The organism is Roseovarius halotolerans, from assembly GCF_900172255.1.
GTDB classification, from domain to species: domain Bacteria; phylum Pseudomonadota; class Alphaproteobacteria; order Rhodobacterales; family Rhodobacteraceae; genus Roseovarius; species Roseovarius halotolerans.
Genome location: NZ_FWFU01000002.1, coordinates 162773 through 272987, shown reverse-complemented (window position 1 = coordinate 272987; position 110215 = coordinate 162773). Strand labels below are relative to the sequence as shown.

The 110215-nt window shown below is 64.5% G+C and carries 113 protein-coding genes, 1 tRNA gene and 1 pseudogene (2 of these 115 cut by a window edge); 51 read left to right on the top strand and 64 right to left on the bottom strand.

Annotated elements, in window-relative coordinates; translation table 11 throughout:
* The 5 genes from ROH8110_RS08330 to ROH8110_RS08310 form a co-directional block, all read right to left on the bottom strand.
* Positions 1 to 1035 carry the 5' portion of a HesA/MoeB/ThiF family protein gene (locus ROH8110_RS08330; RefSeq protein ID WP_085817303.1) on the bottom strand. 39 nt of this gene lie to the left of the window's left edge, so only the first 1035 of its 1074 coding nucleotides appear in the window; it begins with the start codon at positions 1033 to 1035; its stop codon lies beyond the left edge, outside the window.
* Positions 1035 to 1499 carry a dUTP diphosphatase gene (dut, locus tag ROH8110_RS08325; RefSeq protein WP_085817302.1) on the bottom strand — a complete coding sequence of 155 codons (465 nt, stop codon included), beginning with the start codon at positions 1497 to 1499 and terminating at the stop codon, positions 1035 to 1037. The genes ROH8110_RS08330 and dut overlap by 1 nt, the downstream gene beginning before the upstream one ends.
* A 37-nt stretch (positions 1500 to 1536) precedes the next feature.
* Positions 1537 to 2739 carry a bifunctional phosphopantothenoylcysteine decarboxylase/phosphopantothenate--cysteine ligase CoaBC gene (gene coaBC, locus ROH8110_RS08320; protein WP_085817301.1) on the bottom strand — a complete coding sequence of 401 codons (1203 nt, stop codon included), beginning with the start codon at positions 2737 to 2739 and terminating at the stop codon, positions 1537 to 1539.
* Between the two features lie 72 nt (positions 2740 to 2811).
* A complete protein-coding gene (locus ROH8110_RS08315) occupies positions 2812 to 3591 on the bottom strand; it encodes a ChaN family lipoprotein (protein WP_085817300.1) in 780 nt (259 codons plus the stop codon).
* Positions 3588 to 4469, bottom strand: a complete 882-nt coding sequence (locus ROH8110_RS08310) for an RNA polymerase factor sigma-32 (RefSeq protein WP_085817299.1) — start codon at positions 4467 to 4469, stop codon at positions 3588 to 3590. The genes ROH8110_RS08315 and ROH8110_RS08310 overlap by 4 nt, the downstream gene beginning before the upstream one ends.
* Before the next feature lie 106 nt (positions 4470 to 4575).
* On the opposite strand from ROH8110_RS08310, the gene cobU reads away from it, so the two are divergent.
* Both cobU and ROH8110_RS08300 read left to right on the top strand, forming a co-directional pair.
* Positions 4576 to 5097: a bifunctional adenosylcobinamide kinase/adenosylcobinamide-phosphate guanylyltransferase gene (cobU, locus tag ROH8110_RS08305; protein ID WP_085817298.1), complete on the top strand. Its 522-nt coding sequence runs from the start codon at positions 4576 to 4578 to the stop codon at positions 5095 to 5097.
* Positions 5094 to 5666, top strand: a complete 573-nt coding sequence (locus ROH8110_RS08300; RefSeq protein ID WP_085817297.1) for a histidine phosphatase family protein — start codon at positions 5094 to 5096, stop codon at positions 5664 to 5666. Before cobU ends, ROH8110_RS08300 begins: the two co-directional genes overlap by 4 nt.
* A 27-nt stretch (positions 5667 to 5693) precedes the next feature.
* Here ROH8110_RS08300 and dapA read toward each other — a convergent pair whose 3' ends face one another.
* Positions 5694 to 6569, bottom strand: coding sequence for a 4-hydroxy-tetrahydrodipicolinate synthase (gene dapA / locus ROH8110_RS08295; RefSeq protein WP_085817296.1), 876 nt, complete (start codon positions 6567 to 6569; stop codon positions 5694 to 5696).
* 157 nt (positions 6570 to 6726) lie between these two features.
* On the opposite strand from dapA, the gene ROH8110_RS08290 reads away from it, so the two are divergent.
* Positions 6727 to 8703, top strand: coding sequence for a lytic transglycosylase domain-containing protein (locus tag ROH8110_RS08290; protein WP_085817295.1), 1977 nt, complete (start codon positions 6727 to 6729; stop codon positions 8701 to 8703).
* Here ROH8110_RS08290 and ROH8110_RS08285 read toward each other — a convergent pair.
* Together ROH8110_RS08285 and mnmC2 are read right to left on the bottom strand one after the other, a co-directional pair.
* The gene (locus ROH8110_RS08285) at positions 8700 to 9581 is read right to left on the bottom strand and encodes a DMT family transporter (protein ID WP_085817294.1); all 882 of its coding nucleotides are present in this window, start codon (positions 9579 to 9581) and stop codon (positions 8700 to 8702) included. The two genes, ROH8110_RS08290 and ROH8110_RS08285, sit on opposite strands and share 4 nt — an antisense overlap.
* Positions 9578 to 10252 carry a tRNA (5-methylaminomethyl-2-thiouridine)(34)-methyltransferase MnmC2 gene (mnmC2, locus tag ROH8110_RS08280; protein WP_085817808.1) on the bottom strand — a complete coding sequence of 225 codons (675 nt, stop codon included), beginning with the start codon at positions 10250 to 10252 and terminating at the stop codon, positions 9578 to 9580. The genes ROH8110_RS08285 and mnmC2 overlap by 4 nt, the downstream gene beginning before the upstream one ends.
* Positions 10253 to 10382: 130 nt before the next feature.
* On the opposite strand from mnmC2, the gene ROH8110_RS08275 reads away from it, so the two are divergent.
* The gene (locus tag ROH8110_RS08275) at positions 10383 to 11414 is read left to right on the top strand and encodes an NAD(P)/FAD-dependent oxidoreductase (RefSeq protein WP_085817807.1); all 1032 of its coding nucleotides are present in this window, start codon (positions 10383 to 10385) and stop codon (positions 11412 to 11414) included.
* A 628-nt stretch (positions 11415 to 12042) separates the two neighbouring features.
* On the opposite strand, the gene ROH8110_RS08270 is transcribed toward ROH8110_RS08275, so the two are convergent.
* The 7 genes from ROH8110_RS08270 to ROH8110_RS08240 form a co-directional block, all read right to left on the bottom strand.
* A complete protein-coding gene (locus ROH8110_RS08270) occupies positions 12043 to 12837 on the bottom strand; it encodes an HTD2 family dehydratase (protein WP_085817293.1) in 795 nt (264 codons plus the stop codon).
* 56 nt (positions 12838 to 12893) lie between these two features.
* Positions 12894 to 13433 carry an NADPH-dependent FMN reductase gene (locus tag ROH8110_RS08265; RefSeq protein WP_085817806.1) on the bottom strand — a complete coding sequence of 180 codons (540 nt, stop codon included), beginning with the start codon at positions 13431 to 13433 and terminating at the stop codon, positions 12894 to 12896.
* Between the two features lie 161 nt (positions 13434 to 13594).
* Complete coding sequence (locus tag ROH8110_RS08260; RefSeq protein ID WP_085817292.1) at positions 13595 to 14500, bottom strand: LysR family transcriptional regulator; 906 nt, start codon at positions 14498 to 14500, stop codon at positions 13595 to 13597.
* A gap of 149 nt (positions 14501 to 14649) precedes the next feature.
* A complete protein-coding gene (locus ROH8110_RS08255) occupies positions 14650 to 16677 on the bottom strand; it encodes an NADPH-dependent 2,4-dienoyl-CoA reductase (RefSeq protein ID WP_085817291.1) in 2028 nt (675 codons plus the stop codon).
* Positions 16678 to 16854: 177 nt separating this feature from the next.
* Complete coding sequence (locus tag ROH8110_RS08250) at positions 16855 to 17721, bottom strand: branched-chain amino acid aminotransferase (protein WP_085817290.1); 867 nt, start codon at positions 17719 to 17721, stop codon at positions 16855 to 16857.
* Positions 17722 to 17872: 151 nt separating this feature from the next.
* Positions 17873 to 18358, bottom strand: a complete 486-nt coding sequence (locus ROH8110_RS08245; protein ID WP_085817289.1) for a VOC family protein — start codon at positions 18356 to 18358, stop codon at positions 17873 to 17875.
* A gap of 111 nt (positions 18359 to 18469) precedes the next feature.
* Positions 18470 to 19051 (bottom strand): VOC family protein, encoded by a 582-nt coding sequence (locus ROH8110_RS08240; protein ID WP_085817288.1) that lies wholly within the window; start codon positions 19049 to 19051, stop codon positions 18470 to 18472.
* A gap of 164 nt (positions 19052 to 19215) precedes the next feature.
* Between ROH8110_RS08240 and ROH8110_RS08235 the strand changes: the two genes are divergently transcribed.
* Complete coding sequence (locus tag ROH8110_RS08235; protein WP_085817287.1) at positions 19216 to 19773, top strand: L,D-transpeptidase; 558 nt, start codon at positions 19216 to 19218, stop codon at positions 19771 to 19773.
* Between the two features lie 23 nt (positions 19774 to 19796).
* Here the strand turns inward: ROH8110_RS08235 and trpS are convergent, their stop codons facing one another.
* Complete coding sequence (gene trpS, locus ROH8110_RS08230; RefSeq protein ID WP_085817286.1) at positions 19797 to 20822, bottom strand: tryptophan--tRNA ligase; 1026 nt, start codon at positions 20820 to 20822, stop codon at positions 19797 to 19799.
* Positions 20823 to 20897: 75 nt separating this feature from the next.
* Here trpS and ROH8110_RS08225 point away from each other — a divergent pair, with 75 nt between their 5' ends.
* Entirely contained in the window at positions 20898 to 21587 is a 690-nt protein-coding gene (locus ROH8110_RS08225) for a rhomboid family intramembrane serine protease (RefSeq protein ID WP_085817285.1), read from the top strand.
* A gap of 18 nt (positions 21588 to 21605) precedes the next feature.
* On the opposite strand, the gene murJ is transcribed toward ROH8110_RS08225, so the two are convergent.
* The 8 genes from murJ to ROH8110_RS08185 all read right to left on the bottom strand — a co-directional run bounded on the left by murJ (position 21606) and on the right by ROH8110_RS08185 (position 31426).
* Positions 21606 to 23144, bottom strand: coding sequence for a murein biosynthesis integral membrane protein MurJ (gene murJ, locus ROH8110_RS08220; protein ID WP_085817284.1), 1539 nt, complete (start codon positions 23142 to 23144; stop codon positions 21606 to 21608).
* Positions 23145 to 23283: 139 nt separating this feature from the next.
* Entirely contained in the window at positions 23284 to 24402 is a 1119-nt protein-coding gene (locus tag ROH8110_RS08215; protein ID WP_085817283.1) for an acetate/propionate family kinase, read from the bottom strand.
* Positions 24399 to 25334: a bifunctional enoyl-CoA hydratase/phosphate acetyltransferase gene (locus tag ROH8110_RS08210; RefSeq protein ID WP_121143678.1), complete on the bottom strand. Its 936-nt coding sequence runs from the start codon at positions 25332 to 25334 to the stop codon at positions 24399 to 24401. The genes ROH8110_RS08215 and ROH8110_RS08210 overlap by 4 nt, the downstream gene beginning before the upstream one ends.
* A gap of 135 nt (positions 25335 to 25469) precedes the next feature.
* Complete coding sequence (locus ROH8110_RS08205; protein WP_085817281.1) at positions 25470 to 26966, bottom strand: AMP-binding protein; 1497 nt, start codon at positions 26964 to 26966, stop codon at positions 25470 to 25472.
* Positions 26963 to 28372: an acylating sulfoacetaldehyde dehydrogenase gene (sauS, locus tag ROH8110_RS08200; RefSeq protein WP_085817280.1), complete on the bottom strand. Its 1410-nt coding sequence runs from the start codon at positions 28370 to 28372 to the stop codon at positions 26963 to 26965. Before sauS ends, ROH8110_RS08205 begins: the two co-directional genes overlap by 4 nt.
* Before the next feature lie 72 nt (positions 28373 to 28444).
* Positions 28445 to 29401: a Bug family tripartite tricarboxylate transporter substrate binding protein gene (locus ROH8110_RS08195; protein WP_085817279.1), complete on the bottom strand. Its 957-nt coding sequence runs from the start codon at positions 29399 to 29401 to the stop codon at positions 28445 to 28447.
* A 49-nt stretch (positions 29402 to 29450) separates the two neighbouring features.
* Positions 29451 to 29909, bottom strand: coding sequence for a tripartite tricarboxylate transporter TctB family protein (locus tag ROH8110_RS08190; protein ID WP_085817278.1), 459 nt, complete (start codon positions 29907 to 29909; stop codon positions 29451 to 29453).
* Positions 29906 to 31426 carry a tripartite tricarboxylate transporter permease gene (locus ROH8110_RS08185; protein ID WP_085817277.1) on the bottom strand — a complete coding sequence of 507 codons (1521 nt, stop codon included), beginning with the start codon at positions 31424 to 31426 and terminating at the stop codon, positions 29906 to 29908. Before ROH8110_RS08185 ends, ROH8110_RS08190 begins: the two co-directional genes overlap by 4 nt.
* A 116-nt stretch (positions 31427 to 31542) precedes the next feature.
* Between ROH8110_RS08185 and ROH8110_RS08180 the strand changes: the two genes are divergently transcribed.
* Complete coding sequence (locus tag ROH8110_RS08180) at positions 31543 to 32568, top strand: LacI family DNA-binding transcriptional regulator (protein ID WP_085817276.1); 1026 nt, start codon at positions 31543 to 31545, stop codon at positions 32566 to 32568.
* 6 nt (positions 32569 to 32574) lie between these two features.
* On the opposite strand, the gene ROH8110_RS08175 is transcribed toward ROH8110_RS08180, so the two are convergent.
* Positions 32575 to 35343, bottom strand: a complete 2769-nt coding sequence (locus ROH8110_RS08175; protein ID WP_085817275.1) for a [protein-PII] uridylyltransferase — start codon at positions 35341 to 35343, stop codon at positions 32575 to 32577.
* 19 nt (positions 35344 to 35362) lie between these two features.
* Positions 35363 to 36541 (bottom strand): penicillin-binding protein activator, encoded by a 1179-nt coding sequence (locus ROH8110_RS08170; protein ID WP_085817274.1) that lies wholly within the window; start codon positions 36539 to 36541, stop codon positions 35363 to 35365.
* An 87-nt stretch (positions 36542 to 36628) separates the two neighbouring features.
* On the opposite strand from ROH8110_RS08170, the gene rsmI reads away from it, so the two are divergent.
* From rsmI to ROH8110_RS08150, 4 genes are all read left to right on the top strand, one after another.
* Entirely contained in the window at positions 36629 to 37510 is an 882-nt protein-coding gene (gene rsmI, locus ROH8110_RS08165) for a 16S rRNA (cytidine(1402)-2'-O)-methyltransferase (RefSeq protein WP_245962814.1), read from the top strand.
* The gene (locus tag ROH8110_RS08160; protein WP_085817273.1) at positions 37507 to 37926 is read left to right on the top strand and encodes a YraN family protein; all 420 of its coding nucleotides are present in this window, start codon (positions 37507 to 37509) and stop codon (positions 37924 to 37926) included. Before rsmI ends, ROH8110_RS08160 begins: the two co-directional genes overlap by 4 nt.
* 61 nt (positions 37927 to 37987) lie before the next feature.
* Positions 37988 to 38923 carry a glutathione synthase gene (gene gshB, locus ROH8110_RS08155; RefSeq protein ID WP_085817272.1) on the top strand — a complete coding sequence of 312 codons (936 nt, stop codon included), beginning with the start codon at positions 37988 to 37990 and terminating at the stop codon, positions 38921 to 38923.
* Complete coding sequence (locus ROH8110_RS08150; RefSeq protein ID WP_085817271.1) at positions 38920 to 39831, top strand: alpha/beta hydrolase; 912 nt, start codon at positions 38920 to 38922, stop codon at positions 39829 to 39831. The genes gshB and ROH8110_RS08150 overlap by 4 nt, the downstream gene beginning before the upstream one ends.
* Here ROH8110_RS08150 and ROH8110_RS08145 read toward each other — a convergent pair.
* The 8 genes from ROH8110_RS08145 to ROH8110_RS08110 all read right to left on the bottom strand — a co-directional run bounded on the left by ROH8110_RS08145 (position 39797) and on the right by ROH8110_RS08110 (position 48359).
* A complete protein-coding gene (locus tag ROH8110_RS08145; RefSeq protein ID WP_085817804.1) occupies positions 39797 to 41311 on the bottom strand; it encodes a YifB family Mg chelatase-like AAA ATPase in 1515 nt (504 codons plus the stop codon). The two genes, ROH8110_RS08150 and ROH8110_RS08145, sit on opposite strands and share 35 nt — an antisense overlap.
* Positions 41312 to 41412: 101 nt before the next feature.
* Positions 41413 to 42909 (bottom strand): phosphomannomutase/phosphoglucomutase, encoded by a 1497-nt coding sequence (locus ROH8110_RS08140; protein ID WP_085817270.1) that lies wholly within the window; start codon positions 42907 to 42909, stop codon positions 41413 to 41415.
* Positions 42910 to 42942: 33 nt separating this feature from the next.
* The gene (kdsA, locus tag ROH8110_RS08135) at positions 42943 to 43776 is read right to left on the bottom strand and encodes a 3-deoxy-8-phosphooctulonate synthase (protein ID WP_085817269.1); all 834 of its coding nucleotides are present in this window, start codon (positions 43774 to 43776) and stop codon (positions 42943 to 42945) included.
* Positions 43777 to 43778: 2 nt separating this feature from the next.
* Positions 43779 to 45407 (bottom strand): KpsE/RkpR family capsule polysaccharide export protein, encoded by a 1629-nt coding sequence (locus ROH8110_RS08130; protein ID WP_085817268.1) that lies wholly within the window; start codon positions 45405 to 45407, stop codon positions 43779 to 43781.
* Positions 45385 to 46044 (bottom strand): ABC transporter ATP-binding protein, encoded by a 660-nt coding sequence (locus ROH8110_RS08125; RefSeq protein ID WP_085817267.1) that lies wholly within the window; start codon positions 46042 to 46044, stop codon positions 45385 to 45387. Before ROH8110_RS08125 ends, ROH8110_RS08130 begins: the two co-directional genes overlap by 23 nt.
* 177 nt (positions 46045 to 46221) lie before the next feature.
* Positions 46222 to 47250, bottom strand: coding sequence for a permease (locus ROH8110_RS08120; RefSeq protein ID WP_085817266.1), 1029 nt, complete (start codon positions 47248 to 47250; stop codon positions 46222 to 46224).
* Entirely contained in the window at positions 47243 to 47602 is a 360-nt protein-coding gene (locus ROH8110_RS08115) for an ArsR/SmtB family transcription factor (RefSeq protein WP_085817265.1), read from the bottom strand. The genes ROH8110_RS08120 and ROH8110_RS08115 overlap by 8 nt, the downstream gene beginning before the upstream one ends.
* A 67-nt stretch (positions 47603 to 47669) precedes the next feature.
* Positions 47670 to 48359 carry a FadR/GntR family transcriptional regulator gene (locus ROH8110_RS08110; protein WP_085817803.1) on the bottom strand — a complete coding sequence of 230 codons (690 nt, stop codon included), beginning with the start codon at positions 48357 to 48359 and terminating at the stop codon, positions 47670 to 47672.
* 456 nt (positions 48360 to 48815) lie between these two features.
* Between ROH8110_RS08110 and ROH8110_RS08105 the strand changes: the two genes are divergently transcribed.
* The 7 genes from ROH8110_RS08105 to ROH8110_RS08075 all read left to right on the top strand — a co-directional run bounded on the left by ROH8110_RS08105 (position 48816) and on the right by ROH8110_RS08075 (position 55512).
* Positions 48816 to 50294 (top strand): glutamine synthetase family protein, encoded by a 1479-nt coding sequence (locus tag ROH8110_RS08105; protein ID WP_085817264.1) that lies wholly within the window; start codon positions 48816 to 48818, stop codon positions 50292 to 50294.
* A gap of 76 nt (positions 50295 to 50370) precedes the next feature.
* Entirely contained in the window at positions 50371 to 51306 is a 936-nt protein-coding gene (locus ROH8110_RS08100) for a class II glutamine amidotransferase domain-containing protein (protein ID WP_085817263.1), read from the top strand.
* The gene (locus ROH8110_RS08095; RefSeq protein ID WP_085817262.1) at positions 51294 to 52163 is read left to right on the top strand and encodes a GltB/FmdC/FwdC-like GXGXG domain-containing protein; all 870 of its coding nucleotides are present in this window, start codon (positions 51294 to 51296) and stop codon (positions 52161 to 52163) included. Before ROH8110_RS08100 ends, ROH8110_RS08095 begins: the two co-directional genes overlap by 13 nt.
* 48 nt (positions 52164 to 52211) lie before the next feature.
* Positions 52212 to 53576 carry an FMN-binding glutamate synthase family protein gene (locus tag ROH8110_RS08090; RefSeq protein WP_085817261.1) on the top strand — a complete coding sequence of 455 codons (1365 nt, stop codon included), beginning with the start codon at positions 52212 to 52214 and terminating at the stop codon, positions 53574 to 53576.
* An 84-nt stretch (positions 53577 to 53660) separates the two neighbouring features.
* Complete coding sequence (locus ROH8110_RS08085) at positions 53661 to 54074, top strand: hypothetical protein (RefSeq protein ID WP_085817260.1); 414 nt, start codon at positions 53661 to 53663, stop codon at positions 54072 to 54074.
* A gap of 5 nt (positions 54075 to 54079) precedes the next feature.
* Positions 54080 to 54925, top strand: a complete 846-nt coding sequence (locus ROH8110_RS08080) for a nitrilase-related carbon-nitrogen hydrolase (protein ID WP_085817259.1) — start codon at positions 54080 to 54082, stop codon at positions 54923 to 54925.
* Entirely contained in the window at positions 54922 to 55512 is a 591-nt protein-coding gene (locus ROH8110_RS08075) for a hypothetical protein (RefSeq protein ID WP_085817258.1), read from the top strand. The genes ROH8110_RS08080 and ROH8110_RS08075 overlap by 4 nt, the downstream gene beginning before the upstream one ends.
* A 15-nt stretch (positions 55513 to 55527) precedes the next feature.
* On the opposite strand, the gene ROH8110_RS08070 is transcribed toward ROH8110_RS08075, so the two are convergent.
* The gene (locus ROH8110_RS08070) at positions 55528 to 56004 is read right to left on the bottom strand and encodes a MarR family winged helix-turn-helix transcriptional regulator (protein WP_370738116.1); all 477 of its coding nucleotides are present in this window, start codon (positions 56002 to 56004) and stop codon (positions 55528 to 55530) included.
* A gap of 233 nt (positions 56005 to 56237) precedes the next feature.
* Here ROH8110_RS08070 and ectA point away from each other — a divergent pair, with 233 nt between their 5' ends.
* The 5 genes from ectA to ROH8110_RS08045 all read left to right on the top strand — a co-directional run bounded on the left by ectA (position 56238) and on the right by ROH8110_RS08045 (position 61299).
* On the top strand, positions 56238 to 56762 hold the full coding sequence (gene ectA / locus ROH8110_RS08065; RefSeq protein ID WP_121143679.1) for a diaminobutyrate acetyltransferase: 525 nt from the start codon (positions 56238 to 56240) through the stop codon (positions 56760 to 56762).
* Between the two features lie 51 nt (positions 56763 to 56813).
* Positions 56814 to 58106 (top strand): diaminobutyrate--2-oxoglutarate transaminase, encoded by a 1293-nt coding sequence (gene ectB / locus ROH8110_RS08060; RefSeq protein WP_085817256.1) that lies wholly within the window; start codon positions 56814 to 56816, stop codon positions 58104 to 58106.
* Between the two features lie 4 nt (positions 58107 to 58110).
* Entirely contained in the window at positions 58111 to 58503 is a 393-nt protein-coding gene (locus ROH8110_RS08055; RefSeq protein WP_085817255.1) for an ectoine synthase, read from the top strand.
* 42 nt (positions 58504 to 58545) lie between these two features.
* Positions 58546 to 59988, top strand: a complete 1443-nt coding sequence (locus tag ROH8110_RS08050; RefSeq protein WP_085817254.1) for an aspartate kinase — start codon at positions 58546 to 58548, stop codon at positions 59986 to 59988.
* A gap of 117 nt (positions 59989 to 60105) precedes the next feature.
* Entirely contained in the window at positions 60106 to 61299 is a 1194-nt protein-coding gene (locus tag ROH8110_RS08045; protein ID WP_085817253.1) for a cytochrome P450, read from the top strand.
* 12 nt (positions 61300 to 61311) lie between these two features.
* Here the strand turns inward: ROH8110_RS08045 and cueR are convergent, their stop codons facing one another.
* Positions 61312 to 61698, bottom strand: a complete 387-nt coding sequence (gene cueR / locus ROH8110_RS08040) for a Cu(I)-responsive transcriptional regulator (protein WP_085817252.1) — start codon at positions 61696 to 61698, stop codon at positions 61312 to 61314.
* Complete coding sequence (locus ROH8110_RS08035; RefSeq protein ID WP_085817251.1) at positions 61695 to 64157, bottom strand: heavy metal translocating P-type ATPase; 2463 nt, start codon at positions 64155 to 64157, stop codon at positions 61695 to 61697. Before ROH8110_RS08035 ends, cueR begins: the two co-directional genes overlap by 4 nt.
* Before the next feature lie 224 nt (positions 64158 to 64381).
* Here ROH8110_RS08035 and ROH8110_RS08030 point away from each other — a divergent pair, with 224 nt between their 5' ends.
* Complete coding sequence (locus ROH8110_RS08030; RefSeq protein ID WP_085817801.1) at positions 64382 to 65044, top strand: 50S ribosomal protein L25/general stress protein Ctc; 663 nt, start codon at positions 64382 to 64384, stop codon at positions 65042 to 65044.
* A gap of 238 nt (positions 65045 to 65282) precedes the next feature.
* On the opposite strand, the gene ROH8110_RS08025 is transcribed toward ROH8110_RS08030, so the two are convergent.
* The gene (locus ROH8110_RS08025) at positions 65283 to 65963 is read right to left on the bottom strand and encodes an FkbM family methyltransferase (RefSeq protein ID WP_085817250.1); all 681 of its coding nucleotides are present in this window, start codon (positions 65961 to 65963) and stop codon (positions 65283 to 65285) included.
* 73 nt (positions 65964 to 66036) lie between these two features.
* On the opposite strand from ROH8110_RS08025, the gene pth reads away from it, so the two are divergent.
* From pth to ROH8110_RS08000, 5 genes are all read left to right on the top strand, one after another.
* Complete coding sequence (gene pth, locus ROH8110_RS08020) at positions 66037 to 66750, top strand: aminoacyl-tRNA hydrolase (protein ID WP_085817249.1); 714 nt, start codon at positions 66037 to 66039, stop codon at positions 66748 to 66750.
* An 80-nt stretch (positions 66751 to 66830) separates the two neighbouring features.
* Positions 66831 to 67994: a serine hydrolase domain-containing protein gene (locus ROH8110_RS08015; RefSeq protein ID WP_085817248.1), complete on the top strand. Its 1164-nt coding sequence runs from the start codon at positions 66831 to 66833 to the stop codon at positions 67992 to 67994.
* A 71-nt stretch (positions 67995 to 68065) separates the two neighbouring features.
* Entirely contained in the window at positions 68066 to 68386 is a 321-nt protein-coding gene (gene hmuQ, locus ROH8110_RS08010; protein ID WP_085817800.1) for a heme-degrading protein HmuQ, read from the top strand.
* Positions 68387 to 68435: 49 nt separating this feature from the next.
* Positions 68436 to 68816, top strand: a complete 381-nt coding sequence (locus ROH8110_RS08005) for a DUF2237 family protein (protein WP_085817247.1) — start codon at positions 68436 to 68438, stop codon at positions 68814 to 68816.
* Between the two features lie 76 nt (positions 68817 to 68892).
* A complete protein-coding gene (locus ROH8110_RS08000) occupies positions 68893 to 70452 on the top strand; it encodes a cation:proton antiporter domain-containing protein (protein WP_085817246.1) in 1560 nt (519 codons plus the stop codon).
* On the opposite strand, the gene trpB is transcribed toward ROH8110_RS08000, so the two are convergent.
* The 7 genes and pseudogenes from trpB to cmk all read right to left on the bottom strand — a co-directional run bounded on the left by trpB (position 70449) and on the right by cmk (position 76619).
* Entirely contained in the window at positions 70449 to 71678 is a 1230-nt protein-coding gene (trpB, locus tag ROH8110_RS07995; RefSeq protein WP_085817245.1) for a tryptophan synthase subunit beta, read from the bottom strand. The two genes, ROH8110_RS08000 and trpB, sit on opposite strands and share 4 nt — an antisense overlap.
* A gap of 81 nt (positions 71679 to 71759) precedes the next feature.
* A complete protein-coding gene (locus ROH8110_RS07990) occupies positions 71760 to 72392 on the bottom strand; it encodes a class I SAM-dependent DNA methyltransferase (protein WP_085817244.1) in 633 nt (210 codons plus the stop codon).
* A 35-nt stretch (positions 72393 to 72427) separates the two neighbouring features.
* Positions 72428 to 73084, bottom strand: coding sequence for a phosphoribosylanthranilate isomerase (locus ROH8110_RS07985; protein ID WP_085817243.1), 657 nt, complete (start codon positions 73082 to 73084; stop codon positions 72428 to 72430).
* Between the two features lie 8 nt (positions 73085 to 73092).
* A complete protein-coding gene (locus ROH8110_RS07980) occupies positions 73093 to 73443 on the bottom strand; it encodes a LapA family protein (protein ID WP_085817242.1) in 351 nt (116 codons plus the stop codon).
* Positions 73443 to 73727, bottom strand: coding sequence for an integration host factor subunit beta (gene ihfB / locus ROH8110_RS07975; protein WP_085817241.1), 285 nt, complete (start codon positions 73725 to 73727; stop codon positions 73443 to 73445). Before ihfB ends, ROH8110_RS07980 begins: the two co-directional genes overlap by 1 nt.
* Positions 73728 to 74040: 313 nt before the next feature.
* Positions 74041 to 75741 (bottom strand): annotated as a pseudogene (gene rpsA / locus ROH8110_RS07970) (30S ribosomal protein S1); the annotation flags it as partial.
* A 266-nt stretch (positions 75742 to 76007) separates the two neighbouring features.
* Positions 76008 to 76619: a (d)CMP kinase gene (gene cmk, locus ROH8110_RS07965; protein ID WP_085817799.1), complete on the bottom strand. Its 612-nt coding sequence runs from the start codon at positions 76617 to 76619 to the stop codon at positions 76008 to 76010.
* 348 nt (positions 76620 to 76967) lie between these two features.
* On the opposite strand from cmk, the gene ROH8110_RS07960 reads away from it, so the two are divergent.
* Positions 76968 to 77201 carry a hypothetical protein gene (locus tag ROH8110_RS07960; protein ID WP_085817239.1) on the top strand — a complete coding sequence of 78 codons (234 nt, stop codon included), beginning with the start codon at positions 76968 to 76970 and terminating at the stop codon, positions 77199 to 77201.
* 57 nt (positions 77202 to 77258) lie between these two features.
* Here the strand turns inward: ROH8110_RS07960 and ROH8110_RS07955 are convergent.
* A tRNA-Gly gene (locus ROH8110_RS07955) sits at positions 77259 to 77332 on the bottom strand.
* A gap of 45 nt (positions 77333 to 77377) precedes the next feature.
* Positions 77378 to 79426, bottom strand: coding sequence for an ASKHA domain-containing protein (locus tag ROH8110_RS07950; protein ID WP_085817238.1), 2049 nt, complete (start codon positions 79424 to 79426; stop codon positions 77378 to 77380).
* A gap of 241 nt (positions 79427 to 79667) precedes the next feature.
* Between ROH8110_RS07950 and ROH8110_RS07945 the strand changes: the two genes are divergently transcribed.
* Positions 79668 to 80291, top strand: coding sequence for a cysteine hydrolase family protein (locus ROH8110_RS07945; RefSeq protein ID WP_085817237.1), 624 nt, complete (start codon positions 79668 to 79670; stop codon positions 80289 to 80291).
* Positions 80292 to 80296: 5 nt separating this feature from the next.
* Here ROH8110_RS07945 and aroA read toward each other — a convergent pair whose 3' ends face one another.
* Together aroA and ROH8110_RS07935 are read right to left on the bottom strand one after the other, a co-directional pair.
* Positions 80297 to 81643, bottom strand: a complete 1347-nt coding sequence (gene aroA, locus ROH8110_RS07940; RefSeq protein WP_085817236.1) for a 3-phosphoshikimate 1-carboxyvinyltransferase — start codon at positions 81641 to 81643, stop codon at positions 80297 to 80299.
* Positions 81644 to 81781: 138 nt separating this feature from the next.
* Positions 81782 to 82201: a PaaI family thioesterase gene (locus ROH8110_RS07935; protein WP_085817235.1), complete on the bottom strand. Its 420-nt coding sequence runs from the start codon at positions 82199 to 82201 to the stop codon at positions 81782 to 81784.
* A 139-nt stretch (positions 82202 to 82340) separates the two neighbouring features.
* Between ROH8110_RS07935 and rpe the strand changes: the two genes are divergently transcribed.
* Both rpe and ROH8110_RS07925 read left to right on the top strand, forming a co-directional pair.
* On the top strand, positions 82341 to 83024 hold the full coding sequence (gene rpe / locus ROH8110_RS07930; protein WP_085817798.1) for a ribulose-phosphate 3-epimerase: 684 nt from the start codon (positions 82341 to 82343) through the stop codon (positions 83022 to 83024).
* Positions 83025 to 83085: 61 nt separating this feature from the next.
* On the top strand, positions 83086 to 84366 hold the full coding sequence (locus ROH8110_RS07925) for an acetylornithine deacetylase/succinyl-diaminopimelate desuccinylase family protein (protein WP_085817234.1): 1281 nt from the start codon (positions 83086 to 83088) through the stop codon (positions 84364 to 84366).
* Positions 84367 to 84379: 13 nt separating this feature from the next.
* Here the strand turns inward: ROH8110_RS07925 and ROH8110_RS07920 are convergent, their stop codons facing one another.
* The 6 genes from ROH8110_RS07920 to ROH8110_RS07895 form a co-directional block, all read right to left on the bottom strand.
* Positions 84380 to 85426 carry a threonine aldolase family protein gene (locus ROH8110_RS07920; protein WP_085817233.1) on the bottom strand — a complete coding sequence of 349 codons (1047 nt, stop codon included), beginning with the start codon at positions 85424 to 85426 and terminating at the stop codon, positions 84380 to 84382.
* On the bottom strand, positions 85423 to 85899 hold the full coding sequence (locus tag ROH8110_RS07915) for a YcgN family cysteine cluster protein (protein ID WP_085817232.1): 477 nt from the start codon (positions 85897 to 85899) through the stop codon (positions 85423 to 85425). Before ROH8110_RS07915 ends, ROH8110_RS07920 begins: the two co-directional genes overlap by 4 nt.
* A complete protein-coding gene (locus ROH8110_RS07910; protein ID WP_085817231.1) occupies positions 85896 to 86837 on the bottom strand; it encodes a bifunctional riboflavin kinase/FAD synthetase in 942 nt (313 codons plus the stop codon). The genes ROH8110_RS07915 and ROH8110_RS07910 overlap by 4 nt, the downstream gene beginning before the upstream one ends.
* A 66-nt stretch (positions 86838 to 86903) precedes the next feature.
* Positions 86904 to 87086 (bottom strand): hypothetical protein, encoded by a 183-nt coding sequence (locus tag ROH8110_RS07905; protein WP_085817230.1) that lies wholly within the window; start codon positions 87084 to 87086, stop codon positions 86904 to 86906.
* Positions 87087 to 87207: 121 nt separating this feature from the next.
* Positions 87208 to 87651, bottom strand: a complete 444-nt coding sequence (locus ROH8110_RS07900; RefSeq protein WP_085817229.1) for a MaoC family dehydratase — start codon at positions 87649 to 87651, stop codon at positions 87208 to 87210.
* A 103-nt stretch (positions 87652 to 87754) separates the two neighbouring features.
* Positions 87755 to 88627, bottom strand: a complete 873-nt coding sequence (locus ROH8110_RS07895; protein WP_085817228.1) for a TIGR01459 family HAD-type hydrolase — start codon at positions 88625 to 88627, stop codon at positions 87755 to 87757.
* Between the two features lie 118 nt (positions 88628 to 88745).
* Between ROH8110_RS07895 and ROH8110_RS07890 the strand changes: the two genes are divergently transcribed.
* Complete coding sequence (locus ROH8110_RS07890; protein ID WP_245962816.1) at positions 88746 to 89330, top strand: flavin reductase family protein; 585 nt, start codon at positions 88746 to 88748, stop codon at positions 89328 to 89330.
* An 85-nt stretch (positions 89331 to 89415) separates the two neighbouring features.
* Here the strand turns inward: ROH8110_RS07890 and ROH8110_RS07885 are convergent, their stop codons facing one another.
* The 3 genes from ROH8110_RS07885 to ROH8110_RS07875 form a co-directional block, all read right to left on the bottom strand.
* Positions 89416 to 90336, bottom strand: coding sequence for a manganese-dependent inorganic pyrophosphatase (locus ROH8110_RS07885; RefSeq protein WP_085817227.1), 921 nt, complete (start codon positions 90334 to 90336; stop codon positions 89416 to 89418).
* A 97-nt stretch (positions 90337 to 90433) separates the two neighbouring features.
* Positions 90434 to 91063: an exopolysaccharide biosynthesis protein gene (locus ROH8110_RS07880; protein ID WP_085817226.1), complete on the bottom strand. Its 630-nt coding sequence runs from the start codon at positions 91061 to 91063 to the stop codon at positions 90434 to 90436.
* An 8-nt stretch (positions 91064 to 91071) separates the two neighbouring features.
* Complete coding sequence (locus ROH8110_RS07875; protein ID WP_085817225.1) at positions 91072 to 92055, bottom strand: TraB/GumN family protein; 984 nt, start codon at positions 92053 to 92055, stop codon at positions 91072 to 91074.
* Between the two features lie 206 nt (positions 92056 to 92261).
* Between ROH8110_RS07875 and groES the strand changes: the two genes are divergently transcribed.
* Both groES and groL read left to right on the top strand, forming a co-directional pair.
* On the top strand, positions 92262 to 92549 hold the full coding sequence (gene groES, locus ROH8110_RS07870) for a co-chaperone GroES (RefSeq protein WP_085817224.1): 288 nt from the start codon (positions 92262 to 92264) through the stop codon (positions 92547 to 92549).
* 47 nt (positions 92550 to 92596) lie between these two features.
* A complete protein-coding gene (gene groL / locus ROH8110_RS07865) occupies positions 92597 to 94243 on the top strand; it encodes a chaperonin GroEL (RefSeq protein ID WP_085817223.1) in 1647 nt (548 codons plus the stop codon).
* A 70-nt stretch (positions 94244 to 94313) separates the two neighbouring features.
* Here groL and ROH8110_RS07860 read toward each other — a convergent pair whose 3' ends face one another.
* Entirely contained in the window at positions 94314 to 94820 is a 507-nt protein-coding gene (locus tag ROH8110_RS07860; RefSeq protein WP_085817796.1) for a GreA/GreB family elongation factor, read from the bottom strand.
* 132 nt (positions 94821 to 94952) lie between these two features.
* On the opposite strand from ROH8110_RS07860, the gene ROH8110_RS07855 reads away from it, so the two are divergent.
* The 11 genes from ROH8110_RS07855 (at position 94953) to ROH8110_RS07805 (ending at position 102567) form a co-directional block, all read left to right on the top strand.
* The gene (locus ROH8110_RS07855) at positions 94953 to 95717 is read left to right on the top strand and encodes an alpha/beta fold hydrolase (protein WP_085817222.1); all 765 of its coding nucleotides are present in this window, start codon (positions 94953 to 94955) and stop codon (positions 95715 to 95717) included.
* Entirely contained in the window at positions 95714 to 96868 is a 1155-nt protein-coding gene (locus ROH8110_RS07850; RefSeq protein ID WP_085817221.1) for an alpha-D-ribose 1-methylphosphonate 5-triphosphate diphosphatase, read from the top strand. Before ROH8110_RS07855 ends, ROH8110_RS07850 begins: the two co-directional genes overlap by 4 nt.
* 248 nt (positions 96869 to 97116) lie before the next feature.
* Positions 97117 to 97668 carry an exopolysaccharide biosynthesis protein gene (locus ROH8110_RS07845; RefSeq protein WP_245962817.1) on the top strand — a complete coding sequence of 184 codons (552 nt, stop codon included), beginning with the start codon at positions 97117 to 97119 and terminating at the stop codon, positions 97666 to 97668.
* Between the two features lie 124 nt (positions 97669 to 97792).
* Positions 97793 to 98647 carry a TIGR02587 family membrane protein gene (locus ROH8110_RS07840; protein ID WP_245962818.1) on the top strand — a complete coding sequence of 285 codons (855 nt, stop codon included), beginning with the start codon at positions 97793 to 97795 and terminating at the stop codon, positions 98645 to 98647.
* 9 nt (positions 98648 to 98656) lie between these two features.
* On the top strand, positions 98657 to 99073 hold the full coding sequence (locus ROH8110_RS07835; protein ID WP_085817219.1) for a TIGR02588 family protein: 417 nt from the start codon (positions 98657 to 98659) through the stop codon (positions 99071 to 99073).
* 46 nt (positions 99074 to 99119) lie between these two features.
* Positions 99120 to 99536: an ion channel gene (locus tag ROH8110_RS07830; RefSeq protein WP_085817218.1), complete on the top strand. Its 417-nt coding sequence runs from the start codon at positions 99120 to 99122 to the stop codon at positions 99534 to 99536.
* Positions 99537 to 99776: 240 nt separating this feature from the next.
* The gene (locus tag ROH8110_RS07825; RefSeq protein ID WP_085817794.1) at positions 99777 to 100214 is read left to right on the top strand and encodes a hypothetical protein; all 438 of its coding nucleotides are present in this window, start codon (positions 99777 to 99779) and stop codon (positions 100212 to 100214) included.
* Positions 100211 to 100873 (top strand): MotA/TolQ/ExbB proton channel family protein, encoded by a 663-nt coding sequence (locus tag ROH8110_RS07820; RefSeq protein ID WP_085817217.1) that lies wholly within the window; start codon positions 100211 to 100213, stop codon positions 100871 to 100873. The genes ROH8110_RS07825 and ROH8110_RS07820 overlap by 4 nt, the downstream gene beginning before the upstream one ends.
* Complete coding sequence (locus ROH8110_RS07815; protein ID WP_085817216.1) at positions 100866 to 101249, top strand: ExbD/TolR family protein; 384 nt, start codon at positions 100866 to 100868, stop codon at positions 101247 to 101249. Before ROH8110_RS07820 ends, ROH8110_RS07815 begins: the two co-directional genes overlap by 8 nt.
* Positions 101246 to 101632 (top strand): ExbD/TolR family protein, encoded by a 387-nt coding sequence (locus ROH8110_RS07810; protein WP_085817215.1) that lies wholly within the window; start codon positions 101246 to 101248, stop codon positions 101630 to 101632. Before ROH8110_RS07815 ends, ROH8110_RS07810 begins: the two co-directional genes overlap by 4 nt.
* The gene (locus ROH8110_RS07805) at positions 101629 to 102567 is read left to right on the top strand and encodes a TonB family protein (protein WP_085817214.1); all 939 of its coding nucleotides are present in this window, start codon (positions 101629 to 101631) and stop codon (positions 102565 to 102567) included. Before ROH8110_RS07810 ends, ROH8110_RS07805 begins: the two co-directional genes overlap by 4 nt.
* A 189-nt stretch (positions 102568 to 102756) precedes the next feature.
* Here ROH8110_RS07805 and ROH8110_RS07800 read toward each other — a convergent pair whose 3' ends face one another.
* The 3 genes from ROH8110_RS07800 to ROH8110_RS07790 form a co-directional block, all read right to left on the bottom strand.
* Complete coding sequence (locus ROH8110_RS07800) at positions 102757 to 103830, bottom strand: 5-(carboxyamino)imidazole ribonucleotide synthase (RefSeq protein ID WP_085817213.1); 1074 nt, start codon at positions 103828 to 103830, stop codon at positions 102757 to 102759.
* Positions 103823 to 104323, bottom strand: coding sequence for a 5-(carboxyamino)imidazole ribonucleotide mutase (purE, locus tag ROH8110_RS07795; RefSeq protein ID WP_085817212.1), 501 nt, complete (start codon positions 104321 to 104323; stop codon positions 103823 to 103825). The genes ROH8110_RS07800 and purE overlap by 8 nt, the downstream gene beginning before the upstream one ends.
* A 62-nt stretch (positions 104324 to 104385) precedes the next feature.
* Positions 104386 to 104610, bottom strand: a complete 225-nt coding sequence (locus ROH8110_RS07790; RefSeq protein WP_085817211.1) for a YdcH family protein — start codon at positions 104608 to 104610, stop codon at positions 104386 to 104388.
* 158 nt (positions 104611 to 104768) lie between these two features.
* Between ROH8110_RS07790 and ROH8110_RS07785 the strand changes: the two genes are divergently transcribed.
* The 3 genes from ROH8110_RS07785 to ROH8110_RS07775 all read left to right on the top strand — a co-directional run bounded on the left by ROH8110_RS07785 (position 104769) and on the right by ROH8110_RS07775 (position 106467).
* Positions 104769 to 105182 carry an Hsp20 family protein gene (locus tag ROH8110_RS07785; protein WP_085817793.1) on the top strand — a complete coding sequence of 138 codons (414 nt, stop codon included), beginning with the start codon at positions 104769 to 104771 and terminating at the stop codon, positions 105180 to 105182.
* A 5-nt stretch (positions 105183 to 105187) separates the two neighbouring features.
* Entirely contained in the window at positions 105188 to 105415 is a 228-nt protein-coding gene (locus ROH8110_RS07780; RefSeq protein ID WP_085817210.1) for a DUF1150 family protein, read from the top strand.
* 83 nt (positions 105416 to 105498) lie between these two features.
* The gene (locus ROH8110_RS07775; RefSeq protein WP_085817209.1) at positions 105499 to 106467 is read left to right on the top strand and encodes a threonine dehydratase; all 969 of its coding nucleotides are present in this window, start codon (positions 105499 to 105501) and stop codon (positions 106465 to 106467) included.
* Positions 106468 to 106539: 72 nt separating this feature from the next.
* On the opposite strand, the gene ROH8110_RS07770 is transcribed toward ROH8110_RS07775, so the two are convergent.
* Entirely contained in the window at positions 106540 to 108252 is a 1713-nt protein-coding gene (locus ROH8110_RS07770; protein ID WP_085817208.1) for a bifunctional sulfate adenylyltransferase/adenylylsulfate kinase, read from the bottom strand.
* A gap of 344 nt (positions 108253 to 108596) precedes the next feature.
* Between ROH8110_RS07770 and ROH8110_RS07765 the strand changes: the two genes are divergently transcribed.
* Positions 108597 to 109607 (top strand): cytochrome-c peroxidase, encoded by a 1011-nt coding sequence (locus ROH8110_RS07765; RefSeq protein ID WP_121143680.1) that lies wholly within the window; start codon positions 108597 to 108599, stop codon positions 109605 to 109607.
* A 133-nt stretch (positions 109608 to 109740) separates the two neighbouring features.
* On the opposite strand, the gene ROH8110_RS07760 is transcribed toward ROH8110_RS07765, so the two are convergent.
* On the bottom strand, positions 109741 to 110215 hold the 3' portion of the coding sequence (locus ROH8110_RS07760; protein ID WP_085817206.1) for an Rv1443c family protein. The gene runs 23 nt beyond the window's last position; the window shows 475 of its 498 coding nt (coding positions 24–498); its start codon lies off the right edge, out of view; its stop codon occupies positions 109741 to 109743.

The window sequence follows — 110215 nt, the reverse complement described above, 5'->3', positions numbered from 1 at the left end:
CGGGCAATCTTCGCGCCGGTGCAGCGCGATCTTTCGCGTCTCGCCCCACAGCGCGTCATGGATCAGCATCTCGCCCAGCAACGGCTGACCGGCCCCCGCGATCAGCTTGATCGCCTCCCCGGCCATCATCGCGCCCATGACCCCCGGCAGCGGCCCCAGCACGCCCGCCTCGGCACAAGAGGGCGCCAGACCCTCGGCAGGGCGCTCGGGAAAGATGCATTGGTAACAGGGCGTGCCGCGCGCCGGGTCGAAAATGCTGAGCTGCCCCTCCCATTGCGACATCGCCCCCGAAATCAACGGCTTGCCCGCCGCCGCGGCGGCCTCGTTTGCCAGGTAGCGCGTGTCGAAATTGTCGCTCCCGTCAAGGATCACGTCATACTCGGCGAACAGTTCGGCGGCGATTTCTGCGCTCAGCCGACGCTGATAGGGCCGCACCACCACGGCCGGATTCTGCGCCTGCATCGCCTCCATGGCCGATTGCACCTTCGGCCGCCCGATATCGGCATCGCGATGGATCACCTGCCGCTGAAGGTTGGAATTCTCGACCATATCGTCATCGATCACCCCGATCGTGCCCACGCCCGCCGCCGCCATGTACAAAAGCGCCGGCGATCCAAGCCCCCCCGCGCCAATCACCAGCACGCGCGCCTCCTTCAGGGCCTTCTGCCCAGGCCCGCCCAGCTCCCTCAGAACGATATGGCGCGCATAGCGCTCCAGCTCCGCCTCGCTGAACAGCCCCCTGCGCGCGGATGTCGCGGATGTCTCGCCCGCCTCCCGCGCCACCGCCCGGTGGCGCAACCGGCGCAGCACCGACGCGTAAACCAGCCCCAGCGCCACGAACCCGCCCAGGATCAGCCAGAGCGCGGCACTTTCCCCCGTCGCCATGCGCAGCGGATGCCCCGGCGGCAACAGAAGATGCAGCAGCACCACCGCCGCCCACAGAAACCCGATCATGCCCCATCTCAGGCGCCTTGGCGCGCCCATCGCCCAGCCCACGCCCCACAGCGCCCCGGCCATGACCAGCACCAGCGCCATCAGACGCGCCCCGTCGATCCGAACCCGCCTTCGCCCCGCGCGGTGTCCTCCAGTGCCTCGACCGCCTCGAACCGGGCCTGCACCACCGGCGCAACCACCATCTGCGCGATCCGCGCGCCATGTTCGATGTGAAACGCCGCCTCGCCCGCATTCATCACGATCACACCCAGCGGCCCGCGATAATCGCTGTCGATCGTGCCGGGGCTGTTGGGCAGCGTGATCCCGTGGCGCAGCGCCAGCCCGGAACGCGGCCGCAGCTGTACCTCGTAGCCTTGCGGAATCGCCAGCCTCAGCCCCGTCGGCACCAGTGCCCGCGCCCCCGGCGCCAGCGTCACGCCCTCGGCGCGCGCCTCGGGTGCGAAATTGGCCCGCAGGTCGGCCCCCGCCGCCCCCTCTGTCTCATAGGAGGGCAGGCCAAGCGTCCGGTCCGCGCCTTCTTCCCAAACGAATGCGATCAGGACCATGCCCGTCCTTTCATCGTTCCACAAATACTCAAGATCCTCACCCCAGCGTCTGGGCGATCCGCTCGGCCAATCTCGAGGCGACCTCGGCTTTCGTCATGCGCGGCCAGCTTTGCGCGCCTTCGGAATCGATCAGCGTCACGGCATTGTGCGCCCCCCCCATGATGCCGGTGGCGTGGCTCACGTCATTGGCCAGGATCCAGTCGCACCCCTTGCGCTTGCGCTTGGCGGTTGCGTTGTCGATCACGTCATCGGTCTCGGCGGCAAAGCCGATCACCAGGGCGGGGCGGCCCTCATTCATCTGGCTCACGCGGGCCAGGATGTCGGGGTTCTCGGCGAATTCCAGCACCGGCAGCCCGCCCTTCTCCCCCGGCTGTTTCTTCATCTTGCTGTCGCTCGCGCTCGCTACGCGCCAATCGGCCACGGCGGCGGCAAAGACCGCCGCGTCCACCGGCAACGCGGCCTCGACTGCCGCCAGCATCTCCTGCGCGGTCTCGACCCGCTTGACCTCGACATCCTCGGGTGGGGCCGCATCGGCGGGGCCGGTCACAAAGACCACCTCGGCGCCCAGTGCGCGCAGCGCCTTCGCGATGGCCGTGCCCTGCGCCCCCGATGAGCGGTTGGCGATATAGCGCACGGGGTCGATGGGCTCATGGGTGGGGCCGGAGGTGACCAGCACCCGCTTGCCCGCCAAAGGCCCGCCCACCAGCGCGCGTTCCACCGCCGCGACGATCTCCAGCGGTTCGGACATCCGGCCGGGGCCGAACTCGCCACAGGCCATGTCGCCCTCGCCAGGGCCGATCAGGCCGATCCCGTCGCCCTTCAGCGTGGCGATATTGCGCGCAGTCGCGGGATGTTCCCACATCCGCACATTCATCGCCGGGGCCAGCAGCACCGGCGTATCGGTCGCCAGCAGAAGGGTCGACGCAAGGTCATCCGCATGTCCGCCCGCCATCTTCGCCATCAGGTCTGCGGTGGCCGGGACGACGACAATCAGGTCGGCGCTGCGGCTCAGCTCGATATGGCCCATCTCGGCCTCGTCGGTCAGGTCGAAAAGGTCGGTGTAGACCTTGCGCCCCGCCAGCGCCGAGACCGACAGCGGGGTGACGAACTCCGCGCCCGCGCGGGTCAGAACCGGGGTCACCTCCGCGCCGCGCTCGCGCAGGCGGCGGATCAGGTCCAGCGCCTTGAAGGCGGCGATGCCGCCGCCGATGATCAAGAGGATGCGTTTGGATGCCAGCATGGCGCGTTCCCGTTCCGGTTCCGGTCAGACCCGCGTGACACTAGGCGCGCGGCGGCGGGCTGACAAGGCCGCTCAGCCGCCCTTGGCGAAAGCCGCGCAGGGGTCTTCGCGTTCGACCATAGGCGACGACAGCACCTCGTCGAAGCCGCCATCCAGCGCCCGCCCGTCCTCGGTCTGGCCGATCACCCTGACTTCGAGACCGGGCGCGACGCGCGCAAGATAGGATGGCACACCCCAGTCGCGCCGCGCATGGCCATTGCCGGTGATCACCGCCACCGGCCCGCCCGTGGCCTCGATGGCGCGCATCACGCCAAGCGCCAGTTCCGCATCGCGCAGGCGCTGCACCGCCACCATGCCCGGCAGCACCGCCTCGGGCAGGGCGTCGCAATGCGCTTCCATCTGCATGGCCTCGCGCGTCGCCTGCTCTTCCTTGGGCAGCGGGTCCGTCAGCCCATAGGCCGCAGCATCGCCCGAAAAGACCGCGCCGGGACCATCCTCGAACACCTTGCGCGCCGCTTCGCGCGGCACCTGCGCGCCAAAAATGCGCGCCTCGGGAGCCGCGGTGAAGATCGGGTGGTAATAGCCGAAATCGGGCCAGCCCGACGCTTCCCAGTCAAGCGCCTCGGCAAGTGCCGCGCGATCCCGCCGGTTGTCCTGCGTCACCGCATCGGCCTGTTCCGGCGTCAGCATCTCGAAGACCAGCGCCCTGGGTGCGAATGCGGCCACCATATCCGCCTGCGCCTCGTGATGGGCAGGGTTGTCATGCACCTCGCCCAGGATCAGCACGTCCTGGGCCAGGGCGGCAACTGAGGTAAGGCCAAGCGCCAGCGCGGCGGCAAACAGGGTTTTCATGCGAGCAGGCTTTGCACCTCTCCGCCGTGGCGTTCAAGATGCTTTCGCATCTTCTGGAACGCCGCCGATTCCAGCTGGCGCACCCGTTCCTTGGAAAGGCTCAGCTCCTGCCCGAGGCTTTCCAGCGTGCGGGGGGCATCGCGCAGCTTGCGTTCACGCACGATGAAGCGCTCGCGTTCATTGAGGATCTGCATCGCCTCGCGCAGCCAGTCGCGCAACGCGCCAAGGTCGTGATCGCGCTCGACCAGCTCGTCGCCGCGCGGCCCTGCATCCTCGATCGTGTCGATCCATTCGCGGCCCTCATCCTCGGCGGATTGCGTCGCGTTCAGCGAAAAGTCACTGCCCGACAGGCGCCCTTCCATCATCTCGACATCGCGCAGCGGCACACCCACCTCGCGCGCGATCGTCTCGCGCAGCTGGTGCCCGTCCAGTTCCTCGCCCCGCGCCATCGCCTCGCGTTCGATGCGGGCCTGCACCCGGCGCATGTTGAAGAACAGGGATTTCTGGCTGCTGGTCGACCCGGTGCGCACCATCGACCAGTTGCGCATCACGTAATCCTGGATGCTGGCCTTGATCCACCAGACCGCATAGGTCGAGAACCTGACGCCACGGTCGGGGTCGAACTTGTCGGCCGCCTTCATCAGGCCCAGCCCGGCCTCCTGGATGAGGTCGTTCATCGGCGCGCCGTATCGCTTGAACTTCGCCGCCATCGAGATCGCCAGCCGCATATAGGCGTTGATCAGACGGTGCAGGGCCTCTTCGTCGCGCTGGTCGCGCCACGCATAGGCGAGTTTCAACTCGGTCTCGGCATCCAGCAATTCGGCGCGCATCGCCTTGCGTGACATGCTGCTGCTGCCATGAGGTGCATCAAGTGCCATATTGGCTCTCCAACCTGTCGGGCCGCGGTGTGTTTGGTCCTTTTGCGGTCTGTCAGGAGCTGTTACGCAGAACCGACCATATCAGATCAAAATGGGAACGAAATAGATGCTTCCCCGGTTCACGTTTATTTTAGGAGGCGCGGCCAGCGGCAAGACCGCCTTCGCCGAATCCCTTGTTTCGGGCGCCGGACGCGGCTGCGTCTATGTCGCCACCGCCGAGGCCCATGACGACGAGATGCGCGACAAGATCGCCCGCCACCGCGCGTTGCGCGGGCAGGGGTGGCGCACCATCGAGGCACCGACCGACCTGGGGCACGCGCTGGCCTCCATCGGTGGCGATCAGGCGGTGCTGATCGACTGCGCGACCATGTGGCTCAGCAATCACCTTCTAGCGGACAGCGACCTGGAACAGGCCGAGGCCGAACTGATGGCGGGCCTTGCGCTTTGCGCTGCGCCGGTGGTGATCGTCTCGAACGAGCTGGGCCTCTCCGTGGTGCCCGAAAACGCGCTGGCACGCCGCTTTCGCCAGCTTCAGGGCGAACTGAACCAGAAACTCGCCGCCAGGGCCGATCTGGTGGTCAATGTGGTCGCGGGCCTGCCGCAGGTGCTCAAGGGCACGCTGCCATGAGTCGGGTGCACTGGGTCCGCCACGGGCCGACCCACGCCAGGGCGATGGTCGGCTGGTCCGACCTGCCCGCCGATCTGAGCGACAGCGCGCGTATCGCGCGGCTTGCGGCGCATTTGCCCGCCGGGGCGCTGGTCGTGTCCTCGGACCTTCAGCGCGCCAGCGCCACCGCCGATGCCATCGCGGGCGACCGGATGCGGCTGCCGCATGACCCGGACCTGCGCGAAATCAATTTCGGCGACTGGGAATTGCAGGCCTTCGACAGCGTCCCCGATCAGGACCGGCTGCGCGCCTTCTGGGACGAGCCGGGCGATGCCTCTGCGCCCGGCGGCGAAAGCTGGCATCAGGTCACGGCCCGCGTCAATCGCGCCATCGCCCGCCTGCGCGCCGCCCATCCGGGCCGCGACATCATCGCCGTCGCCCATTTCGGCGCGATCCTGACACAGCTGCAACAGGCGCTGCGCGTCTCCGCCTACGAGGCGTTTTCCCACAAGATCGACAACCTGTCCGTGACCGAACTGCACTGGCAGGGCGATGGCTGGCAGGCGCAGCGGATCAACCACCTGCCCTGAACGCGCCTTCTGCGCGCCCGTCCGGCCTCAGTTCATCAGCCCCGCATGGCGCAGCCCGTCATCCACCAGCGCGCGTGTCGGATCGCTCAGACCGATCAGCGGCGAGCGCACCTCCTCGCTGCACAGGCCCAGCCGCGACATGGCGTATTTCACGCCCACCAGCCCCGGCTCGGTAAAGATCGCCCGGTGCAGCGGCATCAGCCGGTCCTGCAATTCCAGCGCCTTGGCGTAATCGCCTTCCAGCGTGGCTTTCTGCACCTCTGCCACCAATCGCGGCGCGACATTCGCCGTGACCGAGATGACCCCGGTGCCGCCCTGCGCGTTGAAACCATGCGCGGTGGCGTCCTCGCCCGAGATCTGGATGAAATCCTTGCCGCAGGAGATGCGTTGCAGGCTCACGCGCGCCAGGTCGCCGGTCGCGTCCTTCACCCCGATGATGCGCGGCAGCTGCGCCAGCTTGCCCATGGTCTCGGGGGTCATGTCCACCACCGAGCGGCTGGGAATGTTGTAGATGATGATCGGCAGGTCGCAGCAATCATGCAGCGCCGTGAAATGCGCGATCATGCCCTGCTGCGTGGGCTTGTTGTAATAGGGCGTCACCACCAGCGCGGCATCCGCGCCCACCGATTTCGCGTGCTGCATGAAGCGGATCGATTCCAGCGTGTTGTTGCTGCCCGCCCCGGCGATGACCGGGATGCGCCCGTTCACCGCGCGCACCACTTCCTTAACGACGCATTCGTGCTCTTCATGGGTCAGGGTCGGGCTTTCGCCGGTCGTGCCCACCGGGACAAGGCCGTTGCTGCCTTCGCCGATATGCCATTCGACAAGTTTCTTGAGCGTGTCCAGATCCAGCTCGCCGTTCTTGAACGGCGTGACCAGGGCAGGAAAAGATCCTTTGAACATGACACGCTCCTTTCGTTTCGCTTGCGGGCGATTGAACCCGCCCTAATTCTTGCCGCGCGGACCCTAGCGGGATGCCGCCGGGCTGCCAAGTTTGTGAATGGACGGTTGGGCCGCACATGCATAGGCTGGCGCTGTCTATCCTTCGCCAAAGCGGGAAATGCAAGAGATGTTGCGCGGTCTTGGCCTTGTAATCTGGATTGTCGGTGCGATCGCCGGGATGGTTTCGGCCGGGGTTGCCGCCGATGCGCCGCGCCCGCTGGCCAGCGCCTTTCACGCCATGAAGGCCGACCGCTGGGACGTGGCCGCGCGTCTGGCCGCGCGCGACGGCCCCGCCGCATCCGCACTGATCGAATGGTATCGGCTCAGCGCCGGGAACGGCTCGGCCGAAGAGATCCTCGCCTTTCTCGAGGCCCATCCCGACTGGCCCGGCCTCGATTACCTGCGCCGCCAGAGCGAAGAGACCATAAGCGAGGCCAGCGATGCCCAGATTCTCGCCTTTTACGATAACGGCGTGCTGGCGCAGACCGGAACCGGCGCGCTCAGCCGGGCGCGTGCGCTCTACGCCGATGATCGCCCCGGCGAGGCCGAGGCGACATTGGCGCTGGCCTGGCTGACGATGGACCTGAGCGAAGAAGAACACACCGCCTTCATCGACGCCCACGGCCCGATGCTTGAACCCCATCACGAAGCGCGCTTCGACATGACGCTCTGGCGCGGCCTGCGCGACGCCGAACAGATGGCGCCGCTCGTCTCCGAGGACCGCCGCCGCGTCGCCAGGGCGCTCCGGATGATCGAGGATGGCGACAGCGGGCTCGATGCCTATCTCGACGGACTGCCCGACGCCCTGCGCGCCGATCCGCTGATCAACCACGCGCTCTTCAACCGCCATATCGACCGGGGCCGCAGCGATGAAGCCATCGCTGTGATCCTGCGCCAGAGCCGCGCCGATGCGGGCCTTGGCGAACCCGAACGCTGGGCGGGCTGGCGGCGCTACCTTGCGCGCGCCAAGATGCGCGATGGCGACCCGCAGACCGCCTATGCGCTCGCCTCCCAGCACCGGCTGGTTCAGGGCGCCTCCTTCGCCGATCTCGAATGGCTCTCGGGTTACATCGCCCTGCGCTACCTCGAGGACCCCGACCTCGCGCTTGACCATTTCCAGCGGTTTCGCGGCGCGGTGGATACACCCATTTCGCTTGGGCGTGCCGGTTACTGGCTGGGACGCGCGCTCGAAGCGGCAGGCGATTCCGAAGCCGCCGCCATCGCCTATGCGCAGGGCGCCGATCACCAGACCAGCTTTTATGGCCTCCTTGCCGCCGAACGCGCCGGTCTGCCCGCCGACCCGGACCTTGCGGGGGATGAAACCTTCCCCGACTGGCGCGCCGCGCCCTTCGCCGATACGCCGCTCTACAAGGCGGCCGTGCTGGCGCTGGCGGCGGGCGAGCTCAATCTGGCCGAACGCTTCTTTACCCATCTCGCAGAGTCACAGGATCGCACCGGCCTCGGTCAGATGGGCGCAATGGCGCAGGATCTCGGGCAGCCGCATCTTCAGGTGATGTTGGGCAAGACCGCCGCCCAGCGCGGCATCACCCTGCCGGGGCCGTATTACGCGCTGCACCCGATGGCCGAAATGGATCTCGCCGCGCCGATGGAACTGGCTCTCTCGATCGCACGCCGCGAAAGCGAATTCGATCATCGCGTGGTCAGCGGCGCGGGCGCGATGGGGCTGATGCAGCTCATGCCCGGCACCGCATCCGACATGGCGCGCGAACTCGGGCTCGGCGATCACAGCGCCTCGCGCGTGCTCAATGACTGGCGCTACAACGCCCGGCTCGGCTCGGCCTACCTGGCCGGGCTCGCCGCGCGTTTCGGCGGCAACGTGGTGCTGATGTCAGCGGGCTACAATGCCGGGCCGGGGCGCCCGATGACATGGATGGAAGACCGGGGCGACCCGCGCGCCGATGATATCGACGTGGTCGACTGGATCGAACACATCCCCTTCCGCGAAACCCGCAACTACGTCATGCGCGTCGCCGAAAGCCTGCCCATCTACCGCGCCCGCCTTGGCCGCCCGCCCCATCCCGTGCCGTTTACCCAGGAACTGAAAGGCGCCACGCTGCTGCCCCCCTCGGACTAGCGCGCCGCCTTCTTCTGCCGCTGGCGCTGCCGCCAGAGCGTGAACAGACCCGCACCCACGATCAGCGCCGCGCCAAAGGCCACATTGGCGCGGATCGTCTCGCCGAACACCACCAGCCCCAGCGCGCTGGCGAAGACCAGTTGCAGATAGGCGAAGGGCTGCACCGAACTGGCCTCGGCCACCTCGTAGCATTTGATCAGCGTGAAATGCCCCAGCGCCCCGGTCACGCACAAAAGCGCCATCCAGCCCCAGTCGGGGGCGATCATCGGCTCCCAGAACCAGGCGCCCACCGCCGTCATCGCCACCGACCCCACCGTGCCGGTCCAGAAGAACGAGGTCGCCGCACTGTCCTTTCGCGCCACATAGCGCGTCAAAAGCCCGTAAAGCGCGAACATCAGCGCCGCCATCAGGGGCACCACAGCCTGCGGCTGGAACACCCCGAAACCGGGCTCGAGGATGATGACCACCCCGACAAACCCGACCCCGATCGCCGCCCATCGCCGCCAGCCCACGCTTTCACCCAGCACCGGGCCGGACAGCGCCGCGATCAGCAGCGGGTAACAGGCGAAGACCGCGTGGCTTTCCACAAGCCCCAGCAGGGTGAAGCCGAAGATCATGACGCAGATCTCCGCCACCAGCAGCACCGCGCGGAACCCCTGCACCAATGGCTGCGCAGTCGCCGCCGCCGCGCGCAACCCGCCCGCCTTGCGCGCCGCCACCGTCATGACGAAGGCGGCAAAGAACCAATAGCGGATCATCACCACCATCAGCACGTTGTATTCCCCCGCCAGATGCCGCGAGATCCCGTCCTGCACCGCAAAGATAAAGGTCGTGACCACCATCAGCATGATGCCAAGGCGGGTGTTCTGTTCGGTCATCGGGTGCCTTTCCGGGCGCGTGTCATATGCCTCTTGCGCCCGTATCCCGGAACCCGCTCGACTGCAAACCCCGCCGCCTCCAGCCCCCTTCGCACGAACCCGGCGGCGGTATAGGTCGCCGCCGTTCCATCCGCTGCCGTATGGTTCTCGACCGCCCGCATCAAACCGACATCCCAAAGCTCCGGGTTCTTCGCGGGCGAGAACCCGTCGAGGAACCAGGCATCGGCCTTGCCCTCCCATGCGGGCAGGGTCTCGCGCGCATCGCCCACGATCAGGCGAAACTCCAGGTCCGGCAGGGTGATCTTGCGCGCGCCGCTGCGCCAGTGACCGGCCAGCGCCTCGGCGATCCCCGACAGTTCGGGAAACGCCGCCTGCGCGCGGATCATGTCATCGGCGCGCATCGGATAGGCCTCGAAGCTGGTAAAGCGCAGCACGCCGCCGATCCCCGCCGCGCGCCACGCCGCGACAGAGGCCAGCAGGTTGAGCCCGGTGCCGAACCCCAGCTCCGCCACATGGAACCCGTCGCGAAACCGCTCCGGCAGGTCATTGCCCGCCAGGAACACATGCCGCGTCTCGGCCAGCCCGTCCTCGAGGCTGTAATACGGGTCCTCGAACCGTGTCGAGACCGGCACGCCGCCGTCGCGCCATTCCAGATCGGCCGTTTCAGTCATGCCTCGTCCCGGATCGTCCTTGCTGATGGCGCGCGGGCGCATCTATCTGCCGCACCGCGCCTGCCATGGGCACGGGCGCCAGCCTGTGCCATAACGCCGCCGACAATGCAGGGCGCAAAAGGGAATGGCAATGGTCGACGTGACGGTGATGGGCGCAGGCATCTTCGGCCTCTCGGTGGCCTGGTCTTGCCTTCAGCGCGGCGCAAGCGTGCGGGTGATCGACCCCAACGGACCGGGGCAGGGCGCCTCAAACGGGGTGGTCGGCGCGCTCGCCCCGCATGTGCCGGAAAACTGGAACGACAAGAAGGCGTTCCAGCTTGAAAGCCTGCTCATGGCCGCACCCTTCTGGGCCGAGGTCCAGACGGTCTCGGGCCTCTCTCCGGGCTATGCGCGCCTTGGCCGCCTGCAACCCGTCGCCGACGACCGTGCGCTCGAACTCGCACAGGCGCGCGCCATCAATGCACAGACCCTCTGGCAGGGGCAGGCCGACTGGCAGGTGATCCGCGCCGACGGGCTTGACTGGGCGCCGCTGACCCCGACCGGCTGGCTGATCCGCGACACGCTCAGCGCCCGCATGCACCCCCGTCAGGCGGGCGCGGCCCTCACGGCCGCCATCCGCGCCAGGGGCGGCGCGGTGCTGACCACGGGCAAGGCGTCGGGCGCCGTGGTCTGGGCCACCGGAATCGCCGGGCTCGAGGAACTGAACGCCCATCACCACCGCATCGTCGGCAACGCCGTCAAGGGGCAGGGCGCGGTGCTCGACTTCGCCGCGCCCGTTCAGCCACAGCTTTTCGCCGACTCGATCCATGTGATCCCCCACGAGAACGGCACCACCGCCATCGGCTCCACCTCCGAGCGCGACTTCGACGACCCCTCCGCCACCGATGCGCTGCTCGATGACGTGATCGCCCGCGCCCGCGCGGCGGTGCCCGCCCTCTCCGACGCCCCGGTGATCGGCCGCTGGGCCGGCCTTCGCCCGCGCACCCGCTCACGCGCGCCGATGCTTGGGGCGCATCCAATCCATCAAGGGCAGTTCATCGCCAATGGCGGCTTCAAGATCGGCTTCGGCATGGCCCCCAAGGTCGGGCAGGTGATGGCCGACCTCGTGCTCGACGGAGTCGACACCATCCCCGAGGGCTTCCGCCCCGAGGCGTCTCTCTGATCCGGTGCATCTTCGCGGCGCCTTCGGCTCGATTCCGCGACGGGGGAGGCGATGTGTCGACCTCGACATTCGTGCATAGCGCTTCATTGGCGGGAGGTTAGGTACGATGGGGCGAAGACCGTACCTTCGCTGCCGGAAGACCTAACGCCTGCTATGCGGACTTTGCTGTCGTTGGGTGCAGGCCGCCGCGCATCGCCGGGCCGCCCCCCGGGCACGGCGATTTGGCTGATCTTGGCGCAGGTTCGCAGGTTCGGGGACTTGGCTGGGATAACATGCCAGATCACCAGCGTCGGATCGCCGAACCGCGGCCCGACGCTGCACGGCTCGTAAACCGCGCCACAAAGGGCTCACTGCTGGCGTTCGGTGCAACACGCCCGAATGACATCTTTGGCCGGTCGGGCCATTCAGCCAGGCGCGTCGAGCAATGCTTCGCCCCCCACGCTCAACTGAAAATCAGCCCCCTCCACCGAAGCACCGAGGGCGCACCAGATCCAGCCCAAAAACCGACGCCAGACTCCACGCCCCAAGCACCGGATTCCCCCCGGATTCCGCGATCTGTACAGAACTTTCCGCGACGGCCCCGGTTTCGGTACAAAACCAACGTACAAAACGGACGTTTTGTACGCTCTCAACCGGCCTTGGCCTCCATGCATTGCCGTCCGTCCGGGCCGCGCACCCAGGCGCTGCCATCGACCTTCCAGCAGAGCTCCGCCGCCTCGAAATGCATCAGCGGCGCGGTCGCCCGGAAGGCGAAGGTCTTGAGCGTCCCAAGCTCGCGCTCTGCCAGCAGCATCAGCAGTTGCGCCAGCAGCGGGCCATGCACCACAAGCCCGGCGTAACCCTCGATTTCCTTCGCATAATCAACGTCATAGTGAATTCGGTGCCCGTTGAATGTCAGCGCGGAATAGCGAAAGAGCAGGGTCGTGTCGAAGCTGCGCGTTTCGCAGATATCCTCGTCCGTCCGCGCCATTTTCGGCGTGCTTGGCGGTGCATTCGGGTCCGGATCCTCGCGATAGACAAGGTCCTGCCAGTCGGTCACGCAGAGCCTGTCCCCCTGCCAGATCTCATGACGCAGCGCGACAAAGCCCAACGGCCCGCTCCGCCCCGTCTTGCGTTCCGAATTTTCCTTGTAAGTCAAGCGCTTGGCGGGTTCTCCGGCGCGCAACGGCGCGTGAAATTCCAGCCGTCCTCCGGCCCACATTCTGCGCGGCAGGCCCATGTCCGGGATCACCCCGCCCACCTTCGGATGCCCATCTCTTCCAAGCATTTCAGGGGTTTGCGGCTCCCAGAAATACAATTGATGGAAAAACGGCGGCAACGCATCGCCCGCCCCAAGGTCAGGTATCTGCCCCAGGCTCGCCTGCATCGCCCGCCCCCGCGCCGGATCGATCATGTCGGAAATGGTTTGCTTCGGATCACTCATCGCGCTTCGCCAAGTTATTGATTTCGCTTTTTAAATGACGATATGACGGTGCGACGTCAACCGGTTTCCGCGCGCAGTGCCTCCATTTTCCCGGCCAGAACCTTGCGATACTGCTCATTGTTCAGCCTACCCTCGTCGTCGAATTCATCCCCTGCCGACGCCACGCAGAGCATCGGTCCGTGCAACACGCGCGCCTGCAGCGGCACAAGGCAGCTCATCACCATGAACTGCCCCGTCTCGCCCCCCGTGCGCCCGGCATTGGCCGACATCACCACCGTCGGCCTGCCCTTGAACGGCATCCCATCGACCCGGCTGATCCAGTCGAACGCGTTCTTCAGAACCCCGCTGATCCCCTTGTTGTATTCGGGTGAAGAGATGACGATCGCATCCGCAGTTTTTACTTTGTTTGCAAGCGTTTCAACGGCGTCGGGCACACCCTTCTCCGCCTCCAGATCGCCATCGTAAAGCGGCAGGTTCAGATCGCCCTCGTCGATCGTCGCAGGCCCGAAGGCCGCTACAGCCTCGCGCAAGAGCATGCGGTTGTAAGAGCCTTTGCGCAGCGAGCCAGAGATCGTCAGCAGCGTGGGGTTGCCCATGAAATGTCCTTTCATCACCGGAATGTCCCGAGGAGTCTGGCACATTCACCCGCCAAGACAACCGCTCTTGCCGCACAATGCCTGTTTGCGACCGATCAAAGCAGAAACCCCGGACGCGGTTGCATCCGGGGTTGATGATTTTGTCTATTCTACAGAACGACTTACCAGTCGTTGGGGCCCTTGTCCGCAAAGGCATGCACGAGGAAGTCGATGAACGCGCGCACCTTGGGCTGCGTGAACCGGCCCGGCGGATAAACCGCGTAAATGCCCTGCGTTTCGACGGGGAGATCGGGAATGACATCCTCGACCAGCCCTTCCTGCATCGCCGTCGCGTAAAGGAAGCTGGGCAGATAGGCGATCCCGAGCCCCGAGATCGCGGCGTTGAGCAGCGATTGCCCGTCATTCACGGAAAGCCCGCCAGCCGTTCTTACCTGCCGCTTTTCGCCCGATGGCGCGGTCAGCTTCCACACCGACCCGTTGGTCTGGCTGGAATAATGCAGCAGCTTGTGCTCGTTCAGGTCGTCGATCTTCTTGGGCCGGCCATAGCGCTCAAGGTAGGCGGGGCTGGCGATCATCCGCTTCGTGGTGTCGGTCAGCTTGCGCGCACGCAGGGTGCTGTCCTCCAGCTCACCGATCCGCACCGCCATGTCGAACCCTTCCGAAATCAGTTCCACATAGCGGTTGTTAAGCACCATGTTGACCGAAATATCGGGGAATTCCTCAAGAAACGTACCCAAGACCGGGCTGAGATGATTGACGCCGAAATCGGTTGCCACAGAGATGCGCAGCAAACCCGAAGGTGCCGATTGCATCGAACTGACCAGTGCATCGGCCTCTCCCGCATCATTGAGAACCCGCAGCGCGCGGTCGTAATAGGCCAGGCCGATCTCGGTCGGGCTGACCCGTCGTGTGGTCCGGTTCAGCAGGCGCGCCCCAAGACGCGCCTCCAGGGACGAAACATGCTTTGAGACAGCCGATTTCGAGATTCCCATCTTGCGCGCAGCGTCGGTGAATCCTCCTTGATCCACGACAGTGGCGAAGGCCTCCATTTCGGTCAGGCGATCCATACTCGATACCTCTATTCGTTTGACAGGAAACCTTATCAGCGGAAATTCGGGCACAACTGCGGCATCGGACCGACAATATCTGGGTTTTGTTCAGGATCGTTCGTGGCATGGAAACAAGAGAACAGACGTTTCCGTTTCCGCGACCAGGCTCAGAGCGTCGCCGCCAACCGCGTACCCTGATCGATGGCCCGCTTGGCGTCGAGTTCGGCGGCCACGTCGGCGCCGCCGATCACATGCACCGCGATCCCCCGCGCTTCCAATGCGTCCGCCAGGCTGCGTTCCGACACTTGCCCGGCGCAAAGCACGATGGTGTCGGCCCCGATCAGGTCGGGCGTCTCGTGCGCTTCGCCGTGAGTGATATGCAACCCCTCGGAGTCGATGCGTTCATAGTTCACGCCGCTCATCATCTTAACCTGCTTCATGCGCAAGGTGGCACGATGAATCCAGCCCGTGGTCTTGCCAAGCCGCTTGCCGGGGCGTTCGTCCTTGCGTTGCAGCAGCGTGACCTGACGGGCAGGGGCCTCGGGGCGGGGGCCTTCGGGAGCCAGACCACCGCGCGCCTCGGCAGGATCGCCAACGCCCCATTCCTCTTTCCATTCCGGCAGGTCCACGGTGGGGCTGCTTCCTTCCTGGACCAGGTATTCCGCCACATCGAAGCCTATACCACCGGCACCGACAACGGCCACGCGCTTGCCCACCTGCGCCTTGCCGCGCAGGACGTCGACATAGGAGAGCACATTCGACCCCTCCTGCCCCGGAATGCCCGGATCGCGAGGCAGGACGCCGGTGGCGATGATCACCTCGTCAAAGCCCGCAACGTCGTCGGCGCCAACGCGCTGACCGAGTCTCAGCGTGATGTCATGTTCGCGCATCATCGTGTCGAACCAAGCGACCAGGCCGTGGAACTCTTCCTTGCCGGGGATTTCGCGCGCCATGTTCAACTGCCCGCCGATGCGGTCGGCCTGATCGAACAGGGTCACCGCATGACCCCGCGCCGCGGCGGTCATCGCTGCCGAAAGTCCGGCAGGTCCGGCGCCGACGACACCGATGGATTTCGGACGGTCAGTCGGGGTGACCGTCAGTTCTGTCTCATAGCAGGCGCGGGGATTGACCAGGCAGGTCGAGATCTTGCCGCTGAATGTATGGTCGAGGCAGGCCTGGTTGCAGGCGATGCAGGGCGCGATCGTGTCAGCGCGCCCGTCGGCTGCCTTTTTCACGAAATCAGGGTCGGCCAGGAAGGGGCGCGCCATCGACACCATGTCGGCGCAGCCCTCGGACAGGACCTGTTCAGCCACCTCGGGCGTGTTGATCCGGTTCGAGGTGATGACCGGGATGCCGACCTTGCCCATCAGTTTGCGGGTGACCCATGTGAAGGCCGCGCGCGGGACGGATGTGGCGATGGTGGGGATGCGCGCCTCGTGCCAGCCGATCCCTGTATTGATGATGCTGGCCCCGGCCTCCTCGACAGCCTGCGCCAGTTGGACCACCTCGTCGAAGGTCGAGCCCTCGGGCACGAGGTCGATCATCGACAGCCGGTAGATCAGGATGAAATCGCTGCCCACGGCCGCGCGGACGCGGCGCACCACTTCGACGGGGAGGCGCATGCGGTTTTCGTAAGCGCCGCCCCAGCGGTCGGTGCGCTTGTTGGTGTGGGTGACGAGGAACTGGTTGAGGAAATAGCCCTCGCTGCCCATGATTTCGACCCCGTCGTAACCGGCCTCGCGGGCGCGGGCGGCGGCGGTGACGATATCAGCGATCTGTTTCTCGATTCCCGCCTCGTCCAGCTCCTTGGGGGGGAAAGGCGATATCGGCGACTTGACGGGGGAGGGCGCGACGCAATCGGGGCTGTAGGCATAGCGGCCGGCATGCAGGATCTGCATAGCGATCCGCCCGCCCGCGTCATGCACGCGGTCGGTGACCCGGCGGTGGTTGGCGATGTCCTGATCGGTGTAAAGTCCTGCCGCACCTGGAAAAACCCCGCCTTCGGGATTGGGGGCCATGCCCCCCGTGACCATCAACCCGACGCCGCCGCGGGCGCGGGTGGCGTAGAATTCGGCGACGCGGTTCCAGTCTTTCGTTTCCTCGAGCCCGGTATGCATGGAGCCCATGAGAACGCGGTTCCTGAGTGTCACATGGCCCAGGTCGAGCGGGGCGAGAAGGTGGCTGTATTGGGTCATGGCGGCCTCCGGTATTTGTCGGGCAGGATGGCTGGACGGGCCGAGAATGTCACCCGGAACGCTGCGTTAAGCTGGCGACCGGACGTTTGCGGGGTCCAGCCCGCAACGGTGTCGGCAGCGGTTCGGTATCGCGTCGGTCCGACGTCGGTATGACGTCGGTATTGCCGGCGGCCGGATTCAGCGCGCCGAGGCGGCCCAGTCCCAGTACATTTCCTGCACGCGCCGGGTCAGCGGGCCGACCTGATATCGGGTATCGTCAAAGGCGGTGACAGGCGTCACTTTCATCATGTTGCCCGAGAGAAAGACTTCGTCGGCATCGTGAAAGTCCTGGAAGCTCATCACGGTCTCATGGACCTCGACCCCGTCGGCGCGCAGGTTCCGGATATGGCGTGCGCGGGTGATCCCCGACAAGAACGTGCCGTTCGGGACCGGTGTGAACACGGCGCCATCCTTTACCGCGAAGACATTGGCGGTGGCGGTCTCGGCGACATTGCCGAGCGCGTCGGCGACCAGCGCATTGCCAAATCCGCGCGCCTGCGCCTCGGCGATCATCCGGGCGTTGTTGGGATAGAGGCAGCCCGCCTTGGCGTTGACCACGGCGTCTTCGAGAACGGGGCGGCGAAAGCGGGTGCGGGTGAGGGTGGTCGAACTGCCCGGCGGCGCCATCGGCGTGGCCTCGAGGCAGATGGCAAAGCCGGTGCCGCCGTCGCGGTCGGGCATGACGCCAAGCGGGCCGCCGCTGATCGACCAGTACATCGGGCGGATATAGACCGCGGTTTGAGAATCGTAGGCGGCAAGCCCCTCTTGGATGATCTGCACCATGTCTTCGGGCGCAACCGTCGGCTTGATCATCAGCGCCTCGGCGGAGGCGTTCACCCGCGCGCAATGCAGGTCGAGATCCGGGGTCAGCCCATGCGCATAGCGCGCGCCGTCGAAGACCGTGGTGCCGAGCCAGGAACCATGATCGGCCGCGCGCATCACCGCAAGGTCGCCATCATGCCATGCGCCATCGAAATAGGTGCGGATATCGGTGCCGACTGCCATCTTCGTCCTCCTGTTCAGCGCGCGCAGCCTAGGCCGGTTGCGCGGGAGGGTCCAGAGCCCTTCAGCGAGGGAGTGGCGCGCCAATGGCGCGCGCGGGAGCGAGGGGCCAGCCCCTCGCGCTCCCCGGGATATTTTCAAACAGAAGAAGGGGTCAGGGGGCCTCGGCGAGCAGCGCGTCAAGATCGAGCGGGCTGTTGGTCATCGCAAGCTGGCCGTCGGGATCGCGCGGCCAGTCCTCTGGCGGGCGGTCGCGGTAGAGTTCGATGCCATTGCCGTCGGGGTCGCGCAGATAGAGCGCTTCGCTGACGCCATGATCGGCGGCGCCGTCAAGCGAAAGGTCGACGGCGAGGACGCGGCGCAGCGCATCGGCGAGCTGCGCGCGGTCGGGGTAGAGAATCGCCGCATGGTAAAGGCCGGTATGGCCCTTGGGCGCGGGTGTGGCGCCAAGCGAGTCCCAGGTGTTGAGAGCGATATGGTGGTGATAGCCGCCCGCGCCGAGGAATGCGGCGCGGGCGCCCCAGCGTTGCTGGACGGGGAAGCCGAGCACGCCTGAATAAAAGCCGATCGCGCGGTCGAGATCGGCGACCTTGAGATGGACGTGCCCGATCCGGGCTTCGGGGTGAATATCCGTGGTCATGGCGGGGCCTCTGCATCTGTGCGGTTGATGCAGGAGATGGGCATCCAGGGGCCGCATGCGCAATTGCGCAGAATCAGGCAGGGGCTGTGCCAAGGCGCACAGATGACGCGGTCAGTAGGGATCCTGCGGGCTGCGATCCGATGACAGGCTTTGCTGGCGCGCGGTCACGAGATGTTCGATCGCGTCCGCGAGGTGTATTTCGGCGATATGATGGTCGCCGCGCGCCACCCGGATGCGGTGCGCCTCGATCATGACATCGGCATGGCTGCACCCGAATGGGGGTTCGAACCGGTAGCAGGCCAGTTCGATCAGGAGGCCCATCGGGTCCTTGAAATAGATCGAATCCATGAAGCCCCGGTCCTTGGGGCCTGAATGGCCGATGCCGCGCTCATTGAGCCGTTCGACGGCCTGCGAGAAGCTCGCACGGCTGACATTGAAGGCCAGGTGGTGCACGCAGCCCGGATCGGTCGGGGTGCGTTTATGGACGGCCGTTCGGGTCTCGTTGGTGAAGATGGTGATCAGCCGCCCGTCGCCGGGATCGAAATAGAGATGGCCCTCGTCGGGATCGTCGAGATTGGGTTGATCGAAGATGAAGGGCATGCCGAGCACCCCTTCCCAGAAGTCGATGCTGGTCTGGCGGTCGGCGCCGGTGAGGGTGATGTGATGCACGCCTTGGGTTTGCAGTTTGCGCATGGCGGGAAACTCCTTTTTGCAAGACTAGGGCGGCGCGGCCCCGTTTCGCAAGGCGATGGGGGGCGGTGTGCTGCGCATCAACCATTTCGTGATTTGCATGTGAGCGCCGGTTTTGTGTTTTTCGCCCCAGGAAACAGGCACGAGCAGGATAAAGGAGACATGGAATGACAGCACGAGCGTTCAACCGCCGATCGATCATCGCCGGGGGCGCGGCGCTTTTGGCGGCGCCGGCCGTCTGGGCGGAACCGTCAAGCGGGGTGCGGCGCAATACCTCGGGTTTCGCGCTGCTTGACTGGCGCGATCATTTCGACACGCTGGAGCATGGCGCGATCGTGGCCGATACGCGGTCGCGCGCTCTGCACTTCTGGTCGGAGGATGAAAGCGTCTATAGGCTGTTCCCGACATCCGTGCCACGCAGCCCGGAGCTGACCAAGTTGGGCCTGACAAGGATCGTCAGGAAGGTCGAGGGTCCGTCATGGACGCCGACGCCATCCATGCGCGAGCGCGACCCGTCGCTGCCCGTCACGGTGCCGCCCGGCCCCGAGAACCCGATGGGCACCCATGCGTTGCATCTGTCCTGGCAGTATTACCGCATCCACGGCACCCATGACACGCGCAAGATCGGGCGCAAATCGTCGGATGGCTGCATCGGTCTTTACAACGAGAAGATCGCCGAGCTTTACGAGCTGACCGAGGTGGGCACGCAGGTGCGGCTGATCTGAGAGACGGGTGGCGGTGGCCCGGGTCAAACCCGGGCGCCGACCATGCCCGCGATCTCGTAGGTCTTTTGCAGGATCGGCGTTGCGATCGCCCGGGCACGTTCCGCACCGTCGGCAAGGACGCGGTCGATTTCCGAGACATCCTGCATGAGCCGGCCCATTTCGGTTGAGATCGGCGCCAGCTTGTCGACCGCGAGGTCGGCCAGCATCGGCTTGAATTCCGAGAAGGGTTTGCCGCCCGCATCGCGCATTACCTGGTCCACGCTCTGATCCGAGAGGGCTGCGTAGATATTGACGAGGTTGCGCGCCTCGGGGCGGTCCTCGAGGCCGCCGGCATCACCGGGGAGGGGCTCGGGGTCGGTCTTGGCCTTGCGGATCTTCTTGGCGATGGTGTCGGCATCGTCGGTGAGGTTGATGCGGCTCATGTCCGAGGGATCGGACTTCGACATTTTCTTGGTGCCGTCGCGCAGGCTCATGACCCGCGTGGCGGCGCCTTCGATCACCGGCTCGGTGATCGGGAAGAAATCGACGCCGTAATCGTTGTTGAACTTGATCGCGATGTCGCGGGTCAGTTCGAGATGCTGTTTCTGGTCTTCGCCGACCGGGACGTGGGTGGCGTGATATACAAGGATGTCGGCGGCCATCAGCGCCGGGTAGCCGAAGAGCCCGAGGCTGGCCTGTTCGGCATTCTTGCCGGCCTTGTCCTTGAACTGGGTCATGCGTTTCATCCAGCCCATGCGCGCGACGCAGTTGAACACCCAGGCCAGTTGCGTGTGCTCGGGCACCTGGCTCTGGTTGAAGAGGATGGACTTCTGCGGATCGATCCCGGAGGCGATGAAACCGGCCGCGAGTTCGCGGGTGGCGCGGCGCAGTTTCTGGGGCTCCTGCCAGACGGTGATGGCATGCAGGTCGACCATGCAGAAGATCGACTCGACGCCTGCGTTCTGGCTGTTGGCGAAGCGTTTGAGCGCGCCAAGGTAGTTGCCGAGCGTCAGGTTTCCCGAAGGCTGGATCCCCGAAAAGACGCGGGGGGTGAAGACCGGCTCGGTCATGGCTCATCTCCGTGGTGGATTTCCGTGCCAGCCTCGCTTACCCATGGGTCAAAGCCCCGTCAAGGAGAGCGCCACATGAGCAGTCCCCGTTCAGACCGTCCGGTCAACCCCTTGCCGCCCGTCGTGGTGGCATTGTTCCTCGTGATCATCGGCATAGAGGCCGTTTTCAACCTGGGTGCGCGCGGCCTGATCGGTGGCCCCGAGGCGGTCGGGTGGCGGCAGGGTGCGATCCAGGATTACGGGTTCAACAGCGATATTTTCGGCTGGATGGTGCAGAACAACGTCTGGCCGATGACGCATGTGAAGCGGTTCGTGACCTATCTGTTCCTGCATGGCTCGTTCACGCATGCGCTGTTTGCCGGGGTGATGCTGCTGGCGTTGGGAAAGTTCGTGGGCGAGGTCTTTGCGCAATGGGCTGTGCTGGTGCTGTTCGTGACGTCGGCGGTGGTGGGTGCCGTGGTGTTCGGGCTGGCGATGCCCGAGCAGCAGCGCTGGCTCATCGGGGCGTTTCCGGGGGTTTACGGGCTGATCGGGGGGTTCACCTATCTCATGTGGCTCAAGCTGGGGCAGATGGGCGCTCAGCAGTTCCGGGCTTTCAGCCTGATCGGGGTGCTGATGGGACTGCAGCTGGTCTTTGGCCTGATCTTCGGGGCGAACCGGATGTGGCTGGCGGATGTGGCCGGGTTTGCCGCCGGGTTCATCCTGTCGTTTTTCCTGGCGCCGGGTGGCTGGGCGCGGATTCGCGCCAAGATCCGCCACCGCTGAGCGAGACCGGACCCCGCCTCAGCGGCGCAGGCTGGCGCGGAACTCCGAGAGATGAAATGCGCCGATCAGATGGCCGATCCCGAAATAGCTGACGATCCCCGTTCCGATCAGCGCCAGAAGCGCCAGCCAGCGCAGCCCGGACATGCCGAAGAACGGCACCAGCAGCACGCTGATGCCCCAGATGATCACCCCCATAAGCGCCGAGGCGACAAGGATGCGCCAGATACGGTCGCGGCAGCGATCATCAAGGCGGGCAACCTCGCCATAGCTGCGCGTGCCGCGCACAAGCAGTCCGAGCATCACCCAACCCGCGACAGTGGCGGCGATGGCGGCGGCGATCCAGCCGATCAGATAGGCCAGTCCGATCGCCACGGCCGCGTTGACGATCATCGCCACCACGGCATAGCGGAACGGGCTCTTGGTGTCCTCTCGTGCGAAGAACAGAGGTTGCAGGATCTTCTGGAGAACGAAGGCCGGGAGGCCCAGGCCATAGATCGCGACCGCAAGCGCGGTGGCGGCGGTGTCGTCGGTCCCGAAGGCGCCGCGCTCGAACAGCACCGAGACCAGTGGCAGCGGGACCGCCACCAGTGCCACGGCGCAGGGCACGGTCAGCGCCAGCGATATCTCGGTTGCGCGGGAATACGCGGCGCGCGCGCCCTTGTGATCGTCGATCTTGAGACGGCGTGAAAGATCGGGCAGCAGCACGATGCCGACAGCGATGCCCACCACGCCAAGCGGCAACTGGTAAAGGCGGTCCGCGGAGTAGAGCCAGCTCACGGCCTTGTCGTAATTCGAGGCGACCTGCTGTCCGACCAGAAGATTGACCTGCATGACCCCGCCCGCAAGCGCGGCCGGAATCGCGATGCGCACAAGGCGCGCCATGTCTGGGGTCCAGCGCGGGCGCTCGGTCCGGATGTGGAACCCGGCACGCGCCGCGGCGATCCAGACCAGCGCAAGCTGGGCCGCGCCCGCGAAGGGGATCGTCCAGACAAGCGCATCTGCCACCGGGCCGTTGTTGAGGGCGGCGAAAGTCATGGCGGCGATGAGCATGACATTGAGCAGGACGGGGGCGGCGGCGGCGGCGGCGAAGCGGCCGGTGGCGTTGAGCACACCCGAAAAGAGCGCAGCGAGAGAGATGAACAGGATATAGGGAAAGGCGATGCGCCCGAAGGCGACCGTCAGATCGAACCGCTCGTCCCCGGCAAAGCCTTCTGCGGTGGCCCAGACCAGAGCGGGCATGAAAAGCATCGCAAGACCGGTGAGCGCCAAGAGCACCAGCGCCAGCCCCGACATGGCCTGTGAGGCGAATTTGACGTGGTCTTCATCACCCTCGTATTTCTTTGAAAACATTGGAACAAATGCCGCGTTGAAGGCGCCTTCGGCGAAGAAGCGGCGAAACATGTTGGGCAGGCGGAAGGCGGCCACATAGGCATCCATCAAGGCGCCGGGGCCAAGGAAATTGGCGATCAGAACATCGCGCACGAACCCCAGAATTCGGCTGAGCATGGTCCATCCGCTGACAGTCAGGACACCGGAAAGCAGGCGGACGGGTCTCATATGCGGGCCTTTGATTGCGCGGGTTCCGGCAGGCTTAGCGGATCGGGGACGCAGGCGAAAGAGGCATCAGCAGCGCAGGAAGGATGGTACAAAACGCACATAACGACCCCCCGTTTTGTACCAAACCGGAGGCGGGCAATCATGCGGCATGATCGCGTTCGAGGACCGAGAGCGCCTCAAGCGCCATCATCCGTTCTTCGTTGGCGGGGATCACCAGCGTCCGGAAATCGCCGAGCGGCGCGAGCTGGGCGATGATCCGCTCGCGCACGGAGCTTGCGTGTTCGCCGATACCGCCGGTGAACACCATCGCGTCGATCCCGCCGAGCACCACCGCCAGCGACGCCGCCGCCTGTGCGCAGCGCCGGGCGAAATAGTCGAGCGCGAAGCGCGCGCCATCCGAGCCGTCATCCAGAAGGGTCGCCACATCGTTTGAGATCCCCGAAAGGCCAAGCAGACCCGAGCGGTCGTAGAGCATCGTTTCGACCTCAGCCGCCGACATGCGATGCGCGCGCATGAGGTGCATCACCGCGCCGGGGTCGATCGCGCCCGAGCGGGTGCCCATGGGCACGCCGTCAAGGGTGCTCATGCTCATGGTGGTGTCGCGGCTCTGGCCCTGTGACATCGCACAGAGGCTGGAGCCGTTGCCGAGATGCGCGGCGATCACGCGCCCGGCGTGAAGCGCGGGGTGATCGCGGCGAAGGGACTCGGCGACCCAGGCGTAAGACAGGCCGTGAAACCCGTAGCGGCGCACGCCTGCCTCATGAAATTCCGCCGGGATCGCGAAACGGGTCGTCATCGGCCCGTGACCGGCGTGAAAGGCGGTGTCGAAACAGGCGATATCGGGCACGTCCGCTTCGACCCTCTCGGAGGCGGCGATGGCGGCGAGGTTGTGGGGCTGATGCAGTGGCGCGAGTGGGTTGAGCGCTTCGAGGTCGGTGAGCACCTGCGGTGTGACCCGCACCGGCCCGGTATAGCGCGTGCCGCCATGGACAACCCGGTGCGCGATGGCGACGCTTTGCCATTCGCTGGCATGGGCCTTCAGGAACGCGATCACGGATTCCAGCGCGGCATGGTGATCCGCGCCGGGTGCGAGCGTGGTCTGCGTGGTCGGACCGTCGGTGATATAGGCGTTGAACTGCGCCGCGCCGCCGATGCGGGTGGCCTTGCCCCCAGCCAGCTCGCGGAGCCCGTCGCGCGCGAATACGCGGAACTTGAGGCTGGATGACCCGGCATTGAGTGTCAGGATCGTTTCGGTCATTTGACTTGCCCCCTGTCGCGCGCGTCGGCCAGCAGCACCGCGAGCGCGCAGGACAGAAGCCGTGCGCGCACGCTGTCGGCGCGACTGGTCAGGATCACCGGCACGCGCGCGCCCAGAACGATCCCCGCGCCTTCGGCGTGGCCCATGAAAATCAGTTGCTTGGCCAGCATGTTCCCGGCCTCGATATCGGGCACGAGCAGGATGTCGGCATGGCCCGCAACCACCGAGTCGATGCCCTTTTCCTGCGCCGCCCTGACGCTGATGGCGTTGTCGAAGGCCAGTGGCCCGTCAAGCAGCGCGCCGGTGATCTGCCCGCGATCGGCCATCTTGCACAGCGCGGCGGCGTCGATCGTCGCTGGCATCCGGGGATGCACGGTTTCGACCGCCGCAAGGATGGCGAGATGGGGTTTCTGCGGGCCGAACAGCGCGTGCCAGAGCCCGATGGCGTTCTGCGCGATGTCGGCCTTCTCCAGAAGGTCGGGCTGCACGTTGACGGCGGCATCGGTGATGATGAAGGGGCGCGGATAGTCGTTGGTCAGCATCACGAAGGCGTGGCTGATGCGGCGTTCGGTCCTGAGCCCGGCGGCGGGCGAGATGATCGCGCCGAGCAATTCATCGGAGTGCAGCGAGCCCTTCATGATGGCGCGCACCTGCCCGGTCGCGGCCAGTTCGGCGGCCTTGTCGGCGGCGGCATGGCTGTGTTCGGTGTCGATGACGGGGTAGGCGTCGGGTGGCTGGCCGGTTTCGGTGAGGGCGGTGGCGATCCGGGCGGCGGGACCGATCAGAACCGGCGAGATGAGCCCGGCGGCGGCGGCATCGTTGACGGCCTCGAACACGGTGGCCTGCACCGGATGAACCACGGCGGTGGGCAGGGCGGGCAGAGGGTCGCAGCGCGCCATCAGCCCGTCGTAATGCTGGTCCATCTGGTTCATGCACGCGGCTCCCTGGGTGGCGTCGTCGTCGTAGGCCGCCGCATGGCGGCACCGGGGACGACGTTTCGCAGGGCAGGATGGCATGCGCGTGACACGCGCCGCAAGGGAGCAGATTTCGGCAAGCGCCCGAAGCGCCTAGAGAATCTCGCCCAGTTTGCGGCGCTGGATCTTGCCCGATGGACCTTTGGGCAGTTCATCGAGGAAATGCACACGATCCGGGCATTTGAAGGCGCCGAGCTTGCGCGCGCAAATGGCGATCAGGTCGTCTTCGCTCAGGTCCGATCCGGGGCGGATCGCCACGGCGGCCTCGACCCGTTCGCCGTAGCGCGTGCAGGGGCGGGCAAAAGCGGCGGCCTCGATGATGTCGGGATGGGAATAAAGCGCCTCGTCCACTTCGCGGGGGGCGATGTTTTCGCCGCCCTTGATGATCAGTTCCTTGAGGCGCCCGGTCACGAAGAAATAGCCATCCGCGTCCTGACGGCCCAGATCGCCGGTGCGCAGCCAGCCGTCTGGCGTGAAGGTCTCGCGCGTGGCGTCGGGGTTGCGCAGGTATTCGCGCATCACGTTGGGGCCGCGCACGGCGATTTCGCCCTCTTGTCCGTGGGGCAGGGGGGCGAGGTTTCCATCGAGGATCGCCGCCTCGTTGCCGAAGGGAATGCCGGGCGAGCCGATCTTGCGCGTCCCCGGCGGCAGCGGGTTCGAGAGGATCTGCGCGGCGGTTTCGGTGAGGCCCATCGTTTCGATGATCGGCACGCCGAAGCGGGTTTCAAAGGCGGTCTGCACATCCGGCGCCAGCGGCGACGAGGCCGAGCGCCCGAAGCGCAGCCGCGCCTTCACCGCGTCGCTCGGGTCGGCATCGCCGTGCAGAAGGTGAGAGATGATCGTCGGCACGACCGAGAACCACGTCGCCTCGCTGCTGGCGGCCTGATCCCAGAAGCGGCTGGCCGAGAAGCGCGGGCAGAGCGCCAGCGAGCCGCCCGAGACCAGCGAGCCGATGACGGACACGCAGAGCCCGTTGATATGGTAGATCGGCAGCACGCAAAGCCCGCGGTCATCCGGCGAGAGCTCATGCGCGACCGAGGTGGTCCACCCCCCCGCCAGCAGGCTGGAATGGCTGTGGACCACGCCCTTGGGCCGCCCGGTGGTGCCGGAGGTATACATCAGCAGCGCATGATCCTCGGGCGAGAGCGGCGCAAGGTCGCCCGCGGGGCCGTTGACGGTATCGGGATCGAGCCGTTTCACCGGATTGTCGCGCGTGGCCTCGTCGAAGATGTCGCGCACGCTGTCATCCACGAATGCAAAGCGTGCCTCGCTGTGGCCAAGCGCATAGGCGATGGCGTCAAGCCCGGCGGCGAGGTTGATCATGGTCAGGCGGAAACCGCCGTAGAGCGTGCCGTAGAGCGCCTCGATGGCGGCGCGCCCGTTGGGCATGACGATGGCGACGCTTTCACCCTTTTGCGCACCTTGCCCGGCCAGCGACCCGGCAATGCGGCGGGCGCTGTCGCGCAGGGCGGGCCAATCCAGGGTCTCGCCGGTTTCGGGAAAGACGAAGGCGGTCCCGCCAGCCTCGGCGCGGGAGTCGACCCAGTCGCGCAGGGTGCCTTGGGGCGGTGCGTCGCGTTCCAGTTTCATTGCCCGGCCACGTCCCAGTAGTCGGCGAAGATCGCATCGAGCGTGGGTTCATTGGCGGGGATTTCACGCACGACGCGGGTGGTCTGGATGAAATGGCGCCAATGCAGGTTCTCGTCGATGGAATTGCCGCCCCAGCTGCCGCAGCCCATCGACAGGGAAAAGGGCAGGCCGTTGGTGAAGGCGCCGCCGGTGGCGAAGCAATGGGCCTGATTGACGATCACGCGGCAGGTCGGGATGATCTCGCCCAACTGCATGGCGCGGCTGTCGTCGCCGGTATGCAGGCCGATGGAATGCCCCGCCCCCTGGTGTTCGAGGATGCGGCGCGCGGTGTCGGTGGCGGCGTCGAAATCGGCAGCGCGATAGAGCGCGACCACGCGGCTGAGCTTTTCGCCCGAAAGCGGGTGGTCGGGGCCGATGCCGGCCGTTTCGACCGCGATGAAGCGCGTGCTGTCGGGCACTTGCCCGGTGAGGCCGAGCACCTCGATGGTGACATCGGCGTCCTGCGCGAGGATCGCGCGGTTGAGCTTGCCCTCGGGCCAGAGGCGCTGGACGATCCGGTCGGATTCGGCGGCATGCACCAGCGCACCGCCCTGACGCGCCAGTGCCGCGACGAAGGCGTCATAGACCGCATCGACCACCACGAGGGCGTTCTCGGAGGAACAGGATGTGGCATTGTCGAAGGTCTTGGAGGCGGCGATCTTTTCGGCGGCGGCGTCGAGATCGGCGGTCTCGTCGACGATCACGGTGACATTGCCCGCGCCGACCCCGATGGCGGGCGTGCCGCAGGTATAGGCGCGGCGCACGTTGTCCTGGCTGCCGGTCACGACCACGAGGTCGGAGGTTTCGAGCATCCGCTGCGTCTTGGCCTTGGAGCCGGGGGCGGGAACCATCTGAACGAGGTCATGATCGAGGCCGATCTTGTCGAATTCGGCGTGGATGTAGCGCAGCAGCATGTCGCAGGCCGGGACGCCCTTGGGCGAGGGCGAGAGCACGATGGCATTGCCGCATTTCAGCGCGTTGATGATATTGTTGGCGGGGGTCGCCGCCGGGTTGGTCGAGGGTACCACGGCGCCGATCACCCCGATGGGGCGGGCGATCTCGGTGATGCCGGTGGCCCGGTCGTCGCGGATCACGCCGTGGGTTTTCACCCCGGCGATGTCGCGCATCAGGCCCAGTGTCTTGCGGTGGTTCTTGGTGATCTTGTCGGGCACGTTGCCAAGCCCGGTCGTTTCGACCGACAGTTCGGCCAGGGCGCGGTTGCGCGCGGGTTCCATGATCGCCCATGCGGCGGCCTGCGCGGCCCGGTCATAGCGTTCCTGCGTGGCGCCGTCCTCGAAGGCCTGCTGCGCGGCACGGGCGCAGGCCATGATGCTGTCGATGGCGGTAAGATCGTCGGGGGCGTTCATCTGAAAGTCCTTCGCGGTGGGTGGACAGGGCGGGCGGCCGCCCTGTCCGGGGTTGAATGAAGCGGGCGCGGCTTAAAGGCCGGCCAGCAGTTTCTCGAGCGTTTCCTGACGCTGGTTCCACATCTCGCGGACCTCGTCGCGGGTCATCACCTTCATGGGCGAGCCGCCAGCCTTCATCTGCTTCTTGACGCGGTCGTTCTGGAACATCGCGGGCACGGTTTCGGCCAGCTTGTCGATCACCTCTTGCGGGGTGCCCTTGGGGACCATGATGCCGCGGTAGTTCACGCTGGCATTGTCGATGTCATAGCCCTGTTCCTGCATGGTCGGCACGTCGGGCAGGAAGTCGCTGCGCTCGGTGTCGAACACGCCGAGAATCTTGATGTTGCCCGCATCGGCGGCGCGGAAGGCATCCGAGAGGTTGTTGACCCCGCCCATCACCTCGCCGGCGATGACCGCCTTCATGGCACCTGCACCGCCCTGGTTGTTGGGGATGTAGGCCAGCTTGACGCCCGCGGCGTTTTCAAGCTGAAGCGCGGCGATGTGGTGGCCGACGAACAGCCCGGCACCCGAGAAGGTCATCTTGCCGGGGTTTTCCTTGGCCCAGTTCACAACGTCTTCCATCGTGTCGAACTCGCTGTCGGCACCGACGACGAAGACCGCCGGGTCGGCGCCCCAGTTGGCGATCGGCTCGAAGCTGTCGGCGCTGTATTCCACGCCGCCCTTGATCGACTGGGCGATGAAGTGGGGCACGTTGTAGGCGCCGATGGTATAGCCGTCGGCATCGGCCTGCGTCGCCAGCCAGTTCCAGCCGACGCGCCCGCCTGCACCGGGCTTGTTGACGATGGCGATGGGCTGGCCCAGGGCATCCTCGTTGCCCGAGGTCATGGTCACGATCCGCGCCTGAAAGTCGGTCGCGCCGCCCGCGCCATAGCTGACCATCATCATCAGCGGACGGTCGGGGTAATCCTGTGCCGCAGCGGGACCTGCGATCATGAGGGCTGTCGCCAGCCCGGCCATAAGTGATTTCATCATTGGGTTCTCCTCCCTTGGTTTTTTCGGTTGACCGGTTGGGTCCGGATTATTGAAACAGCACCTCTCTGGGTGTGAATACGTTGAGGATTCCGGCGAACAGCCCATACATGACGGCAAGGAATCCCAGGGTGATCAGGATCCGCATGATCCAGCTGCGCGCCGCATTGTGCGGGGCGGGATCATAGATCGAGAGCAGCATGAAAAAGGCGATCGTGCTGGCAGTATAGAAGCCAAGCCCGCGCGCGGCCCAGAATACGTAGATCAGCATCACCGCCAGGCCCGGCGCGATGTTGATGACCATGCGCCGCCCGATCCCGTCGCCGACCCGCGACAGGCCGAGCGCGGCCTTGCCGAAGGTCCAGAGCGCCAGCACGACGAACACCGTCGAGATGAGGCGAGGGAACAGGAAGGCCTGCGCCGGTTCGCGCGTATAGCTGACCCAGCAGATCCAGATGCCGACAGCGGCGATGAATCCCGATGGAAAGATATGTTGCCATTGTCTCATGCCGCGGCCTCCTCGTTCTGTTCCTGCCTGTCGATCCGGCGCTGGCGCAGTTCCATCCAGACCGAATAGGCGATGGAGGCCACCACGATGGCGATCAGCGACAGGTTCAGGACGCCGCTGAAGAAATAGGTCGTCCGCCCCACCGAGGCGTCGGCGATCATCGCGCCCTGGATGAAATTGGCCTCGGCGATGGGGCCGAGGATAAGGCCAAGGACCAGCGGCGCAGCGGCAAATCCGAAGCGTTCGAGGAAATACATGCCGATGCCGAGCGCCGCCATCACATAGACATCCCCCATCGAGTTCTGCACGGAATAGGAGCCGAACACGGCAAGCCCCAGCACCAGCGCCGCCATCACCGATTGCGGCACCTGCGCCACCCGCGCGGCGAAGCCCGCCACGTAAAGGCCGAAGATGCACATCAGGATCTGGCCGATCAGCATCGAGTTGATGAAGGTCCAGGCCACGTCGGGGTGATTGTCGAAGAGGTCCGAGCCCGGGAAGATGCCGTGGATCAGCAACCCGCCCAGAAGCACGGCGGCGGTGGGGCTGCCGGGAACGGAAAGCGTGAGCAGAGGCACGAGCGAGGGGCCGACCATCGCGTTATTGGCGCTTTCGGCGGCGATCACGCCTTCGGAATGGCCGGTCCCGAACTTCTTGCGCTCGGGGCTGAACTTGCGGGCCTGGTCGTAGGCGACAAGCCCTGCGATCTGGCCGCCCACGCCGGGGATGAGGCCGATGGTCGAGCCGATAATCGTGCCGATGGACAGCGAGCGCCAGCGGCGAAGCGTTTCACGGATGGCCGCGCCGATGGGATGCTTGCGCACGGCGATCACTTCGGCGCCGGAGGGCACGCGGCCGCGGGCGAACATGGTCAGCACCTGCGGGATGGCAAAGAGACCGATCAGCGCCGGGATGATGTTGATCCCGCCCGACAGTTCGGGGTGAAAGATGAAACGTTGCGCGCCCATGATGTCGTCAAAGCCGATGGTTGCCAGCCACATGCCGATACAGCCCGACAACAGCCCCTTGACGACCGAGTTGCTGTCGAGCGTGCCGATCACCGTGACCCCGAGGATCGCCAGCCAGAACAGGTGCGACGGCCCGAAGGCCAGCGCCCATTGCGCCAGCAGCGGGGTGAGGAAAATCAGCAGCAGCACCCCGAACACGCCGCCGATGGCGGACGAGATGAAGGAGAGTTGCAGCGCCTCGGCGCCGCGCCCCTGCGTCGCCATCGTGTGACCGTCGAGCGTGGTCGCGATATTGGCGGGCGCGCCGGGAATCTTGAGCAGGATCGCACTGACTGCGCCCCCCGCGACGGTCGAGGTATAGGCCGCGCCGAGCAGGATCAGGCCTTGCGCGGCGGGCAGTTGAAAGGTGAACGGGATCAGCAGCGCCACCGCCATCGTGGGCGACAGGCCCGGCGTTGCCCCGAGGATCAACCCGCCGATGGTGCCGACCAGCAAAAGCAGGAACGACACCGGCTGAAAGACCTCGCCGAAATATCCTATGAATTCCAAGAAGCGCCCCTCCCTATGGCTCTTCCCGTCACTTTCATGACGTTTGACAGATCAGGCTAAGGCATGAAAATAGTATTGCAAATGTTTTCATAAAATTCGCCGGAAAGCCCATTCAAATGCCGGAAAAAACAAAGAAAAACTCGGATATTGTGGCTGTTGCAAAGGCTGCGAATGTGTCGCCTTCCACCGTGTCGCGCGCTTTCAATCACCCGGATCTGGTGAACCCGGCCACCCGCAAGAGAATCAACCGCGCGGTCGAGAAGCTGGGCTATATCCGCAACCGTGCGGCGCAGGCGATTCACGGGCGGCGCAATGCCACGATCGGGCTGATCGTGCCGACGATCAACCACGCGATCTTTGCAGAGGTGATCCAGTCCTTTTCGGATGCGATCGACCGGGCGGGCTTTACCCTGCTGATCGCGTCGCACGGGTATGAGCTGGAGCGCGAATACGAGACGATCCGCAAGCTGATGGAACATCGGGTGGATGGAATCGCGCTTGTCGGGCTGGAGCATTCAGAGGCCAGTTTCCGCCTGCTGGCGCGTCAGGAGACGCCCTGCATCGCGATCTGGAACTATTCGGCCGATGCGCCCATGTCCTGCGTCGGCCCCGACAATCGCGAGGCGGGTCGGATGGCGGCGCGGCATCTGCTGGAGCTGGGACACCGCGATATCGGGCTGGTCTTTCCGCGGGTCGAGGGCAATGACCGCGCGCGCCAGCGCCTGGAGGGCGCGATCGAGGAAATGCAGGCGTGCGGCGCACCGGTGCGCGACGAATGGCGCATGGAGGCGCCTTACAGCACGACCCTGGCGAAACAGGCGGTGCATGGGTTGCTGGAGGGCGGCGTGCGCCCGACGGCGTTGCTTTGCGGGAATGACGTGATCGCGCAGGGGGCGATATACGGGGTGCAGAGCATCGGTCTGGATGTGCCGCGGGATATGTCGGTCATGGGGATCGGGGATTTCAACGGCTCGCATGACATGGAGCCGGGGCTGAGCACGGTGCGCATACCCGCCGAGGATATCGGCAAGATCGCGGGGGAGCGGCTGACCGGGTTGATCGCCTCGGAGGAGGAGGAGATCTTCCGCTATTGCTGCGAGCTGGAATGCATCGCGCGGGGCACGACGCGGGCGCTGCGTTAGGCGTGGTCAGGTCACGGCGCGTTCCGCGCCTTCGGTGATGGCGCGGCGCAGTTTGCGCTCCAGCGCCTGGCGCTTGGGTTCGGAGTGGAACTTGAGGCCGAACATGTCCTTCACGTAGAACGTATCGACCACCTGTTCGCCGTACGTCGCGATCACCGCCGAGTTGATATAGACGTTGCTGTCGGCCAGCGTCCGGGTCAGATCGTAGAGCAGGCCGGGGCGGTCGCGGGTATCGACCTCGATGATGGTGTAGATTTCCGAGCCTTCGTTGTCGAAGGTGATGTGGGTGGGCACCTTGAAGGCGCGTTCGCGTTTCTTGATCTTGTCGCGCGAACGGATCGCCTGCGCCGCGACCACTTCGCCCTTGAGGGTCTTGCGGATCATGTCGCGCAGGCGCGGCAGGCGGGCGGCCTCGTAGGGGTGGCCGTCGGAATCCTGGATCCAGAAGGCGGCGGTGGCGAACCCGTCCTTTGACGTATAGGTGCGCGCGTCCACCACATTGGCGCCGACCAGCGCCAGTGCGCCGGCCAGCCGCGAGAAGATGCCCGGATGATCGGCCAGCGCGAAACAGGCGCGGGTGGCGTCGCGGTCCTCGTCGATCGAAAGGTCGATGGCGATCTCGTCTTCGGAGAGGTCACGCAGCAGCCGCGCAAAGACGACATGCGCGGTGACATGCAGCCCCTGCCAGTAGGGCGGGTAGTGGCGGGCGGTCTCGTGCTTGAGATCGCGGGCGGGCCAATCGTCGAGCGCGTCGCGCAGGTTGCGCTTGGCGTCCGAACCGCGCTGTTCCCTGTTGAGATCCTCTAGCCCGCCTTCCATCGCGCGCCGGGTCTGGCGATACAGCGCGCGCAGAAGCGAGGCTTTCCAGTTGTTCCAGGTATTCGGCCCGACGCCGCGGATATCGCAGACGGTCAGCACGCAGAGCAGGTCGAGCCGTTCCTTGGTCTGCACGGCCTTGGCGAAGTCGCGCACAGTGCGCGGATCGGCGATGTCGCGCTTCTGGGCCATGTCCGACATCAGGAGGTGATAGCGCACCAGCCATTCGACGGTATCCACCTCCTTGGGCTTCAGCCCGAGGCGGGGTGCGACCTTGCGTGCGATCCGGGCGCCGACGATGGAATGGTCCTCGTCTCGCCCCTTGCCGATGTCATGCAGCAGCAGCGCCACGTATAGCACGCGCCGGTTCACGCCTTCCTCGAGGATCGAGGAGGACAGCGGCAGGTTTTCAACCAGTTCGCCGCGTTCGATCTGCGCCAGGTTCGAGATGCACTGGATGGTGTGCTCGTCCACCGTGTAGCTGTGATACATGTTGAACTGCATCAGCGCGACGATGGGCTCGAATTCGGGGATGACCGCCGAGAGCACGCCCAGCTCGTTCATCCGCCTGAGCGCGCGTTCGGGATTGCCGTGTTTCAGCAAGAGATCGAGGAACAGCTTGCGCGCCTTGGGGTCATTGCGAAAATCGTCGTCGATGAGCTCCAGATGGGCGGTCACGAGGCGCATGGCGTCCGGGTGGATCAGGAGCCCGGTGCGCAAGCCTTCCTCGAAGAGGCGCAGAATATTGAGCGGGTCCGAGAGGAAGGCGTCCTCGTCGACGATGGCAAGGCGGCCGTGGACCTCTTCATAGCCAGCCTTGAGCTTGCGTTTGCGCCGGAAGATCCGTTGCAGAAGCGGTTCGGATTTCACATGCGCCGCTTCCAGCTTGGTCAGGAAGATCCGTGTCAGGTCCCCGACGGCGGTGGCGTGGCGGAAATATTCCTGCATGAACACCTCGACCGCGCGCCGACCGGCGGTATCGGTATAACCCATGCGTTCGGCCACCTCGACCTGAAGGTCGAAGGTCAGCTGATCGGTGGGCCGGTTGGTGAGCAGGTGGATATGGCAGCGCACCGCCCAGAGGAAATTCTCGGCGGTGGCGAAGGTGTCGAACTCGTCTTCGGTGAACATGCCGACATTCACCAGTTCGGCGGCACTGTCGACGCGGTGCAGGTACTTGGCGATCCAGAACAGTGATTGCAGGTCGCGCAGCCCGCCCTTGCCCTCTTTGACATTGGGTTCGACCATGTAACGCTGGCCGCCCTGTTTTTCATGGCGGGCGTCGCGCTCTTCCAGCTTGGCCTCGATGAACTCGCGCTCGGAGCCCTCGAACAGCTCGTGCCACAGGCGCTTCTTGAAATGGTCGGCCAATTGGCGGTCGCCCGCGAGGAAACGGTGTTCGAGCAGCGAGGTCCGGATGGTGAAATCCTCGCCGCCAAGGCGCAGGCAGTCGCGGATGGTGCGGCTGGCATGTCCGACCTTCATCTTGAGATCCCACAGCATGTAGAGCATCGATTCGATGACGCTCTCGGCCCAGGGGGTGATCTTGTAGGGGGTGAGGAACAGCAGATCGACATCCGATTGCGGCGCCATTTCGCCCCGCCCGTAGCCGCCGACCGCGAAGACGGCGATGCTTTCGGAGCTGGTGGGCGTGGCCAGCGGATGGAGGTGGTGTTGGGCCACGTCAAGCGCGCTGAGAATGATGCAATCGGTCAGCCAGCTGTAGGCGCGCACAGTGGCACGGGCGGCGAAGGGATGATCGCTGAACCCCGCGGCGATGGCCTCGCGGCCTTTCGCGAGGGCGTCGGAGAGCACGGTTACGGCCGCGCGGCGCAGGGTCATGGTGTCGCCGTCGGCCGCGGCCAGGGCCTCGGCGAGACGCGCCTCGATGGCGCTCTTGTCGAAGATGTCCCCGGCCGGGCGGATCAGGTCGTCCGGGCTTGAGATCGCGTCTTTCATCCGGTCCTTTCGCGCGGCCCTAGAAGCCCGCGCCGCCGAAGCCCCGTGGTGCAGGGTCGATCACCACGACCTGCTGGTCGCGGATCGTCGCCACCGCAAGGCCGCGTTCGTTGGTGCCGTCGGGGCGCAGGCGGAAGACACCGTTGACCCCCTGGAAGCCGGCACTCTGGGTCAGCGAGCCACGGCTGAGCGCGTTGCGATCGCCGGATTTCGCGAGCGCGCCGACGGCGGCGATGCCGTCATACGCAAGCCCCGCCAGATCATGCGGTGCGCTGCCATAGGCGGCCTGGAACCGGCTTTTGAACTGGGCGCTGCGTTGCGGGTCGGGCAGGGCGAACCACCCCCCCTGGACACCCGGCAGTTCGAGCGTCTGCGGTGGCGTATCCCAACGGCTGAGGCCCATATACTGGATGGTGTCGGTGCTCAGCCCCGCCTCGGGCAGCATTTGCGAAAAGAGCGGCAGCGCGCCCGCGGTGTTGGCGGTCAGGAAGATCGCGTCGGCATTGTTCTCGCGGGCCGCATCGCGGATTCGGGGCACGGCCGAGACGACGCCCTGCTGCGAGAACGTGTAGCCGATGCTGCCCGCGATGGTGGCGCCGTTGCGGGCTGCGGCCTGTTCGATGGCCTGGCGGCCCAACTGACCCGCGAGGTTGTCGGAATAGACCGCCATGATGCGGCTCTTGCCGCTGCGGGTGGCGTAGCCCACCAGCCGGTTGGCGGTGTTGTCGAAGGTCTGGCCCAGCACGAACAGGTTGCCGCCCGCGATGGTGCTGTTGTTCGAGAAGGTCAGCACGTTGATGCCACGGTCGGCCACTGCGACCGCGACGGCATTGGCCGATTCGGCGTGCAGCGGGCCGATGATGATGCTCGCGCCGTCCGTCACCGCATTGAGCGCTGCGGTGCGGGCCTGCGCGGCCTGACCGGCGGTGCCGTAGACCCGCAGGTCGATCTGCACGCCGCTCATGTCCGAAGCGGCCATGCGGGCCGCGTTCTCGAGATCACGGGCCAGGCGTTGTTCCTGGGGCACGGCAGAGCCATGCGGCAGCAACAGCGCCACCGCGACCGGCTGGGAGGGATTGATCGGTTGGCCGCCGCCGCCCGTGGTGGCGACCGGTTGGCATGCGCTGAGCCAGAGCGCGGCCAGAAGAATGGCGATACGGCCCGGCGCCTTGCGGGCGGAAGACAAAACGGCGAACATGGATCACGTCACTCCCTGAGTTTGCGGCGGGGTCTGCCCCGTTGCGATATTCAGGATCGATAATAAACGTCATGAGAGGCGGGTCCAGTGGTGAATCCGAAACAGCAGAGCCTGGCGCCGGGGCTATACCTTGTGGCGACCCCGATCGGGACGGCGCGCGACATAACGCTGCGCACGCTCGATATTCTGGGCGCGGCGGACGTGATCGCCGCCGAGGATACCCGCAGCCTGCGCAAGCTGATGGGTATCCACGGGATTTCACCGGGGGACAGGCCGGTGCTCGCCTATCACGATCACAATGGCGAAAAAATGCGCCCGCGCCTGCTGGCGGCGCTCGCAGAGGGGAAGTCGGTGGTCTACGCGTCCGAGGCGGGCACGCCGATGGTGGCCGATCCGGGCTATGACCTGGCGCGCGCGGCAGTGGCTGAGGGCCATGCGCTGATCTCGGCGCCGGGCCCGTCGGCGGTGATCGCGGCGCTGACCGTGGCCGGGTTGCCGACCGATTACTTCTTCTTCGCGGGCTTCCTGCCCAATGCCTCGGGGCGGCGGAAATCCGCGCTCAAGGCGCTGGAGGCGGTGCCGGGGACGCTGATCTTCTACGAATCGCCAAAGCGGGCGGCGGCGATGCTGCGCGACGCGGCGCAGGTTCTCGGGGGTGAGCGGCGGGCGGCGCTCTGCCGGGAGCTGACCAAGAAATTCGAGGAGGTCATGCGCGGCACGCTCGACGAGCTGGCCGAGGCTTGCGCCGCGCGTAGCCTGAAGGGCGAGATCGTGGTCCTGGTGGATCGCGGGCGTTTACCAAATATTCGCGAATCGGATTTAGAAATGCGGTTGGCTGAGGCATTGAAGGTGCATTCGGTGCGCGATGCGGCGGATGCGGTCTCGGCAGAACTGGGGCTGAAGCGGCGGCAGGTCTATCAGCGTGCTTTGCAGCTTTCGCAGGACTCGACAGGGGATTCGGGATCATGACGGTGGGAACGGATGTTCGGCAGGTGGATGCGGATGCGTCATGGCGCAGGCAGCGCGCCGATCGCGGTCTCAGGGCCTGGCAATCCGGGATGGCGGCGGAACGCAGCGTTGCGGCCTGCTATGACCGTCGCGGTGCGGACCTCTTGGAAACCCGGTGGCGGGGAGAGGGCGGCGAGATCGACCTGATCCTGCGCGAGGGCGCGGTGATCGTGTTCTGCGAGGTGAAGGCGGCGCGCAGTTTCGACGCGGCGATCGCGCGGCTGCGCCCGGTGCAGGTCAGGCGTATACATGCGGCGGCGGCGGAATACCTCGGGAATGTGCCTGCAGGCCAACTGGCCGAGGTGCGATTCGACCTTGCGGTGGTCGATCAGCGCGGGGCCACAGAGATCATCGAGAACGCGTTCGGTCATTTCTGATTTGCGATTGGCGGCGGCATGCCCCATTTAGGGCGGGACGCAAACACGCCGGGGGAGCCCCATGAAGATCGCCTTTCAGATGGACCCGATCGCACCGGTCGATATCAATGCCGACAGCACCTTTCGCATCGCCGAAGAGGCGCAGGCGCGCGGGCATGAACTGTTCTATTACACGCCCGATGCGCTGGCCTATGTCGAAGGGCGCGTGACGGCACGGGGATGTCCGCTGGAAGTGCGGCGCGTCAAGGGCGACCATTTTAGCCTTGGCGAGCCGCGCGAGGCCGACCTGAGCGAATTCGACGTGGTCTGGCTGCGCCAGGATCCGCCGTTCGACATGCACTACATCACGACGACCCATTTGTTGCAGCGCGTCATGCCCGGCACGCTGGTGGTGAATGACCCGTTCTGGGTGCGCAATTTCCCTGAAAAACTGCTGGTGCTGGATTTTCCGCAGCTGATGCCGCCCACTGCAATCGCCCGCGATCTGGCGACGATTCGCGCGTTCAAGGACCGTCATGGCGATGTGATCCTGAAGCCGCTTTACGGCAATGGCGGCGCGGGGGTGTTTCACCTCTCGGAATCCGACCGCAACCTCAGCTCGCTCCACGAGCTTTTCACCGGGTTCAGCCGTGAGCCGCTGATCGTGCAGAAATACCTGCCCGAGATCAAGAATGGCGACAAGCGGGTGATCCTGGTCGATGGCGAAGCTGTGGGCGCGATCAACCGCATTCCGGCGCAGGGCGAAACCCGGTCCAACATGCATGTCGGCGGGCGCCCCGAGAAGGTCGCGCTGAATGATCGCGACCGCGAGATATGCGCCACGATCGGGCCGCTTCTGCGTGAGAAGGGGCAGGTTTTCGTCGGTATCGACGTGATCGGCGACTACCTGACCGAGATCAACGTGACCTCGCCCACCGGCATCCAGGAACTGGAGCGGTTCGACGGGATCAACGTGGCCGCGATGATCTGGGAGGCGATCGAGGCGAAACGCGCGTGAGCCTGCGTCGGCATATCCTGAATCTCGGTCTGCGACTGGTGGAAAAGCGGTTCCTGGCGCGGGCCGATGATCCGGTGGCGCTGCGCGCGGGGTTTGAACGCAAGGCGCGGTTCTGGTTTCGACCGCCGCGCGGCAGCCATTTTTCCAAAGAGGTGCTGGACGGCGTGCCGGTGTGCTGGGCGCTCGGAAAGGATGTGTCCGCGGGCAAGGCCGGCGCGGTGATCTTGTATCTGCATGGCGGTGGCTATGTGTTCGGCTCGTCGCGCAGCCATCGCGCGATGCTGGCGCGCCTGTCGGGGCTAAGCGGGCTTGCCGCCTGCCTGCCGGATTACCGTCTTGCCCCGGAACATGCCTTTCCGGCGGCGCTGGAGGATGCGCTTGCGGTCTATATCGAGCTCAGTGCCGAGCGCGAGGTGATCATCGGCGGCGACAGCGCCGGGGGTGGCCTGGCGCTGGCGCTGCTGGCCGAGATCCTGCGCCACGGGCTGCGCCGCCCGCGCGGGGTCTTCTGCTTTTCGCCGCTGACCGACATGACTTTTTCGGGCGACAGCATGGCGTCGAACGCAGATGCCGAAGTGATGCTGCCGGTTGCCCGCGCGGGCGAACTGGCGCGGATGTATCTGCGCGAGAGCGATCCGCGCGACCCGCGCGTGTCGCCGCTTTTTGCCGGGTTCCGCGGCGCGCCGCCGGTCTGGATTGCGGCGGGCGATACCGAGATCCTGCTGGATGATACGCGCCGGATGGCGGCGCGGCTGCGTGCGGACGGGGTGCGTGTGACCGAGGTGATCGCGCGCGATCTGCCCCATGTCTGGCCGATTTTCGGGCCGCTGCTGCCCGAAGCGTGCCGCACGCTCGAAGAGGTGGCCGGGTGGATCAGGTCTCTTTCCCGACCGCAAGGCGATAGCTGACGGCCTCGGCCACATGCGGGCGGCGCACGTTTTCGCAATGGTCGAGATCGGCGATGGTGCGCGCCACGCGCAACACCCGGTGATAGCCGCGCGCAGACAGGCCGAACCGCTCGGCCACGCGGTTGATCAACGCGCGCCCCTCGGCATCGGGGGTGGCCACCTGCTCCAGTATCTCGCCCTCGGCATCGGCATTGAGCCGCGTGCGCTCCGCATCGGCAAAGCGGCGCGCCTGAAGCGCGCGCGCCTCGGCGACGCGGGTGGCAACGGTGGCTGAACTGTCGCCCGAGGCGGGCAGGTCGAGGTCGGTGAAGGTCACGGGCGGCACCTCGACGCGCAGGTCGAAACGGTCCATCAGCGGTCCCGAAATACGGCCCATGTAATCCTCGCCGCATTGGGGCGCTCGGCTGCAGGCACGCGCCGGGTCCGGGAGGTAGCCACATTTGCAAGGGTTGGCGGCGGCGACGAGCATGAATCGGCAGGGGTATTTCACATGCGCATTGGCGCGCGCGACCATGACCTCGCCCGTTTCGACGGGCTGGCGCAGGGTCTCCAGCACGGTGCGGGCGAACTCGGGGAATTCGTCCATGAACAGAACGCCGTTATGCGCAAGACTGATTTCCCCCGGCCCGGCACGTCGCCCGCCGCCGACGATGGCGGCCATTGAGGCGGTGTGATGCGGCTCGCGAAAAGGCCGCGTACGGTTGATGCCGCCCTCGTCCAGAAGCCCCGCCAGCGAATGGATCATCGAGGTTTCCAGCGCCTCGGCTGCGGTCAGGGGTGGCAGGATGCCGGGCAGGCGCGCCGCCAGCATGGATTTGCCGGACCCCGGTGTGCCGACCATCATCAGGTGGTGGCGTCCGGCGGCGGCGATTTCCAGCGCCCGCTTGGCGCGCTCCTGCCCCTTCACATCCAGAAGGTCGCGCCCAGTGGCATCGGTGGTGACTTCGCCGGGTTCGGCGGGGACAAGCGGTGACTGGCCGGTATAGTGGCGCACCACATCGGCAAGGCTGGCGGCACCGATCACCTGTGCGGCGCCGACCCATGCCGCCTCGGCGCCAGAGGCCCTTGGGCAGAGCAGGGTGCGCTCGTCCTCGGCGGCGGCCATCGCGGCGGGCAGGGCGCCGATCACCGGGATCAGCGTGCCATCGAGCGAGAGTTCTCCGAGCGAGCAGGTGCCTTCGACCGCGTCGGCGGGGATGATTTCCAGCGCCGCCAGAAGCGCAAGGGCGATAGGCAGGTCGAAATGGCTGCCCTCCTTGGGCAGGTCGGCGGGGCTGAGATTGACGGTGATCCGTTTCGAGGGCAGGGCGATGGCCATCGAGCTGAGCGCGGCGCGCACACGGTCGCGGGCTTCGGTCACGGCCTTGTCGGGCAGACCGACAAGCGAAAAGGCGGGCAGGCCGGGGCTGATCGCGCATTGCACTTCGACCTGCCGTGCGCGGATTCCCTCGAAGGCCACCGTGTAGGCGCGCGCGACCATCGGCATGTTCCTGTCTGGTTAATCTCGGTTAACCAAGACTTACGCCCGCGCGGTTTATGAAGTGTTAACGCGGCGGCGATTTAGCAACCGCGCCGCGCGCCTCAGATTCGCTGATCATAGTCCCCGACCGAAGGCTCGGTGCGGATCACCGTATCGAGGTCGGCGAAGATCGCGCGCATCTCGGCTTCGCTTTCGCTGCTTTCGCAGACCACCACAAGGTTGGGCGTGTTCGAGCTGGCGCGCACCAGCCCCCATGAGCCGTTATCGAGGATCACGCGGGCGCCGTTGACGGTGACCACCTCCTTGACCGGGCGACCGGCGATGCGTTCACCGGCCTCGGCCTTGGCGACCAGCCGCGCGACGATGCGGTCCAGCACCTCGTATTTCTCGGTGTCGGCGCACCAGGGCGACATGGTCGGCGTCGACCATGTCTGCGGCAGGGCGCGGCGCAGGTCGGACATCGAGGCATCGGGGTTGCGATCCATCAGCTTGCATATCTCGACTGCCACGCGCATTCCGCAATCATAGCCACGCCCGATGGGCTCGGCCAGGAAGTAGTGGCCCGATTTCTCGAAGCCAGCCAGCGCGCCGATCTCCTTGACCCGGCGTTTCATGTGGGAATGGCCGGTTTTCCAGTAATCCGCGGTGACGCCGTTCTTCTGCAATTCAGGGTCCGAGGCGAAGAGGCCGGTCGACTTCACATCCGCGACGAAGGTGGAGTTCGGGTAGATCCCGGAAAGGTCGCGGGCCATGATGACGCCCATCTTGTCGGCGAAGATTTCCTCGCCCTCGTCGTCGACCACGCCGCAGCGGTCGCCGTCGCCATCGAAGCCAAGCGCGAAGTCCGCCCCCGTAGCGCGCACGGAATCGGCCATGTCATGCAGCATTTCCATCGCTTCGGGGTTCGGGTTGTAATGGGGGAATGTGTAGTCGAGCTCGTTATGCGAGGGGATCACCTCGACGCCGATGCGCTCGAACAGTTCGGGGGCGAAGGCCGCGGCGGTGCCGTTGCCGGTGGCGCAGACAACGCGCAGCTTGCGCGACATCTTGAAATCGCCGACGAGGTCGTCGAGATACGCCTCGCGCACGCCATCGACGAATTCATAAGAGCCGCCTTCGCGCGGCTCGCCTTCGCCGTTCAGCACGATGTCGCGCAGTTCGGCCATCTCGTCGGGGCCGTGGGTCAACGGGCGTTCAAAGCCCATCTTTACCCCGGTCCAGCCGTTGGGATTGTGGCTGGCTGTGACCATTGCCACGGCGGGCGCATCAAGGTGGAACTGGGCGAAATAGGCCATCGGGCTGAGGGCCGGGCCGATATCGCGCACGCGGATGCCTGCCTGCATCAACCCGATGATGAGCGCCTGTTTGATCGCCAGGGAATAGTCGCGGTAATCGTTGCCGACTGCGATTTCGGGGCGGATGCCGCGGCGCTGCATCTGGGTGCCGAGGCCGAGGCCAAGCGCGGTCATACCTGGCAGGTTGATCTCGTCGGGATATTTCCAGCGCGCGTCATATTCGCGAAATCCCGTGGGCGCGATCATCGCGTCGCGCAGGAATTCCCAGGTATTGGGCGTGCAGGTCGGCAGGGGTCTGGTCATTATATGAGGCTCGTTATCGGGAATGAATCGGGGTCAGAGAGCGACCGGGTTTGCCTTGGCGACATCGTCGAGCGCCTTGAGAACCCCAAGCAGCGCGCGCATCTCATCGAGCGGTATCATGTTGGGTCCGTCCGAAGGCGCGGTGTCGGGGGCTTCGTGGGTTTCGATGAACACGGCGGCCACGCCAAGCGACACGGCGGCGCGGGCCATGACCGGGGCGAATTCACGCTGGCCGCCAGAACTGCCGCCCTGGCCGCCCGGTTGTTGCACGCTGTGAGTGGCGTCCATCACCACCGGATAGCCGGTGGCGGCCATCTGCGGCAAGGCGCGCATGTCGGCGACAAGGGTGTTGTAGCCGAACGAGGTGCCGCGTTCGGTCAGGAGGATGCGGCGATTGCCGGTGCTTTCGATCTTGGAGATCACATTGGGCATGTCCCAGGGCGCCAGGAACTGACCCTTCTTGACGTTGATCGCCGCGCCGGTTTCTCCGGCGGCGATCAGCAGGTCGGTCTGACGGCAGAGGAATGCCGGGATCTGCAGCACGTCGGCCACGTCGGCCACGGGGGCGCATTGTTCGGGCAGGTGGATATCGGTCAACACCGGGAGCCCGAGGCTGTCCTTGACCGACTGCAACACCTTGAGCCCCTCATCCATGCCAAGACCGCGCTTGCCCGAAAGCGATGTGCGGTTGGCCTTGTCGAAGCTGCCCTTGAAGATCAGCCCGATGCCAAGCGCCGCGCAGCTTTCCTTGAGGCTGCCGGCGATCATCTGGGCGTGATCCGCCGATTCAAGCTGGCAGGGACCGGCGATAAGGGTCAGGGGCTGGTCGTTGCCGACGCTGAGCCCCGGGAGATCGACATGGGTCATGGTCAAGACGAGACCTGTTCACGAAGGATGGAAGCGGTGAGAGATATCATCATGTAGATACCGGCGAAGATCAGGAAGGCAAGCACGGTGTTCTCGAAGGAGCGCGGATAGGAGGGATCCTCCGAGGGCACCGGATTTACGCTGACAGTCAGGTAGCGGACCTGCTTGTTGGCTTCGATTTCCGACAGGCGTTTGGATTCCAGCGCGGATTGCAGAACCATGTCGGCGGTCGCGAGATCAGCCTGAGCGATCTGGATCGCCGCCGCCTGAGCGGCCAGCGATGAAGACCCCGCGGTCGCATCGGTCAGGCGCGCGTTCTGCTTGCGCAATTCGGCCTCGAGCCCCTCGATTTCACCGCGCAGGGCTTCGACGCGCGCCTGGTTGGGACGCGCGTTGCTGAGCTGCGTATTGAGGGCCAGTTGCTTTTCCTGAAGCTGCAGTTCAGCCGAGCCGATCAGCGAACGGATATTGGCGATCTCGCCCTCGGGGTCCAGAATCGACCCTTCTTGCAATTCGACAAGCTGGCGCTGGGCGTCGCTGCGCTGTTGCTTGGCTTGTGCAAGGCTTTGCTCGGCCGTGCGGACCGCGTCGAGGCGTTTCTCGGCGCTGAGGTGATCGACGCGCTCTTCGGCGTAGTCGATCAGCTTCTCGGAGAACTGCGCCGAAACCTCGGGGTCGGCGGTGGCAAGTTCCATCCGGATGACGCCCTCGGTCGGGTCGTAGCCCAGCTTCACGTATTTCTTGTAGAGCTTGTAGGCGTCCTCGGTCGAGGCATCGGGCGCAAGGCGCTGGATCGGGTCGATCCAGTCCTGGCTGAAATGCGCGCGAAAGCCCACGTCCTTGTCGAGGCGCAGCATCGCGTCCTTGGATTGCAGGTAGGACTGCGTTGCGATGGAATCCTGCCCGGTGGCGAACTGGCTGGGGATAAGCCCTCCAAGCCCGCCCATCGAGCCGCCCGAGCCGTCGGCGGTCAGGATCAGGAATTCGGACTTGGTGGAATACATCGGCGTGGCGACGGCGTAATAGTAATAGCCTGCGATCAGTGTCGGCAGGAACACGAAGGCGGTGAGGCGCGAGAACAGCAAGATCAGCTTGCGCCGCCGGCGTTTGGCGATGTCGCGCTGAATACGCGAGATTTCATCGGCGCGGCGATCCGCCGGGCTGAGATCGGTCGAGGGTAGGGTCTGTTGCCCGACCGGCACGGTCTGGGGAAGCTGCACGCGCCGCGGATCACCGGGTTCAGGCGTGGTGGTCAGGGCATTGCCGCCCGACCCGCCACCTGAGCCGCCGCGACCGCCGTCGCCGGCGACCAGTTCCAGCATGTTGCCGCGCTGGAACGGATCAATGCCCTTGGCGCGCAACAGGCGGACCGCGTCGAAATCCGATGTCGGCGCCAGCCCGTGCTTTTGTGCCATGCGGCGGGCCATGCGCAATTCGCGCCCGGTCAGCCCTTCCTTGCGGATGTCTTCGATATTCTGCGAGGCGGCGGTCTCGCGTGCTGAACTGATTTGACCCTCGCGCAGCGGTTCGGGCGCGGCCTGGGTCTGGCCGTGTTCGACGGGGGCATGATCCTGCGGCGCATTGGGGTTGCGCCGGATGCGGAACTTCCTAGCCTTGGGTTTCGTAGTCATAGAGTTGCTTTGCCTCTTCCAAGGTATCGAACATATACAGCTTTCCGCCCATCAGAACAGCGGCGGAGTGTGCGAATTTTTCAAGAACTTCGGGACTGTGCGAGACGATCACGACCGTGGTGGTGCGCAGTCTTTCGCGCAGGATATCGCCGGCCTTGCGGTTGAACTCGACATCGGTCGAACTGGGCATGCCCTCGTCGATCAGATACATGTCGAAATCGAGCGCCAGCATCAGTGAAAACGCGAAGCGCGCGCGCATGCCGGATGAGTAGGTGCCGAGCGGCTGGTCGAAATATTCGCCGAGATTGCACATCCAACGGCAATATGCCTCGATGTAATCGGGGTCGAGCCCATAGAGCCGCGCGATGTAGCGCGCGTTTTCCATCGCCGAGATTTTCGAGATCACGCCCCCCATGAAGCCAAGCGGAAAGCTGATGCGGCAGCCACGGCGGATTTCGCCCTCGTCCGGTTTTTCGAGCCCGGCCATCATGTTGATCAGGGTCGTCTTGCCGGTGCCATTGGGGGCGAGGATGCCAAGCGACTTTCCCAGTTCGACACGAAACGACACGCGGTCAAGGATCACCTTGCGCTGCGTGCCTGTCCAGAAGGACTTGCTCACATTGTCGAATTCGAGCATCCAGGTCGCTCCGATGCTGCTCTTGCCTCGTCCTCTTTTATGGGGACTTCGTCGAGGCGTCACTCGATACGTTCATGGCATTATGCCGGATCGCGCTGTCTTGTTACAGCGAAACAGGGCATTTTTATGCCGGTTCACGAATATTTTCGAGCCAAATTTGGTGTGCAATGAGGCGGTTCAGGCGATGGCCTGCCAGGCAATGCCCGCCAGTAGCGCGCCAGTCATCGCGAAAGCAAGGTAAGCGAAGAAGATACGCGGCTTCACCAGCGCCCAGACGGCGATCGCGGCGGGAATGCAGCTGACGCCGCCGGCTATCACGAAACTCATGGCCGCGCCGTTGCTCATGCCCTGCGCCAGCAGGGCGTCCACCATCGGAACCGCCGCATAGCCGTTCAGATAGGCAGGCGCCCCGACCAGCGCACCCAGAACGATCGGCTTGATCCCGGTGCCGCCCAGGACCCCGGCGACGGTCTCGGCCGGGACGTATTCCAGCATCAGGGCCTCGACGACATAGGCCAGCGCCAGCCATTTAAGCAGGAACGCGGCATTGCTCAGCGCGGTGACGCGAAAGGTGTCGCGGCGCGCTGCTTCGCGCCAGAACCGCCAGACGGGAGCGCCTTCAAAGGGCTTTTGGGAGCTGCAGCAACCGCCGGAACCCGGCTGCGCGCGCAACGGGTCGGCGAAAAGTGCGGAGCGCGCCAGCAACAATGTTGCGAACCCGCCCAGGAGGCCGGTCGAGATCGCGGCGATGGTCTTGGCGATCGCGAAATTCCAGCCGAGTGTTCCCGAGGTAATCAGGAACATCGCGGGATCCATGAGCGGCGATGCCAGCCAGAACGCCATGACCGCCCCCAGAGGCGCACCAAGCGCCAGCATCGCGGCGATGAAGGGAATCACCTCGCAGGAACAGAAAGGCGCAAGCCCGCCTATCAGCGCGGCGATCAGGACCATACGCGCCTGGCTGCCTTCAAAGGCGCGCGCAAGGAGGCGCTCGGCGCCGGTGGCCTTGAGCCAGGCGACGGCCAGCACGGCAAAGGCGATGAACGGCGCCGTGTGCCAGAGAGCCCCGGCGGCAAATGTCAGCGTGGGCCAGAGTTGTGCCGGGTCGAGAATGGCGAGCGCCACAAGGGTCAGCGCCAGGATCAGCCAAGCCTTGTCGATGCGCGACCAGAGGTGACCTGGTTGAATGGAGGTGGTTTCAGCCATGGTCCTGGTCCTCGCAAGCAGCAGGTGCATCGGCGCAGCATTCGCGCAACAGGAAATTCGCGAGCGCCGAAAGTTCGGGATAGGCGACGGCGGCGCAGATGATCGAGCGCCCCTGGCGTTGCTGGCGCACAAGACCCGCCTGCGTCAGGATTTTCATGTGATGGGTCAAGGTCGATCCGGTCACGCCGCTTCGTTCGCCCAGCCCCCCGATGCTGAGCCCCTCCGGCCCCGCCCGCACCAGGCAGCGCAGCACCGCAAGGCGCTGCTCCGAGCCAAGTGCGGCGAAGGCCGACGCTGTCATGGCGAGGTTGGTTTCGGTGAGGTCGGGGCTAAGCGCGGGCAAGTTTTCCATATTTCGAGAAATATAGAAATCAAACACAGACGTCAAATCATTTCGACATCAATCGAAATGTCCGGGATCAGGTATCCGAGGCGCGGGTCAGCGACAGGCGCGCGGTTTCCAGATGTTCCTTCATGATATTGGCGGCGCGTTCGGGTTCGCGGGTGCGGATCGCGTTCAGGATCTGGCGGTGCTGGGTGTTGTAGGTGGCGATGGTGCGCCTATCCAGCGTCAGGTGGCGCATCCGCGTCCAGTCGTCTTCGCTGCGCACGGTCGCGATCTGGTCGATGATCCAGATCAGAAGCCCGTTGCGGGTGCATTCCACCAGCGCGCGGTGGAAATCGGTATCGGCGTCGGAAAACGCTACCGGGTCGTCCAGGCAGTCTTCCATCCGGTTGCAAAGCTCCTCCATCCGGTCGAAATCGGATTGGCGGCCATGCAGGACCGAAAGCCGGCAAATATGCGGTTCGAGCGCGAATCGGGCATCCATGAGTTCCAGCGGCGTGGCGTGTTCGATCGCGCTGGCGGAGTTGTCGTCGGGCTGGTGGACCACATATGTGCCGCTGCCGGGCCGGGTTTCGACGAACCCTTCTTTTTCGAGGCGCGTCAGGGCCTTGCGTACGGTTCCGCGGGCCGCGCCATAACTGTCTGACAGCACCCGTTCCGGCGGGAGGCGGTCGTGCAGTTGCAGGCTCCCCTTCGAGATTTCGCGCCGGATCAGCGCTGCAATATCGGCGGCGCCAAGTTTCTGGTCTGCGGAAACGTTCATCATTTACCTCTTTTCTAGACCAATTATAGACCATTTGATGCGATATTCCACCGAATTAAGCACCATTGGATCAAAAGTGGTTGACTTTTGGGCTGGGCTTCGGAAACTCAGACCAACAGCTCCACCAATCGGCGTGACACATAGTGTGTTCCCGGCGGCAGGCAAAGACTGGGATAGATGCGACATGACGTTTCATGATGCTGGAAAACAACAGTTTGCGGCCCTGATCGCCCGGTTTGGCGGGCAAGGGTTCGCGCCCGCATCGGGAAAGCGGAGGCAATCCAAATTTGCACCGGGTGAAAACACCGCCCCGCAATGGTCCGCGTGTTTTGACGGGATCGGAACGGGGGGCTCCGCCCCGCACCGGGCTGCCCGATTGTGAGGAACTGAGCGTCATTCGGCCGCAAAGACGGGCACAAGACCCGGCCGCGGCACAATCACCAGGGAGAGTTGAAAGTGGCTGAGACAGATCTCGAGAAATTCGTGGAAGCGCCGGGGCGCGACGAGAAGATCAAGGAAGTCCGCAAGAAGATCGACGAGCTGGGGATCGAGTATCTCTATCTTCAGTTCGTGTCCGTGACCGGCAAGATCATGGGCAAGGGCATTCCCGCCGACCATTGGGAGCAAGTGGCCAAGAAGGGCTTTCAGCTGGTCTATGGCGCGACGATGAACCTGTTCCTGAACCGGGCGGGGGATTACCTGGGCTATGGCCCCGAGGCCGCCGAACTGATCGGCATTCCTGAGCCCGAGACCTTCATGCAGCTGCCCTGGGCACCCGAGATCGGCCGCTTCTATTGCACGCTGTTCCGCAACCGCGAGGAAAAGGAAAACCCCGGCGGCTTCCTGACCGCCGATAGCCGTGGCAACCTGCGCCGTCTGCACGAGGAATTCACCAAGAAACACGGCACGCAGCTGCGCATCGGCACCGAGCCCGAGATGATGTGGCTGAAGTTCGACGAGAACGGCAAGCCGAAGGACGGGTTCTCGAAGCCCTATTGCTATCACATCGACCAGTTCGAGAGCCTGCGCCCGGTGTCGCTTCAGGTGATCCGCTATGCCCGCAAGATGGGTCTGGACATGATCCAGGGCGATCACGAGGACGCGCCGGGGCAGCTTGAGCTGAACTGGATGTTCGACGACGTGCTGCGCAATGCCGACCGTCTGACCACCTATCGCCAGATCTGTGCGCAGGTGGCGCGCGAACAGGGAATCTTTGCCTGTTTCATGACCAAGCCCTTCATGGGGGTGTCGGCATCGGGCTGTCACCACAACATGAGCCTGTGGCATGGCGGCAAGGACGAATTCGTCAAATGCGGCAATGATCCCGACAACCTGCCCGGCATGGCCGACAACTACATGTATGTGAAGGGCGGCGAGAACACCTTCATGCCCGACACGGACGATCCGCAGATGCCCGGCAAGGAGGGTCTGAAGGCGATCGGCGGCGTGGTGCATCACCTTCAGGCGCTGACCGCGATCGGCTGCTCCACGGTGAATTCCTATCGCCGGTTGTGGGATACGGGGTTCTGGGCGCCGGTGTTCAGCGACTGGGGTTTCCAGAACCGCACAACGGGCCTGCGCGTCTCGGCACCGGGGCGGTTCGAATACCGTTCGGTCGACTCGATGGTGAACCCCTACCTGATGGGCGCAACCCTGCTGGCGGCGATGGATGACGGGCTGGAAAACAGCCTCGATCCCGGCAAGCCCGAAGAGCGCAACATCTACGAGGCGATGGCCGATGGCAAGGACGTGAAGAAACTGCCGATGTCGCTGGGAGAGGCGCTGGACAAGCTTGCCGAGGACGAGGTCGTCAAGCGCGGCATGCCCGGCGAGATGTATCGCCTTTATGAGGAATACAAGCGCGACGAGTTCGCGCGGTTCATGTCCACCGTCACCGAATGGGACAACGAAATGTACATGGAATGCCTGCCCTGAGGCATTCCTGTCCTGGCGGCAGGCGCGTCATGCCTGCCGCCTCTCTAGACCGTTAAACTGAGGAGGCGCATTCAAGATGTGCGGAATTGCTGGATTGATCCACAAGGGCAAGAGCGCGAATGTCGGGTCCGAAATGACCGCGATGCTCCAGGCCCTGAAACACCGGGGCCCCGACAGCACCGGCTATGCCGTTTACGGCGAACCCACCGAAGGCGATTACGTGATGCGCCTGAAGGTGGCCGAGGCCGAGGATATGGGCAAGGGCCGCGGCATTCACAAGCTCATCGAGACCCGCATCGCGGATGTCGAAGAGATCATGGAAGATGCCGGCGCCAAGGTGAAATCGCGCGACGCGGTCACCGAATACGCCCTGCGCTATGTGCTGTCCCATGCGGGCAACACCGGCGACATGGCCAAATCCATCGAGGAGGTCGAAGGCGTCGAGATCCTGTCGATGGGCAACGGGCTGGAGCTGATCAAGGACCTCGGCGACGCGACCGTGGTTTCCGAGATGTACGGGCTCAAGGATTTCAAGGGCACGCATGGCATCGGCCATACCCGGATGGCGACGGAATCCGATGTCGACATCAAGTCGGCGCACCCTTACTGGGCCTTCCCCTATAATGACGTCAGCGTCGTCCATAACGGCCAGATCACCAATTACTGGATCATGCGCCGCGAGATGGAGCGCAAGGGCCATCGCTTCATGTCGAATTGCGACAGCGAGCTGCTGGCAGTCTACACGGCGCATAACCTGTCCAATGGCATCTCGCTCGAGGACAGTCTGCGGCAATCCATCGACGAGATCGACGGCGTGTTCACCTATCTGGTCGCCACCAAGGACCAGCTGGGCATGGCCAAGGACACGATGGCCGCGAAACCGCTGGTTCTTTACGAATCCGACGACCTGATCGCGATGGCTTCGGAAGAGGTGGCGATCCGCGCCATCCTTCCCGAAGAGATCGACACGACTGACCCTTACGACGAGGAGGTTCGGGTATGGCAAGCATGACCGACGAAGACCTGAAGCAGATGAGCCAGGACGAGCGCGCCAAGGCGCTTGGGATGACCACCGAACAGCTGACGGGCAAGTCGCTCTATATCGAGTTCGATCCCGAGGCGAGCGAGCGCTACACCTATCCCTGGTCCCACGATGTCGATTTCAACAAACGCACCGAGATCGACACCGATGCGCTGAGCACGACCGAAGTGAACAACGCGATCCGCGAGAGGATGAAAGAGGGCTACGGCACCATCGTGCTGAAGAACCCGCGCGGCAAGCACAGTCTTGGCGTGGGAATCCTGAACAAGCTGAACCTGATCGTCGACGGGTCCTGCGGTTACTTCGCCATCGGGCTGATCGACGGGCCGAACGTGCGCATCACCGGGCGCGTGGGCTGGTCCTGCGGCGAGAACATGATGGCGGGCACCGTCGTCATCGAAAAGAACGCGGGTTCGACCTTTGGCGCGGCGATGCGCGGCGGCGATCTTGTGTGCCGCGGCTCGGTCGGGTCGCGCACCGGCATCGACCAGAAGGGCGGCACGATCATCGTGGGCGGCGACACCGGGGCACTGAGCGGGTTCATGATGCAGCGCGGGCGCATGGTCGTCTGCGGCAATGCCGGCAAGAACCTCGGCGACTCGATGTATGACGGCACGATCTTCGTGGGCGGCGAGATCCGCTCACTCGGGGTCGATGCCATCGAGGCCGAACTGACCGACCTGGATCGGCAATGGCTGACCCGCAAGCTGACCCAATACGGGCTGATGCCCGACAAGGGCGTGGATCATTTCACCAAGGTCGTCGCAGGCAAGCAGCTGTGGAACTACGACAACCTCGAACCGTCCGAAAAGAAACTCATTCTGTAACGGAGCGGCGCCCCGCGCCTTCCATTGCAACGAAAAAGGAACAGACACATGGCTGATGGCGACCTGCCCAAGAAAAAGCCCCTTGAGCGCGATACCTACCGGCTGGGTGATTCATTCATCTTCCCGCCGCGCGTCATGGACGACATCCATATCAAGGCCGAGCTTGGCCGTTACCGGATGCGGGGGTTCTCGCTGTTCAAGAAGATCCCGCATTGGGATGACCTGACCTTCCTGCCGGGCACGCTGACGCGGTTCGTGATCGAAGGTTACCGCGAGAAATGCGAGACCAAGACCATCCTGGGCCCGCGTGCCAAGCGCCCGCTGGAGCTGGATATCCCGGTCTATATCACCGGCATGAGCTTTGGCGCGCTGAGCTACGAAGCGAAGACCGCGCTGGCGCGCGGCGCCACGATGGCGGGCACCGCGACCTGCTCGGGCGAGGGCGGGATGATCCCCGACGAGCGGCGCTACAGTTCCAAATGGTTCTACCAGTGCATCCAGTCGCGCTATGGCTTCAACCCGCATCACCTGGTGCTGGCGGATGGCTGTGAGTTCTTCATCGGCCAGGGCTGCAAAGTGGGTCTGGGCGGGCACCTGATGGGTCAGAAGGTCACCGACCAGGTGGCCGAGATGCGCAGCTTGCCTGCGGGCATTGACCAGCGCTCGCCGGCGCGTCACCCAGACTGGCTGGGGCCGGATGACCTGGCGCTGAAGATACAGGAGATCCGAGAGGCGACGGACTGGCAGATTCCGATTCAGCTGAAGCTGGGCGCGGCGCGGGTTTATGACGATGTGCGCATGGCGGTGAAATGCGATCCCGACACGATCTATATCGACGGCATGGAAGGCGGCACCGGTGCAGGCCCGCACCTTGCCACCGAAGACACCGGCGTGCCGGGGATGGCCGCAATCCGGCAGGCCCGCAAGGCGATCGACGACCTTGGCAAGCGCGGCGAGATCAGCCTGGTCTATGCCGGTGGTATCCGCAACGGCGCCGACGTGGCCAAGGCGATCGCGCTGGGCGCGGATGCCATCGCCATCGGCCATTCGGCGATGATGGCGCTCAACTGCAACAAGGACATCCCCGAGGCCAACTTCCAGGAGGAGATGGGCGTCGAGCCGGGCTACTGCTATCATTGCCACACGGGCCGCTGCCCGGTGGGCGTGGCGACGCAGGATCCCAAGCTGCGCGAACGTCTGGACCCGGATGCCGCGGCCGAGCGTGTCTACAACTTCCTGCATACGCTGACCATCGAGGCGCAGCTCTTCGCGCGCGCATGCGGCAAGACCTATATCCATTCGCTCGAGCCCGAGGACCTGGCCGCGCTGACAATGGAAGCGTCGGCAATGGCGGGCGTGCCGCTGGCGGGCACGAACCACACCGTGGGCGTCGAGGATTACCACCACTTCTGAGGGCAGGGCGGGGGCAACCCCGCCATGCCAAGGACCAACACCGCAGGCCGGGCCACGGCACGGCATGAGGACAGGAGAAAGACAATGGCTGGAACACAGTATCGCGGCTCTGAAATCAAGGATGTCGACCAGTTTCTGAAGGATTCAGCGGGGCTGGAATCCGAGCGCGAAAAGGAGATCGGGCAGCATATCGGCTATCGCTATGATGTGAACCTCGTCCCCGATTACGAGCGGATCACACCGTTCCTCGAGCAATACATGGAGGTCATGGGCTGGGACGACCTGAACTGGCTCGAAGATGTCCATATGGGCTATGAGGAAGGTGCCCCGGCGGTGTTCGACCGCAACAACAACGGCTGGGTGCGGGTGCCCGACAGTATCGAACTGCCGGACAACCAGCAGGACCGGGACATGATCGCGCGCGAGCTTCTGATCAAGTTCCAGATGTCGGACCGCCACCCGCTGGTTGCATTGCGCAAGGCCTATATGAAATTCTGAACGACATGGCGCGTCCGCTTGATATCGCTTGCCTTCAGACACGGCCGATGCCCGATTTCGCATCGGCCCTCGACGAGGCGTTGCCCCTGGCCGAAGCTGCGGCCAAGGCGGGGGCGGATATCCTGTTCCTGCCGGAATACTGCGGCGGACTTCGCAGCGACAACGGCGCGCTGGTGCCGCCCTCGGCGCCCGAGGCAAGCCATCCGTTCCTGATGCGGATGCGGGATTTCGCGGCGCAGCGAAAGGTCTGGGTCAATATCGGCTCGATCGCCGTCGATGGGCCGGACGGGCGGATCATCAACCGCGGCCTGATGCTGGACGATCACGGGCAGATCAGGGGTCGCTATGACAAGATCCATCTGTTCGACATCCAGCTTTCAGCGACCGAGACCTACCGCGAAAGCGCCCATGTCACCCCCGGCAGCCGTGCGGTCATCCATGACACGCCATTCTGCCGGATCGGCCACTCGATCTGTTACGACCTGCGGTTTGCCAACCTCTTCCGCAGCCTGGCGCAGGGCGGGGCGGACATCCTGCTCTGTCCTGCAGCCTTTACCAAACGCACCGGCGAGGCGCATTGGCATGTGCTGAACCGCGCCCGGGCGATCGAATGCACCCGTTTCATGGTGTCGGCCTGTGCCATCGGGCCGGTGCCCGGAGGCGGGGAGACCTATGGCCATTCGCTTGTCGTCAGCCCCTGGGGTGAGGTGATCAGCGACGGCGGCACCCTGCCGGGACTGGTGCAGGCCCGCATCGACCTTGACGACGTCGCGCGTGCAGAGGCGCGCATACCCAGCCTGCGGGCCGACTGGCCCTATACCCTGACCCAACCGAAGAGGAGCGTCGCATGAGTTCATTGGCGACCCAGTTCGGGCAGACCTTCTCGGATCATCCGCTGCGCAAGGCGTTCATGAAATGGCAATGCCGCGTGCGCCAGATGGCGATGCGCGAAAGCGAGGGGCGGCCCGACGATGCGATCATGCCCGCGGTCCTGCTGACGGGACAGGCAGAGCCGCTGGGCCATGTCATCACGGTGATGAACAAGGCGCCGGGTTATTCGGTGACGCCCGAGTTGCTGCACATGGCGGCCAAGACCAACGACCCCGCGCAGATCCGCGATCAGGCGATCCGGTTCCTGTCCTCTGCCTATTACCAGAGGGCCGAGGAATTTTCCGACATTCTGACCGCGACCTTCCCGCCCGGCTCGCCCGGCGCCGCACAGATCCACGAGAGCGGCGAATGCCGGTTGCTGTTCGATGCCTATGCGCAGCGCTTCGATCTGACCTGCAAGGTCTGGCGGCTGGCACCGCATAACCTGCTGCACCAGGCCACGATGGCGCATAACGGGCTTTTCAACCCGCAGATGCCACCCGATACGGTGGTTCTGGGGTTCGAGCCGGATTGGGGCAGAAGCAGCGCCGATCCCGAAATCCGCTAGGCGCGGATCACGCGATCAGTGCGAGCGGTCGATCTCGCCCACCGCCAGCACTGGGGAGGCGTCGATCTCCTCGGCATCGAGCATGGTCGAGACCCGCTCCAGCACCGCGACGATCATCGCCTGCTCCCAGTCATCAAGCGATTCGAACTGCTTGACATAGCGCTGTTGCAGCGCGTCGGGGGCGGAATGAACCTTGGCCACGCCTTCGGACGTGATTTCAAGCCGGGTCTGACGGCGATCCTGCTGGGATTGACGGCGGGTAAGAAGACCCTTGGCCTCGAGCTTCTTGATCAGTGCCGAAATGGTCGCCTGGGTGACGCCCATGCGCTGTGAGAGCTCGGTCGGGGTCGCATGGCCCTTTTCGGCCACGATCTGAAGCACCCGCAACTGCACTGCCGTCAGCCCCGCATCGCGCGCGAGGTTGCGCGAATACATCTCCGTGGCCCGCAGGATGCGGCGCAGGGCAATCAGGCTGATATCCGTGCGGTCCACATCGATCTCCGTTCCAGACCGATCCAATCTAGCGGTTTTGTGAAAATCCGCAATCCGTGAAGTAGTTTGCTTTTCTTTACTAACTATCTGTCTCATGATCCTTATATAATACTAAGGAAACAAATTGGAATAGGCGCGAAATGACGCATATAGCGCAAAATATTACTTAGGCAGTTGAAATCGACGGCCGAACCAATATACTTAGTACATCAAACAACAAGGGATCAGAAGCCGTGCACTCTATTGAAGGATCAAAACCGAAGATCACCTTTCGCAAGCCCGCTCGCGAAGATGGCTCCGCGATTTGGGACCTGATTTCGTCCTGCCATCCGCTTGACGAGAACTCGATGTATTGCAACCTGATTCAATGCGATCACTTCGCCGACACCTGCATTCTCGCCGAGATTGACGGTGAGCCGGTGGGCTGGATTTCGGCCTATGTTCTGCCCGACGACGAAGAAACGCTTTTCGTCTGGCAGGTTGCCGTTTCGAAAAAGGCACGCGGGCGTGGACTTGGCTCGAAGATGCTCAAAGAACTGGCCAAGCGCGAGGAGTGCGAGGGCGTTCGCCGCCTGCAGACCACGATCACCATCGACAATGATGCATCCTGGGCCCTGTTCGGGCGGTTCTCGAAGGCGATCGGCGGCAAGCTGAAAAGCCAACCCTACTTCAAGCGGGACGACCATTTCGACGGCCGCCACGCGACCGAGCACATGGTCACAATCGAATTCGCCGAAGTGCTGAAGCGCGCCGCCTGAACGCCTGCGAAAGCGCGCCAGCCTTCAACTCTCCCAGACAAAGGAAACGCTATGTCGACTGACATGTCAGCCGAACTTGAAATCTTCAACCGCCGTGAATCGGAAGCGCGCAGCTATTGCCGCAGCTTCGAGACGGTGTTCACCAAAGCCAGCGGCGCGGAAATGACCGGCGCTGACGACAAGACCTATATCGACTTCCTGGCGGGGTGTTCGTCGCTCAACTACGGGCACAACGACCCCGACATGAAAGAGGCGCTGATCGCGCACATTGCTGATGACGGCATCGCGCATGGCCTTGACATGTATACCCATGAGAAAGCCCGCTTCCTCAAGGCCTATGAGGACAACATCCTCAAGCCGCGCGGTATGGACTACAAGGTCATGATGACTGGACCCACCGGCACCAACGCCGTCGAGGCGGCGATGAAGCTGGCCCGCAAGGTGACCGGCCGCCGCAATATCGTGGCCTTCACCAACGGCTTCCACGGCATGACCATGGGCGCGCTGTCGCTGACCGGCAATACCGGCAAGCGTGGCGGAGCAGGCGGCGGTTCGCTGTCGGACGTGACCCATATGCCGTTCGAGGGCGCCTTTGGCGACGATACCGATACGCTGGCCTATCTCGAGATGATGCTCGACAATTCTTCGTCCGGCGTCGATGCCCCGGCCGCGTTCATCTTTGAACCCGTGCAGGGCGAGGGCGGCCTGAATGCCGCGTCGGATGAATGGATGCGCGGCGTTGCCCGCATCGCCAAGAAGCATGGCGCATTGCTGATCGTCGACGACATCCAGTCGGGTTGCGGGCGTACCGGCACCTATTTCGCCTTCGAGTCGGCGGGCATCGTGCCCGACATGATCACCCAGGCGAAATCGCTGTCGGGCTTTGGCCTGCCGTTTGCGGCACTGCTGATCAAGCCCGAGCACGACATCTGGAAGCCCGCCGAGCACAACGGCACCTTCCGTGGCAATACCCATGCATTCGTCACGGGTCGCGTCGCACTCGAGAAGTTCTGGGCCGATGACGGTTTCCAGAACGATGTGCAGCACAAGTCTGCTATCCTCACCACCGGATTGCAGGCGATCGCCGAGATCGTGCCGGGTGCGCGCCTCAAGGGCCGCGGCATGATGCAGGGCGTCGATGTCGGCGGCGGCGAGACCGCGAGCGCAATCTGTGCCCGTGCCTTTGAGAAGGGCCTCATCATCGAGACCTCGGGCGCGGATGACGAAGTGGTCAAGGTGCTTGCGCCCCTGACCATCCCCGAAGAGACGTTGCGCAAGGGTCTGAACATCCTGCTGGATGCCGCCCGCGACGTAACGGTGCAGACAAAAGTGGCAGCGGAGTAAAACGATGATTGTAAGAGATTTCGACGATGTGGTGAAGAACGGGAACTCGGTTTCGGATGCCAAGTGGACATCCGTGCGGATGCTTCTGGCCGATGACGGGATGGGTTTCTCGTTCCACATCACCTTCCTTGAAGGCGGCAGTGAACACACGTTCGAGTACAAGAACCATTTTGAAAGCGTCTACTGCATTCAGGGCAAGGGCTCGATCACCGATCTCAAGACGGGTGAGACCCACCCGATCAAGCCGGGCACCATGTATGCCCTGAACGAACATGATCGCCACACGCTTCGCGCCGAAGAAGAACTCGTCATGGCCTGCGTATTCAACCCGCCCGTTACGGGCCGGGAAGTGCACCAGGAAGACGGATCTTATGCGGCGCCCGAAGAGGTGGCCTGAAACCAGAGGCGCTCTTTGGCGCAAGCCCAGGAGTGAACATTGATGACCCAACACGCTAACCATACCGTCGAAAAGATTGGCGGAACCTCGATGTCGCGGCTCGACGAACTGGTAGACACCCTGTTCCGGCGCGACGACGAGGCGCGGATATATGACCGGATCTTCGTTGTATCGGCTTTCGGCGGCATTACCGACCTGCTGCTCGAGCACAAGAAGACCGGCGACGCAGGCGTCTATGCCTGCTTCGCCAATGACGAGGACGATCACGGCTGGATGGACGCGCTGTCGAAGGTTGCCGACGGTATGCGCGAGGCGCACCGTTCGGTCCTCGACCATGCCGCCGATCTGAGCGATGCGGATGATTTCGTGCGCGACCGGATCGACGGGGTACGCAACTGCCTGATCGACTTGCAGCGGCTCTGTTCCTACGGGCATTTCCGCCTGAGCCAGCACATGATGCTGACGCGCGAGCTGCTGTCGGGTCTTGGCGAAGCCCATTCGGCCTATGTGGCCACGCTGGCGCTGCGCCGGGTCGGTATCAATGCGCGTTTCGTGGATCTTTCAGGCTGGCGCGATGAGCGCGAGATGACTCTTGACGAGCGTATTCGCGACGGGCTGGACGATGTGGACGTTTCGGAGGAATTGCCCATCGTCACCGGCTATGCGCAATGTGCAGAAGGGCTGATGGCGGAATTCGACCGCGGTTATTCCGAGGTGACCTTCAGCCGGATCGCCGCCCTGACGCATGCGCGCGAGGCGATCATCCACAAGGAATTCCACCTGTCCTCGGCCGATCCGAAGCTGGTCAAGGGCGAGGTGCACAAGCTGGGCCACACCAATTACGACGTGGCCGACCAGTTGTCGAACATGGGGATGGAGGCAATCCACCCCAAGGCGGCCAAGACCCTGCGTCAGGCTGATGTGGCGCTGCGTGTCACCAACGCCTTTGAACCGCACGACCCCGGCACGCTGATCGATGATCAGCCCGCCGAAACCCCGGCGGCCGAGATCGTGACCGGGCTAGATGTCCATGCGCTCGAGCTGTTCGAGCAGGACATGGTCGGGGTGAAGGGTTATGACGCGCGTATCCTCGAGCTGCTGACGCGGCACGGGATCCGTATCGTGTCGAAGACGTCGAACGCCAACACGATCACGCATTACGTCGACGCCCCGCTGCGCGAGCTGCGCAAAGTCGAGGCGGATCTCAACAAGGTCTATCCGAGTGCCGAGCTGACCATTCAGCCGCTGGCCATCGCCGCGGTGATCGGGCGCGACCTGAAGGGCCTGAATGTGCTTGGCAGCGGTCTCAAGGCGCTGGCCGAGGCCGATGTCGAGGTGCTGGCCGCCCAGCAGAATACCCGCTCGGTCGACGTTCAATTCGTGATTCCACGCGAATCGCTGGCGGCTTCAATCGGAGCGCTGCACGGCGCCCTCCTGCCTGCCACAGATGTGGCAGAGCTGAAGCCGAAAAAGAAAGCCGCCTGAGAGCGGCCTGAAATCAAGCAAGACCAGTGACTTGCCCCGCCTGGCCCTCCCTTGGCCCGGCGGGGTTTCTTTTTGGGCGCGGACATTTGCACGGGGACTTGGCATCATGGATCGGTGATGCGGGAACGACTGCCATATCTTGATCTGGGCGACCCGGCGGTGTCGACACGCGGCCCTGAAATGCGCGCGGCGCGTGCCGCACATTGGTGCGCGGAGACCCCCTATGGGCTGGCGGTGCTGCGCTATCATGCTGTCGGGCGAATCCTGCGAGACCGCCGTTTCCGTCAGGGCAGTCACAACTGGCCCGCCACCGTGGGGATCGAGGGGCGTTTCGCCGAATTCTGGCGTCAATCGGTGATCGGGCAGGAGGGCGCGGCGCATCAGCGGCTGCGCGCGCTGGCTGTGCCTGCGTTGTCCGAGGCGCATGTGGAGAGCCTCGTTCCCGCCTTTGATGCCATCGCCGCCGACCTTTGCGCGCATTTGCGCGAAAGCGACCATTGCGAGTTCCAGCAGGCGTTCAGTACGCCTTTTGCTGGGCAGGCCATCACCACGCTTCTGGGGATGGCGCGCGCAGACTGGCCGCAGGTGGCGCATGACGCGTCGGAGCTGGGGCTGGCGATGGGGATCACCGCCAAGACCCACGAGGCGCGGTTCAACGCCGCCTGCGGGCGGCTCTTCGATCTGGCACGCGATCTTGTGGCGCGCGTGCGGCGCGGACAGGACCGCGAAAGCTATGTCGCGCGGATGGTCGCCGTCTTCGATGCCAATGGCGATTGCAGCCACGAGGACTTGCTCAACACCATCGTGATTTCGATCTTCGGCGGGGTGGACACCACCCGCGCATTGCTAGGGCTTGGCCTATCGCTGTTCATCGAGAATCCGGTCCAGTGGCAGGCGCTGCGCGCTGATGCCGCCCTGATCCCGGCGGCGATAGAAGAGATCATCCGCGCCCGTCCCACGACGACGTGGGCCACAAGGCAGGCTGTCGAGGATGTCGAGATCGACGGGATAACCATAGAGGCGGGCACCGTGCTTCACCTGCTGGTGCATGCTTCGGCGCGCGATCCGGCGGTCTGTGACGATCCCGCTTTTGACATCACCGCGCGGCGGCGGCGGCATTTCGGGTTTGGCGGCGGGGCGCATCACTGCATCGGCCATTACGTGGCGCGCACCGATATCGCCGCCGCTCTGCGCGCCTTGCGCCGGACCTTTGAACATGTCGCCTATGACGGCACGCCCGAGTGGATGCCCGACAGTGGCAATACCGGCGCGCTCAGCCTGGCGATCCGCTATCGTGTGGCCGGGGGCTGAAGACACTTGCGGTCAATCGCGCGCGAGGTCCTGAAGGATCGGGCAATCGGGCCGGTTGTCGCCCGCGCATTCATGCACCAGATGGGTTAGCGTGTCGCGCATCGAGCGCAGCTGCGCGAGCTTCTCCTCGATCCGGTCCAGATGGTCCTGTGCGACACGCTTCACATCGGCGCTGGCGCGCGCATCGTCCTCGTAAAGCGCCAGTAGGGTGCGGCAATCCTCGATCGAGAAACCAAGCGCACGCGCCCGCCCGAGAAAGGCCAGCTTGTGAACATCTCCATCCGCGAAGGCGCGATAGCCATTGGTGTCGCGCGCCGGGCGGATCAGCCCGATTTCTTCGTAATAGCGGATCGTCTTGGGCGGCAGATCGGTGCGCCGGGCAACTTCGGAGATGTTCATGCCGCACCCCTTTCCATCACCGGCCCCAGGCGGCGCAGCCGCAGCGCGTTGCTCAGCACGAAGACCGAGCTCAGCGCCATCGCACCCGCCGCCAGCATCGGCGACAGAAGCGTGCCGGTCAGTGGATACAGCACGCCTGCGGCTACCGGGATAAGGGCGGTGTTATAGGCAAAGGCCCAGAACAGGTTCTGGCGGATGTTGCGCATGGTCGCGCGTGAGAGGCCGATCGCGTTCACCACCCCCGCAAGATCGCCGGAGATCAGAACGATATCCGCCGCCTCGATTGCCACGTCGGTGCCGCTCCCCAAGGCGATGCCGATATCGGCGTCGGCCAGCGCCGGGGCGTCGTTGATGCCATCACCCACGAAAGCGACGGTGCCATGACGCTCGCGCAGGGCGCGAAGGGCTGCGACCTTGCCGTCGGGAAGGACTTCGGACTCGACATGGTCGATGCCCAGTTGCCCGGCGATGGCCTTGGCGGTGGCATGGCTGTCACCGGTGATCATTGCGGTCTGTAGGCCCTGCGCATGAAGCCTGTCGATCACCTTGCGGCTCGTGTCCTTGACCGGGTCTGCCACGGCGAGGATCGCCGCAAGCTGCCCGTCGATGGCCGCGAAAACCGGGGTTTCGCCGCGCGCGCCCATTTCGGTGGCGCGTTCGACAAATGCGCCCGTGTCGATGCCTTCGCGCTCCATCAGGCGCGCGGCGCCGATCAGGAGGTCATGATCATCGACGCGCGCGCCAAGGCCAAAACCGCTGATCGCGCGAAAGCCCTCGGGCTGGGGCAGGTCAAGGCCGTGCTCATGCGCCGCGGCCTCGATGGCGCGGGCGATGGGGTGCTCGGACTGCCCTTCGACAGCGGCGACAAGGCGCAGCATGTCATCCTCGTTCCAGTCCCCGGCAAGCGTCACGCCGGTCAGGCGCGGGCGGCCTTCGGTCAGGGTGCCGGTCTTGTCGAAGGCGACGACGCGCGCCTCGTCGAGCCGTTGCAGCGCATCGCCCTTGCGCAGCAGGACGCCCATTTCGGCGCCGCGCCCGGTCCCCACCATGATTGAGGTAGGCGTGGCAAGGCCCATTGCGCAGGGGCAGGCGACGATCAGGACCGACACCCCCGCCACCAGCGCGAAGGTCAGCGCAGGGTCCGGTCCGAAAACGAGCCAGGCTACGATGGTCGCCAGCGCGGTCGCGATGACTGCAGGCACGAAGACGCCCACCACGCGATCCGCCAGCGACTGGATCGGGAGCTTTGCGCCCTGCGCCTGTTCGACCATCGCGATGATCTGCGACAGCATCGTGTCGCGCCCCACCTTGGTGGCGCGGAACGACAGTGCGCCTTCGCCGTTGATCGTGCCGCCGATCACAACATCGCCGGGCTTTTTTGCGACCGGCACCGGTTCACCCGAGATCATGCTTTCATCGACATAGGAATCGCCGCTCAGAACCTCGCCATCGACGGCGATCTTTTCGCCGGGGCGCACATGCGCGACATCGCCGACGCCGACCTCGTCGATGGAAATCTCGGTGATCCCGCCGTTGCGCTCGACCCGCGCGGTGCGCGGCTGCAAGCCGACCAGCTTCTGGATCGCAGCGCCGGTGCGCCCCTTGGCACGTGCCTCGAGCCAGCGGCCCAGCAGGATGAGGGTGACGATCACCGCCGCGGCCTCGTAATAGACGGCGCGGGTGCCTTCGGGCAGCAGGGCGGGCGCAAAGAGCGCGATCGTGGAAAACACCCAGGCGGCCGACGTGCCAAGCGCCACAAGACTGTTCATGTCGGGCGCTGCGCGCAGCAGGGCCGGGATGCCCCGACTGAAGAAGCTGCGGCCCGGCCAGAGCATGACCAGCGAGGTGAGCGCGAACTGGATCATCCAGGCGGTCTCGCGCCCGATAGTGCCATGAACCTGGTCGCGAAAGCCCGGAATGACATGGCCGCCCATCTCCATGATGAAGACCGGCAGGGTCAGCGCCCCTGCGATCAGCGTCAGGCGACGGGCATGATCGGTCTCGGCAGCGTTGCGGGCCGACTGCGTGCCTTCGCCGCTTTCTCCCGCTGGTCGTGCCGGATAGCCGATATCTGTGAGCGCGCGCGCCAGATTGGCCGCATCATTCGCGCCGCTCAGGTAGCGGATCAGCGCGGTTTGGCTTGCCAGGTTCACCGATGCCTCCAGCACGCCGGGCTGCGCACGCAGCGCATCCTCGACCCGTCCGGTGCAGGAGGCACAGCTCATGCCTGAAATCTCCAGCGTCGCGCTGGATTCGCGCGCGGGGTAATTCGCCGCACTGAGGGCCGCCGCGATCTCGGTGGCCTCGGTTCCATCGACGGTCATCTGGGCCTGGCCATTGGCGAAATTGACCGAGACCCCGCTGACGCCCGGCAGTTGGTCAAGCGCGCGCTCTGCCCGCCCGGCACAGCCTGCGCAAGAAAGATTGTCGATTTCGATGCTAAGTGAGCGCGCTGTCATGATGATCCCCTTTGGTCATTCACATAGGGGTTCCAGTCACGGGAAGGTCAAGGGGTGGCGCGAAATTTCCCCCGTCGCCGCCGCGCGTCGACGCCCGATACCCTTTTAGCACCTGCACATCATGCCGATTCGCCCTTTTCAACTGGGACGATACGGTCTATACGCGCGGCTTCACGCGGGGTGACAGCCTTGGAGGCACCCCGCCCTAACCTATGGAGAACAACATGGCTGGAGAAATTCCTGATCTTCACGCCCAGGAACGCACGGGGACAGGCAAGGGCGCCGCTCGTGCAGTGCGTCGCGCGCATATGGTTCCGGGCATCGTTTTTGGCGGCGACGTCGATCCGCTTCCGATCCAGATCCCCTATAACGTCCTGATCAAGCGCCTGAAAGACGGGCGGTTCAAATCGACCCTGTTCAATCTCAAGGTCGATGGTCATGAAGATGTGCGCGTGATCTGCCGCGACGTGCAGCGCGACGTGGTCAAGGACCTGCCGACGCATCTGGACCTGATGCGCCTGCGCCGGACGACGAAGATCAATCTGTTCATCCCCGTCGAATTCATCGGCGAGGAAGAGGCCCCCGGCATCAAGAGGGGCGGCGTTCTGACCGTCGTGCGCAACGAGATCGAACTGATCGTCACCGCCGGTGACATCCCCGAGAAGATCACCGTCGATCTGTCGGGTCTCGATATCGGCGATACCGTCACCATCAGCCAGGTGACACTGCCCACCGACGCCAAGCCGACCATCGACCGCGATTTCGTGATCTGCAACCTGTCGGCCCCGTCGGCCCTCAAGTCTGCCGAAGACGAGGACGAAGATGAAGAATCCGCCGAGGTTCCGACCGTCGGCGAGGAAGAAGCAGCCGAAGAAGGCGAAAGCTGAGCCATTCCTCATCGGATCGAAAATCAGAAAAGCGGGGCAGCATGCGCGCCCCGCTTTTTTCATGCCGCAATGGCGTTCCCGGCTCTCGCGCGGAAGGGCAATAGCCGCCTTGGCGCTCTGATGCCCAATCGCAGAAATGGGTCAGCGTTCGTGCATGATTGTCCCGGACAATAACCTCACTCGGCCCCTCTGGTGCCTGCCAAGCCGATCCTTCCACGGCTTCTCCAACCTGCTATCGTCAGGTCCCGCGCAGGCGGCGCATGGTAAGGATACGCCCGCGAGAGGGGCCGGGGTCATAGGTCATGCCCGATGCCGACAGGCAATCGACAATCCGCTTGATCACCGTGTCCGGATAGCGCCCCGGATGCAGTTCCATCATCACCACGCGCACATGATCGGGCCAGGGCGCGTCGAACAGGTGTTCTTCTGCGCCCTCGATATCCATGATCACCAGATGCGGCCGGTATTCGCGCAAGAGAGCGTCGATCCCGAGGCAGGGTACCTCGGCCACATTGCCGGGTTTCGAGCTCTCGGTTGCGATATGCGCGCCCCAGAACGCCTTGTCATGGGCGAATCCGATGGTCTCGCCGGGTTTCGCCGTGCGCGTCACCGCGCCATGCAAGAGGGTCACACCACCTTGGCCGTTCAGCTCGAGATTGGCGCGGATGACCGGCAGCATTTCGGGGTTGGCCTCGACAGTGACGACATTCTCTGCGCCCGCGACGCCCGCGCAGAGTGTCGCGATATAGCCAAGCCCCGAGCCCAGTTCGAGCACCCGGTGGCGCGGTCGCAACCGCATCAGCGCCGCGCGCGCCTCATGCGCCTCATAGGCGCCCGACGACAGCTTGTCGGCGATCCTTTCGGTAAGCTTGGCCTCAGGCACCATCAGACGAACCCCATTCACCTCATACTCGGCCATTCACCGCCCTCGATCGTTGATTCCGCCGCTCATGCGGCTTAGACCAGCATCACCAAAGATGGGAGCCGCGGCAATGCTACTGTTTGTGGGCCTGGGAAATCCCGGCGCGAAATACGCCGGAAACCGGCACAATATCGGCTTCATGGCGCTGGACCGGATCGCCGAGGATCACGGCTTCGGGCCGTGGAAGGCGAAGTTCCAGGGCGCGCTCTCTGAGGGGCGGCTTGGCGGCGAACGGGTGCTGTTGCTCAAGCCGATGACCTTCATGAACCTCAGCGGCCAGTCGGTGGGCGAGGCGATGCGCTTTTACAAACTGATGCCCGAGGACGTGACGGTGTTTCACGACGAGCTCGACCTTGCTCCCGGCAAGGTGCGGGTCAAGACAGGCGGCGGACATGCCGGTCATAACGGGCTGCGATCGCTGCATCAGCATATCGGCGAGACCTACCGCCGCGTGCGCCTTGGCATCGGGCATCCGGGCCGCAAGGAGATGGTGGCGCATTACGTATTGCAGGACTTTGCCAAGGCCGATGGTGACTGGTTGGACGATCTGATGCGCGGCATTTCGGACGGCGCGGGCGATCTGGCGGATGACCGCAAGGACCGGTTTCTGAACGCCATCGCGCAGCGCATGGCACCCACCGGTTCCGCAGCCCCGAAAACGCCCCGTGAAAGCACTGCACCCGCCGCGGGTGAGGCCGGAAAGGCCCCCGGCGCGTCACCCGAAGACCCGTCAGCCGGAGATCCGCGCAGCCCGCTGCAGAAGCTGGTCGACAGGTTTCGCTGACTCAACCTCTACGCCACGTCACGCTGGATTCTTCGCGGTAAGGATGCTTTGTTATCAGTAGGGCTGGGGGGAAGCGACAGATGAAGACGATCCTGCGATGGACGATCCGCATCGGGCTGATGCTGCTTTTGGCAGCGCTGGTGCTTGGGCTCTGGAAGCGCGAGGAGATCGCCCGTCTCTGGGCCGTCAATACGCTCTTTGACGAGTCCCGCATCGTCGCCAATTTTTCGCATATGGACCGCGCTTTCCTGACCGTGCCCGTGGCGCGTGGCGATGCGCCGGTGTCCCAGTTGCCGCCCGGTGCCGCCATGACTTTGCCCGAGGGCGCGGCCGAGTGGCTGGAGGCACGCAGCGTGACATCTCTGCTGGTGTTGCATGACGGGCACGTGGTGCATGAAAGCTATCATCAGGGCACGGACCCTGAGGACCTGCGGATCAGCTGGTCGATGGCGAAGAGCTATCTTTCGGCGCTGTTCGGCATCCTGGTCGAGGAAGGCGCGATTGCGTCGCTGGATGATTCGGTGACCGCATACGCGCCCGCCCTTGAGGGCAGCGCCTATGACGGGGCCAGCATCCGCAACGTATTGCAGATGACCAGCGGTGTGACCTTCAACGAGGATTACCTGGATTATTATTCCGACATCAACCGAATGGGCCGCGTGCTGGCGCTGGGCGGTTCGATGGATGGTTTTGCAGCCGGACTGAGCGACCGCGAAGCAGAACCCGGCGCGCGTTGGAAATATGTGTCGATCGACACCCATGTTCTGGGCATGGTCCTGCGCGGCGCCACCGGGCGCGACATTCCCGCGCTTATGTCCGAAAAGGTGATCGCTCCGCTGGGGCTCGAGGCGTCGCCATACTATCTGAGCGATGGCGAGGGCGTGGCCTTCGTGCTGGGCGGGCTCAACATGCGCAGCCGTGACTACGCGCGCTTCGGCCTCATGTATGAACAGATGGGCGAGTATCAGGGCCAACAGATCGTGCCACGCGACTGGGTCGCCGCATCGACCCGCGCCAGTGCGCCGACAAAGCCGGACGAGATCGGTTATGGCTATCAATGGTGGGTGCCGCGCGGCGCGCGTCCCGGAGAGTTTCTGGCTCGCGGCATTTATGGCCAGTATATCTATATCGACCAGCAGGCCGAAGTAGTGATCGTCGTCACCGCTGCTGACCGCGAGTTCCGCAGCGAGGGCGTGCATCAATCCAATGTCGCGATGATGCGTCGCATCAGGGAGGCCCTCTGACCGGTTGAACCCGGAACGGATGCACGGTCTGTTGTCGATGACCGACCACGGACAGAAGGGTGCTGAGCGTCATGGGCTACATCGCGATGAATCGTTTTCAGGTGCGCCACGGGTTCGAGGACCAGTTCGAGACGATGTGGGCCGAGCGTGAAAGCCGCCTTGCCGAGGTCGAGGGCTTTCGCGAGTTTCGCCTGCTGCGCGGCCCGGATGGCGACGGTTTTCGTCTCTATTCCAGCCATGTGCTTTGGGACAGCCGCGCCGCCTTTGAGGCATGGACCACATCACAGCAGTTCCGCGACGCCCACAAGGATGCGGGCCGTGCATCAGCCCGCGAGGCGCTGCTTGGACCGCCCAGTTTCGAGGGCTTCGAGACAGTGTTGCACGAGGGATGATTTTTCGCGCCGGAATGCTATCCTTTCGGAAGAAACCAAAGGGCGCGCTATGATAGACAAGGATGACAGTATCAATGTTCTGGGCGGCAGTCTGGAACCCTGCTCGAATGACCCGCTGACCGGGTTCTTCCGCGACGGGCATTGCAACACCTGCAACGAGGACACGGGCAGCCATACGGTCTGTGCCCTGATGACCGCCGAGTTCCTGGCCTATTCCAAGTATGTCGGCAACGATCTCAGCACCCCGCGCCCCGAATTCGGGTTTGCGGGACTGGAACCCGGCGACCGCTGGTGCCTGTGTGCGGCACGCTTCCTTCAGGCGCATGACGAGGGTTGCGCGCCACGGGTGCGTCTTGGGGCAACGCACCGCCGCGCCCTGGAAATCGTGCCGCTGAATGTGCTCCGGGAACACGCCAACGACCTGAACTGAAACGGCCCGCCCGCGCGGCATGGACAAGGCGCGCGCCATGATTGACACTCCCTACCGGGCCGGGTCGGAGCGTCGAATGTTCGAAGTCATTGCCATCTCTTTCGCGTTTTTTTTCGGGCTGGCGGTGCGCCAGCTTGGGCTGCCGCCGCTTGTCGGCTTCCTTGCTGCCGGTTTTGCCATCAACTTCTTTGGACCTGCCCTGAACCTGCCCGAGCAGAGCGGTGAAATCCTTTACCATGTTGCGCATCTTGGTGTGTTGATGCTGCTCTTCACGGTCGGGCTGAAGCTCAAGCTGCGCCAGATCGCCCAGCCACAGGTCGTGGGCGGGGCGCTTTTGCATTTTGCGATCAGTGTCGGGATTTTCGCACCCGCACTGCGCCTGATCATGGGGCTGGACTGGAACACGGCGCTGTTGCTGGGGATTGCGCTGGCATTCTCCTCGACGGTCTTGGCGGCAAAGCTGCTCGAGACCAAGCGCGAGTTGGGGAGTTTCCACGGGCGCACGGCCATCGGCATCCTGATCGTGCAGGACATCATCGCGCTGGTCGTGCTCGGAATCTGGTCGGGGCAGACGCCGACCATCTGGGCGCTTGGTGTATTTGCTCTGCCGCTCATGCGCCCGGTGCTGCACTGGCTGCTGGATTTCACCGGCCATGACGAGTTGCTGGTGCTGATGGGAATGTTGCTGTCAGTGGTGATCGGCGGCATGGGATTCGAGGCGATGGGGCTGAGCGCCGAGATCGGCGCGCTGGCGATGGGTGTGATGCTGTCGGGCCATCCGCGCGCCAATGAGCTGTCCCACTCGCTCTGGCCGCTCAAGGAGATCTTTCTTGTCGGGTTTTTCCTGCAGATCGGGATGTCGGGCCTGCCCGACCGCGACGCGTTGATCTTCGCCCTGGCGGTGGCGGTGATCCTTCCGCTCAAGGGGGTGCTGTTCTATGCGCTGCTGGTGGCGTTCAAGCTGCGCGCGCGCAGTGCCTTCCTGTCGTCGCTCAGCCTGACGGCCTATTCCGAATTCGGTCTGATTGTCTCGGCGGCGGTGCTGCCCGAGTTCCTTGTGCCACTGGCGCTGGCGGTGTCGCTGTCATTCGTCATCAGCTCACCGCTCAACCGCATGGCTCATCCGCTCTATGATCGGGTCGCGACAGGGCTGTCGCGCTTTCAGCGCAAGACGATCCATCCCGACGAGCAGGCCAAGGACCTTGGCGATGGAGAGGTCCTGGTTCTCGGGATGGGGCGCACAGGGTCGGCCGCCTATGATCGCCTGACAGAAGCCGGGATTCGTGCGGTGGGGCTTGATGCAGATACCTATAAGGCCGCCAGCCACCGCGAGGCAGGGCGTGACGTGCTGTTTGCCGATGCTGAAGACAGCAATTTCTGGCGCAGTGTCAATATGGGCCGGGTGCGTGCGGCGATTCTTGCGATGGACGACATCGAGGCCAAGCTGGTTGCGGCGCGCAGTCTGCGGCGGCGCGGTTTTACGGGGCCGATCGTCGCCCACGCCTTTGACGCGGCGCATCAGGACATGCTGAAAGAGGCAGGCGCCGACGATACCTATCTCACGATGACTCAGGCCGGGGTGGGGCTGGCCGAGCGCGCCGATGCAGCGCTCTACCCGCCCGACCCGATCGTCTAGTCGGCGTCGTCCATGTCAAAGCCGAGATGGCGCGCAACGGTAAAGATGTCCTTGTCGCCCCGCCCGCACATGTTCATGCAGATCAGGTGATCCTCGGGCAGGTCCGGTGCGATCTTCATCACATGGGCCAGCGCATGGCTGGGTTCCAGCGCGGGAATGATCCCCTCGGTTTGGCAGCACAGCTGAAACGCTTCCAGCGCCTCCTTGTCGGTAATCGCCACGTATTCGGCGCGCCCGATATCGTGCAGCCAGCTATGTTCGGGACCGATTCCCGGATAGTCCAGCCCGGCAGAGATTGAATATCCCTCGAGGATCTGCCCGTCATCGTCCTGCAAAAGGTAGGTGCGGTTGCCATGCAGGACGCCGGGGCGCCCGCCGGTCAGGCTGGCGCAGTGCTCCATCTTCTGGTTGACGCCCTTGCCGCCGGCCTCGACGCCAATGACGCGCACGCTCTTGTCGTCAAGGAACGGATAGAACAGGCCCATCGCGTTCGAGCCCCCGCCGATGGCGGCGATGATCGTATCGGGCAGGCGGCCTTCGGCGGCCATCATCTGTTCCTTGGCTTCCTTGCCGATGATCGACTGGAAATCGCGCACCATGGCGGGGTAGGGATGCGGCCCGGCCACCGTGCCGATGCAATAGAACGTATCGCGCACATTGGTCACCCAGTCACGCAGCGCGTCGTTCATCGCGTCCTTGAGCGTGCCGCGCCCGGACGTGACCGGAATCACCTCGGCGCCCAGAAGACGCATGCGGAAAACATTGGGTCGCTGGCGCTCGACGTCATGCGCGCCCATGTAGACCACGCATTTCAGCCCGAACTTGGCGCAGACCGTCGCGGTTGCCACGCCATGCTGGCCCGCGCCGGTCTCGGCGATGATCCGGTTCTTGCCCATGCGCCGCGCCAGGATGATCTGCCCCAGCACGTTGTTGATCTTGTGCGCACCGGTATGGTTCAGTTCATCGCGCTTGAGATAGATCTTGGCGCCGCCCAGATGCTTGGTCAGACGATCCGCATAGTAAAGCGGGCTGGGCCGCCCCACGTAATGGGTCCACAGATCATGCATCTCTTCCCAGAAGGATTCATCGGTCTTGGCATGCTCGTATTGCGCTTCCAGCTCCAGGATCAGCGGCATGAGGGTTTCGGAAACGAACCGCCCGCCGAAATCGCCGAACCGGCCCTTTTCGTCGGGTCCGGTCATGAAAGAGTTGAAAAGATCGTTCATCGCTGCGTGCCTTCCCGTCTGGGCGTTGGTCCTTGTGTTCAATATGGGACGCAGGTGCGGTTTTCCAGCGAAAACCAGCGATCAGAGCATTCGCATCACATGCAGGCGCGACCAGAGCTCTGGCTCGCCCAGAAGATAGGGCCGAAAGGGCGCACTGACCTGCACCTGCTCCCATCGGCCCGCATCCTTCAGCGCGTCGATCACCTCCGGAAAGCCCTGCTCCTCCCATGTGGCGCTGATGAGATTAAACACCCCGATGCCGCCTGGCCGCGTCACGCGCGCCAGTTCGTTCAGGCTTGCCGGCGGCGCATGGCCGGGGCCGAAAGCGCCGATGCAGGTGAAGGCGGCAAAGCTGTCATCGGGAAATGGCAGGCTCTCGGCCATGTTGGCGACCTCAATGGCACCGTACGCCCCGGTGCGCTTTGCGGCTTCGGCCATTTGCCCGGACAGATCGCAGCCGGTGATCGCGCCGTATCCCAGCACCGCCAGTGTCTCGCCCACGAGCCCCGTGCCACAGGCCGCATCCAGGATCGGCCCCTCGCTCGGCCCCAGGTGCCGCGCCAGCATTGCCGCGCCCAGAGATGGCAGGCGGAAGCCCTTTTTCAGATTGTCGGCGTCATAGCTTTGCGACCAGTCGTCATAGATCCGGCGCGCGTCCTCCGGTGTCTTGGCACCGTAGACATTTCCAAGATCGTCGCTTGCCTGGCCGGCCATGTCGCATCCTTCTTCTGTGATCGGTCCGGGTGCGCTCAATCCTCTGTGGCGGCGCGCACGGAGTCAACAAAGGCGCGCATCCTTTCGGGGTCTTTGACCCCAGGCGCGCTCTCGACGCCCGAGGACACATCGACCTGCCGCGCGCCGGTCAGCCGAAGGGCCTTGGCCACGTTGTCGGGCGTAAGCCCGCCCGCGAGCATCCAGGGCTTGGTCCAGCGCCGCCCGCTCAGCAGGGTCCAGTCAAACCGCATGGCATTGCCGCCGGGCCGGTCGGCGCCTTCGGGTGGCTTGGCATCCACGAGGATCTGGTCGGCGACCTTTTCATAAAAGTCGATCTGGGTCAGATCGGTCTCATCGCCCACACCCACAACCTTCATCACCGGCAGCCCGGTGCGGGCCTTGATCTCGGTGACGCGGGCGGGGGTTTCATGACCATGAAGCTGAAGCATGTCGATCGGCACGCGAGCCACCAGTTCATCGAGCAGCGCATCGTCGGGGTCGACCAGCAATGCGACACGGGTAATCCCCTCGGGCACCGCGGCGGCCATGAACTCGGCGGCCTCCAGTTCCAGATGACGGGGTGACTTGGGAAAGAACACGAAGCCGACATAGGACGCCCCCGCGAGGATCGCGGCAGGCACGTCGGCCGGATCGGTCAAGCCGCAGATTTTCACCTTGGTATCGGCTGACATGGCGGCGCTCAGCTAGCCTCGTCAAGCAGGGCCAGGACCTCGTCCTTGCCTTCGTGCTTCTCGCCTTTGAGGCGCCGGACCTCGGCGCGCAGGGCGCTCAACTCGCGCGCCTGACGGGCGGCGGCAACGCGTTCGCCATGCTCCCGGATCCATTCCCAGATGAATCCGATCACCAGACCCGCGACAATCCCACCATAGATCACCACGAACAGCGGCACCTCGTGGCTGGGGTTGAGCGCGGCCAGCCCTGCCAACTCATCCGGCACAAGCTTGACCGCGACAAGGCCGCGATTGGCTAGCGCCACGAGGATCAGGGCGACCGCGAAGATGGCGATCGAAGCATAGCGGACGTAGCGCATCAGGACTTCCCGTTCAGCCGGTCACGCAGCAGTTTGCCGGTCTTGAAGAAGGGCACATGCTTTTCCTCGACATGCACGGATTCCCCGGTGCGCGGGTTGCGACCGGTGCGCGCATCCCGCTTCTTGACCGAAAAGGCGCCGAAGCCGCGCAGCTCGACACGGCTTCCGTTCGCCATGGCGTTGGTGATCTCGTTGAAGATCGTGTTCACGATACGCTCGACATCCCGCTGATAAAGATGTGGATTTTCTTCTGAAATTTTCTGGATCAATTCCGACCGGATCATCGGCACTCCCCCGGGTTTTCTGGTTCTTGGCGCAAGCAGCAGTCCCGAGGACTATAGTTACTATCGGGAAAAATCGAAACAGAAACACTTGTCCCGACAGGGTGAAATCCGGCCCTTTTTCGCCTGTTGCATGGAAAAACGCGCGTCGCGAGACGCTTGGACCGCGCGCAGGCGTCAGTGCGCCCGAATTTTTGCACCGCAGCAAAGCCGTTGATTCGCAAAGGGAAAGCGCGGCCCTCGCTGTCCCTGAAAGCAAAACGGCCCCGCAATGATGCGGGGCCGTTCCACGTGATCTTGGTATGAAGCGTCAGCTTCAGCCCTTGTCGTCCTCGTCGCCCTTGAGGGCTGCGCCGAGAATGTCGCCCAGCGAAGCACCCGAGTCCGAGCTGCCATACTGTTCGACGGCTTCTTTCTCTTCGGCGATTTCGCGTGCCTTGATCGACAGGCCCAGACGGCGGCTCTTGGGGTCGACATTGGTGACGCGCACGTCGACCTTGTCGCCCACCGAGAAACGCTCGGGACGCTGTTCGGAACGGTCACGGCTGAGGTCCGAGCGGCGGATGAAGGATTTGAATCCATCATGCTGCACTTCGATACCGCCATCCTCGATCGAGGTCACTTCGACGGTGATGATCGAACCGCGCTTGACGCCGCCGATGGCCTCGGCGAAGGGGTCGCCGTCCAGTGCCTTGATCGAAAGCGAGATACGCTCTTTCTCGACATCGACTTCCGAGACGACGGCCTTGACGACATCGCCCTTCTTGTAGCTCTGGATCGCGTCTTCACCACGTTCGTCCCAGCTCAGGTCGCTGAGGTGAACCATGCCGTCGATCTCGCCGGGCAGGCCGATGAACAGACCGAATTCGGTGATGTTCTTGACCTCGCCCTCGACCTCGGTGCCGACCGGGTGGGTTTCTGCAAACACCTCCCACGGGTTACGCTGCGTCTGCTTGAGACCCAGAGACACGCGGCGCTTGGCCTGGTCGATCTCCAGCACCATGACCTCGACTTCCTGGCTGGTCGAAACGATCTTGCCGGGATGCACGTTCTTCTTGGTCCAGGACATTTCCGAGACGTGAACCAGGCCTTCGACACCGGGTTCCAGCTCCACGAAGGCGCCATAATCGGTGATGTTGGTCACGCGGCCGGTATGGACCGAAGCCAGCGGATACTTGGCGGCAACCAGATCCCACGGATCGTCCTGAAGCTGCTTGATGCCCAGGCTGATACGATGGGTTTCCTTGTTGATCTTGATGACCTGAACCTTGACGGTTTCGCCGATCGACAGGATCTCCGAGGGGTGATTGACGCGGCGCCATGCCATGTCGGTGACGTGCAGCAGGCCGTCCACACCGCCCAGGTCCACGAAGGCCCCGTATTCGGTGATGTTCTTGACCACGCCGTCCACGGTGTCGCCTTCGGTCAGCTGCGAGATGACCTCGGCACGCTGCTCGGCGCGGCTTTCTTCCAGAATGGCGCGGCGCGACACGACGATGTTGCCACGGCGGCGATCCATCTTGAGGATCTGGAACGGTTGCTTGAGACCCATCAGCGGGCCAGCGTCGCGCACGGGGCGCACATCGACCTGGCTGCCCGGCAGGAAGGCCACGGCTCCGCCGAGGTCGACGGTAAAGCCACCCTTGACGCGGCCGAATATCGCGCCTTCGACGCGCTGATCGTCCGCATAGGCCTTTTCAAGACGGTCCCATGCCTCTTCGCGGCGGGCCATCTCACGGCTGATGACGGCTTCGCCACGGGCGTTCTCCGCGGCGCGCAGATAGACTTCGACCTCGTCGCCGGGGGCGATTTCGGGCGCTTCGCCGGGATTTGCGAATTCCTTGAGATCGACGCGGCCTTCCATCTTGTAGCCGACATCGATGATGGCTTGGCCCGCTTCGACGGCGATGACCTTGCCTTTGACGACAGAGCCCTCTTGGGGCGTGTCCATTTCGAGGCTTTCATTCAGGAGGGCCTCGAATTCCTCCATGGTTGCGTTCTGAGCCATGTGGCGTGTTTTTCCTTTACGTCTTCGGTTTTTCGGGCCGTGCGGTTGTCTCCGCCGGTCTTGGGGTTTCGTTGGTCAGACGTGCCACAAAACAAAGAGGGCCGGTAACCCGACCCTGCTCGATCTCTTTATTGGTGGCGTTGATCGCCTTGTCGACAAGGGCGCGTTTAGCCTCTTGCGCCTTGTATTGCAAGCCCCCAGTGCGGTTCTGGGGCGCGGATGGCGGGGCCTTGCCGCTTGGTGCTGCGAAGGCGTGTCTAAGTCCGTCAGGGCGTTCAGGCGCTCCGCCGTGCCTCGATCATCTCGATGGCGGCGGCGATGGCCTCGTCGATGCTCATGCGCGAGGTGTCCAGCGTCACCGCGTCATCCGCGGGTTTCAGCGGCGCGGCCGCACGGGCGCTGTCGCGCGCGTCACGGGTGCGCAAGTCGGCGAGAACATCGTCGTAGCTGTCCTCGAACCCCTTTTCACGCAGCTCCTTCCAGCGCCGGTTGGCACGGATATCGTCAGAGGCGGTCACGAACAGCTTCACCTCGGCGTCGGGGCAGATCACCGTGCCTATATCGCGCCCGTCGAGCACTGCGCCCCCAGCGCGCCGGGCGAAGGCGCGCTGGAAATCGACCAGCGCCTGACGCACCTCGGGGATTGCAGCCACCCGGCTCGCGGCCTGGGTGACATCCGGGCCGCGCAGGTCCTCGGCCTCGAGGTCGTGCGCTTGCAGGTTCCGCGCTGCCTCGACCGGGTCGGTGCCGTCCAGCGTGCGCCGTCCGGTCGCGCGATAGAGCAGGCCCGTATCCAGATGCGCGAAACCGAAATGCGCTGCCACGGCGCGCGAAACCGTGCCCTTTCCGGCCGCTGCCGGACCGTCGATCGCGATGGTGAAACCCATATCGGCCCCCGTTTCTTCCGAATGCCATGGGTAGAGTAAGCCAGCGCCGCGCTCAAGCCTCGCGCTGCGCGACATGACATGTTGCCGACGGCCCCCGCTGCTGGAAAACGCGGGCGCAGGGGCGAATTATTGTTCTCGATTTCAAAACAATCATTCGGATCGGGCGCCAAAATGGAAACATCTCGTGCGGTTGGCGAACAATCCTCACTGCCATTGGTGCAGGGTCCGATGCATCCGATGGCCGGGTTTTCAAAATTTTGCCATTTTTGCATGGCTTAACTGCGCAATCTTCACGAGTGTTTCGGGTGCAATTCATGACGATTATTATTTATACGCAGGACATTACACATGACCGATTCTGAGGATCAGCCCAGCCATCATTCCATGGCAGAGGGCCGAAGCCCGCATTTGAACCCATCCGAAACGACAGCTCCCGGATCCCGCATCGGCCGCCTGCGTGCGCGCCTGCCCGGCCTTGAAGTGGTGCTGCTTGTCATTGCCATCCTGATGATCGCGGTCGCGCTGCCCCTGGAGGCGGGAACGTTTCCGTTCTCGGAGTCATCGTCGGCAAAGGATGACTGACAGCTGGGTGCGACCAAACGGATGATCCGGGCGAGCCGGAACGCAAGGGGATAAAGCTGGAGCGGGTAGCGGGAATCGAACCCGCAACTTAAGCTTGGGAAGCTCGCGTGATACCTTTTCACCATACCCGCTCAGCGTCGCACTAGGTAGGAAATCCGCGCATCGCGGTCAAGAGCCTATCGCCGCCGTCTGCGCCGCCGCCCGCCGTCTGCGCTGTCGCCCGATGGACCGACATTGAAACTGACCTGGGGGAGCGGCACGATCTTCGACAGTTCCGGGAACGGGTCGGTCTTGTGGGGTATCGCGTTGGCGGCCACGAAATGCTCCTGAAACTTGGGCTCGATCGCGGTTTCGACCTTGGTGATCTGACGCACGACGCGTTCGATTTCGACGCGCGCGGCGACATTGCACAGCGCAATCCGCGCGCCAGTGCCCGCAGCGTTGCCCGCGCTTGTTACCTTGTCGAGCGGCACATCCGGGATCATCCCCAGCACCATCGCGTGTTTGGGGCTGATATGCGCACCGAACGCCCCGGCCAGAACCACCCGGTCCACGTGATCGACACCGCGTTCGTCCATCAACAGCCGCGCCCCGGCATAAAGCGCCGACTTGGCCAGCTGGATCGCCCGGATATCGCCCTGCGTGACGGTGATGCGCGGCCCGCCTTCGGCGCTGGCGTCATGGACGAGATAGGCATGGGTGCGCCCCTCGGGCACCGACCGCGGCGTGCCGGTGGCCTCGGCCGATCCAATCAGGCCGCTTTCGTCCAGAAGGCCCGCCATGCGCATCTCGGCCACCGCTTCGATGATGCCCGAGCCGCAAATGCCGGTGATCCCGGTCTCGGCGGTTTCCGCGTCGAACCCTTCCTCATCCGACCACTTGTCGCAGCCGATCACGCGAAAGCGCGGCTCCTTGGTGTCGGGGTCGATGCGGATCGCCTCGATGGCGCCGGGCGCCGCGCGCTGCCCGCTCGAGATCTGCGCCCCCTCGAAGGCCGGTCCAGTGGGCGAGGAACACGCCAGCACACGGCTGGTATCGCCCAACAGGATTTCCGCATTGGTGCCCACATCCACAACCAGCACGAGATCCTCGGACTTGCCGGGCTCCTCGCTCAGCGCGACGGCGGCGGCATCGGCCCCTACATGGCCGGCGATACAGGGCAGGATATAGGTGCGCGCACGCGGATTGATCGCGCCCAGATCCAGCTCGCGCGCTGCCATCGAGATCGACTGCGATGTCGCCAGCGCAAAGGGTGCCTGGCCCAGTTCCACCGGATCGATCCCCAGCAACAGGTGGTGCATCACCGGGTTGCATACGAATACCGTCTCGACGATCAGAATCGGGTCGATCCCGGCCTCCTCGGCGATGCCGGTGGCCAGCGCGTCGATCGCCTCGCGCACGGCGCGGGTCATTTCCTTGTCGCCGCCCGGATTCATCATCGCATAGCTGACGCGGCTCATCAGGTCCTCGCCAAAGCGGATCTGCGGGTTCATGATTCCTGAGCTGGCCTTGACCTCGCCGGTATCGAGATCGGTCAGATGGGCCGCGATGGTGGTCGAGCCAAGGTCGATCGCCAGCCCGTAAAGCCCGCCCTCATGCAGTCCCGGCCAGATCTCGATCACCCGCGCCACATCGTCCGCGTGGGATTTGTGCAGCGCGACCGTGACCTGAAACTTGCCCTTGCGCAGCACCGGTTGCAGGCGCGCCAGCAGCGATTGGTCGGCGCGGATCGCGGGAATGTCCCATTCCCGCTCGAGCGCCCGCGCCAGCCGTTCCAGATCGCCGGTGGGTTCGTGCATGTCGGGTTCATCCACCTCGACGAAATAGAGCCGCGTGGCCGGGTCCATCTCGATCACCCGCGCCGAGGCCGCCTTGCGCACCACCTGCCGGTGAACCTGGCTTTCGGCGGGCACGTCGATCACCACATCGCCCATGATCTGCGCTTGGCAGCCCAGCCGCCGGCCCGGTTTCAACCCGCGCTTCTGCTCATAGCGCTCTTCGACCGCGTTCCATTCCGACAGCGCATCGTCGGCCACGGTGATCGCATGTTTCGAGAACGATCCGTAGGACGGCGCGACCTGGCATTTCGAGCAGATCCCCCGGCCGCCGCAGACCGAATCGAGATCGACACCAAGCTGGCGCGCCGCGGTCAGAACGGGGGTTCCCTTCGGAAAGCGGCCACGCTTGCCCGAAGGCGTGAAAACGACCAGCGGATCCTGGGTCATTGGGGGAGGTCCTCGTGATTTGGCAAATGCTCTGGGGGAACATAAGGCAAGGGCCGCCGGGTTACAGCCTGCAACCGTCAGAAAATGTTCCATCGGCGGCATCGGCGCGCCCACCCGGCGCGCGGAGCCTTGATGGGGCGGCTCTGCGGCTTGCCTTGATCCTTCAAACCGTGCAGGAAATATGCATGGAACTGGTGAAACATCTGAAACGACAGGATGAAATCCAAGTGCGGAGGCACCCGTGATCTGGGCCGGAATCGTCGCGCTGGCAGGTTGCGGCGCGCTTTGGCTCTGGGTCACGGCGCGCCACATGGTGCGCGCGACCGAAGGTGTTCCTGTGCCTGCGCGCCCCGGCACCGCGCTTGTGCTGGTCGAGTTGCAGGAGGCGTTCTGGAACGATGCCCATCACGGCGCGCCGGACCGCCATCGCGTCGAGGCCGCGGTCGCCCGCGAGGCCGAACTGGCGCGCCACCGCGACCAGCCGGTGATCGCATTGCGGCAGGAATGGTCCGGTCTTGCCACCCGCCTGATCGCCCGCGCCACGCGCCCCGGCGCGCCTCTCAGGGGCGGGGCCGGCGTGGGTCTGGCGGCGCCGTTTCACGGGCTGGCCGATCACGTCGTGGTCAAGCGGGTCGAGGACGGATTCGAGACTGGCGAGCTTGATGCGGTGCTGGGCGCGCTCCATGTGGGCCGCTTGCGATTGATGGGGCGCGATGGCTGCGCGGGTCTGGCGCGCACGGCGCAGGCAGCGCTCAATCGCGGTTACGAGGTCGAACTGGTGCGCGACGGCATCGCGGCATCGGACGTCGCCACCTTCGCCGCGATGCGCGATGCGCTGCTCAGTCAGGGCGCGCGCGTGGTCTGAAAGCCTCAGCCGCGCCGGATATCCGCGCCAAGCCCGCCCATCAGCGCCTCGAAGATCGGAAAGGAGGTGGCGATCGGCCCGCCATCATCCACACTGACGGGCTTATTCGTGGCCATGCCCATCACCAGGAACGACATGGCGATGCGGTGATCGAGATGGCTGGCGCAGATGGCGCCGCCCGGCACCCCACCCGCGCCGCGCCCCTCGACGATCCACCAGTCGGGGCCGTCCTCGACGCTTACGCCATTGGCGCGCAGCCCTGTCGCCATCGCCTCGATCCGGTCGGATTCCTTGACCCGCAACTCCTTGACGCCGCGCATTACCGTCGCGCCCTGCGCAAAGGCCGCGACGACCGAGAGGACCGGGTATTCGTCGATCATCGACGCCGCGCGTGCGGGCGGCACCTCGATTCCCTTCATGTCGGGCGAGAACCGCGCGCGCAGATCCGCCACCGGCTCGCCACCCTCCTCGCGCTCGTTCTCATAGCTCAGGTCCGCGCCCATCTCGCGCAGCGTGGTGAACAGGCCGGCACGGGTGGGGTTCAGCCCGATATTGGGCACCAGAACGTCGGAGCCTTCGGTGATCAGCGCCGCACAGACAGGGAAGGCCGCCGAACTGGGGTCACGCGGGACGACGATGCTTTGCGGCTCAAGTTCCGGCTGGCCTGTCAGGGTGATGACGCGGCCCTCGCCGGTTTCTTCGGTGGTGATCTCGGCGCCAAAGCCCGCCAGCATGCGTTCGGTATGGTCGCGGGTTGCCTCCTCCTCGATCACCACGGTCTGGCCCGGCGCGTTGAGTCCGGCCAGCAGCACCGCCGACTTGACCTGAGCCGAAGGCACGGGAACCGTGTAACGCACCGGCACCGGGTCGGCGGCGCCGGTGATGGTCATCGGCAGGCGCCCGCCCGCGCGCCCCACCGCCTGCGCCCCGAACAGCGCCAGCGGATCGGTGATCCGCGCCATCGGCCGCTTGTTGAGGCTGGCATCGCCGGTAAAGGTCGCGGTGATCGGCGAGGTCGCCATCGCCCCCATGATCAGCCGCACACCGGTGCCCGAATTGCCGCAGTCGATCACCTGTTCCGGCTCTGCGAAACCACCGACGCCAACACCGTGGACGCGCCATGTCCCGTCATCGTCGCGGCCGACCTCGGCGCCAAAGGCGCGCATCGCCGAGGCGGTGTCCAGCACGTCCTGCCCTTCCAGCAGCCCGGTGATCGCCGTCTCTCCCACCGCCAGCGCGCCGAGAATCAGCGCGCGGTGCGAAATCGACTTGTCGCCCGGCACTTCGGCGATGCCCTGAAGGCCCGCCGCGCGGTGCGAGATCATCGGAATGGGAGAGCCGTGGCCGGACATGGGCGCGCCTTTCGTCAATATGTCAGACGCCTGATAGCGTAACCCCCGCGTCGCGTCCATTGGTCAGACGAATGCGCCGGGCGGTAAGGGCGGATGCCTCCGGCGGGAGTATTTCGGGCAGGATGAAGTCGCGGGCGATCAGGAGCCGGGGGTGCCCCGATAGCGAAAGACGCCGGTGGCGGTCGCGATCAATGTCCCGGCCTCGTCCGTGACGCTGCCTTCGGCGAAAAATGTCTTGCGCCCGCCGCCGGTCTTGCGGGCCTGCGCGATCAGCCGCTGGCCGCCCGGCTGTGCAAGGTAGTTGACCGTCATCGACAGGGTCAGCGCGTGCTGGCGCAGCGCCGGATCGCCGGTGTGGCAGCCCGCATATCCCATTGCCGTGTCGAGCAGGGTTGCGTGCAATCCCCCATGCGGCAGCTCCTGCCGGTTCAGAAGATTGGGTGCCAGCGTCACCTCGACCTGCGCCCATCCCGCATCCCAGCCGGTCAGCTCGATCCCGAGATGCCGGGCCATTGCGGTCAACGGTTCGGCAAGAATCGGGTCGTGGTCTTTGGTCATCTGGGATCCTGTCACTGCATGCGCGCGGTCGCGCGGAAACTGGCACGAAACCCTGCCCGGTGCAATTGCGCCCCGGCGCCGGGACTTGACCTTGGCGCGCGCAGGTCGCATGTGCAAGGCAGCCAAGGGGGATGCCGCCATGAGTTTCGATCGTTCCATCAAGATCGCGCCGTCGATCCTGAGCGCAGATTTCGCCAATTTCGGGCAGGAGATCCGATGTGTCGAGGCCGAGGGGGCCGACTGGATCCATGTCGACGTGATGGATGGGCATTTCGTGCCCAACCTCACCTTCGGCCCGCCGATGTGCGCCGCGATCCGCAAGCATGTTACCACGGTGATGGATGTGCATCTGATGATCGCACCCGTCGATCCCTATATCGAGGCCTTCGCCGAGGCGGGCGCCGATGTGCTGACCGCCCATCTGGAGGCAGGCCCGCATATTCACCGAACGCTTCAGGCGATCCGTGCCGCCGGGTGCAAGGCTGGCCTGGCGCTCAATCCCGGCACCGGGATCGAGGATGTGGACTACCTGCTCGACATGATCGATCTCGTCTGCGTGATGACGGTCAATCCCGGATTTGGCGGGCAATCCTTCATTCACAGCCAGGTCGAAAAGGTGCGCCGCCTGCGCGAAAAGATCGGTGACCGCCCGATCCATATCGAGATCGACGGCGGCATCACGCCCCTGACCGCGCCGCTCATGGCCGAGGCGGGGGCCGATGTGCTGGTCGCCGGGTCGGCCGTGTTCAAGGGCGGAAGCGTTGTCGACCCTGCGCCATATGGCGACAATATCCGCGCCATTCGGGCCGCCTGCGCATCTTGAACCGGGGCCTGGGCAAAGTTTCCGCTGGCCTTGGCGCGGGCTCGCGGGGCAAGCTTGACCCATGAGGATCAAGGACAGACTGACCCGCGAGATAGAAGCGCGGCGCGACGATTTGGTGGCGCTGACGCAGGATCTCATCCGCATTCCCACCCGCAACCCGCCCGGCGAGAATTACCGAGAGATCTGCGATTATCTCGACCGGCGGCTCCTGCGCGCGGGTTTTCATACCGAGCTGATCCGCGCGACGGGCGCGATCGGCGACAGCGACCGGCATCCGCGCTGGAATATCGTCGCCCGCCGCGAGGGCGCGCGCCCCGGCGCCTGCGTGCATTTCAACTCCCATATCGACGTGGTCGAGGTTGGTCATGGCTGGACGACCGATCCCTTCGGTGGCGAGGTCCGGGATGGCCGCATCTATGGGCGCGGCGCCTGTGACATGAAGGGCGGGCTTGCCGCCAGCATCATCGCCGCCGAGGCCTTTGTTGCGAGCTGTCCCGATTTCGCCGGCGCGATCGAGATCAGCGGCACCGCCGACGAGGAATCGGGGGGCTTCGGCGGCGTCGCATACCTGGCGGAAAAGGGCTGGTTCAACCCCGAGCGCGTGCAGCATGTGATCATCCCGGAACCGCTCAACAAGGATCGGATCTGCCTTGGTCATCGCGGGGTCTGGTGGGCCGAGATCGAAACCCATGGCGAGATCGCCCACGGCTCGATGCCGTTTCTGGGCGATTGTGCCGTGCGCCACATGGGGGCGGTGATCGACGCGATGGAGCAGAACCTGTTTCCCGCGCTGGCGCAAAAGCGCACCGACATGCCGGTCGTCCCCGAGGGCGCGCGCCAATCGACGCTCAACATCAACTCGATTCATGGCGGCGAGCCCGAACAGGCCGCCGATTACACCGGCTTGCCCAGCCCATGCGTACCCGATCGCTGCCGCATGGTGATCGACCGCCGTTTCCTGATCGAAGAGGATATCGGCGCGGTCGAGTCCGAGATTCGCGACCTGCTGGAAACCCTGCGCAAGGGGCGACCCGGGTTCGACTATGAAATCCGCGAATTGCACCGCGTCCTGCCCAGCATGACCGAAAAGGATGCCCCGGTCGTGGGCGCGGTGGCGCGCGGGGTCGCGCAGGTTTTCGGGCGCGAGGCGGACTACGTGGTCAGCCCCGGTACCTATGACCAGAAACATATCGACCGGATCGGGCGGTTGAAGAACTGCATCGCCTACGGTCCGGGAATCCTGGACTTGGCGCACAAGCCCGACGAATATGTCGGGATCGACGACATGGTGCAGTCGGCGCAGGTGATGGGGCTGGCGCTGCACGAGCTGCTCGGGGGCTGAAACGCAGGGCCCTTCAGCCCTTCGCGATATCGATAAAGCGGTCGATCTCGGCTTCATCGATGGACCAGTCGCAGACAAGGCGCATCGGCAGCGGTTCATCTTCCGGGCCGGTCTCGAGCGGGCCGCCATTGAGATGATATCGCGCGCCGGCTTCCTTCAGGCGCTGATGGGTCGCGCGTGGCAGCGTGGCGAAGATCATGTTGGCCTGCGGTTCGGCCAGGAAGTGACAATCGGGCAGGGTGCCCAGCCCCTGTGCCAGCCGCGCCGCGCGGGCATTGGCGGCGCGCGCCGATGTCAGCCACAGATCGTCCGCTAGGTAGGCGAGCATCTGCGCGGAAAGGAAACGGTGCTTGGAAAAGAGGTGCGCTGCGCGCTTGCGGCGGAGCTCGAATTCCCACGCCTTTTCCGGGTTGAAGAAGATCACCGCCTCGACCCCGATGCAGCCGTTCTTGGTACCCCCGAAACTGACCGCGTCGATTCCCGCTTTCCATGTCATTTCGGCCGGGCTGCAGCCAAGCGCCACCAGCGCATTGGCAAAGCGCGCACCGTCCAGATGCACCGGCAGCCCATGAGCCGCAGCGACGCCCGACAGCGCGCCCAGTTCCTCGAGCGAGTAAAGCCGCCCCATTTCGGTGACCTGCGTGAGCGAGACCGGACCGGGTTGCGCCACATGGACGTTGCCATGCCCCGCGCCGGCAATGGCGTGGTCCAGCGCCTCGGGCGTCATCTTGTCATCCGCGCCCACCAGCGTCAGCTTGGAGCCGCAGGTATAGAATTCCGGGGCCTGGCATTCATCGCAATTGATATGCGCGAGCGGCGTGCAATAGATCGTCTGCCAGGGCTGCGCCAGCGTGGCCAGCGCCAGCGCATTTGCCGCCGTGCCCGTCGCAACGAGGTAGATCGCGGCCTCGGGGGCCTCGAAGATGTCGCCCATCTGGGCGCGCAGCTCGGTCATTGCGTCCTCGGCACCGTAAGAGGGCGCAAAGCCCTCGTTGGCGGAGGTGAGGGCCGCGATGATCTGCTGATGCGCGGGGCCGCCGTTGTCGGATGCGAAATTCATACGCCGGGCTCCTCGATCTGATGGTCTTCCCAGTGGTCCTCGTCCACTTCGAACTCAGGGATGGTGGCGTCGCGTACCGATACTCCTGCCGCGTGCACGCTTTCGGGGTCTCCCGATATCAGCGGGTGCCAGTCGAACAGCGGCTTGCCCTGGTGCAAAAGCTTGTAGGCGCAGGTCTCGGGCATCCAGTAGAGGTGCCCTTCAAGGTTGCCCGCGTCAAGCGAGATGCATTCGGGCACGAACTGGTGGCGGATTTCGTATTGCGCGCAGCGACAGGTCGAATCGTCGAACAGGCGGCAGGCGACGCGGGTCAGCGCCACTTCGCCCGTATCCTCATCCTCGAGTTTGTTGAGGCAGCATTTGCCGCAACCGTCGCAGAGCGCCTCCCATTCGTGGCGCGTCATGCGGGCAAGCGGCGTGGTTTCCCAGAAGCGCGGGCGCAAGCCGCTGCGGTCGATCGGGTCGTCACTCATAGCCGCTTGAGAATGCCGCGCGCCTGCGCGCAATCGGCATCCATTTGCGCAATGAAGGCATCGAGGCTTTCAAATGTCTCTTCCGGGCGCAGGTATTCGACCAGCGCGACCGACAATTCCGTGCCGTAAAGATCGCCCGAGAAATCGAACAGGAAGGTCTCCAGATTGGCGACCTCGCCATGAAACATCGGGCGCACGCCCAGCGACGCGGCACCGTGATACTGCCCCGCATGGGGGCCATCCAGCACATCGACCAGCACCGCATAGACGCCGAAACGCGGCGGGTGCAGCCCTTCGATCGACATGTTGGCCGTGGGATAGCCCAGCTCGCGGCCGCGCTGCTCGCCACCTACGACCATACCCTCGATCCGGTGCCAGTGGCCCAGCATGGCGGCGGCGTCGCGCGGGCGTCCCTCGCTCAGCGCGGTGCGGATCGCGGTGGATGACACTTCCTGTCCCTTGCCGCTTTCCAGCAGGCGGGTGATCGTGACGCCGAAGCCCATTTCGCGGCCGAATCGCTCAAGATCCCCGGCGTCACCCGCGCGGCCCTTGCCAAAGCAGAAATCGGCCCCCACCACCACGTGGCTGAGGCCAAGACCACGCGACAGCACGTTGCGGGCGAATTCATAGGGCGACAGCGCCGCCATGCCTGCGTTGAAATTCAGCTCATAAAGCTTGTCCACACCCAGCTTTTCCAGCCGGTGGGCGCGCGCCTCGCGTCCCATCAGGCGAAAGGGCGGCGCTTCGGGCGCGAAATGCTCACGCGGATGGGGCTCGAAGGTCAGGACACCAAGCGGCACATCCAGCGCCCTTGCCTGCGTGCGGGCGATATCGATCACCGACTGATGCCCCAGATGCACACCATCGAAATTGCCGATGGCGACCGAGGCGCCCCGGTCGGCCGTTTCCACGTAATCATAGTCGCGCACGATCTGCATGGGGCAGGGGTAGCCCCATGTCAGCGCGGGTGCAAGCGCGATACACGCCCCCGGCGCGGTCCGCTGTCAGGTCTGGCGCGGCCCGCGCATCTCGGCGATGGCGAGGCGGATTTTCTTCCAGTTCTCGGCTTCCCGGCGCTGTCCGGCCTCGTCTGATTCGCGCATCCGGCGGGCCGCGAAAGCCTGCGCCTTGCCGCCCAGCGACGATAGCAGCGCACGGGCATGTTGAGTTGCCTTGCTGGTGTCCATGCCTTGTCCTCCCGTTTCTGGATCAGATTCAAGGTGGGAGCGACAGCATAGCACGGCAGGCGCGCGACCGATCAAGGGCGGCGTTAAATCGCGGTATCTTGCGGCGGGAAGGCGCGCAGGATCAGTCGAACTTGCCCGAGGGCGCCAACACCGTGGCTTCGCCGATCAGCACCTTCTTGCCATTCACGAGGCATCGGCAATCCAGCTGCACGCGCCGCTTGGAATGATCTATGCCGATCACCTCGACCTCGGCCAGTACCATATCGCCGGGGCGCACGGGGGCAAGGAACTTGAGCGTCTGGCCCATATAGACAGTGCCGTGGCCCGGAAGCTGCTCGCCGATCACCGCCGAAATCAGTCCGGCAGTCAGCATCCCGTGCGCGATCCGCCCCTCGAAGATGGTGTCCTGCGCATAGGCATCATCGAGATGGACCGGATTGCGGTCGGTCGAGACCTGCGCGAACATCTCGATATCCTCATCGGTCACGACTTTGCGAAGGCTGCGGGTCATGCCCATCTCGATCTGCTCGATGGTGATGGTTCCGCGCGGCATATTATCCAACATTCGCCCCCTCCTGATCTGCCAGTGGGTAATATTCATGACGCCAAGGCGCCCGGTGTTGGAACTTTATTACTTTGCAGGCGCAGAAAATCAAGAGGTTTTTTGCCTAGCGCAGTTGCCCGATCGCGTAGGTCGGATGGATGTTTTCCTTGTTCAGAAAGGATTCCAACGCCTTTTCGTCGGGCTGGCGCGTCGTGCGGGTTTCGATGGCTGCCAGTCCGCCCGTGATGAACAGAGAATCGATATCCTCGCCCATCGCCCCAGAGATATCGGTGAGAATCCCGTCGCCGATGGCGAGAATCCCCGCATTATCCACATCATGCCCTTCGGCGGCCAGCCGACGCCGGGCCAGGTCATAGATCGGCGGATGCGGCTTGCCGAAATAGAGGCTCTCGCCGCCCATCTCGGTATAGAGCTGCGCCAGCGCACCGGCGCACCATTCGCGGTGGTCGCCCCGGTCCACGACGATATCGGGATTCGCGCAGAGGAGCTTGAGCCCCTTGGTCTTGGCATAGAGGAAATCGGGGCGGTAGGTGGCGGGATCGGCCATCGGATCGACCGGCCCGGTGCAGACAATGCCCTCGGCTTCGTCGAGGGGAACGATCTCGATATCGACCGGGTCCTCGATCACCCTGAGCGGCTCGAAAAAGCCGGTGTCATGCGGGGCGCCGATGAAATGCACCTTCTGTCCCACGACCCCGCGAAACATCGCGGCGCGCGCGCTGTCACCGGAGGTGGCGACACTGTCCCAGCAATCGCGCGGCACCTCGAAGAGATCGAGCTGCTTTTCGACGCCGGCGCGCGGGCGCGGCGAATTGGTTACCAGCACCACCGCGCCGCCCTGTTCGCGGTAGGCCCGCAGTGCCGCGACCGCATCCGGGAAGGCCTTGACCCCGTTATGCACACAGCCCCAGAGATCGACAAAAAGTGCGCCATAACGGCCAGAGATGTCGGACAGCGACTGGATGATTTGCGTCATGAATTGATCCTGCGACGGGAAGGGCAACAGGATCAGCTATGGCAGGGCTGGGCGGGATTCGCCACCTTGAAAGGCGCAGAAACCTCTGGGTCTCTGGGGGAAAGCCCCTATCTCTTGCATGTCGAAGGAGAAACCGGTTTACCGGCAGAACGCCGCAGGAGAGACCCCGCAACAGCATGACCCGCATATTCGCCATATCGAGGGCCGCGTGATGAACGCCGCACGCGATGCCTTTCTCGCGGCGATGCGTCAGGTCGCGGCGACGGTGACCGTGGTCACCACCGACGGACCGGACGGGCGCATGGGCGCGACGGTCAGCGCCTTCACGTCGCTGTCCGCCGATCCGCCGATGGTGCTGGTCTGTCTCAAGCGCGGCAGCAGAATCGCCCGGGCGGTGGCGGCGAATGGCGTCTTCACCGTCAACGTGCTGCCCGAGGACGCACATGAAATGGCGCGCCGCTTCGCCGGAGCTTTCGATGACGAGACCCCCGACAGGTTTCACGGGACCACGTTTACCGAGACGGATTTCGGCCCGGTCCTGCCCCGTGCCACGGCCTTCACCTGCAGGCTCGAACAATCCTATCACCATGCCACGCACGAGATCTGCATCGGCGCGGTCACCGGCATTTCCAATGCCGGGGAACAGCCGCTGACCTACCTGCACGGCACCTTCCATGTGGTGCGCCCCAAGCAATCGCTTTGAGCGCGCAACCCCTCCGGGGCGAGGCCGGGGGCCAGCCCCCCGGGCCCCCCGAGGTATTTGAGGCCAGATGAAGGGCTGGACGCCTTCAGATGGCGAGGTTGGGGATGATCTGCTTCTTGCGGCTCATCACGCCGGGCAGCACCACGCTGTCGCCTTCGGTTGTGGCGCCGAAGGATTTCTCGGCGAGGGTCCGGACCAGATCGTTGGGCACGAGAAGGGTGGCTTCTTCGTTCAGGATGTCGACGACGAAGAGCAGGACCTGATCGACGCCGTCTTCGGCGGCGACGGTTTTCATGCTGTCCATCAGGCTGTCCTTGCGGTCCAGCACCATGCCGGGCGCGGTGGTTTCAAGAACGCTGACGCGGAACTTGGTGCCGCCCACGGCATACTCCTTGGAGTCCATGCGCAGGAGTTCGGCATCGGAAAAGGCGCTGACATCGGATTTGGCTGCGAACATCTCGGCGGCGTAATCGCCGATATTGACGTTCAGCTCGGCGGCCAGCGTCTCGGCAACGGCGCGGTCATGGTCAGTGGTGGTGGGGCTGCGGAACTCCAGCGTGTCGCTGAGGATGCAGGTCAGTGCCGCGCCTTTCATGGCTTCGGGCATCTTGGCGGCATCCTCGCCCATCAGGTCGACCAGGATCGTCGCGGTGCAGGCCAGCGGGCGGATGGTAATGTCGATCGGACCCTTGGTCTCCAGCCCGCCAACCAGCTTGTGGTGGTCGATGATGCCCTGAACATCGGCCTCGTTGATCTGGCCCGGCAGTTCGGCGGGGTTGTTGGTGTCGACGATCACGCAAGCCTGCCCGGCGTCCACTTCGCTGATGATCCGTGGCTTGGGCAGGTTCCACTTCTTCAGCATGAAGGCGGCCTCGGTATTGGGTTCGCCGAGCAGTACGGCTTCGGCATCGGCGCCCTTCACCTCATTGAGATACCACGCCCAGATGATCGGCGAGCCGGTGGAATCCGTGTCGGGGGATTTATGTCCGAATACGAGAGTCGTCATTGTCACTTGTCCTTACGCGTTGGAACCGATTTGCGCGCCTTATAGGTTCGCGCGGCGGCCTTGTCACCCGTCCGTTCTGCGCACTCTCGTCACATCGTCAGCCCAAGGCGTTCACCGTCTGAACGATCAGCGCCGCACCGAGGCCGACAAGCGCATAGCCCGCCAGCATGAGCAGCCCGTCGCGGGTGAAAAGTGCCACTGCAAAGAGCGTCATGGCCGAGGCGAGCGTGGTGGTCAGGAACGGCACGAACTCGATCGCCGGCATGAAGAACGACACCACGCAGAAGACACAGAGCGCAGGCAGGTTGGCGGGCCGTTGCGTCAGAAATGCCGCCCGCTCGCAAAGCACGCCGTCCAGCCAGGCCAGGCTGGGCCGCAGGCGGCGCACCATCAGTGAAATCCGGTCGGCATGAAGCGAGCGCTTCAGCAAGACGCGCGGCAGCCACAGCGGCGAGCGGCCCAGCAGCAGCTGCACCGCCACCAGCCCGACGATCGCCGACAGAAGCGACGGCACACCCGGCACAGCCGAAAGGGGCGAAACCATCGCGAGACAGGGCAGGAGCAGCAGCGGGATCAGGCTGCGAGAGCCCAGAAGGTCGATGATGTCGCCCACGGTCACATGCCCGTCGCCGGTTTCGCGGTCGATCATATCCACCAGCGCTACGAGGCCCCGCTCATGCGCAGGATCGCGCGCCTTGACGTCCTTGCCGGGTTCCGCTGCCTGCATCGGGCCGCTCAGGGGGCGAAGGGCAGGCGTTCGATCTCGAATCCCCGCCGCTCCAGAAGGCGCAGCACGCCCGCCTCACCGGGCAGATGCGCCGCACCGACCGCCACGAACAGCCGCTCGCCCGGCGCGCGCGCCAGCGCGTCGACCCAATCGGCATTCCGCTTCTTCAGCAGCAAGTCCTCGAAGCGCGCGAAATCTTCCGCCGCGCCGTCGCCTCCCGATTCCAGCGACACCTTGCGCGAAAAGGCCCAGATCAGCGCGATGCGCTGTTCGAGATAGCGTTGCCGAAGGGTGAAGGCCATGTCGTCGGGATTACCCGTCCAGGCAAAGAACAGCCGGATCATGTCCAGCTGTTCATCCATCGGGAAACTGTCGAGCATCCCCAGGATCGCGCGGAAATCCTCGAGCGAGCGGGTCGGCGTGCCCTGGCTTGCTGCCGCTTCGCCGATCAGCTTGTCGATGCCCGCGCCGGTCATCGCGCCGTTGCGCGCCTCGCAGGGGCCGATGCCCAGCATCATTGCCGCCCAGACCGGCTTGAACTTCGCCGCGAAGAAGGGGGGAATCGCGCGGGCACGCATCTCCTCTGCGAAAAGGTCCCAGTCGGATTCGCCCAGAAGGTCGGGCAGGGTAGGGCCGTCGGTGATGAACATCAGCGAAGGATCGTCCGCCAGCGCCGTTTGCATGTTCGTCTGATCGTCGTTCGACACTTCGAGGTAAACCGCCTCGGCGGTTTCGATGATCGGCAGAATGTGGTCGAGATGCGCGCGCGTCTCGTCATGCGCGAAATGGTAGGTGCCAAACAGCGTGATCGCCTGATCGCCGCGCGTGGCGCGCCACATCAGCCCCTCGGGATAGGGCATGGCCCGGGCTTCGGCTTCGAGCGCCGTGCGTTCGGTCGTGGGCAGTGCGTCGATAAGATCGGCGCCGCCGCAGCCTGCATGGCCTGCGAGCGGTTGCAGACTCAGCAGAAGAATGATCAGACCGCGCAACATGTGGCTCCCAGCCTCTTGGTTTAGGCGCAGGCTAGTGAGCCGCCCGCAAAGGCACAATCACCGGCGCTGCAAAAAAATGCAAAGGACTTGTTGACAGCTCCGCCGGACCTCCCTAGCTATGCGCCGTTAGCACTCGACCAAGGTGAGTGCTAACAGGTTCCACGAGGGACCGTCAGGAAGAAACTTTGAGCCAAGGAGCCAAAGACATGGCATTCACACCGCTGCACGACCGCGTGCTCGTCCGTCGCGTTGAAAGCGACGAGAAAACCGCAGGCGGGCTGATCATCCCCGAAAGCGCCAAGGAAAAACCCCAGCAGGGCGAAGTCGTCTCTGTCGGTGAGGGCAGCCGCAAGGACAACGGCGAACTGATCGCGATGTCCGTCAAGGCGGGCGACAAGGTGCTGTTCGGCAAGTGGTCCGGCACCGAGATCACGCTCGACGGCGAAGAGCTGCTGATCATGAAGGAAAGCGATATCCTGGGCATCATGGCCTGATCGCTTCTCGACTCAACAGCAACAAACGATAGTCAGGAGAGACAGATATGTCTGCAAAAGACGTCAAATTCGACACCGAGGCCCGGAACAAGATTCTCAAGGGCGTCAATGTTCTGGCCAATGCGGTCAAGGTGACGCTCGGCCCCAAGGGTCGCAACGTGGTTCTCGACAAGTCCTTCGGCGCGCCGCGCATCACCAAGGACGGTGTTTCGGTCGCCAAGGAAATCGAACTGGAAGACAAGTTCGAGAACATGGGCGCCCAGATGGTCAAGGAAGTGGCCAGCCGCACCAATGACGAGGCCGGCGATGGCACCACCACCGCGACCGTGCTCGCTCAGGCGATCGTCAAGGAAGGCATGAAGGCGGTTGCCGCCGGCATGAACCCGATGGACCTGCGCCGCGGGATCGACCTGGCCACCAGCAAGGTCGTCGATGCCATCAAGGCCGCCTCGCGCGAAGTCAAGGACAGCAGCGAAGTCGCCCAGGTCGGCACCATTTCCGCCAACGGCGAAAGCGAAATCGGCCAGCAGATCGCAGACGCGATGCAGAAGGTCGGCAATGACGGCGTCATCACCGTCGAGGAAAACCGCGGCCTGGAAACCGAGACCGACGTGGTCGAGGGCATGCAGTTCGACCGTGGCTACCTGAGCCCCTACTTCGTCACCAACTCGGACAAGATGATCGCCGAGATGGAAGACTGCCTGATCCTGCTGCACGAAAAGAAACTGTCGTCGCTTCAGCCGATGGTTCCGCTGCTCGAGCAGGTGATCCAGTCGCAGAAACCCCTGCTGATCATTGCTGAGGATGTCGAAGGCGAAGCCCTCGCAACCCTCGTGGTGAACAAGCTGCGCGGCGGGCTCAAGATCGCTGCCGTCAAGGCACCCGGCTTCGGCGACCGTCGCAAGTCGATGCTGCAGGACATCGCCATCCTGACCGGCGGTCAGGTCATCAGCGAAGACCTCGGCATGAAGCTCGAGTCCGTGACCATGGACATGCTGGGTTCGGCCAAGAAGGTGTCGATCACCAAGGACGAAACCACCATCGTCGACGGTGCCGGTGAAAAGGCCGAGATCGAAGCGCGCGTCAACCAGATCCGCACCCAGATCGAGGAAACCACCAGCGACTACGACCGCGAGAAGCTTCAGGAGCGTGTCGCCAAACTGGCCGGTGGCGTTGCTGTCATCCGCGTCGGTGGCATGACCGAAACCGAGGTGAAAGAGCGCAAGGATCGCGTCGACGACGCCCTGAACGCCACCCGTGCGGCCGTGCAGGAAGGTATTGTTGTGGGCGGCGGTGTCGCTCTCATCCAGGCGGCCAAGTCGCTTGACGGTGTGACCGGCGCCAATGTCGACCAGAACCGCGGTATCGAGATCGTGCGCCTGGCGCTCGAGGCTCCGCTGCGCCAGATCGCCGAAAACGCCGGTGTGGACGGTTCGGTCGTTGCGGGCAAGATCCGCGAAAGCAACGATCTGAAGTTCGGCTTCAACGCCCAGACCGAAGAATATGGCGACATGTTCGCCTATGGCGTGATCGACCCCGCCAAAGTGGTGCGCACCGCGCTCGAGGACGCATCCTCGATCGCCGGCCTGCTGATCACCACCGAAGCGATGGTCGCCGACAAGCCGCAGAAAGAAGGCGCCGGTGGCGCTGGCGGCGGCATGCCCGACATGGGCGGCATGGGCGGCATGATGTAATCAGCCGCGCAACGCGCAAAGATTGGGGCCGTCCTTCGGGGCGGCCCTTTTTTATGCCGGCGCCCTGCGTTCAGCGTGCGAAACCGATATCCAGCACTTCAAGTTCAACGATCCCCGTGGGCTTGGGCCACTCCACCACATCGCCGACACCCGCCTCGAGCAGGGCGCGTGCCAGCGGCGAATGCGCCGAGATCAGCCCGTCTGAGGGCGCGGCCTCATCCTCGCCCACGATGGTGTAAACTGCCTCGCGGCCGTCCTCGTCGGCCACACGCACCGTTGCGCCGAACTGCACATGGCCTGGCGGCGCCTTGTCCTCGGGCGGGGCGATCACGATGGCGGATGCAAGCCGCGCCTCGACATAGCGCAGATCGCGCTCCGCCACGGCCAGCGGCCATGTCCCGGCCATGTGGTCGCCATGCCCGCGCAGGCGTTCGATTTCGGCCTCCAGCGCCACCTTGCGCGCCTGCAGTTGTGCCAGTCCTTCGGGGGTGACGTGGTTGGGATGCTGACTGATGGGCAGATCGGGCAGACGCTGTGGAGTGCTGCCGTCTTCCTCCTTGGTAAAGGCCTTGTTCATGGTCGCGGGTCCGTTGTTGTCGCCCAAACCTAGCGCATCGCGCGCGAAAACGCGACATTGCGCACGCGCTGCGCCAGCCGTGTTTCAGATTGGGGCTGTTGTCGCGCGGCGATTGCCCCTATCTCAAGCGCCATGATTGCCAAAAGCTACATCCTTGCGCTGATCCTTGCGCTGTTCACGCTTCTGCCCGCCAGCGCGGCGCGCGCCGATTGCGTCGTACTGCTGCACGGGCTGGCGCGCAGCGATGCGTCCTTCATCGTGATGGAAGAGGCGCTTCAGGCGCAGGGATACACCACCTTCCGACCTGATTATCCCTCGACCGAACTCGACATCGCCACCCTCGCTGAAGACACGCTGCCCTATGCGGTGCGGGTCTGCGGCTCCGCGAAAATCCATTTCGTGACCCATTCGATGGGGGGCATCCTCCTGCGCCACTGGTTGCGCGACAACCGCCCCCGCGATATGGGCCGCGTCGTGATGCTCGGCCCGCCCAATCACGGCTCGGAACTGGTCGATCAGCTGGGTGGACTCGAGCTTTTCGCATGGCTCAACGGCCCGGCGGGAATGCAGCTCGAAACCGGCGCGAGCAGCTTCGCAGAGACCCTCCCGCCGATTGATTTCGAACTGGGCGTGATCGCCGGAACGCGCTCGCTCAACCCATTCTTCTCGTCACTGATCGAAGGCCCGGATGATGGCAAGGTCTCGGTCGCCTCGACCCGGATCGAGGGCATGGCCGATCACATCACCCTGCCAGTGACCCACACCTTCATGATGAACAACCCTCTCGTCATCGCCGAGGTGCTGGAATTTCTGCGCACAGGACGCTTCGATCACGCGCTGACCCTGGGCGACCTTCTGACGGGCGGCAGCAACAGCGGCAGCGAGGAGGGCCAGTGACCCCGCTGCCCGACCTGCGTCTCGTTGGCGCCCAGGTGCTGACGCCCGAGGGCCTTGGCGACGCGCCCCTGACACTGTCGGGGGGCCTGATCGCGGATGACAGCCCGTCCTGCAGGGACGTCGATCTTGACGGTTTCCTGATCCTGCCCGGCATCGTCGATATTCATGGCGACGGGTTTGAACGTCACCTCGCGCCCCGGCGCGGCGCGATGAAGGATCTCGACCAGGGCCTGATCGCCGCCGAGGCCGAACTCGCGGCCAACGGCATCACCACCGCCGTCCTTGCGCAGTTCTACAGCTGGGAAGGCGGCATGCGCGGCGCCGATTTCGCCGCCCGCGTGCTGGATGCGCTCGATCATCTGCAGGACCGGCTTGTCACCGATCTTCTGAGTCAGCTTCGCTTTGAAATTTCCATGCTTGATGACTACCCCGCGATGCAGCAGCTCGTCGCGGCCCATGCGATCCGTTACGTGGTATTCAACGACCACCTGCCGCATGAGGCGCTGGACAAGGGCAAACGTCCGCCGCGTCTGACCGGGCAGGCGCTCAGGATCGGGCGCAATCCCGAGCGCCATCTCGAATACATGCAGGCGCTGCATGGCCGGATGAACGATGTGCCTGCCGCGCTTGACGGTCTTTGTGCAGATCTGCTGGCAAACGGTGTGCTTCTGGGCAGTCATGACGACCGCAGTGCCGATGCGCGTTCGGCCTGGCGCGGGCGCGGCGTGCGCATTTGCGAGTTTCCCGAAACGCTCGAGGCTGCCGAGGCCGCACAGCGCGCCGGCGATCCGGTGATCCTCGGTGCCCCCAACGTTGTGCGTGGCGGTTCTCATAACGGCAATGTCAGCGCGACCGATCTCGTGACGATGGGCTATTGTGATGCACTCGCCTCGGATTACCACTATCCCTCGTTGCGCCGCGCCGCGCTGCACCTCACCGACAGCGGACTGCTTGATCTTGCTGCGGCCTGGGCGCTTGTCTCGCATGGGCCCGCGCGCATCCTCGGGCTCACTGATCGCGGCGCGCTCGCGCCGGGGCTTCGCGCCGACCTCATGGTGCTCGACGCCCGCACGCGCCAGGTCTGCGCGACGATTTCGGGCGGCTGCGTCAGCTACCTGTCGGGCGAAGTGGCGGCACGTTTCCTGCGATAGCGCGCCGCGTATTGTCGCCGGCCGGTGCCTCCGGCGGGAGTATTTCCGGCAAGATGAAGCCGGGCGCGGGCGGCTTAAATCAGTCCGGGCGCAAGGCTGGCCTTCACACCGGCCCGAAACGAACGGGCGGCCATGCATTTTGCCGGTGCGTGCAGGAACCGACCCCGGCCCGCCGGGGTTGCCCTGTCATGAGACCACAAGGAAACCCGACAGGCGGCGGACCTGGCCCACAGGCGATGCCGCGATTGATGGATCGGCTCGACGGGCTGACGCGCGACTGCGAGCGGGTGCGTTTTGGCGATATCGTTTCGACCATCGGCGCCCAGGGGCATGCGCCCCTGTTGCTGGTGGCGGCCGTGCTGATGATCCTGCCCATCGGCATGGTCCCCGGTGTCGGCGGTGCGCTTGGCCTGCTGGTGGCGGTGATCGGCGCGCAGATGCTGCGCGGCCATCGCGGCATCTGGCTGCCGGATTTTATCGCGCGCCGCAGCCTTCCTGCCGACCGCCTGAGCAGCGGGATCGGCTGGATTCGTCCGGCAATGGCGTGGTTGCGCCGTCATCTGCATATCCGCATGGAGTACATCTCGAGCAGCCGCGCCTCGCTCAGCATCATCGCATTGGTGCTGATCGCCGCCGGTATCTCGCTGATCGTGCTTGGTGCGGTGCCGTTGGCGGTGCCGCTGACGGGGCTTCCGATCGCGGTCTTCGCCTTTGGCATCCTTGCGCGTGACGGGGCGGTCGTGATGGCGGGATACGTGATGCTGGTGGCGCTTGTCGTCGCCGGGATCTGGGTTCTGTAATGTGAGATGCCTCCCTCTGGCGCGTTCCTTTGCGGCGCAAGCGCAACGGCTTGGAACATCCCGGAGGGACGCGGGTTTAGCTGTCAGGCCGTGACGGGCCAGACGAAACGGGGAATCGGCACGAATGAACACAGAGCAGGGGCAGATGGAGTCGGAACAACCCGGCGACGATTCCGTTGTCGAGACCCTGACGGGGCTTGGTCGCGGCTTTGGCGGGGCGCTGCTATTCGCGCTGCCATTGTTCATGACGATGGAGATGTGGTGGCTGGGCTTCTACATGGATCGCAGCCGGTTGCTGCTTCTCTTGCTATTGAACATCCCACTCTTGATCGTGCTGTCCCATCACGCGGGTTTCGAGAAAACCAAATGCTGGTGGGATGATCTTCGCGATGCCGGGATCGCCTTTGGTATCGGGCTGACCACGTGCGGCGCCATTCTGGCCGTTCTGGGTCTGCTGGATCCCGCCATGACCGCGGATGAGATCATCGGCAAGATCGCCGTGCAGACCGTGCCCGCCAGTATCGGTGCGCTGCTTGGCTCTTCGCAGCTTGGTACGGACTCGGTGGACGCCGAAGAGCTTTCAGAGACCCAGACCTACCTCAGCCAGCTTTTCTTGATGTGCATCGGCGCGCTCTTTCTGGGCCTCAACGTCGCCCCGACCGAAGAAATGGTGCTGATTTCATACAAGATGACCGAATGGCATGCGGTGGCGCTGATTGCGCTGTCGATCATCGTCATGCACGGATTCACCTATGCGCTGGAATTCAGCGGCACCGCGCCGATGCCGGAAAGAGGCCGCTGGGCGGCGTTCTTCTTCTTTACCGTTGTGGGTTATGCCATCGCTATCTGCGTCAGCCTGTATGTCCTGTGGACCTTCGGGCGCACGCAGGATGCATCTTGGACCCAGATTATGATCACGGCAACGGTGCTGGGGTTCCCGGCAGCCGTCGGCGCGGCGGCAGCACGACTGATACTGTAAGGCGAGATCATGAAACAGGCTGAGCAATCGGAAAGATCGGGCGAGAGCAAGCTGCGCGGCACGACGCTGGAATGGATCGTCGCGGCGGTGTCCGCTGCGATCGTTGCTGCGATGATCGGCTTCGTGCTCTTTCAGGCCTTTCAGAAGGCCGACACATATGCTGATCCGGTGGCTGTGGTGAAAAGCGTCACCCCCGTTTCCGACGGCTACCGGGTAGAGATCAGCGCACGGAACAGGGGCGGCGCCACTGCGGCGAATGTCAAGTTCCGCGCTGGACTGCAAAGCGGCGGGCGCAACATCGAAACCGCCGAGGTGACGTTCAGCTACCTGCCGTCCCACTCCAGGCGACAAGGCGTCCTGATCTTCGCCAACGACCCGCGCGCCTACAGTATCGCGCTTCAGGCCGTGTCCTACACCGCGCCCTGACGGGGGCACCCCTGCCGCCACTTCAAAGGAAAGGAGAACACCAGTCATGGGGCTGTTGATCGGTATCGGGCTTGTCGTGTCGTTGGGTGTTGGGCATCATTTCGCCCTGATCGGCCTTCGCCAGATCACCGCGCAGGCGCGGGAGCGGCCCCACAGGTCGATCATTTCCGTTTTCGTGGGGCTGGTGGCCATCCACCTCACCGAGATTCTGCTCTTCGCCGGTGCCTATCATGTCCTGCTGACGTGGAACTCGGTCGGAACGCTGGCAGGCCATGACAGCGGCTGGCAGGACCTGGTCTATTTCTCGGGCATCAATTTCACGACCTTGGGTTATACACGGCTTGAGGCGCAGGGTCCGATCCGCATGGTCAGCATGATGCAATCGCTGGGCGGATTCATGGTTCTGACCTGGTCGGCGACCTTCATCTATACAGTATGGAAGCGGGCGCAGGACGGGTTCTAGCGCCGCGCAGCCCGCACGATCTTTGCGCTGAGCCAGGCGGTCGTCGCGACACTCGGCCCCGGCCAGTGTGCGGCTGCCGACATTATCGATACGCGCTGGCACGTCCCCTTGACGGCTTTTACTTGACTTTTTTACTTGGCTTTGAGACTCCGAAACTGGATAATCCGAGTGAATTTATCGGAATTAGCGCGCGGCGATCCGTCCCCGGATCGTTTCAGGGCATGTCAGGAGAAGATGCAGATGAAAATGACGGGATGCTTATGGGCCGCGGCCGCCGGTTCCCTGATCATGGGGGCAGCGATGGCCGTTGCCGACGAAACCGAGATCGGCCGGAACGTCTCGGTGGAACTCAACGCCGCCAAATCCGGCGAGACGGGCTGCATGCTCAGCTTCGTGGTCATCAACGGTCATCCGGGCAGGATCGACAGGGCTGTCTACGAGACGGTTCTCTTCGATGCGGCGGGGCAGGTAGACCGGCTGACGCTGTTCGATTTCGGCGCACTGCATCCGGGGCGTCCGCGTGTCCGGCAGTTCAGCATTTCCGGCATGTCCTGCGAAGGGCTGGGGCAAATCCTGATCAACGGCGCGCATAGTTGCACCTCTCAGGATCTGAACGAGGATGCCTGCGAGGCGGGGCTCGACCTCCGGACACGAACGCAGATCGAGGTGATGGGATGATGACGGTATTCCTGGACTCCCTTCGTCAGGTCGCCGATCTGGGCGGTCCGGTCGTGATGATCCTGATCGTGGTCTCGGTCGTCACCCTGGCGACGGTGCTCTACAAGCTCTGGCAGTTCGCTATCGCCGGGGTTGGTCGGCACCGGGCGCTGGCCGATGCCGTGGCCGCCTGGGACGCGGATGATCGCGCCCGCGCGCAGGCCGCCCTGCGCCGCTCGACCAGCTATCTCGCGCCGGTCGTCGAAATGGCCTTCAAAGCCGGCGACGACGATGTCGAACGCCTGCGCGCCGAGGCCGAGACACGCTTTGCACGTCTGGAAACGGGCTTCCGCTATCTCGATTCGGTGGCGCAGCTTGCGCCGCTTCTGGGCCTCTTCGGCACGGTGCTGGGCATGATCGAAGCCTTCCGCGCCCTTCAGGCGGCGGGCAGCCAGGTGGACCCGTCGCTTCTGGCCGGCGGGATCTGGGTGGCGCTCATGACAACCGCTGTCGGCCTGGCCGTGGCGATGCCCAGCTCTCTGGTACTGAGCTGGTTCGAGGCGCGCATGGATGCCGAGCGCGTCACCGCCGAGCGGGCGATCACGACCATTCTTCACCCTTCCGGTCGACGCCGGATTGTGGACGAACCCGCCGGTTCCGGGGCGCCCGGCCATGCGTAAGCGGCGGCAGAGAAGAAAGCTGTCGATGACGTCGCTGATCGACGTGATCTTCCTGTTGCTGCTGTTCTTCATGCTGTCCTCTACCTTCTCGCGCTTCGCCGAGGTCGAACTGACCGCCGCTGGCGGCGGCAATGCCGTGCGCGACGATGTGAAACCAGCCTTCCTTCGCCTTGGCGCTGATACGCTTGATCTGAACGGGCGCGCGGTCGCACTCGACGGGCTTGCCCCCGCCTTCGCCGGAGCGCACGACAAAGGCGGGCCTCTGTCCGTGCTGGTCAGCCTGCGGCGCGAGGTCACCTCGCAGCGGCTCACGGATCTTCTGGTGGCGCTGCGGCGCGTCGAGGGTCTGCGCATCACCCTGCTTGGTGCGTCATGATACGGGCGCGTAAACGATCCGCCCGCGAACCCACCATCGCGCTCATCAACATCGTGTTCCTGATGCTGGTCTTCTTCATGGTCGCAGGCACGCTGGCGCAGCCGATGGATGGCGACCTGTCGCTGGTGCGCACCAAGGACCTCGATGGGCGTGCGCCGCCGAATGCCCTCGTGGTGCACGAAGACGGACGGCTCAGCTATCGCGGCGAGAGTGTCGACAGCGCGGTCGGCTTTCTGGCCCGCCTCGACGAAGCCGAGCGGACCGAGTTGCGCCTTGTCCCGGATCGCGACCTGCCCGCCGAGCGGCTGGTCATGCTCGCCGCCGAACTGCGCGCCGCGGGCGCGCAGAAGGTTCTTGTCGTCACCGAAAGGGGGCTTGAATGATGATCGCATCCCGAAGCGCAAAAATGGTTGCCGCATCCACCGCTTTTTGCGTCCATGCCGCGGCCCTCTGGGCCTTTGTCGGAACGAGCGAGATTCGCGTCGAAGGCGATGCCGGGTCGCCCGAGGCCGCGCGCCTTGGCAGCAGCTTTGCGGATATGGCGGCGGGCACGCTTTCCGCCTCGCCGCCACTCGAAACCACGCCGCAGACGAGGCCAGACGAGGCCGAGCCGGACGTGACCGCAGCGCATGAGCCCCACCGGCCCGCGCAGGCGGGCCACACGGCGCCGACGCCACCCGTGAAGAGCATGGCCGTAGCGGCCCTGCCAGCCGATCAGGCCGAGGCAATTCCACCCGATACAGTCCAGCCGGCCCAGCCCGCGCGCCCGTCCGCCACACCGCCGGACACCCCCGAGGTGCTCTCGCCGGCGGATGAGCCGAACGCTTCCGTCACGCGCTCGAAGCGCCCGCGCACACGCAGCGCCGAGTTCGAGAAACGCCACGAACCCGCGCCGCCAGCGAGAACGGCTAGGAAGGAACCCGGACCCAAGGCAGCAGAACCCCAGCCGCACGGCAATTCAAACCGCAACGCCCGCGCGGGCGCGGCGACCGGCAGCGAACAGGCAAAGGCCACGGCGCAGAGCCGGAACAACGGTAAAAGCAGCCAAAGCGGCAATGCCGCGGCCAGCAACTATCCCGGAAAGGTCATGCGCAGGATTTCACAGGTTCCCAAGCCGCGCGTCGGTCGCCGGGGCACGGCGGTCGTCAGCTTCACGGTCGGCTCAGGCGGCACGCTCGCAGCAATATCGCTGGCGCGCAGCTCGGGTTCGGGAGAGCTCGATCAGGCCGCGTTGCGGGTGATCCGCCGGGCCGCGCCCTTCCCGGCGCCGCCCCCGAGCGCACGCCGGAATTTCACGATCCGTATCCAGGGCGGCTGAGGTTGCGCGCCCTTGGCGCAAACGCAGGTTCCTCTGTCGCCAGCGACGCGACAGGGGGCCACACCGCGCAGAGTATCTAAGGCAAGATGAAGCCCCCATGCCCCCTGCCTTCATCTGGCTCAAAAATACCTCGGAGGAGCCGCAGCGTGCTGCGACGGGGGCAGCGCCCCCGTCTTGTAGCGGGCCGTTTCAGCCGCGCGTGACGCGGTTTACATGCCCCATCTTGCGCCCCGGCCTTGCATCGCCTTTACCATACAGATGCAGCGCCGCGCCGGCTTCGCGGGCGATATCGGGCACGCGCGCGATGTCGTCGCCGATCAGGTTTTCCATCACCACATCGGCATATCGGCCACCATCGCCCAGCGGCCAGCCCGCCACGGCGCGGATATGCTGCTCGAACTGGTCGATCGCGCAGCCCTGCTGCGTCCAGTGGCCGGAATTATGCACGCGCGGCGCAATCTCGTTGACGATCAGCCCTTCGGGCGTGACGAACAGCTCCACCCCCATCACCCCGACATAATCCAGCTTGTTGAGGATCTGCCCGGTCAGCAGCACCGCATCGCTGCGCTGGGCGTTGCTCAGGCGCGCGGGCACCGTGGTGCGGCGCAGGATACCGTCCTCATGCAGGTTCTCGCCGGGATCGAAACAGGCCACGTCGCCCGATGCGTTGCGTGCGCCGATCACCGAAACCTCGTGGCTGAACTCCACGAAACCCTCGAGGATCGCGGGCTGGCCCTGCATCGCGGCAAGGGCGCTTTCGGCATCTTCGGGCGCTGTGATCCGCGCTTGGCCCTTGCCGTCATATCCCAGCCGCCGGGTCTTGAGGATCGCCGGCAGGCCGATCTCGGCCAGGGCCTCGGCAAGGTCGATCTCGTCATCCACCGCGGCGAAGGGCGCGGTCCTGAGCCCCAGCTCCGTCAGGAACGCCTTTTCGGTCAAACGGTCCTGGCTGATGCGCAGCGCGTTGCGCCCCGGTCGCGCCGGTTTGCCGCAAGCGTCCAACATGTCGAGCGCCGAAGTCGGGATGTTCTCGAACTCGAAGGTGACCACGTCGACCGCATCGGCGAAGCGGCGCAGCGCATCCTCGTCCTCGTAGGGGGCGGCGATATGCTGCCCCGCCACATGGCTTGCCGGGCAGTCGGCGCCCGGCTCGAACACGCAGCTGCGAAAGCCGAGGCGCGATGCGGCCACCGCCAGCATCCGGCCCAGCTGCCCGCCGCCAAGGATACCGATCGTCGCGCCTGTTGGCAGGGGTTCAGTCATCTTGCGGCTCTTCGGGAATGGAGTTGGAAAGGGTCGTGCGCCAATCGTCGAGGCGCTGCGCCAGCGATGGGTCGCCATTGGCCAGGATCGCGGCGGCCATCAGCCCGGCATTCGCCGCTCCCGCCGCACCGATCGCCATGGTCGCCACTGGGAAGCCCCTGGGCATCTGCACAATGGAATAGAGGCTGTCGACGCCCGAAAGCGCCTTGCTCTGCACCGGCACGCCGATCACCGGCACGCGCGTCTTCGAGGCCATCATCCCCGGCAGATGCGCCGCACCGCCCGCACCCGCGATGATCACCTGCAAGCCGCGTCCGGCGGCCTTGCTGCCGTAATCCCACAGCCGGTCGGGCGTGCGATGCGCCGAGACGATCCGGGTTTCATAAGGCACCTCGAGCTCATCGAGAATCTCTGCGGCGGCGCGCATGGTCTGCCAGTCCGACTGGCTGCCCATGATGATGCCGACCTTGACCTTGCCTGTGTCTGCGCCCATGTCACTGGCCCCTTGCTTTGGAGGGCGCACTATACCCATCAGAGGCCCCGACGCAATCGGGGTCAGGCGATGATATCGGGATAGAGCCGGTCCTCGATATAGGCGATCATGTCCTTGAGCCGCAATTTCTGCTGCTTGAGCCGCTTGATGGTCAGCGGATCGCTCGAACCCTTCTCCTGAAGGGCGGCGATCGCGTCGTCCAGGTCGCGGTGTTGACGGCGGAATTCTGCAAGCTCGACGCGCAGCACCTCGTCCGATTTCATGGAGAGATTGCTGAAAGCGTTCATACCGATGATTCCCTGTGACTGGCCCCGGTTGAGACGATACCGCTTTTGTACGCCCCGGCAAAGCCCTTGCACGGCGCGCGGCCAGCCCCCATATTTGCCCTGTCGGGTCGCCAGAACGGGGCCCGGCATGGACTGTCGCTTTGATGAAGGACGTGTCGATGACAAAGCTCACGCTGGGGTCGCACCCTTACATGCTCGGGTTCGAGCAACTGGAACGGATGCTTGAACGCAGTGCCAAATCGGGCAACGAGGGCTATCCCCCGTTCAATATCGAACAAACCTCCGAAAGTTCCTACCGGATCACGCTGGCCGTGGCCGGTTTCTCGGAGCAGGACCTGTCGATCACGGTCGAGGACCGCCAATTGGTGATCCGCGGTCGCCAGAGCGACGAGGCCGACACCCGTATCTATCTGCACCGGGGCATCGCTGCGCGCCAGTTCCAGCGTTCCTTCGTGCTGGCCGATGGCGTCGAGGTGGGCGAGGCGATCATGGAAAACGGTCTGCTGCATGTGGACCTGACGCGCGCCGAACCAGAAACCGTTGTGCAGCGGATCAAGATCAACAAGGGGTAACCGATATGGAAACCAGGTACGATTTCGGCGCCGACGAGGGCCGCGACATCGTCTATGTCCGGCCCGTTAACGTGGCGGACCTTCCCGAGGACATGCGTGAGCAGGCCATGGGCAGCGAAACGCTTTACGCGCTGCACTCGGCTGCGGGCGAGCGCCTCGCACTCGTGCGCGACCGCCGCCTTGCCTTCGTGCTCGCGCGTCAGAACAACATGACCCCGGTCACGGTTCACTGACACGTTGCCGCGTGTGCAGGCGCGCGCTTGTGAAGCGCGCGTCTTGCTGACAATCTGGGCCTCGATCCCAAAGGAACAGGCCCATGTTCACCTTATCCGAACTGCAGGATTCCGCGCAGCTGGTTCATCGCCACATGGCGCCAACCCCAGCACATGACTGGCCGCTTCTGGCGCAGGCCCTGGGCGCACGGGTCATCGTCAAACATGAGAACCACGCGCCCACCGGTGCCTTCAAGGTGCGCGGCGGCATCACCTTCATCGACTGGCTGCGCCGCACCCATCCCGAATGTCGTGGCATCGTCACCGCCACGCGCGGCAATCACGGCCAATCCCAGGCCCGCGCCGCCGTCGCGGCGGGGCTGGAGGCACGCATCGTCGTGCCGCGCGGGAACGCGTCGGAGAAGAATGCCGCGATGCGCGCCTATGGCGCGACGCTGATCGAACATGGCGACGATTTCGACACCGCCCGCGAGCTGGCCATGCAGATGGCCGAGACCGAGCCGCTGTTTCCCGTGCCGCCCTTCCACCACGAATTGCTGCGCGGCGTGGCAAGCTATGGCTATGAGCTCTTCACCGCCCATCCCGACCTCGATGTCGTGTATGTGCCCATCGGCTGCGGCTCGGGCATCTGCGGCACGATCGCCGCGCGCGATGCGCTGGGTGCCAAAGCGCGGGTCGTCGGCGTGGTGTCGGAGCGCGCGCAGACCGCCAAACTCTCGGCCGAAGCGGGGCAGATGATCGAAACGCCCGACGCCCTGACCTTCGCCGATGGCATGGCGGTGCGCGTCCCGGTGCAGGCGGCGCTGGATATCTACGGGCCGGGGGCCGACCACATCGGCACCGTGTCTGAAGACGACATCGCCACCGCGATCCGCCTCTACTACACCGCGACCCACAACCTCGCCGAGGGCGCGGGCGCTGCCGCCCTGGCGCTGGCGCTCAAGGAACGGGAACAGCTGCAGGGCCGGAAGGTCGGGCTGATCCTGTCCGGCGGCAATATCGACGCGGCATGGTTCCGGTCGGTTCTGGCAGGTGAGGTTCCGCAGGCCTGACCTGCGCAGAACGCGAAACGGGCCGCCCCGGCAGGGACGGCCCGTGTTTTCAGAACGCGTGACCGGCGCGCTTCAGCCCGCGATCAGGCCCATCTGTTCCAGCTTCAGGATCACCTGATGGGCGCAGTTGTCGACCTCGACATTCTCGGTCTCGACGCGCAGCTCGGGATCCTGGGGCACATCGTAAGGGTCCGAAATCCCCGTGAATTCCTTGATCTTGCCCTCGCGCGCCAGCTTGTAGAGGCCCTTGCGGTCGCGGCGTTCGCATTCCTCGAGGCTGGTGGCGACATGCACTTCGACAAAGGCACCGTATTGCTCGACATCCTCGCGCACAGCGCGCCGGGTCGCGGCATAGGGCGCGATAGGTGCGCAGATGGCGATCCCGCCATTCTTGGTGATCTCGCTCGCCACATATCCGATCCGGCGGATGTTGAGGTCGCGATGCTCCTTCGAGAAGCCCAGCTCGGAACTCAGGTTCTTGCGCACGATATCGCCATCCAGAAGCGTCACCGGCCGCCCGCCCATCTCCATCAGCTTGGTCAGAAGCGCGTTGGCGATCGTGGATTTGCCGCTGCCCGAGAAACCGGTGAAGAACACGGTAAACCCTTGCTGGCTACGGGGCGGATAGCGGTGGCGCAGTTCGCTCACCACTTCCGGGAACGAGAACCATTCCGGAATCTCCAGCCCCTCGCGCAGGCGGCGGCGCAGCTCCGTCCCCGAGATGTTCAGGATCGTGACATTGTCGCGGTCCTCGATCTCGTCGATGGCCTCGTATTGGGCGCGTTCCTGCACAAAGACCATGTGTTTGAAATCGACCATCTCGATTCCCATTTCCTCCTGATGCTGCCGGAACAGGTCCTGGGCATCATAGGGGCCATAGAAATCCTCGCCCGCGCTGTTCTTGCCGGGGCCGGCATGGTCGCGTCCGACGATGAAATGGGTGCAGCCGTGGTTCTTGCGGATCAGCCCGTGCCAGACCGCCTCGCGCGGACCGGCCATGCGCATTGCCAAGTTCAGCAGGCTCATCGTGGTGGTCGATCCGGGGTATTTGTCCAGCACCGCCTCGTAACAGCGCACGCGGGTAAAGTGATCCACGTCGCCCGGCTTGGTCATGCCGACGACCGGATGGATCAGCAGGTTGGCTTCCGCTTCCTTGGCGGCGCGGAAGGTGAGTTCCTGGTGGGCGCGATGCAGCGGGTTGCGGGTCTGGAAAGCGACGACCTTGCGCCAGCCCAGCTTGCGGAACAGCGCGCGCAGTTCATTTGGCGTGTCGCGGCGGCCGCGGAAATCGTAATGCACCGGCTGCTGGATGCCGGTGACCGGCCCGCCCAGATAAACATTGCCCGCGCTGTGATGCAGGTAGTTCACCGCCGGATGCGCCTCGTCGTCCGCACCAAACACCTTTTCGGCCTCGCGCGCTTTGTCCGGGGTCCAGCGGTCGGTGACCGTCATCGTGGCCAGGATCACGCCTTCCTGGTCGCGCAGGGCGATATCCTGCCCCAGCTCCAGCCCCTCGGCAAAGCTCTCCGAGACGTCGAGCGTGATCGGCATCGGCCAGAGCGACCCATCCGCCAGGCGCATATTCTCGACGACACCATCGTAATCGGCTTCGCTCATGAACCCCTTGAGCGGGTTGAACCCGCCATTCATCAAGAGTTCCAGATCGCAGATCTGGCGCGGCGTCAGATCCCAGCTGATCAGGTCGCCGGCTTCGACCTTCAGCTTCTGGGCGGATTCATAAGATACGTACAACTCGGAAATGGGGGCCAGGTTTTGCTGGGTCATCGGTACTCTCGGATGCTGCTTCGCGAAATGGGTGCGCTGCCGCTGGCGGCGCGGGTTTAAAAGGGCCTTAGCCCCGCATTATGGCGGGATTCAAGGCTGAGTTGGACGTTTTCGTGAAAAGAGGCATCCGTGCCACCGATCCTCGGCCAAGGAGAAGGATGTTTCGCGCCCTGGCCGGCCCGTGAACCCCCGATCACTCGAATGCCGTGCATTTACTTGATTTGCGTCAACGCCGTGTGAAGCCCGATTGGATTAGAATGATTCTAGACGCGCGGATGCCACCTGAGGTTCTGGAGGAATCAATGTCATTATTACGAAACTTTGCGCTTGGGACCGTTTCGGTCATGGCGCTCACGTCTGTCGCACAGGCATCCGAGCTGCGTGACAACGCGCTCGAGATGTTCGCGGCATTGCCCTCGACCGTGCCCGCTCTCAACGAGAACGTCATCACCCAGGAAAAGATCGACCTGGGCAAGGCGCTGTTCTTCGACCCGCGCATGTCGGCTTCAGGGGTGTTCTCGTGCAACTCCTGTCACAACCTGGGTACCGGCGGCGATGACAACATGCCCACCTCGATCGGGCATGGCTGGCAGAAGGGCCCGCGCAACTCGCCCACCGTGCTGAACGCGGTGTTCAACGAGGCGCAGTTCTGGGACGGTCGCGCCGCCGACCTTGCCGAACAGGCCAAAGGTCCGGTCCAGGCCGGTGTCGAAATGGCCAACACCCCCGACAACGTGCTCGCCACGCTGAATTCCATGCCGCAGTATCAGGATTGGTTCAAGGCGTCCTTCCCCGACGAGGCGGATCCCGTCACCTTCGACAATTTCGCCAAGGCGATCGAGGCATTCGAAGCCACGCTGATCACGCCTGCGCCCTTCGACGCCTTTCTCAATGGCGACGACAATGCGCTCACCGATCAGCAGAAGGCCGGGCTCGGCCTGTTCATGGACAAGGGCTGCGCCTCTTGCCACAACGGCGTCAATCTCGGCGGCACGGGCTACTTCCCCTTCGGCCTGATCGAGAAGCCGGGCGCCGATGTGCTGCCGCCCGACGACAAGGGCCGCTTCCAAGTGACCGCGACGGCGGATGACTCCTATGTGTTCCGCGCCGCACCGCTGCGCAATATCGACCAGACCGCCCCCTACTTCCATTCCGGCAAGGTCTGGGATCTGCGGGTTGCCGTGGCGATCATGGGGACGTCTCAGCTCGGCACCGAACTGACCGAGCCCGAGGTCGATGATATCGTGGCCTTCCTTGGCGCGCTCTCTGGCAAGATGCCCGAAGTGACCTATCCGATCCTTCCGGCTGAAACCGCGACAACCCCGCGCCCCACGGGCGAGGTGGTTCCGAACTGATCGCGGACACCAGGGAAACGGGAACGGCGCGGGCCAAGACCGCGCCGTTTTCATGTCCGCCGCGTGCCTCGCATGGGTCGCGCGCGCATCGCGGCGGCGTCATCCCGGTTAAGGCCCCTGGCGGTGGCCGGTCTCAGTCGGCGGGGTTGAACATGGGCAGTTCTGCGCCCACCATCCGCGTCGATCTGGTCAGCGAGGTTTCGATACAGGTGCCATTGCGCGCCTTGTGCCGGTGCCGGTACATGAAGCGGGCATATCGTGCCACGATCGGCGTCATGATGCCGGCATCAATGATGACGTGATCGACCCAGACCGAACCCGTCGCAGTCGAATGAACCTGCAGACGGTGCCGCCAACTGCGGATGCGGTCGCAGAACTCGACGGTCTCCAGAAGGCGCGAATGCTTGCAGATACGATCCACGCGGATCTGGTAATTCCTGCACCCGATCAGCCCGAACAGCCGGATATCGGTCGCATATTGCGCGCCTTCCACCATTGGAACGGGGGGCAGGCCGCGATATTTCGATATCTTGCGGGTGGCGTGAAGAAGGTCGGAAAAATCGCTGGCGCACTTGAACAGGACGTCGGCGTCTGCCGTGTAAGTGGCT

Excerpts from the sequence above, each read along its gene's own strand:
- dut (WP_085817302.1), bottom strand. The coding sequence starts at position 1,499 with ATGGTCCTGATCGCATTCGTTTGGGAAGAAGGCGCGGACCGGACGCTT.
- coaBC (WP_085817301.1), bottom strand. The coding sequence starts at position 2,739 with ATGCTGGCATCCAAACGCATCCTCTTGATCATCGGCGGCGGCATCGCC.
- ROH8110_RS08315 (WP_085817300.1), bottom strand. The coding sequence starts at position 3,591 with ATGAAAACCCTGTTTGCCGCCGCGCTGGCGCTTGGCCTTACCTCAGTT.
- ROH8110_RS08310 (WP_085817299.1), bottom strand. The coding sequence starts at position 4,469 with ATGGCACTTGATGCACCTCATGGCAGCAGCAGCATGTCACGCAAGGCG.
- cobU (WP_085817298.1), top strand. The coding sequence starts at position 4,576 with ATGCTTCCCCGGTTCACGTTTATTTTAGGAGGCGCGGCCAGCGGCAAG.
- ROH8110_RS08300 (WP_085817297.1), top strand. The coding sequence starts at position 5,094 with ATGAGTCGGGTGCACTGGGTCCGCCACGGGCCGACCCACGCCAGGGCG.
- dapA (WP_085817296.1), bottom strand. The coding sequence starts at position 6,569 with ATGTTCAAAGGATCTTTTCCTGCCCTGGTCACGCCGTTCAAGAACGGC.
- ROH8110_RS08290 (WP_085817295.1), top strand. The coding sequence starts at position 6,727 with ATGCAAGAGATGTTGCGCGGTCTTGGCCTTGTAATCTGGATTGTCGGT.
- ROH8110_RS08285 (WP_085817294.1), bottom strand. The coding sequence starts at position 9,581 with ATGACCGAACAGAACACCCGCCTTGGCATCATGCTGATGGTGGTCACG.
- mnmC2 (WP_085817808.1), bottom strand. The coding sequence starts at position 10,252 with ATGACTGAAACGGCCGATCTGGAATGGCGCGACGGCGGCGTGCCGGTC.
- ROH8110_RS08275 (WP_085817807.1), top strand. The coding sequence starts at position 10,383 with ATGGTCGACGTGACGGTGATGGGCGCAGGCATCTTCGGCCTCTCGGTG.
- ROH8110_RS08270 (WP_085817293.1), bottom strand. The coding sequence starts at position 12,837 with ATGAGTGATCCGAAGCAAACCATTTCCGACATGATCGATCCGGCGCGG.
- ROH8110_RS08265 (WP_085817806.1), bottom strand. The coding sequence starts at position 13,433 with ATGGGCAACCCCACGCTGCTGACGATCTCTGGCTCGCTGCGCAAAGGC.
- ROH8110_RS08260 (WP_085817292.1), bottom strand. The coding sequence starts at position 14,500 with ATGGATCGCCTGACCGAAATGGAGGCCTTCGCCACTGTCGTGGATCAA.
- ROH8110_RS08255 (WP_085817291.1), bottom strand. The coding sequence starts at position 16,677 with ATGACCCAATACAGCCACCTTCTCGCCCCGCTCGACCTGGGCCATGTG.
- ROH8110_RS08250 (WP_085817290.1), bottom strand. The coding sequence starts at position 17,721 with ATGGCAGTCGGCACCGATATCCGCACCTATTTCGATGGCGCATGGCAT.
- ROH8110_RS08245 (WP_085817289.1), bottom strand. The coding sequence starts at position 18,358 with ATGACCACGGATATTCACCCCGAAGCCCGGATCGGGCACGTCCATCTC.
- ROH8110_RS08240 (WP_085817288.1), bottom strand. The coding sequence starts at position 19,051 with ATGCGCAAACTGCAAACCCAAGGCGTGCATCACATCACCCTCACCGGC.
- ROH8110_RS08235 (WP_085817287.1), top strand. The coding sequence starts at position 19,216 with ATGACAGCACGAGCGTTCAACCGCCGATCGATCATCGCCGGGGGCGCG.
- trpS (WP_085817286.1), bottom strand. The coding sequence starts at position 20,822 with ATGACCGAGCCGGTCTTCACCCCCCGCGTCTTTTCGGGGATCCAGCCT.
- ROH8110_RS08225 (WP_085817285.1), top strand. The coding sequence starts at position 20,898 with ATGAGCAGTCCCCGTTCAGACCGTCCGGTCAACCCCTTGCCGCCCGTC.
- murJ (WP_085817284.1), bottom strand. The coding sequence starts at position 23,144 with ATGAGACCCGTCCGCCTGCTTTCCGGTGTCCTGACTGTCAGCGGATGG.
- ROH8110_RS08215 (WP_085817283.1), bottom strand. The coding sequence starts at position 24,402 with ATGACCGAAACGATCCTGACACTCAATGCCGGGTCATCCAGCCTCAAG.
- ROH8110_RS08210 (WP_121143678.1), bottom strand. The coding sequence starts at position 25,334 with ATGAACCAGATGGACCAGCATTACGACGGGCTGATGGCGCGCTGCGAC.
- ROH8110_RS08205 (WP_085817281.1), bottom strand. The coding sequence starts at position 26,966 with ATGAAACTGGAACGCGACGCACCGCCCCAAGGCACCCTGCGCGACTGG.
- sauS (WP_085817280.1), bottom strand. The coding sequence starts at position 28,372 with ATGAACGCCCCCGACGATCTTACCGCCATCGACAGCATCATGGCCTGC.
- ROH8110_RS08195 (WP_085817279.1), bottom strand. The coding sequence starts at position 29,401 with ATGAAATCACTTATGGCCGGGCTGGCGACAGCCCTCATGATCGCAGGT.
- ROH8110_RS08190 (WP_085817278.1), bottom strand. The coding sequence starts at position 29,909 with ATGAGACAATGGCAACATATCTTTCCATCGGGATTCATCGCCGCTGTC.
- ROH8110_RS08180 (WP_085817276.1), top strand. The coding sequence starts at position 31,543 with ATGCCGGAAAAAACAAAGAAAAACTCGGATATTGTGGCTGTTGCAAAG.
- ROH8110_RS08175 (WP_085817275.1), bottom strand. The coding sequence starts at position 35,343 with ATGAAAGACGCGATCTCAAGCCCGGACGACCTGATCCGCCCGGCCGGG.
- ROH8110_RS08170 (WP_085817274.1), bottom strand. The coding sequence starts at position 36,541 with ATGTTCGCCGTTTTGTCTTCCGCCCGCAAGGCGCCGGGCCGTATCGCC.
- ROH8110_RS08160 (WP_085817273.1), top strand. The coding sequence starts at position 37,507 with ATGACGGTGGGAACGGATGTTCGGCAGGTGGATGCGGATGCGTCATGG.
- gshB (WP_085817272.1), top strand. The coding sequence starts at position 37,988 with ATGAAGATCGCCTTTCAGATGGACCCGATCGCACCGGTCGATATCAAT.
- ROH8110_RS08145 (WP_085817804.1), bottom strand. The coding sequence starts at position 41,311 with ATGGTCGCGCGCGCCTACACGGTGGCCTTCGAGGGAATCCGCGCACGG.
- ROH8110_RS08140 (WP_085817270.1), bottom strand. The coding sequence starts at position 42,909 with ATGACCAGACCCCTGCCGACCTGCACGCCCAATACCTGGGAATTCCTG.
- kdsA (WP_085817269.1), bottom strand. The coding sequence starts at position 43,776 with ATGACCCATGTCGATCTCCCGGGGCTCAGCGTCGGCAACGACCAGCCC.
- ROH8110_RS08130 (WP_085817268.1), bottom strand. The coding sequence starts at position 45,407 with ATGACTACGAAACCCAAGGCTAGGAAGTTCCGCATCCGGCGCAACCCC.
- ROH8110_RS08125 (WP_085817267.1), bottom strand. The coding sequence starts at position 46,044 with ATGCTCGAATTCGACAATGTGAGCAAGTCCTTCTGGACAGGCACGCAG.
- ROH8110_RS08120 (WP_085817266.1), bottom strand. The coding sequence starts at position 47,250 with ATGGCTGAAACCACCTCCATTCAACCAGGTCACCTCTGGTCGCGCATC.
- ROH8110_RS08115 (WP_085817265.1), bottom strand. The coding sequence starts at position 47,602 with ATGGAAAACTTGCCCGCGCTTAGCCCCGACCTCACCGAAACCAACCTC.
- ROH8110_RS08110 (WP_085817803.1), bottom strand. The coding sequence starts at position 48,359 with ATGAACGTTTCCGCAGACCAGAAACTTGGCGCCGCCGATATTGCAGCG.
- ROH8110_RS08100 (WP_085817263.1), top strand. The coding sequence starts at position 50,371 with ATGTGCGGAATTGCTGGATTGATCCACAAGGGCAAGAGCGCGAATGTC.
- ROH8110_RS08095 (WP_085817262.1), top strand. The coding sequence starts at position 51,294 with ATGGCAAGCATGACCGACGAAGACCTGAAGCAGATGAGCCAGGACGAG.
- ROH8110_RS08090 (WP_085817261.1), top strand. The coding sequence starts at position 52,212 with ATGGCTGATGGCGACCTGCCCAAGAAAAAGCCCCTTGAGCGCGATACC.
- ROH8110_RS08085 (WP_085817260.1), top strand. The coding sequence starts at position 53,661 with ATGGCTGGAACACAGTATCGCGGCTCTGAAATCAAGGATGTCGACCAG.
- ROH8110_RS08080 (WP_085817259.1), top strand. The coding sequence starts at position 54,080 with ATGGCGCGTCCGCTTGATATCGCTTGCCTTCAGACACGGCCGATGCCC.
- ROH8110_RS08075 (WP_085817258.1), top strand. The coding sequence starts at position 54,922 with ATGAGTTCATTGGCGACCCAGTTCGGGCAGACCTTCTCGGATCATCCG.
- ectB (WP_085817256.1), top strand. The coding sequence starts at position 56,814 with ATGTCGACTGACATGTCAGCCGAACTTGAAATCTTCAACCGCCGTGAA.
- ROH8110_RS08055 (WP_085817255.1), top strand. The coding sequence starts at position 58,111 with ATGATTGTAAGAGATTTCGACGATGTGGTGAAGAACGGGAACTCGGTT.
- ROH8110_RS08050 (WP_085817254.1), top strand. The coding sequence starts at position 58,546 with ATGACCCAACACGCTAACCATACCGTCGAAAAGATTGGCGGAACCTCG.
- ROH8110_RS08045 (WP_085817253.1), top strand. The coding sequence starts at position 60,106 with ATGCGGGAACGACTGCCATATCTTGATCTGGGCGACCCGGCGGTGTCG.
- cueR (WP_085817252.1), bottom strand. The coding sequence starts at position 61,698 with ATGAACATCTCCGAAGTTGCCCGGCGCACCGATCTGCCGCCCAAGACG.
- ROH8110_RS08035 (WP_085817251.1), bottom strand. The coding sequence starts at position 64,157 with ATGACAGCGCGCTCACTTAGCATCGAAATCGACAATCTTTCTTGCGCA.
- ROH8110_RS08030 (WP_085817801.1), top strand. The coding sequence starts at position 64,382 with ATGGCTGGAGAAATTCCTGATCTTCACGCCCAGGAACGCACGGGGACA.
- ROH8110_RS08025 (WP_085817250.1), bottom strand. The coding sequence starts at position 65,963 with ATGGCCGAGTATGAGGTGAATGGGGTTCGTCTGATGGTGCCTGAGGCC.
- pth (WP_085817249.1), top strand. The coding sequence starts at position 66,037 with ATGCTACTGTTTGTGGGCCTGGGAAATCCCGGCGCGAAATACGCCGGA.
- ROH8110_RS08015 (WP_085817248.1), top strand. The coding sequence starts at position 66,831 with ATGAAGACGATCCTGCGATGGACGATCCGCATCGGGCTGATGCTGCTT.
- hmuQ (WP_085817800.1), top strand. The coding sequence starts at position 68,066 with ATGGGCTACATCGCGATGAATCGTTTTCAGGTGCGCCACGGGTTCGAG.
- ROH8110_RS08005 (WP_085817247.1), top strand. The coding sequence starts at position 68,436 with ATGATAGACAAGGATGACAGTATCAATGTTCTGGGCGGCAGTCTGGAA.
- ROH8110_RS08000 (WP_085817246.1), top strand. The coding sequence starts at position 68,893 with ATGTTCGAAGTCATTGCCATCTCTTTCGCGTTTTTTTTCGGGCTGGCG.
- trpB (WP_085817245.1), bottom strand. The coding sequence starts at position 71,678 with ATGAACGATCTTTTCAACTCTTTCATGACCGGACCCGACGAAAAGGGC.
- ROH8110_RS07990 (WP_085817244.1), bottom strand. The coding sequence starts at position 72,392 with ATGGCCGGCCAGGCAAGCGACGATCTTGGAAATGTCTACGGTGCCAAG.
- ROH8110_RS07985 (WP_085817243.1), bottom strand. The coding sequence starts at position 73,084 with ATGTCAGCCGATACCAAGGTGAAAATCTGCGGCTTGACCGATCCGGCC.
- ROH8110_RS07980 (WP_085817242.1), bottom strand. The coding sequence starts at position 73,443 with ATGCGCTACGTCCGCTATGCTTCGATCGCCATCTTCGCGGTCGCCCTG.
- ihfB (WP_085817241.1), bottom strand. The coding sequence starts at position 73,727 with ATGATCCGGTCGGAATTGATCCAGAAAATTTCAGAAGAAAATCCACAT.
- cmk (WP_085817799.1), bottom strand. The coding sequence starts at position 76,619 with ATGGGTTTCACCATCGCGATCGACGGTCCGGCAGCGGCCGGAAAGGGC.
- ROH8110_RS07960 (WP_085817239.1), top strand. The coding sequence starts at position 76,968 with ATGACCGATTCTGAGGATCAGCCCAGCCATCATTCCATGGCAGAGGGC.
- ROH8110_RS07950 (WP_085817238.1), bottom strand. The coding sequence starts at position 79,426 with ATGACCCAGGATCCGCTGGTCGTTTTCACGCCTTCGGGCAAGCGTGGC.
- aroA (WP_085817236.1), bottom strand. The coding sequence starts at position 81,643 with ATGTCCGGCCACGGCTCTCCCATTCCGATGATCTCGCACCGCGCGGCG.
- ROH8110_RS07935 (WP_085817235.1), bottom strand. The coding sequence starts at position 82,201 with ATGACCAAAGACCACGACCCGATTCTTGCCGAACCGTTGACCGCAATG.
- rpe (WP_085817798.1), top strand. The coding sequence starts at position 82,341 with ATGAGTTTCGATCGTTCCATCAAGATCGCGCCGTCGATCCTGAGCGCA.
- ROH8110_RS07925 (WP_085817234.1), top strand. The coding sequence starts at position 83,086 with ATGAGGATCAAGGACAGACTGACCCGCGAGATAGAAGCGCGGCGCGAC.
- ROH8110_RS07920 (WP_085817233.1), bottom strand. The coding sequence starts at position 85,426 with ATGAATTTCGCATCCGACAACGGCGGCCCCGCGCATCAGCAGATCATC.
- ROH8110_RS07915 (WP_085817232.1), bottom strand. The coding sequence starts at position 85,899 with ATGAGTGACGACCCGATCGACCGCAGCGGCTTGCGCCCGCGCTTCTGG.
- ROH8110_RS07910 (WP_085817231.1), bottom strand. The coding sequence starts at position 86,837 with ATGCAGATCGTGCGCGACTATGATTACGTGGAAACGGCCGACCGGGGC.
- ROH8110_RS07905 (WP_085817230.1), bottom strand. The coding sequence starts at position 87,086 with ATGGACACCAGCAAGGCAACTCAACATGCCCGTGCGCTGCTATCGTCG.
- ROH8110_RS07900 (WP_085817229.1), bottom strand. The coding sequence starts at position 87,651 with ATGTTGGATAATATGCCGCGCGGAACCATCACCATCGAGCAGATCGAG.
- ROH8110_RS07895 (WP_085817228.1), bottom strand. The coding sequence starts at position 88,627 with ATGACGCAAATCATCCAGTCGCTGTCCGACATCTCTGGCCGTTATGGC.
- ROH8110_RS07890 (WP_245962816.1), top strand. The coding sequence starts at position 88,746 with ATGTCGAAGGAGAAACCGGTTTACCGGCAGAACGCCGCAGGAGAGACC.
- ROH8110_RS07885 (WP_085817227.1), bottom strand. The coding sequence starts at position 90,336 with ATGACGACTCTCGTATTCGGACATAAATCCCCCGACACGGATTCCACC.
- ROH8110_RS07880 (WP_085817226.1), bottom strand. The coding sequence starts at position 91,063 with ATGCAGGCAGCGGAACCCGGCAAGGACGTCAAGGCGCGCGATCCTGCG.
- ROH8110_RS07875 (WP_085817225.1), bottom strand. The coding sequence starts at position 92,055 with ATGTTGCGCGGTCTGATCATTCTTCTGCTGAGTCTGCAACCGCTCGCA.
- groES (WP_085817224.1), top strand. The coding sequence starts at position 92,262 with ATGGCATTCACACCGCTGCACGACCGCGTGCTCGTCCGTCGCGTTGAA.
- groL (WP_085817223.1), top strand. The coding sequence starts at position 92,597 with ATGTCTGCAAAAGACGTCAAATTCGACACCGAGGCCCGGAACAAGATT.
- ROH8110_RS07860 (WP_085817796.1), bottom strand. The coding sequence starts at position 94,820 with ATGAACAAGGCCTTTACCAAGGAGGAAGACGGCAGCACTCCACAGCGT.
- ROH8110_RS07855 (WP_085817222.1), top strand. The coding sequence starts at position 94,953 with ATGATTGCCAAAAGCTACATCCTTGCGCTGATCCTTGCGCTGTTCACG.
- ROH8110_RS07845 (WP_245962817.1), top strand. The coding sequence starts at position 97,117 with ATGGATCGGCTCGACGGGCTGACGCGCGACTGCGAGCGGGTGCGTTTT.
- ROH8110_RS07840 (WP_245962818.1), top strand. The coding sequence starts at position 97,793 with ATGAACACAGAGCAGGGGCAGATGGAGTCGGAACAACCCGGCGACGAT.
- ROH8110_RS07835 (WP_085817219.1), top strand. The coding sequence starts at position 98,657 with ATGAAACAGGCTGAGCAATCGGAAAGATCGGGCGAGAGCAAGCTGCGC.
- ROH8110_RS07830 (WP_085817218.1), top strand. The coding sequence starts at position 99,120 with ATGGGGCTGTTGATCGGTATCGGGCTTGTCGTGTCGTTGGGTGTTGGG.
- ROH8110_RS07825 (WP_085817794.1), top strand. The coding sequence starts at position 99,777 with ATGAAAATGACGGGATGCTTATGGGCCGCGGCCGCCGGTTCCCTGATC.
- ROH8110_RS07820 (WP_085817217.1), top strand. The coding sequence starts at position 100,211 with ATGATGACGGTATTCCTGGACTCCCTTCGTCAGGTCGCCGATCTGGGC.
- ROH8110_RS07815 (WP_085817216.1), top strand. The coding sequence starts at position 100,866 with ATGCGTAAGCGGCGGCAGAGAAGAAAGCTGTCGATGACGTCGCTGATC.
- ROH8110_RS07810 (WP_085817215.1), top strand. The coding sequence starts at position 101,246 with ATGATACGGGCGCGTAAACGATCCGCCCGCGAACCCACCATCGCGCTC.
- ROH8110_RS07805 (WP_085817214.1), top strand. The coding sequence starts at position 101,629 with ATGATGATCGCATCCCGAAGCGCAAAAATGGTTGCCGCATCCACCGCT.
- ROH8110_RS07800 (WP_085817213.1), bottom strand. The coding sequence starts at position 103,830 with ATGACTGAACCCCTGCCAACAGGCGCGACGATCGGTATCCTTGGCGGC.
- purE (WP_085817212.1), bottom strand. The coding sequence starts at position 104,323 with ATGGGCGCAGACACAGGCAAGGTCAAGGTCGGCATCATCATGGGCAGC.
- ROH8110_RS07790 (WP_085817211.1), bottom strand. The coding sequence starts at position 104,610 with ATGAACGCTTTCAGCAATCTCTCCATGAAATCGGACGAGGTGCTGCGC.
- ROH8110_RS07785 (WP_085817793.1), top strand. The coding sequence starts at position 104,769 with ATGACAAAGCTCACGCTGGGGTCGCACCCTTACATGCTCGGGTTCGAG.
- ROH8110_RS07780 (WP_085817210.1), top strand. The coding sequence starts at position 105,188 with ATGGAAACCAGGTACGATTTCGGCGCCGACGAGGGCCGCGACATCGTC.
- ROH8110_RS07775 (WP_085817209.1), top strand. The coding sequence starts at position 105,499 with ATGTTCACCTTATCCGAACTGCAGGATTCCGCGCAGCTGGTTCATCGC.
- ROH8110_RS07770 (WP_085817208.1), bottom strand. The coding sequence starts at position 108,252 with ATGACCCAGCAAAACCTGGCCCCCATTTCCGAGTTGTACGTATCTTAT.
- ROH8110_RS07765 (WP_121143680.1), top strand. The coding sequence starts at position 108,597 with ATGGCGCTCACGTCTGTCGCACAGGCATCCGAGCTGCGTGACAACGCG.